The 115,343-nt window shown below is 63.5% G+C and carries 97 protein-coding genes and 1 riboswitch (1 of these 98 running past the window's edge); of the genes, 56 read left to right on the forward strand and 41 right to left on the reverse strand.

The window, feature by feature from the left end; genetic code table 11:
- The first annotated feature begins 111 nt into the window (after nucleotides 1-111).
- Nucleotides 112-1,674, forward strand: coding sequence for a hypothetical protein (locus NKI52_RS10345; protein ID WP_352697855.1), 1,563 nt, complete (start codon nucleotides 112-114; stop codon nucleotides 1,672-1,674).
- A gap of 124 nt (nucleotides 1,675-1,798) precedes the next feature.
- On the opposite strand, the gene NKI52_RS10350 is transcribed toward NKI52_RS10345, so the two are convergent.
- The 5 genes from NKI52_RS10350 to NKI52_RS10370 all read right to left on the reverse strand — a co-directional run bounded on the left by NKI52_RS10350 (nucleotide 1,799) and on the right by NKI52_RS10370 (nucleotide 6,592).
- Nucleotides 1,799-2,980 (reverse strand): M20 aminoacylase family protein, encoded by a 1,182-nt coding sequence (locus tag NKI52_RS10350; RefSeq protein WP_352455185.1) that lies wholly within the window; start codon nucleotides 2,978-2,980, stop codon nucleotides 1,799-1,801.
- A gap of 45 nt (nucleotides 2,981-3,025) precedes the next feature.
- Entirely contained in the window at nucleotides 3,026-3,799 is a 774-nt protein-coding gene (locus NKI52_RS10355) for an amino acid ABC transporter ATP-binding protein (protein WP_023674014.1), read from the reverse strand.
- Entirely contained in the window at nucleotides 3,786-4,706 is a 921-nt protein-coding gene (locus tag NKI52_RS10360; protein WP_352697857.1) for an amino acid ABC transporter permease, read from the reverse strand. Before NKI52_RS10360 ends, NKI52_RS10355 begins: the two co-directional genes overlap by 14 nt.
- Before the next feature lie 8 nt (nucleotides 4,707-4,714).
- Nucleotides 4,715-5,545 carry an ABC transporter substrate-binding protein gene (locus tag NKI52_RS10365; protein ID WP_502897751.1) on the reverse strand — a complete coding sequence of 277 codons (831 nt, stop codon included), beginning with the start codon at nucleotides 5,543-5,545 and terminating at the stop codon, nucleotides 4,715-4,717.
- A 72-nt stretch (nucleotides 5,546-5,617) separates the two neighbouring features.
- The gene (locus NKI52_RS10370; protein WP_352569383.1) at nucleotides 5,618-6,592 is read right to left on the reverse strand and encodes a substrate-binding domain-containing protein; all 975 of its coding nucleotides are present in this window, start codon (nucleotides 6,590-6,592) and stop codon (nucleotides 5,618-5,620) included.
- A 109-nt stretch (nucleotides 6,593-6,701) separates the two neighbouring features.
- On the opposite strand from NKI52_RS10370, the gene NKI52_RS10375 reads away from it, so the two are divergent.
- From NKI52_RS10375 to NKI52_RS10390, 4 genes are all read left to right on the forward strand, one after another.
- Nucleotides 6,702-8,039, forward strand: coding sequence for an aminotransferase-like domain-containing protein (locus NKI52_RS10375; protein WP_352569381.1), 1,338 nt, complete (start codon nucleotides 6,702-6,704; stop codon nucleotides 8,037-8,039).
- A gap of 294 nt (nucleotides 8,040-8,333) precedes the next feature.
- Entirely contained in the window at nucleotides 8,334-9,608 is a 1,275-nt protein-coding gene (locus tag NKI52_RS10380; RefSeq protein ID WP_352697860.1) for an MFS transporter, read from the forward strand.
- A gap of 121 nt (nucleotides 9,609-9,729) precedes the next feature.
- Entirely contained in the window at nucleotides 9,730-11,223 is a 1,494-nt protein-coding gene (gene cysK / locus NKI52_RS10385; RefSeq protein ID WP_352697862.1) for a cysteine synthase A, read from the forward strand.
- Nucleotides 11,224-11,459: 236 nt separating this feature from the next.
- Nucleotides 11,460-16,178 carry an alpha/beta fold hydrolase gene (locus tag NKI52_RS10390; RefSeq protein ID WP_352697864.1) on the forward strand — a complete coding sequence of 1,573 codons (4,719 nt, stop codon included), beginning with the start codon at nucleotides 11,460-11,462 and terminating at the stop codon, nucleotides 16,176-16,178.
- Nucleotides 16,179-16,241: 63 nt separating this feature from the next.
- Here NKI52_RS10390 and NKI52_RS10395 read toward each other — a convergent pair whose 3' ends face one another.
- From NKI52_RS10395 to NKI52_RS10410, 4 genes are all read right to left on the reverse strand, one after another.
- Nucleotides 16,242-17,072: an alpha/beta fold hydrolase gene (locus NKI52_RS10395; RefSeq protein ID WP_352697866.1), complete on the reverse strand. Its 831-nt coding sequence runs from the start codon at nucleotides 17,070-17,072 to the stop codon at nucleotides 16,242-16,244.
- Complete coding sequence (locus tag NKI52_RS10400) at nucleotides 17,069-17,326, reverse strand: YjiS-like domain-containing protein (RefSeq protein WP_352682708.1); 258 nt, start codon at nucleotides 17,324-17,326, stop codon at nucleotides 17,069-17,071. The genes NKI52_RS10395 and NKI52_RS10400 overlap by 4 nt, the downstream gene beginning before the upstream one ends.
- A gap of 124 nt (nucleotides 17,327-17,450) precedes the next feature.
- Nucleotides 17,451-18,737, reverse strand: coding sequence for an NAD(P)-binding domain-containing protein (locus tag NKI52_RS10405; protein ID WP_352590185.1), 1,287 nt, complete (start codon nucleotides 18,735-18,737; stop codon nucleotides 17,451-17,453).
- Nucleotides 18,738-18,781: 44 nt separating this feature from the next.
- Nucleotides 18,782-19,366: an OsmC family protein gene (locus NKI52_RS10410; RefSeq protein WP_352590188.1), complete on the reverse strand. Its 585-nt coding sequence runs from the start codon at nucleotides 19,364-19,366 to the stop codon at nucleotides 18,782-18,784.
- 421 nt (nucleotides 19,367-19,787) lie between these two features.
- On the opposite strand from NKI52_RS10410, the gene NKI52_RS10415 reads away from it, so the two are divergent.
- A complete protein-coding gene (locus tag NKI52_RS10415; protein WP_352697868.1) occupies nucleotides 19,788-20,027 on the forward strand; it encodes a hypothetical protein in 240 nt (79 codons plus the stop codon).
- Nucleotides 20,028-20,053: 26 nt separating this feature from the next.
- On the opposite strand, the gene NKI52_RS10420 is transcribed toward NKI52_RS10415, so the two are convergent.
- A complete protein-coding gene (locus tag NKI52_RS10420; protein WP_352452529.1) occupies nucleotides 20,054-21,412 on the reverse strand; it encodes a trimethylamine monooxygenase in 1,359 nt (452 codons plus the stop codon).
- A 259-nt stretch (nucleotides 21,413-21,671) separates the two neighbouring features.
- On the opposite strand from NKI52_RS10420, the gene NKI52_RS10425 reads away from it, so the two are divergent.
- Entirely contained in the window at nucleotides 21,672-22,391 is a 720-nt protein-coding gene (locus NKI52_RS10425) for a helix-turn-helix domain-containing protein (RefSeq protein WP_352452528.1), read from the forward strand.
- Between the two features lie 365 nt (nucleotides 22,392-22,756).
- Here the strand turns inward: NKI52_RS10425 and NKI52_RS10430 are convergent, their stop codons facing one another.
- Genes NKI52_RS10430 through NKI52_RS10445 form a run of 4 tightly spaced genes read right to left on the reverse strand, consistent with a single transcriptional unit; the run spans nucleotide 22,757 to nucleotide 26,513 of the window.
- Nucleotides 22,757-23,797: a heme-dependent oxidative N-demethylase family protein gene (locus tag NKI52_RS10430; protein ID WP_352697870.1), complete on the reverse strand. Its 1,041-nt coding sequence runs from the start codon at nucleotides 23,795-23,797 to the stop codon at nucleotides 22,757-22,759.
- Nucleotides 23,798-23,806: 9 nt separating this feature from the next.
- Nucleotides 23,807-24,772: a PDR/VanB family oxidoreductase gene (locus NKI52_RS10435; protein WP_352697872.1), complete on the reverse strand. Its 966-nt coding sequence runs from the start codon at nucleotides 24,770-24,772 to the stop codon at nucleotides 23,807-23,809.
- Nucleotides 24,769-25,365 carry a dimethylamine monooxygenase subunit DmmA family protein gene (locus tag NKI52_RS10440; RefSeq protein ID WP_023673995.1) on the reverse strand — a complete coding sequence of 199 codons (597 nt, stop codon included), beginning with the start codon at nucleotides 25,363-25,365 and terminating at the stop codon, nucleotides 24,769-24,771. The genes NKI52_RS10435 and NKI52_RS10440 overlap by 4 nt, the downstream gene beginning before the upstream one ends.
- Nucleotides 25,366-25,379: 14 nt before the next feature.
- Nucleotides 25,380-26,513: an aminomethyl transferase family protein gene (locus NKI52_RS10445; protein WP_352697874.1), complete on the reverse strand. Its 1,134-nt coding sequence runs from the start codon at nucleotides 26,511-26,513 to the stop codon at nucleotides 25,380-25,382.
- Between the two features lie 285 nt (nucleotides 26,514-26,798).
- Here NKI52_RS10445 and NKI52_RS10450 point away from each other — a divergent pair, with 285 nt between their 5' ends.
- The 16 genes from NKI52_RS10450 to NKI52_RS10525 all read left to right on the forward strand — a co-directional run bounded on the left by NKI52_RS10450 (nucleotide 26,799) and on the right by NKI52_RS10525 (nucleotide 44,277).
- On the forward strand, nucleotides 26,799-27,086 hold the full coding sequence (locus tag NKI52_RS10450) for a hypothetical protein (RefSeq protein WP_023673993.1): 288 nt from the start codon (nucleotides 26,799-26,801) through the stop codon (nucleotides 27,084-27,086).
- Between the two features lie 11 nt (nucleotides 27,087-27,097).
- Nucleotides 27,098-27,475, forward strand: coding sequence for a hypothetical protein (locus tag NKI52_RS10455; protein ID WP_352452523.1), 378 nt, complete (start codon nucleotides 27,098-27,100; stop codon nucleotides 27,473-27,475).
- 16 nt (nucleotides 27,476-27,491) lie between these two features.
- The gene (locus NKI52_RS10460; protein ID WP_023673991.1) at nucleotides 27,492-27,653 is read left to right on the forward strand and encodes a hypothetical protein; all 162 of its coding nucleotides are present in this window, start codon (nucleotides 27,492-27,494) and stop codon (nucleotides 27,651-27,653) included.
- A 15-nt stretch (nucleotides 27,654-27,668) separates the two neighbouring features.
- Nucleotides 27,669-29,069 carry an APC family permease gene (locus NKI52_RS10465; RefSeq protein WP_292653875.1) on the forward strand — a complete coding sequence of 467 codons (1,401 nt, stop codon included), beginning with the start codon at nucleotides 27,669-27,671 and terminating at the stop codon, nucleotides 29,067-29,069.
- A gap of 46 nt (nucleotides 29,070-29,115) precedes the next feature.
- Nucleotides 29,116-29,796, forward strand: a complete 681-nt coding sequence (locus tag NKI52_RS10470; RefSeq protein WP_352455203.1) for a hypothetical protein — start codon at nucleotides 29,116-29,118, stop codon at nucleotides 29,794-29,796.
- Nucleotides 29,793-30,125, forward strand: a complete 333-nt coding sequence (locus tag NKI52_RS10475; RefSeq protein WP_352455204.1) for a hypothetical protein — start codon at nucleotides 29,793-29,795, stop codon at nucleotides 30,123-30,125. Before NKI52_RS10470 ends, NKI52_RS10475 begins: the two co-directional genes overlap by 4 nt.
- 84 nt (nucleotides 30,126-30,209) lie before the next feature.
- Nucleotides 30,210-31,103 carry a class II glutamine amidotransferase gene (locus tag NKI52_RS10480; RefSeq protein WP_352697876.1) on the forward strand — a complete coding sequence of 298 codons (894 nt, stop codon included), beginning with the start codon at nucleotides 30,210-30,212 and terminating at the stop codon, nucleotides 31,101-31,103.
- Between the two features lie 4 nt (nucleotides 31,104-31,107).
- Nucleotides 31,108-31,842: a GltB/FmdC/FwdC-like GXGXG domain-containing protein gene (locus tag NKI52_RS10485; protein WP_352453795.1), complete on the forward strand. Its 735-nt coding sequence runs from the start codon at nucleotides 31,108-31,110 to the stop codon at nucleotides 31,840-31,842.
- Between the two features lie 6 nt (nucleotides 31,843-31,848).
- Nucleotides 31,849-33,177: an FMN-binding glutamate synthase family protein gene (locus NKI52_RS10490; RefSeq protein WP_352455205.1), complete on the forward strand. Its 1,329-nt coding sequence runs from the start codon at nucleotides 31,849-31,851 to the stop codon at nucleotides 33,175-33,177.
- A gap of 34 nt (nucleotides 33,178-33,211) precedes the next feature.
- Nucleotides 33,212-34,519 (forward strand): type III glutamate--ammonia ligase, encoded by a 1,308-nt coding sequence (gene glnT, locus NKI52_RS10495; RefSeq protein WP_352697879.1) that lies wholly within the window; start codon nucleotides 33,212-33,214, stop codon nucleotides 34,517-34,519.
- 36 nt (nucleotides 34,520-34,555) lie between these two features.
- On the forward strand, nucleotides 34,556-35,809 hold the full coding sequence (locus NKI52_RS10500; protein ID WP_352455207.1) for a sarcosine oxidase subunit beta family protein: 1,254 nt from the start codon (nucleotides 34,556-34,558) through the stop codon (nucleotides 35,807-35,809).
- 17 nt (nucleotides 35,810-35,826) lie between these two features.
- Nucleotides 35,827-36,102: a sarcosine oxidase subunit delta gene (locus NKI52_RS10505; RefSeq protein WP_352692622.1), complete on the forward strand. Its 276-nt coding sequence runs from the start codon at nucleotides 35,827-35,829 to the stop codon at nucleotides 36,100-36,102.
- On the forward strand, nucleotides 36,102-39,086 hold the full coding sequence (locus NKI52_RS10510; protein ID WP_352697882.1) for a sarcosine oxidase subunit alpha: 2,985 nt from the start codon (nucleotides 36,102-36,104) through the stop codon (nucleotides 39,084-39,086). The genes NKI52_RS10505 and NKI52_RS10510 overlap by 1 nt, the downstream gene beginning before the upstream one ends.
- A complete protein-coding gene (locus tag NKI52_RS10515; RefSeq protein WP_352569359.1) occupies nucleotides 39,079-39,708 on the forward strand; it encodes a sarcosine oxidase subunit gamma in 630 nt (209 codons plus the stop codon). The genes NKI52_RS10510 and NKI52_RS10515 overlap by 8 nt, the downstream gene beginning before the upstream one ends.
- 273 nt (nucleotides 39,709-39,981) lie before the next feature.
- Nucleotides 39,982-42,351 (forward strand): trimethylamine N-oxide demethylase, encoded by a 2,370-nt coding sequence (locus tag NKI52_RS10520; RefSeq protein WP_352569358.1) that lies wholly within the window; start codon nucleotides 39,982-39,984, stop codon nucleotides 42,349-42,351.
- 216 nt (nucleotides 42,352-42,567) lie between these two features.
- Nucleotides 42,568-44,277, forward strand: a complete 1,710-nt coding sequence (locus NKI52_RS10525) for a trimethylamine N-oxide permease (protein ID WP_352569356.1) — start codon at nucleotides 42,568-42,570, stop codon at nucleotides 44,275-44,277.
- A gap of 147 nt (nucleotides 44,278-44,424) precedes the next feature.
- Here the strand turns inward: NKI52_RS10525 and msuE are convergent, their stop codons facing one another.
- The 7 genes from msuE to NKI52_RS10560 all read right to left on the reverse strand — a co-directional run bounded on the left by msuE (nucleotide 44,425) and on the right by NKI52_RS10560 (nucleotide 55,199).
- Nucleotides 44,425-44,985, reverse strand: a complete 561-nt coding sequence (gene msuE / locus NKI52_RS10530) for an FMN reductase (RefSeq protein WP_023675993.1) — start codon at nucleotides 44,983-44,985, stop codon at nucleotides 44,425-44,427.
- Nucleotides 44,986-45,100: 115 nt separating this feature from the next.
- Complete coding sequence (locus tag NKI52_RS10535) at nucleotides 45,101-46,456, reverse strand: LLM class flavin-dependent oxidoreductase (protein WP_023675994.1); 1,356 nt, start codon at nucleotides 46,454-46,456, stop codon at nucleotides 45,101-45,103.
- A 133-nt stretch (nucleotides 46,457-46,589) separates the two neighbouring features.
- Nucleotides 46,590-48,083 (reverse strand): aldehyde dehydrogenase family protein, encoded by a 1,494-nt coding sequence (locus tag NKI52_RS10540; RefSeq protein WP_352697885.1) that lies wholly within the window; start codon nucleotides 48,081-48,083, stop codon nucleotides 46,590-46,592.
- Between the two features lie 70 nt (nucleotides 48,084-48,153).
- Nucleotides 48,154-51,294: an efflux RND transporter permease subunit gene (locus tag NKI52_RS10545; RefSeq protein ID WP_352697887.1), complete on the reverse strand. Its 3,141-nt coding sequence runs from the start codon at nucleotides 51,292-51,294 to the stop codon at nucleotides 48,154-48,156.
- Between the two features lie 208 nt (nucleotides 51,295-51,502).
- The gene (locus tag NKI52_RS10550; protein ID WP_352590235.1) at nucleotides 51,503-52,651 is read right to left on the reverse strand and encodes an efflux RND transporter periplasmic adaptor subunit; all 1,149 of its coding nucleotides are present in this window, start codon (nucleotides 52,649-52,651) and stop codon (nucleotides 51,503-51,505) included.
- Nucleotides 52,652-52,713: 62 nt separating this feature from the next.
- Complete coding sequence (locus tag NKI52_RS10555) at nucleotides 52,714-53,322, reverse strand: TetR/AcrR family transcriptional regulator (protein WP_352590238.1); 609 nt, start codon at nucleotides 53,320-53,322, stop codon at nucleotides 52,714-52,716.
- Nucleotides 53,323-53,558: 236 nt separating this feature from the next.
- The gene (locus NKI52_RS10560; RefSeq protein ID WP_352697889.1) at nucleotides 53,559-55,199 is read right to left on the reverse strand and encodes an acyl-CoA synthetase; all 1,641 of its coding nucleotides are present in this window, start codon (nucleotides 55,197-55,199) and stop codon (nucleotides 53,559-53,561) included.
- Nucleotides 55,200-55,387: 188 nt separating this feature from the next.
- Here NKI52_RS10560 and NKI52_RS10565 point away from each other — a divergent pair, with 188 nt between their 5' ends.
- The 4 genes from NKI52_RS10565 to NKI52_RS10580 all read left to right on the forward strand — a co-directional run bounded on the left by NKI52_RS10565 (nucleotide 55,388) and on the right by NKI52_RS10580 (nucleotide 59,099).
- Nucleotides 55,388-56,353 (forward strand): sugar-binding transcriptional regulator, encoded by a 966-nt coding sequence (locus tag NKI52_RS10565; protein ID WP_352590243.1) that lies wholly within the window; start codon nucleotides 55,388-55,390, stop codon nucleotides 56,351-56,353.
- Between the two features lie 85 nt (nucleotides 56,354-56,438).
- Nucleotides 56,439-58,493: a bifunctional aldolase/short-chain dehydrogenase gene (locus tag NKI52_RS10570; RefSeq protein WP_352697891.1), complete on the forward strand. Its 2,055-nt coding sequence runs from the start codon at nucleotides 56,439-56,441 to the stop codon at nucleotides 58,491-58,493.
- A 74-nt stretch (nucleotides 58,494-58,567) separates the two neighbouring features.
- Nucleotides 58,568-58,825 carry a type II toxin-antitoxin system RelB/DinJ family antitoxin gene (locus NKI52_RS10575; RefSeq protein ID WP_352697893.1) on the forward strand — a complete coding sequence of 86 codons (258 nt, stop codon included), beginning with the start codon at nucleotides 58,568-58,570 and terminating at the stop codon, nucleotides 58,823-58,825.
- A gap of 1 nt (nucleotide 58,826) precedes the next feature.
- Complete coding sequence (locus NKI52_RS10580) at nucleotides 58,827-59,099, forward strand: type II toxin-antitoxin system YafQ family toxin (protein WP_352575597.1); 273 nt, start codon at nucleotides 58,827-58,829, stop codon at nucleotides 59,097-59,099.
- A 29-nt stretch (nucleotides 59,100-59,128) separates the two neighbouring features.
- Here the strand turns inward: NKI52_RS10580 and NKI52_RS10585 are convergent, their stop codons facing one another.
- The 4 genes from NKI52_RS10585 to NKI52_RS10600 form a co-directional block, all read right to left on the reverse strand.
- Entirely contained in the window at nucleotides 59,129-59,974 is an 846-nt protein-coding gene (locus tag NKI52_RS10585) for an acyl-CoA thioester hydrolase/BAAT C-terminal domain-containing protein (protein ID WP_352697895.1), read from the reverse strand.
- Between the two features lie 158 nt (nucleotides 59,975-60,132).
- Nucleotides 60,133-61,188 carry a substrate-binding domain-containing protein gene (locus NKI52_RS10590; RefSeq protein WP_352697897.1) on the reverse strand — a complete coding sequence of 352 codons (1,056 nt, stop codon included), beginning with the start codon at nucleotides 61,186-61,188 and terminating at the stop codon, nucleotides 60,133-60,135.
- A gap of 46 nt (nucleotides 61,189-61,234) precedes the next feature.
- Nucleotides 61,235-62,230, reverse strand: coding sequence for an ABC transporter permease (locus NKI52_RS10595; RefSeq protein WP_352691258.1), 996 nt, complete (start codon nucleotides 62,228-62,230; stop codon nucleotides 61,235-61,237).
- 83 nt (nucleotides 62,231-62,313) lie between these two features.
- Nucleotides 62,314-63,825 carry a sugar ABC transporter ATP-binding protein gene (locus NKI52_RS10600; RefSeq protein WP_352697899.1) on the reverse strand — a complete coding sequence of 504 codons (1,512 nt, stop codon included), beginning with the start codon at nucleotides 63,823-63,825 and terminating at the stop codon, nucleotides 62,314-62,316.
- A 135-nt stretch (nucleotides 63,826-63,960) separates the two neighbouring features.
- Here NKI52_RS10600 and mtnK point away from each other — a divergent pair, with 135 nt between their 5' ends.
- The 10 genes from mtnK (at nucleotide 63,961) to dhaL (ending at nucleotide 74,649) form a co-directional block, all read left to right on the forward strand.
- Nucleotides 63,961-65,232, forward strand: a complete 1,272-nt coding sequence (gene mtnK, locus NKI52_RS10605; protein WP_352697901.1) for an S-methyl-5-thioribose kinase — start codon at nucleotides 63,961-63,963, stop codon at nucleotides 65,230-65,232.
- Nucleotides 65,229-66,323 (forward strand): S-methyl-5-thioribose-1-phosphate isomerase, encoded by a 1,095-nt coding sequence (gene mtnA / locus NKI52_RS10610; protein WP_352697903.1) that lies wholly within the window; start codon nucleotides 65,229-65,231, stop codon nucleotides 66,321-66,323. Before mtnK ends, mtnA begins: the two co-directional genes overlap by 4 nt.
- A 181-nt stretch (nucleotides 66,324-66,504) precedes the next feature.
- Nucleotides 66,505-67,389 (forward strand): helix-turn-helix domain-containing protein, encoded by an 885-nt coding sequence (locus NKI52_RS10615; protein WP_352697905.1) that lies wholly within the window; start codon nucleotides 66,505-66,507, stop codon nucleotides 67,387-67,389.
- Between the two features lie 130 nt (nucleotides 67,390-67,519).
- A complete protein-coding gene (locus NKI52_RS10620) occupies nucleotides 67,520-68,179 on the forward strand; it encodes a 2Fe-2S iron-sulfur cluster-binding protein (RefSeq protein WP_352697907.1) in 660 nt (219 codons plus the stop codon).
- Nucleotides 68,180-68,182: 3 nt separating this feature from the next.
- Nucleotides 68,183-69,169, forward strand: a complete 987-nt coding sequence (locus tag NKI52_RS10625; RefSeq protein ID WP_352697909.1) for an FAD binding domain-containing protein — start codon at nucleotides 68,183-68,185, stop codon at nucleotides 69,167-69,169.
- 71 nt (nucleotides 69,170-69,240) lie between these two features.
- Nucleotides 69,241-69,711, forward strand: a complete 471-nt coding sequence (locus tag NKI52_RS10630; RefSeq protein ID WP_023676010.1) for a nuclear transport factor 2 family protein — start codon at nucleotides 69,241-69,243, stop codon at nucleotides 69,709-69,711.
- A gap of 146 nt (nucleotides 69,712-69,857) precedes the next feature.
- Nucleotides 69,858-72,119, forward strand: a complete 2,262-nt coding sequence (locus NKI52_RS10635) for a xanthine dehydrogenase family protein molybdopterin-binding subunit (protein WP_352698072.1) — start codon at nucleotides 69,858-69,860, stop codon at nucleotides 72,117-72,119.
- Nucleotides 72,120-72,235: 116 nt separating this feature from the next.
- Nucleotides 72,236-72,376, forward strand: a riboswitch (FMN riboswitch).
- A gap of 77 nt (nucleotides 72,377-72,453) precedes the next feature.
- Nucleotides 72,454-72,927, forward strand: coding sequence for a 6,7-dimethyl-8-ribityllumazine synthase (locus NKI52_RS10640; RefSeq protein WP_023676012.1), 474 nt, complete (start codon nucleotides 72,454-72,456; stop codon nucleotides 72,925-72,927).
- A 66-nt stretch (nucleotides 72,928-72,993) separates the two neighbouring features.
- A complete protein-coding gene (locus tag NKI52_RS10645; protein ID WP_023676013.1) occupies nucleotides 72,994-74,001 on the forward strand; it encodes a dihydroxyacetone kinase subunit DhaK in 1,008 nt (335 codons plus the stop codon).
- 9 nt (nucleotides 74,002-74,010) lie between these two features.
- Nucleotides 74,011-74,649, forward strand: coding sequence for a dihydroxyacetone kinase subunit DhaL (gene dhaL / locus NKI52_RS10650; protein ID WP_023676014.1), 639 nt, complete (start codon nucleotides 74,011-74,013; stop codon nucleotides 74,647-74,649).
- Here dhaL and derI read toward each other — a convergent pair.
- From derI to NKI52_RS10665, 3 genes are read right to left on the reverse strand one after another with little or no spacing between them, the layout of a single operon-like run.
- Nucleotides 74,646-75,089: a D-erythrulose-4-phosphate isomerase gene (derI, locus tag NKI52_RS10655; RefSeq protein WP_023676015.1), complete on the reverse strand. Its 444-nt coding sequence runs from the start codon at nucleotides 75,087-75,089 to the stop codon at nucleotides 74,646-74,648. The genes dhaL and derI overlap by 4 nt on opposite strands.
- A gap of 26 nt (nucleotides 75,090-75,115) precedes the next feature.
- On the reverse strand, nucleotides 75,116-75,874 hold the full coding sequence (locus NKI52_RS10660) for a triose-phosphate isomerase (protein WP_023676016.1): 759 nt from the start codon (nucleotides 75,872-75,874) through the stop codon (nucleotides 75,116-75,118).
- Between the two features lie 10 nt (nucleotides 75,875-75,884).
- Nucleotides 75,885-76,649 (reverse strand): DeoR/GlpR family DNA-binding transcription regulator, encoded by a 765-nt coding sequence (locus NKI52_RS10665; RefSeq protein WP_023676017.1) that lies wholly within the window; start codon nucleotides 76,647-76,649, stop codon nucleotides 75,885-75,887.
- Between the two features lie 256 nt (nucleotides 76,650-76,905).
- Here NKI52_RS10665 and fba point away from each other — a divergent pair, with 256 nt between their 5' ends.
- Nucleotides 76,906-77,970: a class II fructose-bisphosphate aldolase gene (gene fba / locus NKI52_RS10670; protein ID WP_023676018.1), complete on the forward strand. Its 1,065-nt coding sequence runs from the start codon at nucleotides 76,906-76,908 to the stop codon at nucleotides 77,968-77,970.
- A gap of 47 nt (nucleotides 77,971-78,017) precedes the next feature.
- Here fba and NKI52_RS10675 read toward each other — a convergent pair whose 3' ends face one another.
- The 10 genes from NKI52_RS10675 to NKI52_RS10720 form a co-directional block, all read right to left on the reverse strand.
- Nucleotides 78,018-78,956: a sugar phosphate isomerase/epimerase family protein gene (locus NKI52_RS10675; RefSeq protein ID WP_023676019.1), complete on the reverse strand. Its 939-nt coding sequence runs from the start codon at nucleotides 78,954-78,956 to the stop codon at nucleotides 78,018-78,020.
- The gene (locus NKI52_RS10680; RefSeq protein WP_352697911.1) at nucleotides 78,956-80,473 is read right to left on the reverse strand and encodes a glycerol-3-phosphate dehydrogenase; all 1,518 of its coding nucleotides are present in this window, start codon (nucleotides 80,471-80,473) and stop codon (nucleotides 78,956-78,958) included. Before NKI52_RS10680 ends, NKI52_RS10675 begins: the two co-directional genes overlap by 1 nt.
- Nucleotides 80,474-80,492: 19 nt before the next feature.
- The gene (locus tag NKI52_RS10685) at nucleotides 80,493-81,533 is read right to left on the reverse strand and encodes a 2-hydroxyacid dehydrogenase (protein WP_023676021.1); all 1,041 of its coding nucleotides are present in this window, start codon (nucleotides 81,531-81,533) and stop codon (nucleotides 80,493-80,495) included.
- Nucleotides 81,534-81,540: 7 nt separating this feature from the next.
- Entirely contained in the window at nucleotides 81,541-83,103 is a 1,563-nt protein-coding gene (locus tag NKI52_RS10690; RefSeq protein WP_023676022.1) for an FGGY-family carbohydrate kinase, read from the reverse strand.
- Nucleotides 83,103-84,227, reverse strand: coding sequence for an ABC transporter ATP-binding protein (locus NKI52_RS10695; RefSeq protein ID WP_023676023.1), 1,125 nt, complete (start codon nucleotides 84,225-84,227; stop codon nucleotides 83,103-83,105). Before NKI52_RS10695 ends, NKI52_RS10690 begins: the two co-directional genes overlap by 1 nt.
- A complete protein-coding gene (locus NKI52_RS10700; protein WP_023676024.1) occupies nucleotides 84,224-85,342 on the reverse strand; it encodes an ABC transporter ATP-binding protein in 1,119 nt (372 codons plus the stop codon). Before NKI52_RS10700 ends, NKI52_RS10695 begins: the two co-directional genes overlap by 4 nt.
- A gap of 4 nt (nucleotides 85,343-85,346) precedes the next feature.
- Nucleotides 85,347-86,204 (reverse strand): carbohydrate ABC transporter permease, encoded by an 858-nt coding sequence (locus tag NKI52_RS10705; protein ID WP_023676025.1) that lies wholly within the window; start codon nucleotides 86,202-86,204, stop codon nucleotides 85,347-85,349.
- Nucleotides 86,205-86,213: 9 nt separating this feature from the next.
- Entirely contained in the window at nucleotides 86,214-87,137 is a 924-nt protein-coding gene (locus tag NKI52_RS10710) for a carbohydrate ABC transporter permease (RefSeq protein WP_352697913.1), read from the reverse strand.
- Between the two features lie 152 nt (nucleotides 87,138-87,289).
- Nucleotides 87,290-88,735 carry an ABC transporter substrate-binding protein gene (locus tag NKI52_RS10715; RefSeq protein ID WP_023676027.1) on the reverse strand — a complete coding sequence of 482 codons (1,446 nt, stop codon included), beginning with the start codon at nucleotides 88,733-88,735 and terminating at the stop codon, nucleotides 87,290-87,292.
- A 44-nt stretch (nucleotides 88,736-88,779) separates the two neighbouring features.
- Nucleotides 88,780-89,754 (reverse strand): sugar-binding transcriptional regulator, encoded by a 975-nt coding sequence (locus tag NKI52_RS10720; protein WP_023676028.1) that lies wholly within the window; start codon nucleotides 89,752-89,754, stop codon nucleotides 88,780-88,782.
- 227 nt (nucleotides 89,755-89,981) lie between these two features.
- Between NKI52_RS10720 and NKI52_RS10725 the strand changes: the two genes are divergently transcribed.
- The 12 genes from NKI52_RS10725 (at nucleotide 89,982) to NKI52_RS10780 (ending at nucleotide 105,686) form a co-directional block, all read left to right on the forward strand.
- Entirely contained in the window at nucleotides 89,982-91,025 is a 1,044-nt protein-coding gene (locus tag NKI52_RS10725) for a LacI family DNA-binding transcriptional regulator (RefSeq protein WP_352697915.1), read from the forward strand.
- A gap of 36 nt (nucleotides 91,026-91,061) precedes the next feature.
- Nucleotides 91,062-92,330, forward strand: coding sequence for an ABC transporter substrate-binding protein (locus NKI52_RS10730; RefSeq protein ID WP_352697917.1), 1,269 nt, complete (start codon nucleotides 91,062-91,064; stop codon nucleotides 92,328-92,330).
- Nucleotides 92,331-92,405: 75 nt separating this feature from the next.
- Nucleotides 92,406-93,251, forward strand: a complete 846-nt coding sequence (locus NKI52_RS10735) for a carbohydrate ABC transporter permease (protein ID WP_352452410.1) — start codon at nucleotides 92,406-92,408, stop codon at nucleotides 93,249-93,251.
- Nucleotides 93,248-94,090: a carbohydrate ABC transporter permease gene (locus tag NKI52_RS10740; protein ID WP_023676032.1), complete on the forward strand. Its 843-nt coding sequence runs from the start codon at nucleotides 93,248-93,250 to the stop codon at nucleotides 94,088-94,090. Before NKI52_RS10735 ends, NKI52_RS10740 begins: the two co-directional genes overlap by 4 nt.
- A gap of 21 nt (nucleotides 94,091-94,111) precedes the next feature.
- Nucleotides 94,112-95,152, forward strand: a complete 1,041-nt coding sequence (locus NKI52_RS10745; RefSeq protein ID WP_352455248.1) for an ABC transporter ATP-binding protein — start codon at nucleotides 94,112-94,114, stop codon at nucleotides 95,150-95,152.
- Nucleotides 95,153-95,184: 32 nt separating this feature from the next.
- On the forward strand, nucleotides 95,185-96,465 hold the full coding sequence (locus NKI52_RS10750) for an amylo-alpha-1,6-glucosidase (RefSeq protein WP_352634425.1): 1,281 nt from the start codon (nucleotides 95,185-95,187) through the stop codon (nucleotides 96,463-96,465).
- 192 nt (nucleotides 96,466-96,657) lie between these two features.
- Nucleotides 96,658-98,058, forward strand: coding sequence for an SWIM zinc finger family protein (locus tag NKI52_RS10755; protein ID WP_023676035.1), 1,401 nt, complete (start codon nucleotides 96,658-96,660; stop codon nucleotides 98,056-98,058).
- Between the two features lie 305 nt (nucleotides 98,059-98,363).
- Nucleotides 98,364-99,512 (forward strand): DUF5691 domain-containing protein, encoded by a 1,149-nt coding sequence (locus NKI52_RS10760; RefSeq protein WP_352697919.1) that lies wholly within the window; start codon nucleotides 98,364-98,366, stop codon nucleotides 99,510-99,512.
- Nucleotides 99,509-100,588, forward strand: a complete 1,080-nt coding sequence (locus tag NKI52_RS10765; RefSeq protein ID WP_352691221.1) for an ATP-binding protein — start codon at nucleotides 99,509-99,511, stop codon at nucleotides 100,586-100,588. Before NKI52_RS10760 ends, NKI52_RS10765 begins: the two co-directional genes overlap by 4 nt.
- Nucleotides 100,589-100,592: 4 nt before the next feature.
- Nucleotides 100,593-102,851, forward strand: coding sequence for a DUF5682 family protein (locus NKI52_RS10770; RefSeq protein ID WP_352697920.1), 2,259 nt, complete (start codon nucleotides 100,593-100,595; stop codon nucleotides 102,849-102,851).
- Nucleotides 102,844-104,100 (forward strand): VWA domain-containing protein, encoded by a 1,257-nt coding sequence (locus NKI52_RS10775; RefSeq protein WP_352691217.1) that lies wholly within the window; start codon nucleotides 102,844-102,846, stop codon nucleotides 104,098-104,100. The genes NKI52_RS10770 and NKI52_RS10775 overlap by 8 nt, the downstream gene beginning before the upstream one ends.
- A gap of 185 nt (nucleotides 104,101-104,285) precedes the next feature.
- A complete protein-coding gene (locus NKI52_RS10780) occupies nucleotides 104,286-105,686 on the forward strand; it encodes an FAD-binding oxidoreductase (RefSeq protein ID WP_502897750.1) in 1,401 nt (466 codons plus the stop codon).
- A gap of 35 nt (nucleotides 105,687-105,721) precedes the next feature.
- On the opposite strand, the gene NKI52_RS10785 is transcribed toward NKI52_RS10780, so the two are convergent.
- The 3 genes from NKI52_RS10785 to NKI52_RS10795 all read right to left on the reverse strand — a co-directional run bounded on the left by NKI52_RS10785 (nucleotide 105,722) and on the right by NKI52_RS10795 (nucleotide 108,864).
- Nucleotides 105,722-106,651, reverse strand: coding sequence for a pseudouridine-5'-phosphate glycosidase (locus NKI52_RS10785; RefSeq protein WP_023676041.1), 930 nt, complete (start codon nucleotides 106,649-106,651; stop codon nucleotides 105,722-105,724).
- Nucleotides 106,652-106,663: 12 nt separating this feature from the next.
- Nucleotides 106,664-107,773, reverse strand: a complete 1,110-nt coding sequence (locus tag NKI52_RS10790; protein ID WP_023676042.1) for a carbohydrate kinase — start codon at nucleotides 107,771-107,773, stop codon at nucleotides 106,664-106,666.
- 242 nt (nucleotides 107,774-108,015) lie between these two features.
- Nucleotides 108,016-108,864, reverse strand: a complete 849-nt coding sequence (locus NKI52_RS10795; RefSeq protein ID WP_352590290.1) for a MurR/RpiR family transcriptional regulator — start codon at nucleotides 108,862-108,864, stop codon at nucleotides 108,016-108,018.
- A 186-nt stretch (nucleotides 108,865-109,050) separates the two neighbouring features.
- On the opposite strand from NKI52_RS10795, the gene murA reads away from it, so the two are divergent.
- From murA to NKI52_RS10825, 6 genes are all read left to right on the forward strand, one after another.
- Complete coding sequence (murA, locus tag NKI52_RS10800; RefSeq protein WP_352590293.1) at nucleotides 109,051-110,307, forward strand: UDP-N-acetylglucosamine 1-carboxyvinyltransferase; 1,257 nt, start codon at nucleotides 109,051-109,053, stop codon at nucleotides 110,305-110,307.
- Nucleotides 110,304-111,194 (forward strand): glucosamine kinase nucleotide-binding domain-containing protein, encoded by an 891-nt coding sequence (locus NKI52_RS10805; protein WP_352697922.1) that lies wholly within the window; start codon nucleotides 110,304-110,306, stop codon nucleotides 111,192-111,194. Before murA ends, NKI52_RS10805 begins: the two co-directional genes overlap by 4 nt.
- A gap of 185 nt (nucleotides 111,195-111,379) precedes the next feature.
- Nucleotides 111,380-112,303: an N-acetylmuramic acid 6-phosphate etherase gene (gene murQ / locus NKI52_RS10810; protein WP_023676046.1), complete on the forward strand. Its 924-nt coding sequence runs from the start codon at nucleotides 111,380-111,382 to the stop codon at nucleotides 112,301-112,303.
- Nucleotides 112,304-112,402: 99 nt separating this feature from the next.
- Nucleotides 112,403-113,923: an ABC transporter substrate-binding protein gene (locus tag NKI52_RS10815; protein ID WP_352697924.1), complete on the forward strand. Its 1,521-nt coding sequence runs from the start codon at nucleotides 112,403-112,405 to the stop codon at nucleotides 113,921-113,923.
- A gap of 34 nt (nucleotides 113,924-113,957) precedes the next feature.
- Nucleotides 113,958-114,917 carry an ABC transporter permease gene (locus NKI52_RS10820; RefSeq protein ID WP_352452397.1) on the forward strand — a complete coding sequence of 320 codons (960 nt, stop codon included), beginning with the start codon at nucleotides 113,958-113,960 and terminating at the stop codon, nucleotides 114,915-114,917.
- On the forward strand, nucleotides 114,917-115,343 hold the 5' portion of the coding sequence (locus NKI52_RS10825) for an ABC transporter permease (RefSeq protein ID WP_352697926.1). 413 nt of this gene lie beyond the right edge of the window; the window shows 427 of its 840 coding nt (coding positions 1-427); the start codon lies at nucleotides 114,917-114,919; its stop codon lies beyond the right edge, outside the window. Before NKI52_RS10820 ends, NKI52_RS10825 begins: the two co-directional genes overlap by 1 nt.

Raw genomic sequence — 115,343 nt, forward strand, 5'->3', positions numbered from 1 at the left:
TCACCACCGTGCCATGGCCGCTCGCCCCTCAGAGCAAGCGCCGTTCTCTCTCCAAAACTTTTTGCAGAACCTTCAGCACACTATCGGGCAGGCTCAACAGGAGAGCGGATAATGTCTACACGCGTTCCCTTTACTACCGGTGATCTAGCAGATCATCAGCGGGGTATCGATGACGCCCTCACAGGCGATCCGAATACGAATATCTTGACCGGCGACGCTGGCGGCAGCCTGCTCGATTTCTCAAGAGGCGGCAACGACACCTTTACGGAAACCGCACCGTCGACCTACACCTTCTACGGCGACGCGGCTCGGAGCTTGTTCAATTTTGCTCGGGGCGGTGACGATACCTTCACCACGGGGCTGTCATCCTCCACCACTACTGCCTTTGGTGACGCGGGCGACGATATGTCGGACCATAGCAGGGGCGGCAACGATACCTTCAACAGTGGCGTGGCAAGGCAGGTAGTCGATACCTTCTACGGTGACGCCGGCGGCAAGATGTTCGGCTATGCCCGGGGCGGGGATGACACTTTCCTGACCAGCACTGTACAAGGAGCTACCCACACCTTCTACGGTGATGCGGGCGGCGAAATGTCGGATCACAGCAAGGGCGGCAACGACACCTTCCAGGGCTCCAGGCAGGCCACGAACACCTTCTTCGGTGACTCCGGCAGCAACATGTCCGGCAATGCCCAGGGCGGCGACGACAGCTATACGAGCCGGACCGACTCGCTCAACACTTTCTACGGCGATGCCGGCGGCGATATGTCGGGCAACAGCAAGGGCGGCAACGACACGTTCACGGGCGCGTTCTTTTCCACCAGCACTTTCTTCGGCGATGCCGGCGGTGACATGTCGGACCATGCTCAGGGCGGCGACGACCGTTACACAGACCTAGGTGGGGCGATCCCGAGCAAAACTCTTTATGGCGATGCGGGCGGCGATCTTTCCGGTTTTGCCGCGGGCGGCAACGACAACTTCACGAGCGCGGGTGGCTCGGAGATAACTTTCTACGGCGACGCGGGCGGCAGTATGTTCGACCATGCGCTTGGGGGCGATGATGTGGCCGTGCTGCACGGCACCCATAATTTGGGGTATGGCGACGCTGTCACGATGCTCGGCAGCGCTGTGGGCGGCAATGACACCCTGACCGGCGGGGACAAAAGCGCCTTTCCTGATGTTCTAAACGAGTTGTACGGCGACGCATTCGCTATGTCGGAGTCCGCCACGGGCGGCAACGACATTCTTACCGGGGGCCACAACAGCGAAAGCGGCCAGGTCCGTAACTTCTTGTGCGGCGACGCTCTGCAGATGTCCGGTTCGGCCACGGGCGGCAACGATACCCTGTACGCCGGGAGCGCGGCACCCGGCTGTACGGTCATCAATGACATGTGGGGGGATGGGCAACTGAGCGAGTTGGCTCAGGGCGGCCGAGACCAATTCATATTCAAGGACGATGGTTCAATGACGGTCGGAACCCAAAACACCATCTACGACTTCAACCAGACCCAAGGCGACACCATCGTGTTTAGTGGCGTGGGGGGCGTGCAATCGTTCGATGATCTCACAATTGCGCAAAGTGGAACCAGCACCATCATTACAGCGGGAGACGATCAAGTTACTCTCGCAAATTTTACGAGCCCGCTGGCAGCGAGTGACTTTCTGTTCGTCTGAGAGAGCGAAACCCTACCCTGTTCGAATGAACTGGAATGCGGTGAGAGTTCGTTGAAGATCGTCGCGGCCGGTCGCCCCAATAATGCTCGACCGGCCGATCGACAATTCCAGCCGCAGTCATGGATCAGGCGGCCAGGAATCTCTCGGTCAAACGAGCCCAGAGCGCTGCGCCGACGGTCAGATTGCCGTCGTTGAAATCATATTTCGAGCTGTGCAGGATGGCTGAATCCTCGCCGTTTCCGAGGCGCAGGAAGCAACCGGGTTTGTGTTCGAGGAAATAAGAAAAATCTTCGCTGCCGGGGATCAACGGGCAGACGGACACCTTGTCCTGACCGACGAGTTCGACAGCGATGTCTGTCGCAAAGGACGTCTCGCGCTCGGAATTGACCACCACCGGGTAGCCGCGCTCGTAATCGATCTCGACCGTTGCGCCATGCGCCTGCGCCACAAGTGCTGCGATATTGCGAATACGCTGCTCGAGCGTGTCGCGGATCTCGGCCGAGAAGGAGCGGACGCTCAGCGTGATTTCGGCGTGTTCCGGGATGACGTTGGAGGCCGTGCCTCCGTGAATCGTGCCGACGGTGACGACAGCCGTCTCGATCGGGTTGACGTTGCGCGACACAACCGTCTGCAGGGTCATGACGATGTTGGCGGCAGCGACGATCGGGTCGACCGTCAGGTGCGGACGCGAGGCGTGGCCGCCACGCCCGGCGATCCTGATGGTGACGGTATCGCTCGCCGCCATCAGCGGCCCGGCGCGCATCAGGAACGAACCCGTCGGCGCGCCCGGGTGGTTGTGCAGCCCGAATATCGCATCGCAGGGAAAGCGCTCGAACAGGCCGTCGGCGATCATCGCCTGCGCCCCGCTTCCCTTGCCGGCTTCCTCGGCCGGCTGGAAGATAAGGTTCACCGTGCCGTTGAAATGCCGTGTGCGCGCCAGGTATTCGGCGGCGCCGAGCAGCATCGTGGTGTGGCCGTCATGACCGCAGGCGTGCATCTTGCCGCTGGCCTGGCTGGCATAAGGGAGATTGGTCGCTTCGGTGATCGGCAGGGCGTCCATGTCGGCACGGATGGCGATGCTGCGGCCGCTGCCCTGGCGCAGGCGGCCGACGACCCCGAGCCCGCCGACATTGCGCGTCACCTCATAGCCCCAGCTTTCGAGCCGTTCGGCAACGTATGCAGCCGTTTCGTGCTCCTGGAATGAAAGCTCGGGATGCGCGTGCAGGTGCTGGCGGGCCGCTGCAAGCTCGGCGGCCTTGTCGGCGAAGTCGGAAATGTCGGCGAACTGGTTGGAGGTCTTTGGCATGGGAGGTCCTTTGCCGGCCGAGCAGGTGCCGCGCCGGCTTTGCTTTTAGATGAAACGACTCAGGAAAGCCCGCGTGCGCGGGTGCCTGGGTTTAGCGAGAACCTCGTCCGGAGGTCCGGCCTCGATCACATTACCGTCGTCCATGAACACCACCCGATCCGCCGCTTCGCGGGCGAACCCGATCTCATGCGTGACCACGATCATGGTCAAGCCCTGCCTGGCGAGATCGCGCATGGTGGCGAGCACCTCGCCGACCAGCTCCGGATCGAGCGCCGACGTCGGCTCGTCGAAGAGCATCAATTTCGGGCGGATGGCGAGCGCACGGGCGATGGCGACGCGCTGCTGCTGGCCGCCTGAAAGCTGGCGCGGATAGGCGTCGATCTTGTCGGCAAGACCGACACGGGTCAGCAGTTCGCGGGCGTAGCCGATCGCCTCCTTGCGGTTCTCCCGGTGAACGCCGACCGGAGCCTCGATGACGTTCTGCAGGGTCGTCATGTGCGGATAGAGATTGAACTGCTGGAACACCATGCCGATCTTGCGCCGCTGCGCGGCGATCGCGCGGTCGGAAAGCTTGTCGAGGCGGCCGTCGTGCAACCGGTAACCGATCTGCTCGCCGTCCACCTCGATCGACCCCTGGTCGATCGCCTCGAGATGATTGATGCATCGCAGGAAGGTCGACTTTCCGGAGCCGGACGGTCCGAGAATGACCACCACCTCGCCAGGCGCGACGTCCAGATCGATGCCCTTCAGCACCTCGAGCGGGCCGAAGGCCTTGTGAACGTTGCGCGCCCGGACCAGGGGCGTGTCATGCGCGCTCATTGGCGGCCTCCAGGGTGGCGGTCGCCGTCTTCTCGCGCGCGCCGCGGTCGCCGCGGCTGTAGTGGCGTTCGATCGCGCCTTGCGCGACATTGAGGACCGAGGTGATCAGCAGGTACCACAGCACTGCAACCATCAGCAGCGGAATGATTTCGAAGGTGCGGTTGTAGATCGACTGCACCGAGTAGAGCAGGTCGGCCATGGCGATGACGCTGACAAGCGACGTCGCCTTGATCATGCTGATCAGCTGATTGCCGGTCGGCGGCACGATCGACCGCATCGCCTGCGGGATGATGATGCGCCGCAAGGCCCGCGCGCGGGTCATGCCGAAGGCTTCAGCCGTTTCGGCCTGTCGCTTGTCCACCGACAGCAGCCCGCCACGGATGATCTCGGCCATGTAGGCGGCCTCGTTCAGCGCCAGACCAAGAACGGCGGCCGTCAAAGGCGTGATCAGGTCGTTGGTGTTCCAACTGGCGAAGCCAATGGAAATGCGCGGAAACAGCGTCGAAAGGTTGTACCACAGGATCAATTGCACCAGCAGCGGCGTTCCCCGGAAGAACCAGATGAACAGGCCGGAGAGAAGGGATGCCAGCCTGTCGTTCGACATGCGCGCGATGGCGAGCAGCAGGCCGAGCACGATACCCAGGATCATCGCCACGACCGTCAGGCCGAGCGTTACGGAAAGCCCCTGCATGACCGTCGGATCGAAGAAATACTGGGCGACGACCGGCCAGCCGAAATTCGGGTTGACCGCAACGATATAGGCGAAGCCGGCTGCCACGGCGACGGTGAACGCCCAGAGCGCCAGCCGGACGAGCGGAAACGGCCGGTGGGCTCGTTTGACGTCGCGCAGCGCGTCGTCGGGATGTCGCGGCAGCCCGGCCGCGTAGGCAGCGGTGGCGTCGGTCATGGCAGCCTCTACTGGCCCTGGTTGATGCCTGGCGCATCGATCATGTTCTTCTCGAGACCCCACTTCTTCATGACCGCGGCGTAGGTGCCGTTCTTCATCAGGATCTTGAACGCGTCGAGCAGCACGCCGCCCAGCGGCGAGCCCTTCTTGACGACGGCGCCTTGATAGATGTCCTTGAAGCCGTTGGCCTGGCCGACCCCGGCGAGTTCCAGCTGGCCCTTCGCCTGCTCGACGAAATAGGTCAGCGGCGCCTGCGAGGAGAAGAATGCGTCGGAGCGTTTCGACCGGACGGCCAGTATCGAGCTCGGCTGGTCGGTGAAGGATTGCACCTCGACGGCCGGCTTGCCCCCCTCGGTGCATTTCTGCGCCTGCTGCTTGATGACCTTTTCGGCCGAGCCACCCGACATGACGGCGATGCGCTTGCCGCACGCGGTGTCGAGCGAGGTGATGCCTTCCGGGTTGCCCTTCTCGACGGCGAAGACGACGTATTCGCGCACCCAATCGATGAAGTCGTTGGATTTCTGCCGGTCGGGATAGTCGCCGACAGGCCCCATCGCGAACTGATAACGGCCGGCATTGATGCCGCTCAGCAAAGCCGGCAGGCCGGCGACCGAGGCATGATCGATCTCGACACCGAGCAGCAGGCCGATGGCGTCGGAAATGTCCTTGGTCGCCCCCGACAGTTCGGTGCCGGTGACGATCTCATAGGGCGGGAACGAGCCGTTGTTGACGGCTGTGATCTTTCCCGCCGCGCGGATCTCTTCCGGCAGCCGGGCCCGCAAATCCTCGTTCACCGATTGCTTCTGGATATCCTGGGCAAAGCTGGCCTGCGCCAGCATGGTGACGAGCGAGGCGAATATGAAGCTGATTGTCCTCATGGCATTCTCCTTCGTGTTCTTCGTTGTGCGTTCTCAGGCTGCGGTGGCCCGCGATCTGGCCTCGAAAGGAAACAAGGCTTCGGCGGAAATCGGTTCCGCCAGAATGCCCTGGGCATGGAGCTCGGTGACGAAATCCTCGATCATGCGCCGGTTGGCCGGCAGGCCGCTGGCGTTCCAGGAGGCAGGCAGGTCGCGCCCCGCATGAAGCAGCTCCTCGAGGATCCAGGGCGAGGTATCGGCATATTTTCGGCGCTTTGCCGTCCAGACGCGCTGGCTTTCGTTGATCAGCCTGGCGAGTTCCTGCGGCAGCCAGGGGTGCTCCCTGACTAGGGCGGCCTTGACAGCGACCAGATGCATGCCCGGGACATAACCGACGTCGGCGAAATAGGCGCGTTCGGCCGCGCGAAAATCGCGCAGCACTTGCCGGAAGCCGGAAGCCGGGCCGAAAAAGCCGTCCGGCATGAAGGGCGTGAAAACGGCGTCGAGCTCGCCTTGCGCCAGCAGCTCCATCATCGGGCGCTCGCCTGGTGCTGCTTCGATGCGCCCCGGCCTGCCGAATCCGTCGAGGCGGTCGGCGATCGGGTGCCCCGATGTCAGCCTGCCGGCGAACCAATAGGCATCCTCGACGCCGACGCCTCCCCGGCGAAGTGCTGCGCGCGTCCATGTGTTGCCGGAATCGCGCCAGCCGGTCACGCCGATGCGTTTGCCGGCAAGGTCGGAAAGCCGTTCCAACGGGCTGGTCTCGACCGTTATGATGCAGCGATGGCGAAAGCCGCGCATGATGAAGCACGGTAGTCCAACCACCGTATCGACGCCCGAAGCCATGGCCGACACATAACGGCTGAATGAGACCTCCGCCGCATCGTAGTGCGGATCGGTACCGAGGTCCGGAATGAGCGTGGCGACGCGATCAACCTTCACCGACAAGCGGCTCGAAGTAACGTCACCCAGCACCAAAGGGGTGAGATAGTCCCAATCGCGGGTGGCTACAGTGATGGAAACGGGCATCGGCATGAACTTCAACGCTATGTTTGACCGGCGATTGGTAAATGTTTATTTTTGGCCGATCAAATGTTATTATGTTATTGAACATTAGCTTTAATGGTCGCGGGTGCCGATGGATTTCGATGCAGGATGGTTCGCTGATCGCCTTGGCGACCGCACGATGCGCGGCATCGCGCGCGAGACCAGTGCGCTGATCAGAAGCGGCGCGCTGCCTGTCGGCGCAAAGCTTCCGCCGGTGCGCGATCTGGCCTATGTGCTTGGCGTCAGCCCGGCGACGGTCTCGCAGGCGTGGAGCGAGTTGCGGCGCTACAAGATCATCGGCGGCCGCGGACGCAACGGCACCTGGATCATGGGCAACCGCTTTGCCGCCCGGCCCGAGCGCCACATGAGCGGCGGCAATTACGGACAGGATGTTCTGAACCTGGCGATCGCGGAGCCCGATGTGAGGCTCTTGCCGCCGCTCGACATCGCGCTGGCGCATGGTGCGCGCGCCGAAAAGCTCAACAGCTACGAGCGGGTGCGCATCCTGCCCGAGCTGGAGGCCGCAGTGCGCCCGTCATGGCCGTACGATCCCGGCGCGTTCCTGGCCACCAATGGCGGTTACAACGCCATCTACACCTTGCTGCATGCGCTGGTCCCGCCGGGGGCGCCGGTGGCCATCGAGAACCCGACGGCGCTTCGCCTGCTCGACATCCTCGAGGATCTCGATGTGCCGATCATCCCGGTAGACGGCGACGGTGACGGTCCCTTGCCGGATGCACTTGCCAACGCTCTGCGGCAGCGGCCCGTCGCGTTCCTGTTCCAGCCGCGCGTCCATTCGGTTACCGGCGCCTGCATGTCGTCGGCGCGGCTGGAAGTCATCGGCGACCTGCTCGCCGGCACCGACGTGCTGATTGTCGAAGATGACGGCGTCGGCGATATTGCCTCGGCGCCGCGCATTTCGCTTGGCCGGCGTTTTCCCGATCGCGTCGTCCATATCCTGTCCTATTCCAAGACCCACGGCCCGGATCTGCGGCTCGCTGTGCTGTCCGGATCGGCGACGATCGTCGAGCAGATCCAGTCCTACCGCAGCTTCAGCTCGGGATGGACCAGCCGCATCCTGCAGGCAGCCACCGCCTGGCTGCTGCAAGACCCGGCCACGGCCGCCCTGGTGGAGCAGGCGAAGGAGGTATACCGCGGCCGTCGCGAACGGCTCGCTGGCGAACTGGCCAAACGCAATGTCGATATCGACGCCGGACACGGTCTCAGCGTCCTCATTCCGGTTGCTTCGGAACCTTACGCGATGGTCACGCTGGCCGCCCACGGCATCGCGGTCCATGCCGGAGCGAAGTTTTCGACGGGAAAAACGAACGCTGTCCGCGTCGCGACCAGCATTCTGGACGAGGAGCACCTCGAGCACGTCGCAAATTCCCTGGCGCTGGCAGCCGATCCGGCGCGGGAGGTTAGCTAAAGGGTCAGCTGCTCCGACGGATAGTTGGCGACCGGCCATATACAGACCCTGTCTTCTTTCGCGTTCAACTGCCGCTGGCCGGTCCCGAGATCATGCTCGGCGTCAACCAGTCCGTCATGGTGGCGCTGGCGATGATCATAAGATCTCCCTGATCCGCCGTTCACCGAGAGGAGGCTGCAAGTTTAGGCGGGGCGTTTCCACGGCCCGCGTTGGAGCTTTCCACGCTGACGCACACGCCTGCTTCCATACCGCTGGCCGATGACAGCTTCGAAGAGGTCCTTCGAGGTCAGAAACATGTCGAATCGTCAGGTATCACCAACTGGAGGCAGGGAGGTTCGGGACGGCGCAATACGGCTGCGCGGCCTGTTGGCTGCGGCCGGTGCCACAACCGCCATGGCGTTCGGATTTGGCAGCCTGGCGCTGACATCCGTCTTCATCAGACCGCTTGAGGCGGAGTTTGGCTGGTCGCGAGCCGACATCAGCCTTGCCTACACGCTATCAAGCGTCGGCATGGCGTTGGGCGGGCTGTTCTGGGGCCGGCTGTCGGACCGCCTGAATGTCAAAAGCCTGCTATTCATCGGCTCGGCTGGCATGGTGATCGCGCTCGCCGCGCTTTCCTCCGCCACTTCGCTCTGGCAGATCTATGCGGCCAACTTCGCTTTGGGCGGGCTAGGCTTTGCCTGTCTGTACGCGCCGGTACTTGCAGTGACCGGACTCTGGTTCGACCGCCGCCGCGGCCTGGCGATAGGGATCGTCACAGCAGGCGGAGCCCTAGGCCAAGGCATAATGCCCTACGCCGCAAATGCCTTGATTGACGGCGTCGGCTGGCGCCTCGCATACGCGATCATGGCGGCGGGGACGATGGCTGCGCTGGCGATCTCCATGCCGGCGGTTCAGGCGCCGCCCGTCAGTGAGGTCCTTCCCGCGCCGGTGCGTTTTTTAGCAAAGCCAGGGTTCCAAAGTGGCCGGCTTTCTCCGGTGGCGCTGCTATCAGCTGCAGCCTTCCTTTGCTGCGCCTGCATGGGCGTCCCGCTGATGCACCTCACGAGCTTCGTCACGGCTGTGTGCGGGTCTTCGGATGTCGGATCGCTCAGCCTGCTGACCGCCATGCTGTTCGGCGCCGTCGGGCGGATCGCGTTCGGGCTCCTCGCCGACCGGGCAAGCAATCTTGCCGCCTATGCCCTGGCGTCGTTTATTCAGACGGCATGCGTTGCGATTTTTCCCGCGCTGGACCAGCAGCTGAGCCTGCTGGCGCTGTCGGCGGTTTTCGGCTTCGGCTTCGCCGGAAACATGACGTGCCTGATCCTTTGCGTGCGCCAGTTTGCGCCAGCCGAACGCTTTGGCCAGTCACTCGGCATCGTCATGCTGATCGCCTGGCTGGGCATGGGGGTGGCCGGTTATTTCGGCGGTTTCGTCTATGACAGCTTCGGCAGCTATGGGCGTGCTTTCCTGGTGGCATTTGTCGCTGGCGCGGCCAATCTCGTGGTTCTGGGCGTATTGGCGGCGTCATCCGGCGCGAGAGCGCAGGTCCCATGCGGCCGCCTTCCGGACCCTGCGATGAGCCGCTGATTCAAACGTCGAAATCCATTTGATTCCACGTTGGTTCGAACGCTGCAAACCACGGCCTTCCTGCCAACCTCAGAGATCGAAGAGGGCGGAGCACCGTCATCACCAGGCAAGGACAGCTGAGATGAGCAGTATCTACGACAGCATTCTCGACACGATCGGCGATACGCCGGTCGTCCGTCTTTCCCGCATCAACAACGGCGCCGCTTCGCTCTATGCCAAGCTCGAGGCGTTCAATCCTGGCGGCTCGGTCAAGGACCGGCTTGCCGCCGCGCTCATCGAAGAAGCGGAGAGTTCCGGGGCACTTCGGCCTGGCCAGACGGTGATCGAGGCGACGAGCGGCAACACTGGCATAGGACTCGCCATGGTTTGCGCGAGGAAAGGCTATCCTCTCGTCATCGTAATGCCGGAGAACGCCAGCCTCGAACGCCGCAAGCTGATGCGTTTCTTCGGTGCCAAGGTCGTGTTGACCCCTGCCGTCGAGCGCGGCAGCGGCATGCTCGCCAAGGCGGTCGAGCTGGCCGGAGCGCACGGCTGGTTCCTCTGCCGGCAATTCGAGACGCCCGTCAACGCCGATGTCCATGCCCGCACGACAGCGCTCGAAATCCTCGCGGCGTTCCAGGACCGTCCACTCGATTACTGGGTCACCGGCACCGGGACCGGCGGAACGCTGGCCGGTGTGGCGCGAGTACTCAAGCGCGAGCGCCCGGAAACGCGGATCATCGTCTGCGAGCCCGACAATTCGGCGCTGCTGTCGAGTGGCATTCCCCAAACTTTCGACGAACACGGACTGCCCACTCGGGCGCACACTCGCTTCCGGCCACACCCGATGCAGGGCTGGAGCCCTGATTTCATTCCGCAGATCGTCGGCAACGCGATGGCTGACGATCTTGTGGACGAAATCTTGCCGGTTTCAGGCGCCAGCGCTTTGGAAGCTGCGCGCCGGCTTGCGACGGAAGAAGGAATACTGGCGGGGATCTCCGGCGGGGCTACCTTGAGCGGGGCACTGGAAATCGCTGGACGCGTCGGACCGGAGCGGAACGTGCTCTGTATGTTGCCTGACACGGGCGAGCGGTATCTCAGCACGATCCTGTTCGATCACATCAGCGAGGAAATGTCGCCAGCCGAAGAGGCGATCTCTCGCTCCACACCCGGCTACCGCTTCGACCGGCCGCCGTCCTTCGCCCTTTCATCGGCGCCCGTGAACGAAATCCAAATCGATCAGTCGGCGCATGCGTTTGTCGATGAGGCGATCTATGATCCGGAGCATCCGGTGGTCATATTCGCCCTGACATGGTGCGAATTCTGCTGGACGGTAAGAAAGCTTTTCGACCGTGCCGGAATCGCCTACAGGTCCATCGACATCGATGCTCCGGAATTCCAGAAGAACGGCCGGGACGGGGAAATCCGCAAGGCTCTGAGGGCCCGGATCGGTTCGCCTACAATTCCGCAGGTCTTTGTCGGCGGCGGGCATATCGGTGGCTGCATGGATACGCTTGCGGCCTGGCGGGACGGCACGCTCGCCGCCCGGCTGGAGTTCGTTGGCGCAAACTACACGCCCGGCGCATGCGCAAATCCCGAGAGCCTGCTGCCCCGATGGGTGCGCGCGGCAGCGTGAGACCCCGCCTCCGGGCCTTTCAGAGTGCCGTCGGCACCATCAAAGCGAGCCGGAACGGGCGTGATCCCGTTCCGGCTCGGCATTCATGTGGACTTGTCCGTGTCGGCCTTCCCACGAAGGGAAGGCAAATCAGAGCGCAGGCGGAAAACCTCACGCTTCCGGAAACGAAAGCTTTCGGCAACGGCACGGACTTGATACAATCCATGGCTAATTTAGCAGCGACTGGGATTGGCAAAGTGTCGCTCGAAATTCGCGTTCTCGGAGATCTGACCGTCCTTCGCCTTGGCGAGGTCGTTTCCTTGCCGCCTTCGAAAAAGACGCGGGCGCTACTGGCCTATCTTGCGCTCGTAGAGCGCCCGCAGCGGCGCGAGCGCCTTTGCGAGATGTTCTGGGAGGTACCGGACGATCCTCGCGGCGCCCTGCGCTGGAGTCTCTCGAAGATCCGACAGGTCGTCGACATCGGGAACGGCGAGATCCTGCAAGCCGACCGCAACGCAGTTCGCCTGAACACCAGCGAAGTCGTGCTGGACATCGCGCCGCTCCGGGGCCTCGGCGGTCGTGACATAGAGGCTCTCGAACCGGAGAAACTGGAGGCCCTCGCCGGAGCGTTCCGCGGCCGTTTCCTGGATGATCTTTCACTGCCGCGCTGTCCGGAATTCGAAGCCTGGCGCATTGCGACCGCCGACGAACTGCACGTGACGCATCTGCGCATCCTTCGGGTGCTCGTCGACCGGCTTGAGCCGGCGCGGGCACTTCCGTACGCGCATGTCCTGGACGGGTTGGAGCCTGGGGACGAGGCTCTTCGAGCGGACATCCGCCGGCTGAGCGAGGCAGCACGGCAATCCGCCATGGTCCAGAGCCGCGCTTCGAGTAGCGACATCGGGGTCGCTCCCGCCGATGAGAACGTCCCTCCGACGCGTGTTTTGCCTGCGTCGGAGATACAGCTTGCCTCTCCGCCGGAGCGAATCCTTGCGCAGGAGATTCGCCGGTGCACGACGCCCGACGGCGCGCGCTTGGCCTATTCCTTGAGTGGTCAAGGCCCCCCTTTGGTAAGGGCCGCCCACTGGATGTCCCACCTCGAGCTCGAATGGGACAGTCCGGTGTGGAAGCATTGGATCGAGGGCCTCTCCGCGCACTACCAGCTGATACGTTACGACCAGCGCGGCAACGGCCTGTCGGACCGGTATCCCGCCGACCTGTCCTTCGAGGCCATGGTTGCCGACCTGGAGAGCATCATCGATGCGGCTGGTCTGCGCCGCGTTTCCCTGCTTGGCATTTCCCAGGGGTGCGCCGTTTCGATAGCCTATGCCGTCCGGCATCCAGAGCGTGTGGCGGGGATGGTGCTGTATGGCGGATTCACCAAAGGTTGGCGCAAACGGGGCAATCAGCGCGAAATAGCGCGCCGCGAAGCGATGGGAGCGCTGATTCAGGAAGGCTGGGGCCAAGACGACCCGGTGTTCCGGCAAATGTTCACCTCCCTCTTCATTCCGGAAGCAACGCCGGAACAGAGGAATTGGTATAACGAGTTGCAACGCAATACCGTCTCGCCGGAGATTGCCCATCGCATCTTCGAGGAAGGCGCCGTCATTGACGTTGACGAGCTGTTACCGCGGGTCCGCGTCCCGACCCTGGTGATGCATGCTACGGGGGACGCGGTCATTCCGTTCGATCATGGCCAGGCGATGGCTGGGAAAATCCCCGGCGCGCGTTTCGTTGCGCTAGACAGCGTCAACCACGTGCTGCTTGGCCACGAACCGGCATTCGCGACCTTCGTCGACGAAACGCGTCGTTTCCTTGCCGACCCCGAACAGACGCAGCAACTGGCAGGCCCTCCGGCGTCCTTGGGAATCAACCGCTCTCGGCAATACATAACAGTGCTGGCCGCGGAAGTGGTCAGTCCCATGCATCTCCTCGAAACGGAGGATCCGGAAGTGGCGATCCGCGAATTCCAGCCCGTCGAGGATCGGGTGATAGAAGTCGTGGAGAGCCATGGCGGCGTCGTCACGTCGGCTGCTGACGGGACAATCACCGCAGCATTCGGCCTCGCTCGCGCCACCGAGGATCACGCCTATCTTGCATGCCGCGCCGCGCTTGCGGCCAAGCTGGCAGTGGAGGAGCTTTCCCAGGGCGGGATCCAGTTGAGGGCCGGAATAGACACCGGCGAGGTGATCGTACGGCAGCAATGGACGACCAAAGCCAGCAAGGTTGAACTGGCCGGAGCCGCGCCGCGTGCGGCCAACCGGCTGATGCGTGCCTTGCACCGTGCGACGATCGCCGCGACAGGCCGGGCGCGCGCAGCCGCCGGCGGCTATGTGCAGATGCACCGCTTAGCGCATTCGGAGCATCCGCAACTTGGCCACGAGGAACGCATTTACGAGCTGTTGGGCGAAAATCACGCTTTGTCGCGCTGGCACCTGAGGGCCAATCGCGGCCTCACCGGACTGGTGGCGCGCGAGCTCGAGCTGAAAATCCTGCTTGCAACCTGGCGCCGGGTCAGGGAGGGCCACGGCCAGGTCGCCGGGATCGTCGCCGACGCCGGCATGGGCAAGTCGAGGCTTGCCCATGAATTTCTCTCCCTCGACGAAGTGGCCGGTTTTACTGTGCTTGAATGTGGCGGCCTGGAGTTTGATTCATCAGTTACTCTGGGCGCTGTAAAGAAGCTGCTGCTCTCGGCTTGTGGCATTCGCGGCGAAGACGGCTTGGCGGAAGCCCAGCGCCTGTTTGCCTTCAAACGGGCGGAACTGGACCTGGATCCAAGTCATACGGCGCCGCTTTCCTTCCTCGCGGACCTGCCGGTCGACGATTCTTGCTGGTGGCATCTCGATGCGCGGGAGCGGACCTCACGCGTATCCGAGGCGATGAGCGCATTTTTCGTTGCCTTGAGCCGGGCCGCGCCCGTAGCCGTGCTTATCGAGGATCTGCACTGGATCGATGCCGAGAGCGAGGCCGTAATGAACAGGCTGGTCGAGGTCATGGGCGCCAACCGTATCATGCTGCTCGCCACCTACAGGCCGCAGTACCGGCACGAATGGAACCGCCGCGGCTATTTCCAGCAGATAAGGCTGGAGCGGTTCGCGCGGGACGAAATGGAGCAGTTCCTCACCGAATTGCTGGGATCCGATCCCAGCTTGGGGGAACTGCGGCAATCGCTTGCCGAGCGGGCCGAGGGCACGCCGCTATTCCTGGAAGAAATGGTGCGCGGACTGGTTGCGGACGGTGCACTTGCCGGCCAGTCCGGCCGCTACGAACTCAAGAGGCCAGTGGATTCCATCACCATCCCGTCGACGGTTCAATCGCTCATCGCCGCACGTATCCAGCAGCTGGGTGACTCGGAAAGGCAGGCACTCCAACTCGCTTCGGTTATCGGCAAGAATGTTCCGTATCCCCTGCTGAGGGCACTCTCGCCGCTCTCGGAGGCGGAGCTGGGGGTATGCCTGGCCAAACTGCAGAGTTTGGAATTCCTGTTCGAGGTCCAGAGCTATCCTCACGTGGAGTATACGTTCAAGCACGCGTTGACGCTCAAGGTGACCTATGAATCCCTCCTGGCGGAGGACCGAAAAAGGCTGCATCGGGCTGCATTGGTTGCGATGGACAGACTCTATGCCGGATCGCTGAACCACCATATCGAGGAACTGGCCGAACACGCGCTTCGTGCCGAGGCATGGGAACCGGCCGCGGATTATCTGCTGCAAGCGGCGGGCCGGGCTGAGGAACGCTCGGCCTATTCCGCCGCGGTCCAGTTCCTCGAAAACGCCCGCAAAGCAGTCGCCGCGCTGCCCCGAAATCCGAAAACCCTCGCCCAGGCGATCAACCTGCGGGTGCGGATGCGGCCCGCCTACGGCGCCCTGGGTGCCTATCGGAAGGCGCTGCCGCAGCTATTGGAAGCGCGCGAACTGGCCATGGAACTGGGCGATCCGCAACTCATCTCCGACGTGTTGCTCCACTTGAGCTATCTCAACAGCTCCCACGGCCGCTACGAGGAGGCGCTGGAACCGGCCGACACACTCAAACGCGGCGCGACGGCAAATGGCGTGCAGCGCTGCATAAGCGAGTCGGACCTGGCCGCCTCACAGGCGCTTCTGATCCGCAGCGAGGCGCGGCAGGTGCTGGAGCGGCTTGTTCCGCATGAGGAGAGGTTCACCAAAGCTTGGCGTCTGGAGCGTTTCGGACAGCTCGGTGCGCGTGCGGTTTGGTACCTGGGGCACCGCGCGCAGGCGGAAGCGCGGCTTGGCCGGTTCGACGATGCGGAACGTTCGCTTGCCGAACTGCAGAAGGTCGCCGCCGAAGTGGCGCGCCCGATCGACAGCTGCGCGGCCGCCTATTTCACCGGTGTGGTGGGCGTCCTGCGCGGCCCCGAGCCGGCGCTTGTCGAGGCGCTGCAATTGTGGTCCTCCGAAGCCGCTACCAGCGCATCTATCCTACTCCGGCCATGGCTGTTGACCGTGCTCGGGCATGCGGAATTCCTGCTCGGCCGCAACCACGACGCGGGCGCCACCTTGGAAATGGCGGTGACCGAGGCTGAGCGGCTCGATCTTGCCCAGTTCGAATGTCACGCGCGCGCGGTGCTCGCATGCGTGCGTGCGCGCCTGTATGAGCCGGAAGCTGCGGCCAATCTCGGCCATGCGCTCGAGCTTGCGCGGGGACGCGGCGATCCGTGGAGCGAGATCATCGTACTGCGCGGCCTTGCCGAGCTGAAGCCTTCCAGATCGGCCATTGGCTGGCTCGAACAGGCCTGCAATCTTGCCAGGCGGGTTGAATTGCGGCCGGAGCTTGCCCGCTCCTTGCTAGCTCTCGGGCTCGCGAAGCGGCGCGGCAAGATTGCTGGCGCGGATGCCACTCTCGCGGAAGCGGCCAAGCTCTACAGAGAAATGCAGATGCGGGAGGATTTCTCCGGCACGGAAGAGCCGGCCGGAAGTGTCCTGCCCGATCGCGTTCCCATGGCGGTTACGGCTTGATCCCTCCGCATCCAGGGATCTGCTTCGAAGGTTTGCGCTGCCTGTAGGGCAAGCAAGCCGCGGTCACGCAGCTCGCGACCCCGCGGTGTCATGGAACGATATCTGCCGGACCAAACGATCCGCCACCACGTCTGCGTGGGTCAGCGGTCCCATATGTCCGGCGCCAGGAACAATCGCCCCGATTGCGGCCGGAACGCGGGAAACGAGTTCGCGGGCGATGAGCCGCGTCGGAACTGGTGCAAATTCGCCGCGCAATACCAAGACCGGAAAGCCAAATCGGGCATATTCGCTTGCCGGCGTCGATTCATGGATCAATGCGTGGAAGTCCAGGCTGGCCTTCGGCAGAAACCGCACGAGTGCAGCCTGAAGTTCCGGCTTCATCGCCGCGAAGATGCCGGCCCCACCCCAGTAGTCGATGAAATGAGCTGTCGCGGTCAGGTAACTGCCGTTGATCAGGCCGTCGTGGACGGTGCCTGCGATCGCCAAGACTTCGCCGAGCGCCTCGTGGCCCTCACAGTCCAGCTCGCGCAGCAGGTGAAAGGCAGACGGCTCATAAAGGGAGAGGCTGGCCAGCCGGTCTGGACGCATCGCTGCTATATGCAGGGCCAATCCACCACCATAGGAATGGCCAACAAGATGAACAGGCCTGTCATGGTGGTCGATCATCTCCAGGATCCCGGCGGCTTCGTCGGCCAGACGGAAAGCGCCGGTACCAGTCCAGGTGCCGCCGCCCGGCGCCCCGATCAGATCGGGTGCGATGAGCCGGTAGCTGTCATCGAGCCGCTCCGCCAGGCTGCGCCATTGCCGTCCGCTGCCGCCTGAGCAGTGCAGGGCGATCACAAGCGGTGCCTGGCACGCCCTATGCGAGACGTGGGACGTCGATGCGGCAATCATCGAGCCCCGCCCTCCTCCCCCCTCAAAAAACGCGTGCGGCGGCTGGGATCACGCCCGGCAAACGAAGTGATCCAGTTGATCTCGAAGCGGGTGATGCCGATGTCGCGCAAGATGTAGTCCGGCAACTCATAAAGCTGTCTACGGTCCCGTTGGATACGAATGAAACGCCAGACTGCGGCCAACATTGTTCCGCCAGCCCAGCGCAAACCTCGCGTTCTGGTGAGGCACAGGGATGGGTTCACCATTGCACTCATTTTGATTTTCTCCATGGTTGCGGGCGCTGACTACGGCGCCAGTGGAGCCCTTGTCGTTGTCCGCCGTGAGCTTCATCGTTGAAGGCAACGTCGATTTTTGCCGCGCTAGCGTTGTATTCGGCGGTCAGGCCGCTGCTCGGCGGGAGACGTCGAGAAACATTGCCAGGTGAGCCGCCAGCGCCTCCGCATCGCGGCCGACGCCGTCGAGGAAGCTGGAGCTTCGATGGCGCATGAAATTGAGGCCGAGCACGTAGAGTCCCGGATACGCGCAGACGCCGCCATCGTTCAGTATTTCGCCCCGGGCGTCGAACACATCCAGCTTCAGCCATGGGTATTCCCGGCGATAGCCGGTAGCCCATATGATCGTCTGGATACCCTGGTCGATGAGGTCGATTTCGGTCGCCTCGGCGCTCAGAATCAGGCTCGGAATGGAACCGGGATCGATCGAGTAGAGGCCATCGCCGGCGGCCGCGCGGTCGATATTGGCCAGCACGCGCCTCAGCCTGCGTTCCGCCGCCATGGTCGTTTCGGCGAGATCGCCGTTGAACCGAATGCGTGTATCGCAGGCGGCAGCCGCTCGACCGACAAGACGAATGCCTTGCTCCCGAAGACCGGCAAGGTCGAGCGTCCTGCGCTCGGGTGTGCCTATCAGCTGCAGGGAGGGCTGCCGCCGTGCCGCGGTGAGATCCGGAACTTCAGCGACAGGCTTGGCAAGCATTCCCAGCCGGTCGAGCCACCACAGGATGTCGTGCCCGCGGTAAAGCCTCGGCAGGCGTGTATGACTGCCGACCGACAGGGTCACCGGGCGCCCGGAGCGATTGATCTCCTCCGCAAGTTGTATGCCGGTCGCCGAGGCCCCGGCCACGAGAACGCCACCCTGGGGCAGTTGCTGAGGATTGCGATAGTCCCGCGGCACGACCTGCCTGATCCGGGAGGAGATCTGCTTTGCTAGTGGCGGAATGCGTGGCCTGTCGCTGTATCCGGTCGCGACCACGACCGCACGTACGCTCCATTGGCCGCGATCGGTCAGCAGCCGGAAACCTCCATCGACCCTTTCGGCCGAAAGCACCTCAACGCCGTTTGCTACGGGTGCGGTGATCGAGCACGCATAATCCTCTAGGAACCCCACGGTCTCGGCCATTGTCATGAAGCCGTCGGGCTTGGCCCCGCGATAACCGCCGCCGGGCAGGCGCGTCATCCAGTTGGGCGTCAGCAGGCGCAGCGAATCCCACCGTTCGCTGCGCCAGCGCTCGGCGATGCGGCCGCGCTCCAGCACGACGTGGTAGACCCCGCGCTCGGACAGGCACCGGCTCATGGCGAGACCCGCCTGTCCGGCGCCGATAATGGCCACGTCTGTATGCTGCATGGAATCCGCGCCTTGTAAGCAGGGGCAACAGATCGCCGGCGCCATCCTTTTCAGGACGAGGCCGGCGATATTGCTCTTGCGGACCGAAGTCAGCCTTTCACGGCAACCGAGACCGGCACGCCGTTGGTCAGTACGTCGAACACCGCGGAACGGGCGCGCGACTGCATCACGATTTCCTCGAGCTTCTCAGCCGGAGCATCGCCCTTGATCTTGAAGGAGATACGGATGCCCTGGTAGCCGTTGCGGACTTCGTTAGAGATGCCGAGGATGCCGCGAAGGTCGATGTCGCCTTCGACGGTCGATTCCACCTCATGCAGCGTCACGCCGCGCGCGGCCGCGATATTCGCGATGCCCGCGGTGAGGCAGGAAGCAAGCGCGTGGAGGAGGTATTCGACCGGCGTCGGGCCGTTATCTGTGCCGCACAGGACCGCCGGATGATCGCTGTCGGCCTGGTATGCCGTCACATGCGGCTGCTCGGCGCCGGCGCCGAAGAAGTTGGCCATCGTGCTGCGGCTGTGCGTGCCGGTGATCCAGCGGCTCTTGGCCCGGAACTGGAACTTGGCAAGCTCCGGCTGGCCCGCGACGGCATTGATGGTGGCCAGAAGGGTGGGCGTATTGACGCCGTTCCTCGGCTCTCGCGACGCCTTCTTAACGGAAGCCTTTTCCATGACCATTGTATCGTCCTGCATGTCATTCACTCCTGGGTTCGGATATTGCGCGACCGGGATCGCCCCGGACGGCTAAACCTCGGCCGGCAGCGTTTGACGTGCAGTGGGAACAACAGTGGGAAAACGAGAGGTTTTTTTGCGTCAACCAGTCGTGAACAGCGCCAGATCCGCAATCAGCGAAACGGCGGGCCTTCAAACGCTTTGCTTCCTCGCGCGGTGCGATCTCCCGTAAGCGCCGAGAACGCTTCGCAACCGAAACCACAGGAGATCAGACCATGTCTCGTTCATTTGGAAAGGATACCCGCCCGTCCTCAACCGACTGGGCTGTCATAGCTCGCGGGCCAAGCAAGGCCGAGGTGCTCGCCCATATCGCGAAGATTCACACATAGGCGAGCACCCTAAATCGGCCTGGCCGCGAGAAAACCACATGAGGCTTGTTGCGGCGGGAGTGCCGATCGGCCCCCCGTCGACAACACTTGTCGGGATAATGTTTTCGGTCGACGTCCAGCTGGCCGCACACGGCATCGCGGTCCATGCCGGGGCGAAGTTTTCGACCGGAAAGACCAGCGCCGTGCGCGTCGCGACGAGCATCCTGAGCGAGGAGCACCTCGAGCACGTCGCAAATTCCCTGGCGCTGGCAGCCGACCCGGCGCGGGAAATTGTCTGACGCAAGTCAATCGCCGTTCGGACTGCCTACTCCGCCGCGACGCCCTTCACTTCGAGATAGCTCTCCATTGAATCGTCCATCGCCTGCAGCCAGGGCGTGTGGTGCAACGGCGCCATCGTGCCGGTCATCAGCGAGCGATAGGCATGGTCGCGGAAGCCCATAATGTCTTGCGCCTTATGGTGCTCCCATTCCATGAAGGTCTGATTGACGGCCTCGACATCGAAGCCGGGATAGTCGCTCTGCTCCATCAGCTCCCTGGTGTAGTCGCCCTGGAACCAGATCATCTGCTCGGCGTCTTCAAGTGTTTCTTCACGTGCCCGCCATTTCCGGCCGTGCTCGGCCATCGCTTCGGCCGAGGGCAGCTTGATGCGGCCCATGATGACGTCGCGGGCGAACCAGGCCTGCGCGTCGAACATGTTGAAGGTATAGAACTGGTCCTGCATGCCGATATAGGACAGCTTCGGGTTTTTCTCCCAGACGACGCCCTCGTAGAGCCCGTCCGGCCACATACGGTTGGCGGTCTTCAGCTTCAAATCCTCGGTGAGGAACGGGAAGGAGTGGAGATAGCCGGTGCACAGGATGATAGCGTCGACGTCTTTGGTGCTGCCGTCCTTGAAATGCGCGGTCTTGCCGACGACCTTCTGCAGCAGCGGCACTTCCTTCCAGTTCTCCGGCCATTTGAAGCCCATCGGCTTCGAGCGATAGCTGGAGGTGATGGATCTGGCGCCGTATTTGTAGCATTGCGAGCCGATGTCCTCGGCTGAATAGGAGCGGCCGATTATCAAAATGTCCTTGCCCTTGAATTCCATGGCGTCGCGGAAATCGTGGCTGTGCAGGATACGGCCGTTGAAGGTCGAAAAGCCCTCGAAATAGGGAACGTTGGGCACGGAGAAATGGCCCGAGGCGACGACGACATTGTCGAACTCTTCCGAGTAGGTGACGTCGCTGGTGCGGTCATGCGCGGTGACCGTGAATTTTTTTGTCGTTTCGGAAAAGGTGACCATGCGCACCGGGCTGTTGAAGCGCACCCATTGGCGCACGCCGGATTTTTCGACGCGGCCCTTGATGTAGTCCCACAGCACGGCGCGCGGCGGATAGGAGCCGATCGGCCGGCCGAAATGCTCCTCGAAGGTGTAGTCGGCGAATTCGAGACATTCCTTCGGGCCGTTCGACCAGAGATAGCGGTACATCGAGCCGTGCACCGGGTCGCCGTGCTCGTCGAGGCCGGTGCGCCAGGTGTAGTTCCACAGGCCGCCCCAGTCGGACTGCTTTTCGAAGCAGACGATTTCGGGAATATCGGCGCCCTTGTCGGCGGCCGACTTGAAGGCCCTGAGCTGGGCCATGCCGGACGGCCCGGCTCCGATGACGGCAACACGATCTTTCATTGCGGGCCTCCCGATCTCATTTCCCTAACGAAACAAATTTCACTGACAGGACAGTAATTGCCCCTTCGATGCTGTCAACAGGGCTTGTCGCGAAACCGCGTTTCGCCCAGCTGGATTTCCAAGCGACGCAGTAGCTCGGGCGAAATCCGGACATTGCGCAATTCGACACGGGTGGCTTGCCGTGGCAGTTGCGCTTCTGTATCGGCACCGAATATGTTCACCGTGAGTGAAATGAATCGGCAAGGTCCGGGGTGGCAACATGGCGAAAAAAGCATCCAGTCTAAAGCCCGCTGCGGCCGTCGTCGCCGCCAAAGCCAAGCCGTCGGTCGCTGCAATCGATCCGCGCAAGATACGCGCGCCGCTCACCCAGAACCCGCACGCCATTCGCGACACCCGCGAAAAGGTCCTGGAGGTCGCCATCGGCCGCGAGGTGCGGGCCTTCCGCAAGAAGCTCGGCATTACGGTGGCCGATCTGGCTGCCGCCACCGACATTTCGCTTGGCATGCTGTCGAAGATCGAGAACGGCATCACCTCGCCATCGCTGACCACGTTGCAGGCGCTGTCACGGGCGCTCGGCGTTCCCGTCACCGCCTTCTTCCGCCGCTTCGAGGAAGAGCGCAGTGCCGTCTTCGTCAAGGCCGGCGAAGGCCTCGACGTCGAACGCCGCGGCACGCGCGCCGGCCACCAGTACAATCTGCTCGGCCATATCGGCTCCAACACCAGCGGCGTCGTCGTGGAACCCTATCTGATCACGCTGACCGAGGATTCCGACGTGTTCCCGACCTTCCAGCACGAAGGCATGGAATTCCTCTATATGCTCGAGGGCGAGGTGGTTTACCGGCACGGCAGCAATCTCTACCCGATGAAGCCCGGTGACAGCCTGTTCTTCGACGCCGATGCGCCGCACGGACCGGAAGTGCTGAGCGTCCTGCCGATGCGCTATCTGTCGATCATCTGCTACCCGCAGAGCGCGGGGTGAGAGTTCGATCTCGCCCCTTGTGGACCTCGTGGGGGAGATCGGCAGCTTCGCCGACGGCGCCTCTTTTGCAGCGTTGGTGATTAGCGAAAGCTGAGGTGACATCCAATCTCCCCCCTTGAGGGGGAGATGTCCGGCAGGACAGAGGGGGGCGAACCGCGATGACATTCGCGATATCGATAATGTCTGCCAGCGATCGTGATTGTGGCTGGGCTGGCTGGCGCGTCGTGATCTTCGCCGAAGCGGTGGAGTGGGCATTGTGGGAAGGCCGGCGCTCTACGGCGCCCCCCTCTGCCCTGCCGGGCATCTCCCCCTCTTGGGGGGAGATTGGCAGCTTGACGGGCAGCGCGAACCTCGCAAACAGAACCTCAATCCGGCCCAAAACCCACCGACGTCGCACTGCCGTCATCCAACTTCGACAGCCACTCGACCAATGTCGCACGGTAACGCGTCAGGCCCTTGTAGGCGGCGAGTTCGTCGGGAAGGTCGCGGATGACGCGGTGCAGGCGCCGTGCCCATTTCGGCTGCGTCACCAGCTCGTCCATCTTGATCAGGTAGCAGCGGATCGGGAAGACGATCGCATTCGAGCGCGGCAGCCGCCAGAAGCTCTGCAGCTCGACGCGCAGATGAACCTTGTCGCCGACATTTTCCGGCGTCACCGTGGCGCGGTCCGGACCCCATTTGTGGTAATTTTCCGGGCTGGTATCGAGGCGCGGATTGATGGTCATCGTCCAGTTCAGCCGGCGCGCCGGCTTGCCCTGCTGGATGTTGGTGAGGAATTTCAGCGCCCGGACGAAGATGCCCTTCTCATGCGCCAGCGGCACCGGCGCGTGCCATTCGAAGAAGTTCATGCCGATGTCGAAATCGAGCGACCAGTCGGCCTGGGTGGTGACCATGCCGGCATCCATCCACAGATTGCCGTCGCGCTGGTCGAGGATGCAGAAATCGCCCTGGCTCTGGCGGGTGATGTATTCCATCGGCCCATAGGGCAGCGTCGAGACGTCGCCGAAGGTGAAGCTGTCGTCGATGCCGAGCGGCCGGTTGATCCAGCGCCAGCGGTCGCCGTCGCGCGTCAGCGTGAAATGCTCGGGATAGCCTGAAGCCTGCTGCTCCATCAAAAGCTCGAGCAGATCCCAGCCGGCCAGCGTCATGTGCGGCAGCGACTGGCAGCGCAGCGGGTCCTCGGCCAGCACCAAAGCGCGGTCCTGCATCTCGGCGACATAGTGCTCGTCGACGTCGATCAAATTCTCCAGCACGCTGCCCTTCGGCCCGACGACATGCGGCTCGATGTTGACGGCATACATGTAGCTGTCTTCATGGAACGGGAACGGGAACCGCCTGATGTGCTCGGGGCTGTTCCTGAAGGTGAAGTCGTCGCGGAACGTTTCCTTGCGAAAGGTGATGCCCAAGCTCGCCTCCTATCTTTCCAGCACCAGCGACCTGCCCTCGAAGCGCGAGACGCAGGGCATGATCTTGCAGCCCGAACGGTGGTCTTCCTCGCTCAGCCAGTGGTCGTTGTGGATGAATTTGCCGTCATGCGAAATGACGTTGGTCTCGCACTGGCCGCAGACGCCGCCGCGGCAGAGATAGGGCGGATCGACCCCGGCCGCCTCGATCGCCTCGAGCAGGCTCTGCTGCTCGTCGACACGGATGGTCTTGCCGCTGAGCGCCAGCGTCACGTCGAAGGGCGCGCCGGGCTGCGGCGCCGCGAAATGCTCGAAATGCACGGTCTCGTGAGGCCAGCCGAGCGCCGCGGCACGCTCGCGCACCCAGCCGATCATGCCGGACGGGCCGCAGACATAGAGATGCGTGCCGAGCGGCTGCGACGACAGCAGCCGGTCGAGATCGACGCGCTCGTCGCGGTCGTCGTGATAGAGCCTGACCCGGCGATCGTAGCGCTCTCTCAGCAGGTCGGCATAGGTGCCGAGCGAGGCGGTGCGGCAGGTGTAATGCAATTCGAAATTGCCGCCTTCCGCCGCCAGCTGCGCGGTCTGCGCCATGAACGGGGTGATGCCGATGCCGCCGGCCAGCATCAGATGCTTCCTGGCGCGCAGATCGAGCGAGAACAGGTTGACGGGATAGCTGACCACCATCTCCGTGCCCGGCCTGACCTGCCTGTGCATGAAAAGCGAGCCGCCGCGGCCGGCGTCGTCGCGGCGCACCGAGATGGTGTATTCGCGGGTGTCGAGCGGCGAGCCCATCAGCGAATAGGGATTGAGCCTGGTGCGTTCGCCATCACGCATCTCGACGACGACATGGGCGCCGCCGGAAAAGGTCGGCAAAAGCTCGCCGTCGCGCCGACGGAAATGAAAGCGCGTCACCAGCTCGTTGATCGGAACGACATCGCTGACGACGACATCGAGCTTGGTGGTGCCGGTGCTCATCGAAAGACCTCCTCGATCGGAGGAATTTCGCTGCGGTCCTCGGCGTTGATGCAGACGCCCTGGAAGGCGGCGAGCCGCCGCGAATAATGATCGCGCACCAGAAGCAGCAGGCCGCAATGCGAACAGGTCGCCGGCTGCGTCGTCACGTTCTCGGTGATGCCCTTGCAGTGGACGCATTGCATGCGGCGCGCCAGCGAGCCGCGATGCTCGGTCTGGATCGAGGTGTGGTCGATGCCGGCTTCGAGCGCCGCCTGCATGGCCTGTCCGATCAGCCCTTCGGTGCCGGCAAGGTAGAGCCTGAGGCCCATATGCGCGTTGGCCAGCGTCTGCTTCAGCCGCGGCAGGGCGCTGGCGAAGGAATGGCCGAGGTAGAACTGCGCCGGCTTCAGGGCTTCGAGCGCATCGGCGTATTTGCCGTCGCGGCCGGGAATGAAGATGATGTGGGCGCCGCCGAAGAAATCCGCCGGTGCCTTGGCGGCCAGATCGGCAATCGCCAGCGCTCCTTCTGCATCCGCTATGAAAAGATGATGCTTGCCAGGCTGCGGAGACAGGGTCCCATAGACCGGGCGGCTGATGATGCTTTTCGCTGCCATACCCGCAGTATGCCTCAGCCTTTCGCCGTGCGCTTGGTCTTCTTCGGATCATCGAAAGGAAGCGGCTCGGCGATTGCGCTGATGGCGCCGCTCTTGTTGCGGATCTCGAGCCTGGTGCCCTGCACCGCGCAGTCGACCTCGAGCCGGGCGATGCCCATCGATTTTTTGACCAGCGGCGAATACATTGCGCAGGTCACCACGCCGACCTTTTTGCCGTCGCGATAGACCGGTGCGCCCTCGTCGGCCGGCTCTCTGCCTTCGAGCAGCACGCCGAAGATCTTGAAGCGCTCCTTGCCCTTGAGGCGGTAGTGTTCCTCGGCGCCGCGAAAGCCCGTCTTGCCGGGGCTGACGGTGAAGTCGAGACCAAGCTCCCACAGTGTGTCGCCCGGGCCTTCGTTCTCAAACGGGTATTTCTGCGAATTGTCGTAGGGGTAAAACAGCAGATAGCTCTCGACGCGCAGCATGTCGAGCGTGGTGAAGCGGCACGGGATGATGCCGGCGCTCTTGCCCTCGTCGAGGATCCTGTCCCAGATCGTTCCGGCGTCCTGGCCACGGCAGAAGATCTCGTAGCCGCGCTCGCCGGTGTAGCCGGTGCGCGAGATCATCACCGGAAAGCCGAACAACTGCGTCTGCATGTGGTGGAAATAGTTGAGGTCGCGAATGCCGGGCACATGCTTTGCCAGATAATCCACGGCTAGCGGCCCCTGCAGCGAAAGGTCGTGCAGATTGTCATCGAAGCGCAGCGACACGTCACGACCGACCGAAGCGCGTTGCAGCTCTTCATGGCCGGTGCCCGAGCCATGCACGACCATCCAGGAATTCGGGCCGGTGCGGTAGAGGATGCAGTCGTCGGTGAACTTGCCGGCCTCGTTGAGCATGCAGGCATAGGCCGACTTGCCGGGATAGATCTTTTCGACGTCGCGCGTCGTCGCCAGATCGATCAGGTGCGAGGCGTGCGGCCCGGTGATGTGGACCTTCTTCAAGCCGGACACGTCCATCAGGCCGGCCTTGGTGCGGATGGCGGTATACTCTTCGTCGGCGTCCTTGTCGTAGGTCCAGGCGGTACCCATGCCGCTCCAGTCCTCGAGCTTCGAGCCGAGCGCGCGATGGCGGTCCGCAAGCGTCGAAAATCTCCAGGATGCCGTCATCCGCTGTCCTCCGTTCGAAAGAAACTTTTTTGCTTTCCCCTGCTCCCTGCACACAGGCGGGAGCGTTGCCTTGAATATTGACCGCAAACGCCGGGAGCCTGCAATACCCGTAAGCAAATAATTTCATTGTCAGGCAAATCCGGCGAGCCCAAACAAACGGTTAACGTCGCGTAAAATCGTCTTGACAATTCCAGAATTCGGCCGGATTTTATGAAAAAAATTTCACTCTCTTGAAAGAGGGCAATGACCGGCCAATCCGGACCGGCGTTGAAAAGGGGAAAGCCGATGTCCGACCTGCAACAGCGCGTGGAAGCGTTGTACCGTTCCGACGTGCGTGGATCCATGCTCCTGATCGTCTGCCTGTGGGCGACGATCCTCTTTGTCCTGTTCATGACATGGCCATACGTCCCCGACGCCGGCATCAAGCTCGTCGTCGCGGTCGCCGCCGCCGCCGTGCTGATCTTCAACACGGCGGCGATCCTGGCGATGGTCAACCACTACAAGGAAGACAAGGACTTCATCTACGGCCTCGACATCAAGAATGCCGACGCCTACCGCAACCGCAAGTCCTGAGGGGGAGACGCATGGCCCGCTATACACCGCCCGAACAGAGCAAGGCCGGACAGGTTTTCGATATCGCCGTCGTCGTGGTCGCGATTTTCGTCGCGCTGTGGCTGCCGCTGAAACTAGGGCTGGCAGGGGCGGCAAAATCCATCGACGCGCTCGACGCCAAGACGTGGGAAGCGCTCGGACAAAACCCGACCATGGCCTCGATCTGGGAAAAGCTCGGCTACACGCCGGAAACCGCGCACGACGTCATCCAGAACCGGTTCCACTACATCATCGACTGGCCGACGCTGATCATCATGGCGGCGGTGCTGATCGGCTATTTCATCTTTCTGTTCCGCGCATCGGACCGCGAATACCGCGACGTCATCGACGAAAAGTTCGGCGACAAATAGATAGGGAAGCATCGTCATGTGGGTGGCACTCTCTTACGCATGCTGGGGCATCTCGATCGTGCTCGCGCTGTGGATGCTCTACGACTGGTTCAAGATCGACACGACCTATTCCGAAGAGATGCTGACCTCGTCCAGGGAAGGCGAACTTGAAGCCGTGTCCGAAAAACACCGGATCTGAGTGGGGGATTGAACGATGACGATCACGGCTGAACCAGCGGTGCAAGTGCAAGGCGACAGGGTTTCACTGCTCAGGGTGCTCGGCCCCGCCCATGTCTGGGCGCTCGGTGTCGGCATCGTTCTGGTCGGCGAATTCACCGGCTGGAATTTCGCGGCGGACAAGGGCGGCGCGCTGGCGGCGCTGATCGTCTGCTGGATCGTCGGGCTGCTCTACACGTCGGTCGCGATGATCGATTCCGAAGTTACCTCGACGGTTGCCGCCGCCGGCGGCCAATATGCCCAGGCCAAGCACATTGTCGGGCCGCTGATGGCCTTCAACGTCGCGCTGTTCCTGGTCTTTGCCTATACCATGCTCGAAGTGTCGGACGCGATCCTGCTCGGCGACACCATCGTCGCCAAGGCCGGCGTCGAGGGCCTCAACCACAATTCCTTCATCGCCGCGACAATCGTCGTGCTGGCATGGCTGAACTATCGCGGCGTGCTGATGACGCTCAACGTCAATTTCGTCATCACCGCGATAGCCTATGTCTCGATCGTCATCCTGTTCTTCTCGGTCAGCCCGTGGACGCAAGGCGCCGTGCTCAAGCTGAACGAGTTGGTGACCCCGGGCAACGCCCTGCCCTATGGCTGGATCGGCGTCATCGCCGCCTTCCAGTTCGGCATCTGGTACTATCTCGGCATCGAGGGCACCACGCAGGCCGCCGAGGAAGTGCGCTCGCCGGCGCGCTCGCTGCCCTACGGCACGATGGCCGGCATGATCACGCTTCTGATCGCCGCCGCCATGACCTGGTATGTCTGCGCCTCGCTGATGCCCTGGGAATATCTCGGCATCACCTATTATCCGCTGTGGGACGCGGGCAAACTGACCGGCAGTGCGCTGCTGGAAAACCTGTTGTTCATCGCGACGCTGCTTGCCGCGCTCGCCTCCGCCAATGGCTGCATCAACGACGCCGCGCGCGCCTGGTTTTCGCTCGGCCGCGACCGCTATCTGCCGACCTGGTTCTCGGCGGTGCATCCGAAATACCGCACGCCCTATCGCTCGATCCTGTTTCTGCTGCCGATCGCGCTCGCCTTCGCCTTCATCGCCGACCTCAACCAGGCGATCACCTTCTCGATCCTGTCGGGCGTGCTGCAATACACCTTCATGAGCATCAACATCATCATGTTCAGGAAAAAGTGGCCGCTCGGCTCGATCCGCCGCGGCTACACCCATCCGTTCCATCCGCTGCCGGCGATCGTCTTGTTCTGCCTTTGCGTCGTCACCTTCTTTGCGATCTTCCTCGGCTTCGGCTCGCAGCTGATCGCCATGGTCGCCTTCTACTTCCTGATCTCGCTGTGGTTCCACTTCTACCGCTACAAATTCGTGCGCCGTGGTGCCCAGTTCACCATGCCGTGGCCGAAGCCGCAGGGCTACTGACGGCGCGCCCGGTCTGGGCGGGCATTTGCGTGACGAGGTGCGTTAGGTGATCTCAGCATTGCTCGCCGGGGCGGTTGCCCTGGCTCTCGTCCTCCATATAGCCTGGCTTGCGCGGGCCAGCCGCGCCAAGGCTTCGACCGGGCTTGCCGCCGACGAAGCCGGCGTCCGCGCCGTCATCCCCGACGTGGCCAACATCTCGGACGGCACCGCCGGCGTCGTTACCTTCGCCGGCTCGTGGAACGGCCGGCGGGTGCAGGTGCGGACCATCGTCGACACGCTGGCGATCAGGAAGCTGCCGGCGCGCTGGCTGAGCGTTTCGATCACCGAAAAGGTCGCGATACCAGGCACTTTCGATATGATGATGCGGCCGGGATCGCCGACGACTTTTTCCAATTTCGATCATCTCGTCCATCCGCTGCCGAAGGCGGCGGGGTTTCCGGCCGAGGCGGTGCTGCGGAGCGACCGCAAGGGCGTGCGCTTCCCCGAAGCCGTCATCGCCGGCCACCTCGATATCTTTGCCGAGGAGCGCACCAAGGAATTGCTGATCACGCCGAACGGCGTGCGCATCGTCTGGCTTCTGGCCGAGGCCGAGCGCGCGCGTTACGGCGTATTCCGGCAAGCCGAATTCGGCACGGTCAGGCTCGATCCGGTGCTGATCGAGAGGCTGCTGTCGTCGGCTTCGGCGCTGCGCGATGCCATCAATCAAAGCGAACGGCAAGCGGCATGACCAGCCAGATCACCACCTCCCCCGCACCACCGAGCCCCTATCTGGTTCTGGGCGCTGCGATCGTCTTGCCGGCGAGCGGGCATGTCGTGCTCGGGGTGCCGGTGCGCGGCCTGCAATTCCTGTTCTTCATGGTGATCCTTGCCTGGGTCACCGCCAAGATCGCGCCGCCAGACGCCAGCTTCGTCGGCCGCCATGCCGGCGGGATCCTGATCTATGCCCTGTCGATCCTGGATGCCTACAAGATCGCCCGCATCCGCTATGCCAAATGGGTTCACAATGGCGGCCAGCGCAGCGATAGTGCGGCCGGCGGCGCCTCAGCCGATATATAACGACAGGAAAATTTTTTTCATACCAATTGAATTCCCGGGACTCATTCGATACATCTCGGAGGGAACAAACTCGCGGAGGCTGACATGTGCGGAATCGTCGGACTGTTTTTGAAGGACAAGTCGCTCGAGCCCCAGCTTGGCGCGATGCTGTCGGAGATGCTGATCTCGCTCAGCGATCGCGGTCCCGACAGCGCCGGCATCGCCATCTATGGCGCGCCCTCCAGTGAAGCCAAGATCACCATCCAGTCGGCCAAGCCGGAGCGCGATTTCCGCGGCCTCGACGCCGAACTCGCCAAGGCGATCGGCGCGCCGGTGAGCATTGCTGCGAAGTCGACGCATGCCGTGGTCCGGACGACGCCTGCCAAGATCGACGAAGCGCGCGAGGCGATCCAGACGCTGCGCCCCGACATCCGCATCATGGGCGCCGGCGACGTCGTCGAAATCTACAAGGAAGTCGGCTTGCCCGAAGCGGTCGTCGACCGTTTCGGCGTCCGCGAGATGACCGGCACGCACGGCATCGGCCATACCCGCATGGCGACCGAATCGGCGGTGACGACGATGGGCGCGCATCCGTTCTCGACCGGCGCCGACCAGTGCCTGGTGCATAATGGCTCGCTGTCCAACCACAACAATGTCCGCCGCGAGCTGATCCGCGAAGGCATGACATTCGAGACCGAGAACGACACCGAGGTCGCTGCCGCCTATCTCTCCTCGCAGATAGCGCATGGCAAGAATCTGGGCGAGGCGCTGGAAGGCACGCTGAGCGATCTCGACGGCTTTTTCACCTTCGTCGTCGGCACCAAGAACGGCTTCGGCGTGGTGCGCGATCCGATCGCCTGCAAGCCCGCAGTAATGGTCGAAACCGATCAGTATGTCGCCTTCGGCTCGGAATATCGTGCGCTCACCAAACTGCCCGGCATAGACAATGCGAAGGTCTGGGAACCCGAGCCCGCAACCGTCTATTTCTGGGAGCATTGAACCAATGCCGGCAATTAACCTCTCCAAGGCGGCTCGCGAGCCGGGCCATGCGTCACGGGTCTTCGATCTGGCCGAAATGTCGCTGCGCGAGCTCAACCAGGCGCTGCACGATCTGGCGCCCGGTTCGAACGAGACCGCCTGGGAGGTGCTCCACCCGCGAGGCAGCCATTCGGTCGCCGTCGGCGTCGACCAGCCGGTCGCCATCGATGTGCGCGGCAGCGTCGGCTATTATTGCGGCGGCATGAACGACGGCGGCACCATCACCGTGCATGGCTCGGCCGGGCCCGGCGTCGGCGAGAACATGATGTCCGGCCAGATCGTCGTCAAAGGCGATGCCAGCCAGTATGCCGGCGCCACCGGCCGGGGCGGGTTGCTCGTCATCGAAGGCAACGCATCGTCGCGCTGCGGCATCTCGATGAAAGGCATCGACATCGTCGTCCATGGCAATATCGGCCACATGTCGGCCTTCATGGCGCAGTCCGGCAACCTCGTGGTGCTGGGCGACGCCGGCGATGCGCTCGGCGATTCCATCTACGAGGCGCGGCTTTTCGTGCGCGGCAAGGTCGAAAGCCTCGGCGCCGACTGCATCGCCAAGGAGATGCGGCCCGAGCATCTCGAATTGCTGCAAGGCTTGCTCGACCGCGCCGGTGTGACCGGCGTCAAGGCGGCGGAGTTCAAGCGTTATGGCTCGGCTCGTACCCTCTACAATTTCAATATCGACAACGCCGACGCGTATTGAGGCTCAATGACCTATCGCAACCCGCCGACGACGCCGCGCAAATCCGCGACCTTCGACGACTACACGCTTTCCGAGATCCGCCGCGCCGCGGCGACCGGCATCTATGACATCCGCGGCGCCGGCGCCAAGCGCAAGCTGCCGCATTTCGACGACCTTCTGTTCCTCGGTGCTTCGATCTCGCGCTATCCGCTCGAAGGCTATCGCGAGCGCTGCGACACCAGCGTCGTGCTCGGCTCGCGCTATGCGAAAAAACCGATCGAATTGAAAATCCCGATCACCGTTGCCGGCATGAGCTTCGGCTCGCTGTCCGGGCCGGCCAAGGAAGCGCTTGGCCGCGGCGCGACGCTGTCGGGTACCTCGACGACGACCGGCGACGGCGGCATGACCGAGGAAGAGCGCGGCCATTCGAAGACGCTGGTCTACCAGTATCTGCCGTCGCGCTACGGCATGAACCCGCGCGATCTGCGCCGTGCCGACGCGATCGAGGTGGTCGTCGGCCAGGGCGCCAAGCCAGGCGGCGGCGGCATGCTGCTCGGCCAGAAGATCTCCGACCGCGTCGCCGAAATGCGCACGCTGCCGAAGGGCATCGACCAGCGCTCGGCTTCGCGCCACCCCGACTGGACCGGGCCGGACGACCTCGAGATCAAGATCCTGGAACTGCGCGAAATCACCGACTGGGAAAAGCCGATCTACGTCAAGGTCGGCGGCGCACGGCCCTATTACGATACCGCGCTTGCGGTGAAATCGGGCGCCGATGTCGTCGTCGTCGACGGCATGCAGGGCGGCACGGCAGCGACCCAGGAAGTGTTCATTGAAAATGTCGGCCAGCCGACGCTTGCCTGCATCAGGCCGGCGGTGCAGGCGCTGCAGGATCTCGGCATGCACCGCAAGGTGCAGCTGATCGTCTCGGGCGGCATACGCAACGGGGCCGACGTCGCCAAGGCGCTGGCGCTCGGCGTCGATGCGGTGTCGATTGGCACGGCAGCGCTTGTCGCGCTCGGCGACAACGACCCGCGCTGGGAAGCGGAATACAACGAGCTCGGCACCACCGCCGGCGCCTATGACGACTGGCATGAGGGTCGCGACCCGGCCGGCATCACCACGCAGGATCCCGAGCTAATGAAACGGGTCGATCCGATTGCGGCCGGCCGACGGCTGGCGAATTATCTTAAGGTGATGACACTTGAGGCTCAGACAATCGCCCGCGCCTGCGGCAAGAACAGCCTGCACAATCTCGAGCCCGAGGATCTTGTGGCCTTGACGATCGAAGCCGCCGCCATGGCCGGCGTGCCGCTGGCCGGCACCAACTGGATACCGGGCAAGAACGGCTTCTAAAAACAAACCAAATGCCAGTAAGCGAGGAACTATAATGGGGAACGATCTCGCCGCCTTCGCCAAGGAGAAGGGCGTCAAATATTTCATGATATCCTACACCGACCTGTTCGGTGGGCAACGCGCCAAGCTGGTGCCGGCGCAGGCGATCGCCGACATGCAGCGGGACGGCGCGGGCTTTGCCGGCTTTGCCACCTGGCTCGACCTGACGCCGGCGCATCCCGACATGCTGGCGGTGCCGGATCCGGCCTCGGTGATCCAGTTGCCTTGGAAGCCGGAGGTCGCCTGGGTCGCCGCCAACTGCATCATGGACGACAAATCGGTCGAGCAGGCGCCGCGCAACACGCTGAAGCGGTTGATCGCGGAGGCCGCTGGCGACGGCATGCACATCAAGACCGGCGTCGAGGCCGAATTCTTCCTGATCTCGCCGGATGGCAAGACGATTTCCGACGAATATGACACGGCGTCGAAGCCCTGCTACGACCAGCAGGCGGTGATGCGCCGCTACGATGTGATCGCCGAGATCTGCGACCACATGCTGGCGCTCGGCTGGGGCGCCTACCAGAACGACCACGAGGATGCCAACGGCCAGTTCGAGATGAACTGGGCCTTCGACGATGCGCTGGCGACCGCCGACAAGCATTCCTTCTTCAAATTCATGGTGAAATCGGTCGCCGAAAAGCACGGCCTGCGCGCAACCTTCATGCCTAAACCCTTCCAGGGCCTGACCGGCAATGGCTGCCATGCGCATATCTCGGTGTGGGACAAAGACGGCAAGACCAATGTCTTTGCCGATAATGCGATAGAGCTTGGCCTGTCGGCCAAGGGCAGGAATTTCCTCGGCGGCATCATGAAACATGCGTCCGCGCTTGCCGCCATCACCAACCCGACGGTCAATTCCTACAAGCGCATCAACGCACCGCGCACCATCTCCGGCGCCACCTGGGCGCCGAACACGGTGACCTGGACGGGCAACAACCGCACCCACATGGTGCGCGTACCCGGCCCCGGCCGCTTCGAGCTGCGCCTGCCGGACGGCGCGGCAAACCCCTATCTGCTGCAGGCCGTCATCATCGCCGCCGGCCTTGACGGCGTCCGCTCGAAGGCCGACCCCGGCAGGCGCTACGATATCGACATGTACCAGTTCGGCCATACGGTCGAGGGCGCGCCGAAGCTGCCGCTCAACCTGCTCGACGCATTGCGCGAGTTCGACAACGACAAATCGCTCAAGGCGGCGCTGGGTGAGGAATTCTCGTCGGCCTATCTAAAGCTCAAGCAGCAGGAATGGAATTCCTATGCTTCCCACTTCACCCAGTGGGAGCGCGACCACACGCTCGACATCTGATCCGGAATTGTTGCACGCCCGGCGCGAAACAGGTTCATGAAATACTCGATCTTCTCCCTCGCCCGGGCGGCATTTTCCGGCCATAAGAACTGGCAGCGCACCTGGCGCGACGCCAGCCCAAAGAGCCACTACGACGTGGTGATCATCGGCGGCGGCGGCCATGGCCTGGCGACGGCATGGTTCCTCGCCAGCGAATACGGCATCAGGAATGTCGCCGTGCTGGAAAAGGGCTGGATCGGCTCCGGCAATGCCGGCCGCAACACCACCATCATCCGCTCCAATTACGGGCTGCCCGGCAATACCGGCTTCTACGAGCTGTCGATGAAGCTGTGGGAGCGGATGGAGCAGGACCTCAACTACAACACCATGGTCAGCCAGCGCGGTGTCATCAACCTCTACCATTCCGACGCGCAGCGCGACGCCTATGCGCGGCGCGGCAACACCATGCGCATCAACGGCATCGATGCCGAACTGCTCGATCTGACGGCGGTCAGGAAGATGATGCCGTTCCTGAACTTCGACAATGCGCGCTTTCCAGTGCAGGGCGGGCTTTTGCAGCGGCGCGGCGGCACGGCGCGCCACGACGCCGTGGTCTGGGGCTATGCGCATGCGGCGAGCGCGCTCGGCGTCGACATCATCCAGAACTGCGAGGTGACCGGTTTTGTCCGCGATGGCAGCGGCAAGGTGACCGGTGTCGAGACGAGCCGCGGCAGGATCGGTGCAGGCAAGGTCGGCATGGCCGTCGCCGGCTCCTCGTCGCGCGTCGCGGCGATGGCCGGCATGCGGCTGCCGATCGAAAGCCATGTGCTGCAGGCCTTCGTCTCCGAGGCGATCAAGCCGCTGATCCCCAATGTCATGACGTTCGGCGCCGGCCACTTCTATGTCAGCCAGTCCGACAAGGGCGGCCTGGTCTTCGGCGGCGACATAGACGGCTACAATTCCTACGCCCAGCGCGGCAATCTGCCTGTCATGGAAGACGTCTGCGAGGGCGGAATGGCGCTGATGCCGATGATCGGCCGGATACGGCTGCTGCGTCAGTGGGGCGGCATCATGGACATGTCGATGGACGGCTCGCCGATCATCGACAAAACACCGGTCGACGGGCTCTATCTCAACGCCGGCTGGTGCTATGGCGGCTTCAAGGCGACGCCCGGCTCCGGCCTGGTCTTTGCCCATCTTCTGGCGCGCGACGAGCCGCACAAGGAGGCTGCCCGCTTTCGTCTCGACCGCTTCCGGCGAGGTGCGATGATCGACGAAAAGGGCCAAGGCGCCCAACCGAACCTGCATTGAAGGCTGGCTGAAGAAGCATGCGCATTGTCTGTCCCTTCTGCGGCGAACGCGAACTCGGCGAGTTCACCTATCTGGGCGACGCCAAGCCCGTGCGTCCGGCGGCCGGCGCCACCGAAGACGAGGTCTTCGACTACGTCTATCTGCGCGACAACATCGCCGGGCCGATGAGCGAATACTGGTACCATGGCGGCGGCTGCCGGGCCTGGCTGAAGGTCGCCCGCAACACGCTGACCCATGAGATTTCGGCGGTCGAACCGGCTGCAGGCGTTGGTGCCGCCGAGGTTGGGGTCTGATGGTTGGCCCCGCGCAGACACACCGGCTGGAGAGCGGCGGTCTCATCGATCGCGCCGTGCCGCTGAGCTTCCGCTTCGACGGCAAGAGCTTTGCCGGCTTCCAAGGCGACACGCTGGCCTCGGCGCTGATCGCCAATGGCGTCAAGCTGGTCGGCCGCTCGTTCAAATACCATCGGCCGCGCGGCATCCTGACCGCTGGTTCGGAGGAGCCCAACGCGCTGGTCGAACTGCGCAGCGGAGCGCGGCGCGAGCCGAACACCAAGGCGACCACGGCCGAACTCTATGACGGGCTCGAAGCCGCCAGCCAGAACCGCTGGCCGTCGCTGCGCCACGATCTGATGGCGGTCAACCAGCTGTTCGCGCCGATCTTCGTCGCCGGCTTCTACTACAAGACCTTCATGTGGCCGGCGAAATTCTGGGAAACGATCTACGAGCCAACGATTCGCCGCGCCGCCGGCCTCGGCCGCGCTGCAGGCGTCGCCGACCCCGACCATTACGACAAGGCGTGGGCGCATTGCGACGTGCTGATTGCCGGGTCCGGCCCGGCCGGGCTGGCTGCGGCACTGGCGGCCGGGCGCGGCGGCGCCCGCGTCATCCTGTGCGAGGAAGATTTTGCGCTTGGCGGCCGCCTGCTCGCCGACGGCGGCATGATCGACGGCGCGCCGGCGGCCGAATGGATTACGCGCACGCTGGCCGAACTCGCCGCACTGCCCGATGTCCGCATCATGACCCGCACGACATTGTTCGGCGTCTATGATGGCGGCACCTATGGCGCGATCGAGCGGGTCAACGACCACCTGCCCTCGCCGCCCGAGCACCAGGTGCGCCAGCGGCTGTGGCGGATCGTGGCGAAGCGCTCAATTGTTGCCGCTGGCGCCATCGAGCGGCCGATCGTCTTTGCCGGTAACGACACGCCGGGCGTGATGATGGCTTCGGCTATGCGGACTTATGTCGCGCGCTACGCGGTTACCCCTGCCAAGAGGATCGCGCTGTTCACCAACAATGAGGATGGCTGGCGCACGGTCGAGACCGCGCTTGGCGCCGGTTTGCAGATCGCGGCGGTCGTCGATGCGCGCCCGGACGTCTCCGCCGCGCATCGCGCGCTTGCCGCCAAAGGCGGCTTTGCCGTGCTCAACGGCTCGGTCAGCGGGGTCGAAGGCGGCAAGGACGGGCTCCGGAAAATCGTGGTGGCGCTGACCGGCGGCGCACGGGCGGAAGTCGAAGTCGACGGGCTTGCCGTGTCCGGCGGCTGGAATCCGGCGGTCGGGCTGACCTCCTATCATCGCGGCCGGCCGAAATGGCAGGACGATATCGCAGCCTTCGTACCGGATGGTGCGCCGCCCGGCATGGTGGCCGTCGGCGCCGCCAACGGCGCCTTCGGGCTGGGCGACTGCCTGCGCCAGGGCTTTGCCGCGGGTGCTGCGGCAGCGCAGGGTGCTGGACGCAGCGGCAATGCCGGCACATCGCCGGTCGCCGACAGCGAGGCGTTTTCGCTGACGCCGCTTTGGTATGTGGCCGGCAAAGGGAAAGCCTTCGTCGATTACCAGCATGACGTGACCGCGTCCGATATCGAACTGGCGCAGCGCGAAGGTTTCGAATCGGTCGAGCATCTCAAGCGCTATACGACGCTCGGCATGGCCACCGACCAGGGCAAGACCTCGAACGTCGCCGGTCTCGCCATCATGGCGGCAATCAGCGGCAAATCGATCCCCGAAACCGGCACGACGATCTACCGCCCGCCCTATGTGCCGGTCGCCATCGGCGCCTTCGCCGGCCATCATCGCGACGAAGACTTCCATGCGACGAGGCTGACGCCGTCGCATCACTGGGCAGCCGAACAGGGCGCGGTGTTCGTCGACACCGGCCTGTGGAAGCGGGCGCAATGGTATCCGCGCGCCGGCGAAAAGGACTGGCTGGAATCGGTCACCCGCGAGGTCAAGGCGGTGCGCTCCGGCGTCGGCTTCTGCGATGTCTCGACGCTCGGCAAGATCGACGTGCACGGCCCGGATGCCGGCGCCTTTCTCGACCGCGTCTACATCAACACCTTCTCCAGTCTCGCCGTCGGCAAAGCCCGCTACGGGCTGATGCTGCGCGAGGACGGCATCGTCTATGACGACGGCACGACGTCGCGGCTGGCCGAGGATCATTATTTCCTGACCACCACCACCGCCAAGGCCGGGCTGGTGATGCAGCATCTCGAATTCTGCCGGCAGGTGCTGTTCCCGGAATTCGACGTGCAGTTGACCTCGGTCTCCGACCAGTGGGCGCAATTCTCGATCGCCGGGCCGAAGACCCGGGACCTGCTTCGGGAAATGGTCGATCCGGCGGAGGATTTGTCGAACGAAGGCTTTCCCTTCATGGGGGCGCGGGAAGTTGCGCTTCGCGGTGGCATCAAGGCGCGGCTGTTCCGCATCTCGTTTTCGGGCGAAATGGCGTTCGAGATTTCGGTTCCCGCCCGCTATGGCGAGGCGCTGGTGCGCAATTTGATGCTGGCCGGCAAGCCGTTCGGCGTTACGCCCTACGGTACCGAGGCGCTCGGCGTCATGCGCATCGAAAAGGGCCATGTCGCCGGACCGGAGCTGAACGGCACGACGACGGCCGCCGACCTCGGCCTTGGCAAGATGATGTCGACCAAAAAAGATTTCATCGGCCGCGTCATGGCCGGCCGCGAGGCGCTGATTGCCCCGGACCGGCAGGTCGTCGTCGGCATCAAGCCCGTCGACAAGACGCGCCGCCTGCGCTCCGGCGCGCATATCATTCCGAAGGGCGAGACGCCCGGCCCCGATAACGACCAGGGCTACGTCACCTCGGTCTGCTTCTCGCCCATGCTCGACCAGTGGATCGGGCTGGCGCTTGTTGAGCGTGGCCGCGAGCGCATCGGCGAGATCGTCCATGCGCACGATCCGCTACGCGGCGAAGACTACGACGTCGAGCTGTGCAGCCCGGTCTTATACGATCCGGATGGAGGGCGCCAGCGTGGCTGAGTTTTCCTGGATTGCCCGCAGTCCGCTGGAGAAAGCGCTTGTTGTCGGCGCCTATGGCGCGCGCGGCACGGCGGCCGGCGTATCGCTCACCGAGATCCGCAATTTCGACCTGATCCAGGTGATGGCGCGGCGCGGCAAAGCGGCAGAACTGGCGAAGGCCGCCGAAACCCGCTTCGGCGTTGCCGCCCCGGAAACGCCCAAGGCGACCCGAACTCCCGACGCTAGGCTGATCTGGTCGGGACCGGATCAGTTCCTGGTCCTGTCCAATGGCGGCAAGCACGCGAGCGAACCGCTGAGCCAGGCGTTTGCGCAATCCGCCTCGTTGTCCGACCAGTCGCATGCGCGCGCGCTGATCAGCGTTTCCGGAGAAAAGGCGCGCGCGATGCTGGCCAAACTGTCGTCGCTAGACCTGCACCCCGCGGCGTTCCCGGCCGGCACCGCTGCGGCGACCTCGGTCGATCACACCAGCATCAATCTCTGGCGCGCCAATGACCGGCCGAACGGACAGGCGGTGTTCAATCTTCTGGTGTTCGCCACCTTCGCGGAAAGCCTGTGGCATACGATGCTGGACGCTGCCGCCGAGTATGGCGTCGAGATCGGGCATTCCGAGGAATTGGGGTAGGATTGTGCGCCACCTTCCCTTCTCCCCCTGTGGGAGAAGGTGGCCGAGCGAAGCTCGGTCGGATGAGGGGTGCTCCAGCTTGGCTATGACGGCACTCCGTCCAACACCCCTCAACCGTCTCGGCGCTGCGCGCCGATCCACCTTCTCCCACAAGGAGAGAAGGAAGAGGCGCGCGCGCCGCCTTCACTTGCCAACTCCGGCTCTTCTATCCTATTCTTCCCGCTAAAATAATTTCACACACAGGCAAACTTGTTTCTCGAAACCAAGGTTGAGATGAGCCAGTCGCCCTACCCCGCCGTCGTCGCCGGACCGCCCCGGCCGAGCCTGATCCTGCGGCCAGGCCAGATTACGCTGCCGGCCGGGATGGAGCGCTACTCGGTTCAGGGCAATGGTGCGGTGCTGATCGAGGTCGAGGCCGGCGACATTGTCACCGTGCGCGATGTCGAGGGCGGGCAGGCCTGCGAGCTGCTGGCATGGGACAGCAGCGACGCGACCGATCCCGGCATTCTCGGCGAGAAATCGAACAGCAATGCCGCCGGCATCAAGGCGCTGCTGGCCGAAGGCGACGACAGCCTCGCATCCTTGCGCCGGGGGCTCGAGCGGCGCCAGGTGCAGATCGACCAGGCGAAGGCGGTTCGCGTTTTCGGCGGCGCCACCCCTGCCGGTACCGAACAGGCTTTTACCGTCGCCCGCGATGGGTCGATGCTGATTGCCGCGCCCGGCGGGCCGATGCTGGTCGACGGCCACGATACGGCGACGCCGGTTAGCGTCATCGTCCGCCGCGCCACCATCCGCCCGGCGGCAAAATCCGGGCTTGCCGACCCGCTGGCCGATCCCGTGCTCGACCTGCGCGTCCATTCGGCGACGGCGGAGGCCTACTTCGTCAAGGCGGGCGACTATCTGCAGATCATCGATGTCGACGGGCGTCAATGCACCGACTTCCAGTGCTTTTCGGCGCGCAAGCTGGACAAGGGCCGCGATCATCCGCTCGACGTGACGACGACGCGCACGCTGATGGGTTCGAGCTATCCGATGCCCGGTCTGCACTCGAAATACTACGACCAGGACATGGAGCCGCTGGTCGAGGTTGTGCAGGACACTTGCGGCCGCCACGATGCATTCGCGCTCGCCTGCGCGGCCAAATATTACGACGACATCGGTTATCCCGGCCATCCCAACTGCTCGGAGAATTTCAACCGCGCGCTGGCCGACAAGGGTGTCACGCCTCGCGCCGGCTGGATGGCGATCAACTTCTTCTTCAACACGGCCATCGACGCGCATGGCGTCGTGGTATCGGACGAGCCGTGGTCGCGGCCGGGCGACTATGTGCTACTCAGGGCGCTCACGGACATCGTCTGCGTCTCGTCCGCCTGCCCCGACGATACGACGCCGGCCAATGGCTGGAACCTGACCGACATCCATGTGCGAACCTATTCCGGCCAGCACAAATTCTCGCGAGCGATCGCCAGACGCATGACGCCCGATTCGGAACCGAAAATGACCCGCGAGACCGCCTTTCATTCGAGCTTTGCCAAGCACACCCGCAACTTCGTCGAGTACAAGGGCTATTGGCTGGCCAATTCCTTCGCCAGGCAAGGCCCGATCGATGAATACTGGGCCTGCCGGCAGGACGCCGTGATCATGGACCTGTCGCCGCTGCGCAAGTTCGAGGTCACCGGGCCGGACTCCGAGGCGCTGCTGCAATACACGCTGACCCGCGACATCAAGAAGCTCGGCGTCGGCCAGATCGTCTATTCCGCCATGTGCTACGAGCATGGCGGCATGATCGACGACGGCACACTGCTCAGGCTCGGCAAGGATAATTTCCGCTGGGTCGGCGGCGACGATCTATCCGGCGAATGGCTGCGGGAAACGGCGCAAAAACTCGGCCTCACCGTGCTGGTGCGCTCCTCGACCGACCAGATGCACAATGTTGCCGTGCAGGGACCGAAAAGCCGCGACATCCTGCGGCAGATCATCTGGACCTCGCCGCTACAGCCGTCGATCGACGAGCTCGAATGGTTCCGTTTCGCCGTCGCCCGCATCGGCGGCGGCAACGGCATTCCCGTCGTGGTGTCGCGCACCGGCTACACCGGCGAGCTCGGCTATGAGATCTGGTGCCATCCGCGCGACGCCGAAAAGGTGTTCGACGCGATCTGGCAGGCCGGCCAGCCGCACGGCCTGAAGCCGATGGGGCTGCAGGCGCTCGATATGGTACGCATCGAGGCCGGGCTGATCTTTGCCGGCTACGAGTTTTCCGACCAGACGGATCCGTTCGAGGCCGGCATCGGCTTCACCGTACCGCTGAAGACCAAGAGCGACGATTTCATCGGCCGCGAGGCGCTGATCCGGCGCAAGGAAAACCCGCAGAAGAAGCTGGTCGGCCTCGACATCGACGCCAATGTCGCCGTCGGCCACGGCGATTGCGTGCATGTCGGCCGGGCCCAGATCGGCGTCGTCACCTCGGGCATGCGCTCGCCGGTGCTGAACAAGACTATCGCGCTGGCCAGGCTCGACGTCGCGCATTCGGCGATCGGCACCGAGGTCGAAATCGGCAAGCTCGACGGCCACAGCAAGCGGCTACCGGCGCGCGTCGTCGCCTTCGCCCATTACGACCCGCAAAAGACCAGGCCGCGCTCGTGATCGACGCTGCCTGGTTCTTCCCTTCTCACACAAGCGCAATGTGCACAGCGTCACAAAGCGCTTGACGTGAAAGCGCGTTGGGTCAATCTTCACTGCTAAGAAAAAAATACTACTGAGCGGAAAACGCCTGGGGCCGTTCAACGTGAGCGTCGATGACGCCTCGCGAGATTGCGGCTGTTGCCGATGGGGAACATCAAAAATGGGGAATCCACGTAAATGAGCACGATAGTCACCACCTTGGTGCCGCCTGCCGAAGGGCAGCTGCACCGGAACATCGATTGGCGCGGCGCCTTCTGGGTGGCAAGCGGCGTTCCGGCCCTTGTCCTGTTTTCGATCGGCGGCATCGCCGGCACCACCGGAACACTGGCCTTCCTGATCTGGGCCGTATCCATGGTCATGGGCTTCCTGCAGTCCTTCACCTATGCGGAGATCGCCGGGCTGTTCCCGAACAAATCCGGCGGCGCCTCGGTCTACGGCGCCACCGCGTGGCTGCGCTATTCGAAATTCATCGCGCCGCTTTCGGTGTGGTGCAACTGGTTCGCCTGGTCGCCGGTGCTGTCGCTCGGCTGCTCGATCGCCGCCGCCTATATCCTCAACGCACTGGCGCCGGTGCCGCTGTTCACCGACACTTCGCCGGAAGTCGCCGCCTATATTGCGGCCCATGCCGGAACCAGCGCCGCTGACGCCATCACCGCGGTCACCGCGGCGGCGACGCCGGCGATCCGTAACTGGACGCTCTACGGTCACACGCTTGGCCCGGTTTCCTTCACCTTCAACGCAACCTTCTTCATCGGCGCGGTGCTGATGCTGATCATCTTCTCGATCCAGCATCGCGGCATCCTGGGCACGGCCAACGTGCAGAAATATATCGGCCTGCTGGTGATCATCCCGATGCTCATCGTCGGCGTGGTGCCGATCGTCACCGGCCAGATCAACTGGGCAAACTTCTCGCCGCTGGTGCCGCTCGCGGCAGCCTATGCGCCGGAGCCCGGCGCATGGAACATCGCCGGCTGGACGCTGGTGCTCGGCGGCATGTTCATCGCGGCATGGTCGACCTACGGCTTCGAGACCGCGGTCTGCTACACCTCCGAGTTCAAAAACCCGGGCACCGATACCTTCAAGGCGATCTTCTACTCCGGCCTGCTATGCATGCTGCTGTTCATCCTGGTGCCGTTCACCTTCCAGGGCGTGCTCGGCTTGAACGGCATGCTGGCGACGCCGATCGTCGACGGCTCCGGCGTTGCCGATGCGCTGGCCGGCATGGTCGGCGGCGGACAGCTGATCCACAGCCTGCTGGTGATGCTGATGATCCTGGCCCTGGTGCTCTGCATCATGACGGCGATGGCCGGCTCCTCGCGCACGCTCTATCAAGGTTCGGTCGACGGCTGGCTGCCGCGCTATCTCAGCCATGTCAACGAGCACGGCGCCCCGACGCGGGCGATGTGGACCGACCTGATCTTCAACCTGATCGTGCTGGCCATCGCCTCGGCCGACGCAACGAGCTTCTTCTTCATCCTCGCCGTGTCGAATTGCGGCTACATCATCTTCAACTTCCTTAACCTCAATGCCGGCTGGATTCACCGCATCGACAATGGCCACATCGCGCGGCCATGGAAGGCGCCGAGCTGGCTGCTCGGCCTCGGCGCGATCTTTGCCTACGTCAACGCGGTCTTCATGGGCGCCGGCGCCAAGGTGTGGAACCCGATGGCATTGTGGGCCGGGCTGATCACGGCAGCCTTGATCATCCCGGTGTTCTGCTTCCGGCACTACATCCAGGACAAGGGCAGATTCCCCGACCACATGCTGGCCGATCTCGGCATGAGCTCGTCCGACCTTGCGGTGAAAAAGGCGGGGATGCTGCCCTATCTGACGCTGGTCGCCGGCGTCGTGGTGATGCTGCTCGCCAACTGGCTGTTCGTCATCTGACGGCTTGCCTTGAGGGATCGGGCGCGCAAGGCGCGCTCGATCCCTGCATTTTGTTCTTGCTTTGTGCCGGCAGCTATGCTACTAATCTCGATATGGTGCTGATTCGCCCCGAGACCCGCCGCCGAGGCGGGTTTTTCTTTTTAGGGGCTATTCGGCAGCGGTGCCTGCGCGGGAGCGACCGCCAAGCGCTGCACCGATATCCTCGAGCACCTGTCCGACGCGCGCCTGGATCGTCTCGGACGCAAGCACGCCGTCGATGAAATCCCTGTCCGAAGCGTAGATCGCGGTCGGCAGCGTAAAGGCCTCGAAGAAGCCGAACAGCGGCCTCAGCTGGTGCTCGATGATCAGCGCATGCCGGTCGCCGCCGCCGGTCGCCAGCAGCACCACCGGCTTGCCCCTGAGCGCCGTTGGGTCGACAAGATCGAAGAAGTGCTTGAACAGGCCGGTGTAGCTGCCCTTGTAGGTGGGCGAGCCAACGACGAGCACGTCCGCCGCGACGACGCACTTGAGGATATCGCCCGCTTGCGCATCCAGTTCACGCGCCCATCTGGCGCCACCGAGGCTGGGGCCGAGGTCGACGACGTCATGCGTGCTGGCGGCCAGGCCATATCTGCCGGCTACCTCGTTCACGATACGATCGACGAAGCCGCGCGTCTTGGACGGCCGGGTGAAATTGCCTGAGAAACCGACAACGGCCGGATTGGTCATGATGCAAAGCCCTCGCGACGATTTCGGGCTGCCAGCCCGCTGCTCATGACCCTATGGACATTCGGACCGAACGAAAAGAACGGATGCTTGCCACGGTCTAAAATCATTACCGGTTCTAACCAGCTTTGCGGATCGCTGCCGTCTCAGGTTGGAAGAACCGGTTTGGCGGCCGCTTCAGGCCAAGATTTTCGCGCAGGGTCGATCCTTCGTATTCGCTCCTGAAAATGCCGCGCCGCTGCAATTCGGGCACGATTTTCTCGACGAAATCATCCAATCCGGCGGGAAGATAGGGGAACATGACGTTGAACCCGTCCGAGCCTTCGGTGACTAGCCATTCCTCCATCTCGTCGGCGATGGTTTTCGAAGTGCCGACGAAGGCAAGACCGGAATAGCCGCCCAGCCGCTGCGCAAGCTGCCTGACGGTCAGGTTTTCCTTGCGCGCCAGTTCGATGACGCGCTCGCGGCCGCTCTTGCTGGCGTTGCTTTCCGGGATTTCGGGCAAGACTGAATCCGGATCGAACCGCGACGCGTCGTGGCCGAGCGCGATCGACAGCGAGGCGACGCCGCTCTCGTAGTAGACGAGGCTGTCGAGCTTGGCCCGCTTCGTCTGCGCCTCCTCGACAGTCTCGCCGACAATGACGAAGGCGCCGGGCAGGATCTTGATGTCGTCGCGCGACCGGCCAAGTTTTTGCGCACGTTCCTTGACGTCGGCAAAGAAGCGCTGCCCCGAGGCGAGATCGGCATGGGCGGCGAAGATCACCTCGGCCGTTTCCGCGGCGAGCTGCCGTCCGGCCTCCGACGCGCCGGCCTGCACGATGACCGGCCAGCCCTGCACCGGCCGCGCGATATTGAGCGGTCCCCGCACCGAAAGATATTCGCCCTTGTGGTCGAGCACATGCAGCTTCGCCGGATCGAAATAGAGCCCGCTTTCGGCGTCGCGGATGAAGGCATCGTCGGCAAAACTGTCCCACAGGCCGGTGACGACATCATAAAACTCCCGCGCCCGGCGATAGCGCTCGTTGTGCTCGACATGCTCGTCGAGGCCGAAATTCAGCGCGGCGTCGGGATTGGATGTGGTGACGATATTCCAGCCGGCGCGCCCGCCGCTGATATGGTCGAGAGAGGCGAAACGACGGGCGATGTGGTACGGCGCGTCGAACGTCGTCGAGGCGGTTGCGATCAGCCCGATACGATCGGTGACGGCGGCAAGCGCCGACAACAGCGTGAACGGCTCGAAGGACGTGACCGTGTGGCTGCGCCGCAGCGCCTCGATCGGCATGTTGAGCACGGCCAGGTGGTCGGCCATGAAGAAGGCGTCGAACTTCGCCGCTTCCAGCCTTTGCGCGAAGTGCTTGAGATGCGCGAAATTGAAGTTGGCGTCGGGATAGGCGCCCGGGTAGCGCCAGGCGCCGGTATGAAGGCTGACGGGCCGCATGAAAGCGCCAAGCCGCAATTGTCGATTTTCTGCCATGGAAAAACGCACCGATGACGACGAGCGTAACGCTCCAATTGCTCGAGCATGGGATGGCTTTGCGGCCATGGGAAGGAATTCTGTTTTGCAAAACCGGCGTCGGGGAGCATTTTTTGTGCGGGCGGCGGACCGATCAATCGATCTTGATGAACACGCCCTTGGTGTTGAGATACTCAGCGAGGTGCTCGGCGCCGCCCTCGCGGCCGTAGCCGCTCATCTTGTAGCCGCCGAAGGGCACGGCCGGATCGATGGCGTGATAGGTATTGACCCAGACCGAGCCGGCGCGGATCTTGCGCGACAGCTGGTGGGCGGTGGCGAGATTTTGGGTGAAGACCCCTGCAGCCAGGCCGTAAGGCGTGTTGTTGGCCCGCTCGACCGCCTCGTCCAGCGTATCGAACGGCAAGGCTGAAATCACCGGCCCGAATATCTCCTCACGGGCGATCTTCATGTTGTCCGAGACGCCGGCAAAGACGGTCGGCGCGACGAAATTGCCGGCGGCAAGCGCGCCTTCCACAAGCCGGGTGCCTCCGGTGACGAGTTTCGCCCCTTCCGCGGTGCCGGCCTCGAGGTAACCGGTGACCCGTTGCAGCTGCTTTTCGGAGACGAGCGGACCGATCTCGGTCGCCGGGTCGATGCCGTCGCCGACCCTGAGACCCTTGGCGTATGCCGCGAGCCGCTCGACGAACTCGTCATGGACGGCGCGTTCGACGAAAAGGCGCGAACCGGCGATGCAGATCTGGCCGGAATTGGCGAACACCGACATCGCCGCCACCGGCACCGCCTTGTCGAGATCGGCATCGGCGCAGACGATGACCGGCGACTTGCCGCCGAGCTCCAGGGAGACGCGCTTGAGGTTGCCGGCCGAGGCCCGCACGATCGACTGGCCGGTTGCCGTCGAGCCGGTGAAGACGATCTTGTCGATGCCCATATGCTCGGCGAGTGCGGCACCTGCCTCGGTGCCGGTGCCGGTGACGATGTTGACGACGCCGGCCGGCACGCCGGCCTCGTTCATGATGTCGGCGATCAAAAGTGGCGTCAGCGGCGCCTCTTCCGACGGCTTCAGCACGATGGTGCAGCCGGTCGCCAGCGCCGGCCCGATCTTCCAGATCGACGCCGCCGTTGGCGCGTTCCAGGGAATGATGGCGCCGACGACGCCGACCGGCTCCTTGCGGGTGAAAGAGACGATTTCGCCGGGCAGCGAGTTGTCGATCGTCTCGCCGTGCAGCGCCGTCGCCATGCCGGCATAGTAGCGCAGCATGCCGATGACGCGGTTGCGATTGGCGCGGGTGCGTATGATCGGCATGCCCATGTCGGTGGTGTCGGAGCGGCTGATCTCTTCCCAGTGCTTTTCGAAGAGGTCGGCGATCCTCAGCAGCAGCACCTGCCGCTCATAAGGCTTGAACCGGCTCCACGGGCCCTCGAACGCCTTGCGCGCAGCAGTCACCGCCAAGTCGATGTCCTGGCGGTCGGCGCGCGGCACCGTGGCGATGACCGCGCCGGTGGCGGGATTGCGGCTCTCCATGGTCCGGCCGGAGCGGGCATCGACCCAGCCGCCGCCGATGAACATCTGGCGATGGCGCCCGTCGATCGGCAGCCGCAGCGGTGCCTTTGTCTGAGCCATGGTCATGACCGTCCTCCTCCGGCGCCTACGCCTGGTGGGCGGATTAAACCGCCGGAGGTCACATTTGCCAACAGCTCTATTCGGCCGCCAGGGCCAGTTGCGGCCTTTCGCTTTCTTCTGCCACCTTGGCCGCCTCTTCCGTTGCCACCACCTTCTTGCGCTCCCTGCCGAAGAACAGCGCATAGGCTGCCGGCAGGACAAGGATGGTCAGCACCGTGGCGACGAGAATGCCGCCCATCATGGCGTAGGCGAGCGGCCCCCAGAAGACGCCGCGCGAGATCGGGATCAGCGCCAGCACCGCCGTCAGCGCCGTCAGCACGATCGGCCGGAACCGGCGCACCGCCGAGCCGATGATGGCCTCGGAACGCTCTACGCCGGCGGCGATGTCCTGATCGATCTGATCGACCAGGATGATCGAGTTGCGCATGATGATGCCGAGCAGGGCGATGACACCGAGGATGGCGACGAAGCCGAACGGCGCGCCGCTGATCAAAAGTGCCGCCGCCGCGCCGATGATGCCGAGCGGACCGGTCGCCAGCACCAGCATGGCCTTGCCGAAATGCTGCAGCTGGATCATCAGCAGCACGACGATGACGGCCAGCATGATCGGCGCTTTCGCCGCAATCGAGGCCTGGCTTTCGGCCGCATCCTCGGCGCCGCCCTGGATCTCGATCTTGTAGCCGGGGGCGAGGCTGGCGCGCAGGCCCTGCATGTCGCTGTACATCTTCATGGCGACATCGTTCGGCTGCACGCCGTCCGGCAGCGTGGCGCGTACGCTGATGGTCGGCAAGCGGTCGCGCCGCCATTCGACGCCTTGCTCCAGCACCGGGACCACCTTGGCGACCTGCGACAGCGGCACGGAGCCACCGAAATCGGTCGGGATGTAGACGGAGTCGACCGCCGACAGCAGGTGACGGCTTGCCTCCGGCTCACGGGCGACGATCGAAACCGTCTCCTCGCCGTCGCGGAAGTCATCGAGCGGCGCTCCCGACATGGCCGCCTGCAGCATCTGGCGGATGCGCTGCGAGGTGACGCCGAGAGCACGGGCGCGATCCTGGTCGATCACCAGCTTCATCGTCGGCACCGGCTCCAGCCAGTCGTCGTGGATGGCGCCGAGCAGCGGATTTGCCTGGAACTTCGCCTTCACCTCGTCGGCGATGCGGCGCACCTCCTGGCGATCCGGACCCATGACGCGCATCTGCACCGGCCAGCCGGTCGGCGGACCGAGGAACAGGCGGTCGACCTTGGCGCGGATCGATGGGAAATCCTCGGCCAGGATGGTGCGCAGCTTGACGATCAGCCGCTCGCGGGCCGGTTCGTCATTGGCCATCACCAGAAGCTGGGCGAAGTTCGGGTTGCGAAGCTGCTGGTCGAGCGGCAGGAAGAAGCGCGGCGCGCCTTCGCCGACATAGGTGGCGATGAAGCGCTTGTCCTTGTCGTCCATCATCCTGGCTTCGAGCGCCTTGGCCTGGGTCTCGACTTCCTTGATGCTGGTGCCTTCCGGCAGCCAGAGGTCGACAAGGATTTCCGGGCGCGACGATTGCGGGAAGAAATTCTGCGGGATGAACTGGAACGCCCACAGGCTGGTGGCAAACGTCATCAGCGTCATTACCAGCACGATGATGCGGTGGCGCACCGCCCATGCAACGGTCGAGCGAAGACGGCGGTAGAAGCGCGTGTCGAAGACATCGTGATGGTTGCCGGCGTGCTTGCGCTGCTTCAGGATCATGTGGCCGAGCCATGGCGTGAAATAGACCGCCGCGAACCAGGACACGATCAGCGCGATGCCGACGACGTAAAACAGGGTGCGCACATATTCGCCGGCGGTCGAGGCAGCGAACCCGACGGGGATGAAGCCTGCCGTCGTGATCAGCGTGCCGGTCAGCATCGGGAAAGCGGTCGAGGAGTAGGCGAAGCTCGCCGCCTCGACCTTGACCAAGCCTTCCTCTAGTTTTCGCTCCATCATTTCGACGACGATCATCGCGTCGTCGACCAAGAGCCCAAGAGCGATGATCAGCGCGCCGAGCGAAATGCGCTGCAGGTCGATGCCGAGCTCGTACATTATGGCGAACGTGGCCGCCAGGACCAGCGGAATGACGATCGCGATCACCAGGCCCGAGCGCCAGCCGATCGACAGGAACGATACGAAAAGCACGATCAGCAGCGCTTCGCCGAGCGCTTCCATGAACTCGCTCACCGCCTCCTTCACGACATGCGGCTGGTCGGAAATCTGATCGACCGAAACGCCATAGGGCAGCGCCTCTTCGAAGCGCTTGTAGGTCGCTTCGACGTCCTTGCCGACGTCGGTGACGTTGAAGCCCTTGGCCATGACGACGCCGAGCTGGACGCTGTCGTGTCCGTTGAAACGGTACTTGCGCTGGTACGGATCCTCGAGGCCCGAGGTCACGGTGGCGATGTCGCCGAGGCGCGTCACCTGGTTGCCGGCGCGCAGGCGAAGCTCGCGGATGTCGGCCGCCCTGGTGACATCGCCCTCGACCGAAATGCGCACCGAACGCTGGCCGGTGTCGACCGAACCTGCCGGATCGACATTGTTCTGGCCTCGGATCGCATTCTGCAGGTCGGTCAACGTCAGGCCACGTTCGGCAAGCGCCTTGGATGAAACGTCGATGTAGAGTTTTTCCGGCTGGTCGCCGATGATCACGGCCTTCTCGACACCGGGCGTCGTCAGCAGCATGTCACGCGCCTGGATGGCGAATTTCTTCAGCTCGGGATAGCTGTAGCCGTCGCCGCTGATCGAATGCAGGGTGATGAACGTGTCGCCGAATTCGTCATTGAAGTAGGGCCCGAGCAGCCCCTGCGGCAGCTCATTGGCGATATCGCCGACCTTCTTGCGCACCTGATAGAAAGCATCGGCGACCTGCGCCGGATTGGTGTCGCCCTTGACCTGCAAGGTGATGATGGCGCTGCCGGCGCGGGTGTAGGAGCGGACGAAATCGAGGTGCGGCGTTTCCTGCAGCTTGCGCTCGATCTTGTTGACGACCTGGTCCTCCATCTCCTTGATCGAGGAGCCTGGCCAGATCGCCTGGACGACCATGACGCGGAAGGTGAAATCGGGGTCTTCCTTTTGGCCCATGCGCATCAGGCCGAGCGCACCGGCGACGATGATCAGCCCGAACAGGAAGCGGGCAATGCTCGGATGGCCGATTGCCCAGCGCGAAAGATTGAAAGACCGCTTTTCATTGGTGTCGATAGTCATCGGCGTCAGTCCGTTTCAATTTTATCAACAGAGCACGCGCTTTCGCATGCCCAAGGAACTTCCGATGTGGGCTTCCGGGCGGCGTGGCTTTCCGAGTTGAGAGATCTACATCGCGGTGGGACGCGAGGATCGACGTGGGGGTTACATCGACCTGAGATCTCGAAAATCGGGGGCGCCTGCCGCCCGGAAACCGTGAATTGCCTGGCCGTCAGCGCAAGCGCCTTGCAGCGTCATCGGCCGACGCCGACTGTTGCGCCGCATCACCGGTCAGCTTGACTTTCAGATTCTCGGTCATGAACTGCGTGCCGGCGGCGACGACGACGTCACCCGGCTTCAGCCCATCGGCGACGCTGACGCCGTCGGGGGTGAAGGCGGCGACCTTGACCGGATGCGCATGGACGGTCCCGCCGTTGCGGTCGACTGTCCAGACGATCGATTGGCTGTCCTTTTGCGCCAACGCGGCCAGCGGGATCGACACCAGCTGCTGCCGGTTGTCCGCCGCGGCTTCGATGGAGGCGGTCATGCCTAGCAGCACGCGAGGATCGTTGGGCAGGCTGACGCGAACGGCAAAAGTGCGCGACTGCGGATCGGCGCTGCCGGCGACTTCGCGGACCTTGCCGTCGAGCGTCAGCGCCTCATCGGACCAGAAGCCAGCCTTGACGGTCTTGCCCGGCTTGAATTCGGCGATATCGGTTTCCGGAACAGCGATCAGGACTTCCTTCTCGCCGTCGATGGCAACGGTCACCACCGGCGTGCCGGAGCCGACCACCTGGCCGACATCGGCGGCAACGGCAGTGACGATGCCGTTCTTGTCCGCCTTGAGATCGGTATAGCGGACCTGGTTCTGTGCCTGGGCAAGCTGCGAGCGGGCGGAGTCTCGCGTGGCGACCGCCTGATTATAGGCGAGCGTCGCCTGCTCGAGCTGCGACTTCGGCGCGAAATTCTTGGCGTAGAGCTGTTCGGCCCGCTTGCGCGTAAGCTCGACTGTCTCGACCTGACGGTCGGCAGCATCGAGGCTGGCCTGAGCGCTTCTCACCGAAAGCTCGTAGTCGGTGGGATCGATGCGGGCGAGAACGTCGCCCGGCTTGACGCGGTCACCGATGTCGACAAGGCGCTCGGTGATCTTGCCGTTGATGCGAAAACCGAGATTCATCTCGGTGCGGGCACGCACCGATCCGGAATAGGAAAGCTGACGGGTATCGCTCGCCTTAGCGATCTCGACCACCTTGACCGGGCGGATGATCTCGGTGACCTCGGCTTTCTCCTGCGAGCAGCCGGCGAGGCCGAGAGCGACAACGATAATCAGTGCCAGGCCGGCGGCCGGTCGCCTGTAGGTGATGGACTTGGACAAAGACACTTTTCGTACTCCCGAACTGTGGAGATGAATTGCCGGTATCGCCGCCCGACGGGCGGCAACGGTCATTTCTTCAAGGCTCTGATGGCAAACTCGGTAAGCTCGTCCGGCGTCGCCCGGTTCTTCTTGGCGAGGCACTGAGCCATCATCTGTGGATGAGAGAGGCTGATAATGGCAGCACCGAAACACCGGGAAGCGACCACCGGATCCTGATCGACGAACTCGCCGGTGGCGATGCCCTCGCGGATCACTTCAGCGACCAGGTCGTGGATGCGGTCGATGTGCTTTTCGATGACATGCCAATCGCGCTCGATGGCGACGATGACCATCTCGTGCACCTTCTCCTGGTCGATCATGGTTTCCAGCGTCCACTGATAGTGCGTATGCACGTAGCGGCGGAGCTTCTCGCTGGCGGTGCCGGGGCTATGGCAGGCTTCGTAGCTCAACCGGTAGCAGGTCTCCAGCATACGGCCGCAAACCGCCTGGTGGATTTCCACCTTGGAGGCGAAGAAGCGATAGATGTTGGCAGTCGACATGCCGAGTTCGCGCGCAATGTCGGCGACGTTGGTCTTGCCGTAGCCGTAGTGGCGAAACAATCGCTCCGCGCAATCCAGGATGCGCGTGACATTTTCCTGGCGGGCGGAATCGGCGGTGGTATCTAGGGTTTCAAGCATCTCGTTGGCCAATTTACGACTGACGAATTTAGAATTTCGTCACTCGTAAATTGAAAACCATCACCTGTCAAGGCACGATTTTGGCTGCTGATGACAGATGGTGACATCCCTGGACGGAGTCGGCCCATGAAACGCATGTGGTTTCCGCCGGGCGCGCCTGCAACGCCGCCCCGTGTTTTTTGCGAAGGATCTTGAAAAGATGCTTTCCGAAATCGGTTCCGTTTTCGGATCAGGCCCTAAGGCTGCTTTGCCATCTCCCGCAGCCGGAACTTCTGGATCTTGCCCGTCGAAGTCTTCGGGATTTCCGCGAAGATCACCGCTTTCGGCACCTTGAAGCGGGCGAGCAGCGCGCGGCAGTGCTCGATTACCTCCGCCTCGGTCGCCGCCTTGCCCGGCTTCAGCTCGACATAGGCGACCGGCACCTCGCCCCATTTGTCGTCGGATCTGGCGACAACGCCGCAGGAGCCGACGGCGGGATGCTTGTACAGCGCCTCCTCGACCTCGATCGAGGAGATGTTTTCGCCGCCGGAGATGATGATGTCCTTGGAACGGTCCTTGAGCTGGATGTAGCCGTCCGGATGCATGACGCCGAGGTCGCCCGAATGGAACCAGCCGCCGGCAAAGGCCTCGTCGCTCGCCTTGCGGTTCTTGAGATAGCCTTTCATGACGATGTTGCCGCGGAACATCACCTCGCCGATGGTCTCGCCGTCGGCCGGCGTCTCTTGCATCGTCTGCGGGTCCATCACAGTCAGGCCTTCGAGCGCGGCGTAGCGCACGCCTTGCCTGGCCTTCTTCGCCGCCCTCGCCCCTTTCTCCAGCCGGTCCCACTCGCCGTGCCATTCGTTGACGACGGCCGGGCCGTAGGTCTCGGTCAGGCCGTAGAGATGGGTGACGGCAAAGCCCGCATCGGCCATGCCCGACAGCACCGCCTCAGGCGGCGGCGCCGCGGCCGTGTTGAAGGTGACGGTCTGAGGAAACTGCCGCTTGTCCTCGTCCCTGGCGTTGATCAGCACCGACATCACCACCGGCGCGCCACACAGATGGGTGACGCCGTGATCGGCGATGGCGTCGTAGATCGGCTTCGGCCGCACCCAGCGCAGGCAGACATGCGTGCCAGCCTGCACGGCAAGCGTCCAGGGAAAGCACCAGCCATTGCAGTGGAACATCGGCAGCGTCCACAGATAGACCGGGTGCTTGCCCATGCCGGCATGGATGGTGTTGGCATAGGCCATCAGTGCCGCGCCGCGATGGTGACAGACGACGCCCTTCGGATTGCCTGTCGTGCCGGAGGTGTAGTTGAGCGAAATGGCATCCCATTCATCGTCCGGCATCGACCAGGCGAAATCCTCGTCGCCGTCGGCGACAAACGCCTCATAGTCCAGCGTGCCGATCCGCTCCCCCTTGGGATAGGGCGCATCGGCGGCATAGTCGGGATCGTCGTAATCGATCAGCAGCGGCCTGACCTTGGCCAGCGTCAGCGCTTGCCGGACCACGCCGGCGAATTCGCGGTCGACGATCAGCACCTTGCTTTCGGCGTGATCGAGCTGGAAGGCAATGACGGCGGCGTCGAGGCGGGTGTTGAGCGAATGCAGCACCGCCCTGGTCATCGGCACGCCGAAATGCGCTTCCAGCATCGGCGGTGTGTTGGACAGCATGACGGTGACGGTGTCGCCCTTGCCGATACCGCGCTTCGCCAGCGCCGAGGCAAGCCTCAGCGAGCGCTTCCAGAAATCGCGATAGGTCGTGCGCTGGCGGCCATGGATGATGGCGGTCTGATCGGGAAAGGTCTTTGCCGCCCGCTCGAAATAGGTCAGCGGCGTCAGCGGCTGATGGTTGGCCGGGTTCCTGTCTAGGTCCTGTTCGTAGGGATTGCCCATCCCGTCCTCCGCGCAATGTGTTCGTCGAGAACTTTAGCTACCGGCTTCCGGCCCGTCACCACCAACGATGCCATCATAGACCGCGTGTGGCACAAGAATGGTCTAGATTCGGCGGCGAAAGCGCATCTATTCCTTCCTCCAATTTGACTTTTGTCGAGAGCCGTGAATAATGTCAGCAAGGAGATGGCATGGCGATCCGACCGGCAGAACAGCTTATCCACAAGGCCGCCTGGCTTTACTATGCACACGGCCTGCGCCAGGACCAGGTGGCCAGCCAGCTCAAGATTTCCCGTGCCTCGGTGGCGATGTATCTGCGCAAGGCGCGCGAGACCGGCATCGTCAACATCTCGACCTCGACCCAGCTTTTCACCGACGACGTGCTGGCACGCAAGCTGGAAGACGCGCTGAAGCTCGACGCGGTCTGGATCGCGCCGGAAAACGGCTATGTCGCCGACCCCTCGACCGACATCGCGGTGCTGGCGGCAAGCGTCTTTCTCGAGCTGATCAGGAAGGGCGACCGCATCGGCGTCGCCTGGGGACGGACCATCTACACGATCGCCGACATCATGTCCTATGCCGATCTGCAGGACGTCACCGTGGTGCAGCTCTGCGGCAATCTGGGCGCCCCCTATTCGTACCGGCCGGACCAATGCACGATGGAAATCGCGCGCCGGCTCAACGCCAAGGGGCTGAATTTCTACGCGCCGCTGGTGCTGACGACGGAAGAACTGGCACGCGGCCTGCGCGCCGAGCCGGTGATCCGCGAGCAATTGTCGGGCATCGGCGAATGCGGCCTGGCGCTGTATTCGGTAGGCTCGGTGGACACCGACAGCCATCTGGTCAAATGCGGCGCGCTGACGCCAAGCGAAATGGCTGTATTGCGCAAGGCGGGTGCGGCCGGCGTCATTGCCGGGCAGATCATCGACGCCCGAGGCCAGGCGCTCGACTGCAGCTACAACCGCCGGCTGATTTCGGCAGAGCTGTCATCGCTGCGCCAGATCGGAAAGCGCCTTGTGGTGGTGCAGGAAGAGAGCAAGTTCGAACCGCTCGTCGCGGCGATCGCCGGCGGGCTCTGCACCCATCTCGTCGTAGGCGCGCGCATGGCGCGACGGCTGCTCGACCATGCCGGAGCAGCAGCAGAAGAGGTCGCCTGATACCTAGTTTCAGCCGCCGACGCATTGTCATCAAGGCGTCGCGGTATTCCTGTTCACAACAAAAGAGAAATCGGACGAAGCTGACATGAAGAACCTGTGGAATGACGGCGAGGCGGAGAAGCTGGTCGCCGACTATGCAAAGAAGGGTGTGGCCCGCGACCTGGCGCTGCGCGTCTACACGACCAGGCTGCTGGGCGGCGAGCCGCGGCTCGTCCTGCATGGCGGCGGCAACACCTCGTGCAAGACCAGGGCCACCGATCTCGTCGGCGACGAATGGGACGTGCTCTGCGTCAAGGGCAGCGGCTGGGACATGGGCGTCATCGAGCCGCAGGGCCTGCCGGCGGTCAAGCTCGGCGCGCTGTTGAAGGCGCGGTCGCTCAAGAAGCTCTCCGACGAGGACATGGTCGCGCTGCAGCGGGCGAACCTCATCGATCCGTCCTCGCCCAATCCGTCGGTCGAGACGCTGCTGCACGCCTTCCTGCCGCACAAATTCGTCGACCACACGCATTCGACGGCGATCCTCGCCATCGTCGACCAGGAGGACAGCGAGGCGCTGAGCCGGAAGGTGTTCGGCGAAAAGATGGGCTTCGTGCCTTACATCATGCCGGGCTTCGATCTGGCCAAGGCGGCCGCCGACGTATTCGACGCCGATCCGACGGTCGAAGGCCTGATCCTAGACAAGCACGGCATCTTCACCTTCGGCGACGATGCCAGGCAGGCCTATGACCGGATGATCCATTATGTGAACGTCGCCGAGGATTTCATCGCCGGGAACGGCAAGCCGCGCACCGAAAAAGTGGCACTGCCGGCCAGGCTGGCGAAGCCTGCGGAGATTGCGCCGATGCTGCGCGGCGCGGTGGCGGTGGCACGCGGCGAAGGCCGCTTCGATCGGATGATCAGCGATTTCCGCACCTCGGATGCGATCGTCGATTTCATCAATTCGGCAAAAATTGCCGACTATGCCGGGCGCGGCGTGTCGACACCCGACCTGTCGATCCGCATCAAAACCGGACCGATGGCACTGCCGGCGCCCGACGCGGACAAGGTCGGCGACTACAAATCCGTCATCCGCCAGCATGTCGAGAAATTCGCCAAGGACTATCGCGCCTATTTCGAAACCAATGATGCGCTCGACGACGTGAAGCGCACCATGCTCGACCCGATGCCGCGGCTGACGCTGGTGCCCGGCCTCGGCATGTTCGGCCACGGCCGCACGCTGAAGGATGCGAAGATTGCCTCGGACGTCGGCGAAATGTGGATCGAGGCGGTACGCGGCGCCGAAGCCGTCGGCGATTTCCGCCCGCTCTCCAAAGCCGACCTGTTCCCGCTCGAATACTGGTCGCTCGAACAGGCCAAGCTCGCCGCCAACAAGCCGAAGCCGCTGACCGGCCAGGTGATGCTGGTCACCGGGGGCGCCGGCGCGATCGGTGCTGCCACGGCAAAGCTGTTCGCCGACAACGGTGCCCATGCGGTCGTCGTCGATCTCGATGCGGCAAGGGCTGCCGAGGCGGCAAAAAAGGCCGGTAACAATTCGATCGGCATTGGCGCCGACATCACCGATCCGGCGCAGATGCGCGCCGCCTTCGACAAAGCGGTCGACGTCTACGGCGGCCTCGACATTCTCGTGTCCAATGCCGGTGCTGCCTGGGAGGGCCGGATCGGCGAGCTCGACGACGCCACCTTGCGCAAAAGCTTCGAACTCAATTTCTTCGCCCATCAGTCGGCGGCGCAGAATGCCGTGCGCATCATGCTGGAACAGGGCACCGGCGGCGTGCTGTTGTTCAACACCTCCAAGCAGGCGGTCAATCCGGGGCCGAAGTTCGGCGCCTATGGCATTCCCAAGGCGGCAACGCTGTTCCTGTCCAGGCAATATGCGCTCGACTACGGCGCGCATGGCATCCGCTCCAATGCCGTCAACGCCGACCGCATCCGTTCGGGGCTGTTGACCGATGCCATGATCACCAGCCGCTCGGGCGCGCGCGGCGTGTCGGCGAAGGAGTACATGTCCGGCAACCTGCTCGGGCAGGAAGTGACGGCCGAAGACGTCGCCCAAGCCTTCCTGCATCAGGCGCTGGCCGAGCGGACCACCGCCGATGTGACGACAGTCGATGGCGGCAACATCGCGGCGGCGCTGCGGTAGGCGTGATCGGGGATCACACTTGCGAAATTGGTATTTTGTAGCTACATTGTGGCCAAATCTCAAGGAGTCACGATATGGCAACGGGTACCGTCGTCCGTGCTCGGATAGATACGGCGACAAAGGATCAGGCAACGGAAGCGTTGGCGGCGATGGGATTGTCCGTTTCCGACGCCATCCGTCTGCTGCTGGTCCGCGTCGCCGCCGACAAGGAGTTTCCCTTTCCGGTGAAAGTGCCGAACGCAACCACTCGGAAGGCGATGACGGAATTGGAGCGTGGCAAGGGCAAGCGCTTCGCCTCGGCCGATGAGTTGTTCAAGGATCTGGGCATCTGACGTGCTGACGCCCGTTCGCTCCGGGCAATTCCGCCGGGACGTGAAACGTGCGGAGAAGCGCGGCAAAGACCTTGGTAAATTGCGCGAACTGCTAGGCCTTCTGCTCGCCGAGAATGATCTACCGGCGACTTACAAGGACCACCCCCTCAAGGGCGATTGGAAAGGCTATCGTGACGCTCACATGGAACCGGACTGGCTCTTGATCTATCGTGTTGCCGGTGACGAGCTACAGCTTGCTCGCACCGGCTCACATTCCGATCTGTTCAACGAGTAGCCGAGACAGGTGCGCATTTGAGAATTTTGCTAAAGTAGTTCTCGGATGCCTTCCCAAGCCTTTCGGCCCAGCTTTGAATCGGCCTCGTCATTGCCTCCGTGTGCGTGCAATGTCGAGCGTGGGGTATTTTCGCCTGGCAAGAGAATGCGGTGACCCGCATCCGGCGACGAAATGAGATGAGTGACCTTACCTGCTTCGCCGCACCGCTGAACGATATGTTTCGCGAACGGTAGAGAGGGCCATAGTGCATCGTCGCCACCCGCGACGAGCAGAATCTCGGCCGATGCGGTCTCAACAGGGATCGTCGCCGCCTTTGATTTCTGCTTGAAGGTTTTCAAACAATTTTCGAAAAGCCCCCTGTAAGATACTAAGCCATCCACATACTCTCGTGTCCAATCTGGATTTGTCGGCACAAACGGCAGCGCGATGCCGTCGAGCGACCATGAGGATCGTTCAGGCCAGCTGACACCATCCCGGCCCGCACCGATATTTCCCCAAACTACGGATGACGGGCTAATCGCGACCACTGCATCAATTCGCTGGTCATGGACCGCGGCAAGCAATGACGCCTCGGCACCCTTGGACGTGCCCACATAGACGATGCGACGGCACCCTGTTTCAATGAGATAATCGGTTGCCGCAAAGAACGTTTCCAGGGGAACCTCACATATTCCGGGAACCTGGCCCTCGCCGCCAATCCACTGCAGCGCCAAGGCCGACGTACCCGCATCTGCAAAGAGCCGCGCGCGCCCGACATCAACACGGCCACTCGATCCGCCCAACACCACAACGCCCGTGGTGGCCTGCGAGCATCGAAAAAATGTTCCGGCGACGATGCCGGTCGGACTTTCCTCTCTTACCGCCTGCGCCTCCATCTACCCGCCGAATCCTGGGTTCAACCGTCCAATCGTCCTGCAAAACCGCTGGCTGCGACAATTGCAATTCGGCGGTCCGGCACGCCAGACATCTTCGACAAAAAGGCCGCCTGCAACAAGCTGCTGCAGACGGCCATTCCTTTGCTCGCAGCCGATAGCTATTTGGCGTTCGGGTTCGGCATCCAGGTCGGCATCGCAACATCGGCATGGGCGAATTGCGGCAGCTTGGCCGAGAGGTCTTCCATGTTCTTGATGTCCTTGTCGACGAGGTCCTTCTGGGTGATCAGCGTCGGCGGTACAATGACGTTGTGGCCGGGATCTTCACCGGCCAACAGCTGCGCCAGCGCACGCACCGAGACCTGGCCGACGACGGCCGGGTTGGTGGCGGCGGTTGCCGCCCAGGCGCTGTCCGGCTCGCGCATCGCCGCGATGTCCGAGGTAGAGATGTCGGCCGAATAGATCTTGATGTCCTTGTTCAACCCGGCCTCGTCGACGGCGATCTTCACGCCTTTGGCGAATTCGTCATAGGGCGCGAACATCACCTTGATGTCGGGATGGGCCGATAGCACCGAACGGGCCTGGTTGGCGACCGAATTGGCGATCGGGTTGTCGAGCGTGCCGAACATGGCAACTTCATCGATGCCCGAATATTTCTTCTTGAATTCGACCCAGGTCTCGTTGCGGCGGTCGAGTGGGGCGATGCCGGCGACATAGACATAGCCGGCCTTCCAGCTCTCGCCATTGTCCTTGACCGCCTGTTCGAGCGCCAGGCGCGCGAGGTCGCGGTCGGATTGCTCGATCTGCGGGATCTTGGGGTTTTCGACATTGACGTCGAAGGCGACGACCTTGATGCCGGCCTCGACCGCGCGCTGGGCGGCGTCCTTCATCGATTCCGTCAGTCCGTGCTGGATGATGATGCCTTGGACGCCGAGCGCGATGGCCTGGTCGACCATGTCCGCCTGAAGCGCCGCGTCCTGGCGGCTGTCGAGCACGCGCAGGTCGACGCCGAGTGCCTTGGCCTGCGCCTCGACGCCGGACAAATACGCCTGGAAGAAGTCGCCGGTCGAGAGATAGCGGACCAGCGCTATCTTGACAGCGCCCGGCTTGTCGAACGGCGCCGGCCTGTCCTGCGCCATCGCCGGCAACTGCATCAGCAATGTTGCGCCGGCGAGCCCGAGCGCTGCCTTCCCCAAAAGTCTTCTTGTGATGTTCACGTCGCTTCCTCCACTTGTTGAACCCAAAATGTGACCCGGTCGAACCCTATCTCCTGCCCCTGCCGGACAGGGCGAAGGTAAAGACAAGGGCGACCACGAGAACCACGCCCTTGACGAAATCCTGCGTGTAGTAAGGCGCGTTCATCATCGTCAGGCCCTGCAGCAGCACGCCGACAAACACCGCGCCGACAGCCGTGCCGAAGGCGTTCGGCTTGGCGGCGCCGAGAACCGCGTAACCGATGAGTGCCGCAGCCACCGCGTCGAGCAATAGATTATTACCCGAGGCGATGTCGCCGCGTCCAAGCCGGGCAGCGAGCAAAATGCCGCCGATCGAGGCAAAAACTCCCGAAATCACATAGGCCCAGATTTTGTATGCCTTGACAGGCGCGCCGGCGAGTTCTGCGGCGCGTTCGTTGCTGCCGACCGCATACATCATGCGCCCGAAACGGGTGTATTCGAGAAAGAACCAGATCAGCACCGCCAGCACGAGCAGGACGACGACCGACACCGGAATGAGGTTCGGGATGAAGAAATCGAAGCGATGGCGGCCAAGCGCCAGAAAGGCGGCGCCGAAGCTGCCGTTGGCGACCGAGCCGTCGGGCATGGTCATGCCAGTGGCGATCGAACGGCCCTCGGTCGGTATGCGCTGCAGGCCGACAAGCAGGAACATCATGCCGAGCGTCGCCAAAAGGTCCGGCACCCGCATATAGACGATCAGCCAGCCATTGATCAGGCCGACCACGGCGCCGATCACAAGACAGATGACGACCGCCATGACGGCGTTCTGCTCCAGCACCACCATGACATAGGCAGCCGCCATCATGGCGCTGGTGGCGACCGAGCCGATCGACAGGTCGAAGCCGCCGACGACCAGCGTGGCGGTGACGCCGAGCGCCAGAACGCCGGTGATGGCGACCGACTGGAAGATGAAGACGGCGCTTTGCGGCGAGACGAAACCATCGGCGGCAACAGCGAAATAGGCGATCAGCCCGAACAACAGAACGATGAAGCCGTAGCGAATAGCATTGTCGCGCAGGATCATTCAGCGCTCCCGCACGCTGGCACCATCTTTATCCAACCCGAATTCATGCCCTCTCCATTCCAATTCTCATCGTCTTCCCGCCGTCAGGCTGCGCTGTGCGACGGCCCGCCCGCCACTTCGGCCAGCAGACGCTCGAGATCGACATCGGTATTGCGGTGCTCGCCGACGATCGTCTGCTCCGACATCACCAGGATGCGATCGGCCGTCTCCAGGGCTTCGTCGAGTTCGGTGACGAACAGCAGCGTCGCGCGGCCGTGGGCGCTGGCCCGCAGCTTGGCGGCGATGTCGCGCCTGGCCGAAATGTCGACGCCCTGAAAGGGCTCGTCGAGGATGAAAAGCCTTGCCGCCTGCGACATCCAGCGGGCGACCATCACCTTCTGCTGATTGCCGCCGGAAAGCGACGCCATCTCGTCCCTCTCCGAGCGGCAGACGATGCCCAACTCCTGGATCTGCTGGCGGGCAATGGCGCGTTCGATACGGCGTTTGAGAACACCGAGACGCGACATGCGGCTGTGGAACGGCAGGCTGATATTCTCCTGGATGTTGAAGTCGCCGACGATGCCGTTTTCGCCCCGGTCCTTGGCGACGAGAAACACACCGGCGGCAATCGCTTCGCCGGTCGATGCCGGAGCATAAGGTTTCCCGTTCAGCACCATGGTCCCGGCCAGCGGCTGGCGCAGGCCGAACAGCGTCTCGGCGAGCGCGGTCTTGCCGACACCGACAAGGCCGGTGATGGCAACGACCTCGCCATCGCCGAGCGTCAGCGAGATCGGCCTGGCGCCTTCAGCAATCCGCAGCGCGTCGGCAGTGAAAATTGCTTTGGCCGAATTCCTGGCGACGATCCGCTCGAGCTGGATCTTACGGCCGAGCATGGCGTTGACCGCACCTTCGTAATCCAGCGGCTTCTTGTCGAAGATGCCTGAGATGACCCCATCGCGCATCGAAATGATGCGATCGGCAAGCCGCCTGATGTCAGACATACGGTGCGAAATGTAGAGGATGGCCACGCCTTGCTGGCGAAGCCGGTCGAGCAATGCGAACAGCCGGTCGGCCTCGGCGCTGGACAGCGAGGAAGTCGGCTCGTCGAGGATCAGCACTTTCGGCCGGTGCGCCATGGCGCGGGCGATCGCCACCATCTGGCGGTCGGCCAGAGAAAGATCGCTGATCCGGGCCTTGAGGTCGATGGCCAGTCCCATGCGGTCGGCCACCGCCTTTGCCTCGCGACGCACCCGGCCTGGATTAAACAGGGTCGGCACGCCGCTGCCGCTCAACCTGTCGAGGGTAAGATTGGTGGCGACGTCAAGGTCGGCGACGACACCGTCATTGATGTTCTGGTGGACGGTGACGACGCCGGCGCGGATCGCCTCCGCCGGCGTTTTCGGGTCGAACTCGTGACCGGCAAGCGACATCGAGCCGCCGCCATGGTCGTAGACGCCACTGATGATCTTGACGAGGGTGGATTTGCCGGCGCCGTTGGCGCCCATCAGCACGGTCACTTCGCCGGCATGCAATTCGAGCGAGACGCCGCCAAGCACCTCGATATGGCCAAAGGATTTCCTCAGGCCGTCGACGCGGAACACGGCATCATTGCCCATTCGTTCCTCCCTGACCATGACGCTATGGGCTATATCGGCAATTGTCAACACGATTGACAATTGCCAGCAGGCTTCCTAGCTTGGCCTGACCGCGTTGGCTCCGCTATCATCGGAGCACATGAGCGGGAGGTGAGGATGACTGGGAAATCGCCGTTCGAAGCACTGTCGGTCGAGACACTGGCGGGCCGTCTCGGTGCCAACGAGCCCCTGTGTTCGCAGATCGGCAAGGATACAAGCCAGTGGAAGGTTCGTGAAGTCGGCGACGGCAATCTGAACCTGGTGTTCATCGTCGAGGGTGCTGAGGGTGCGGCCGTCGTCAAGCAGGCCCTGCCCTACGTCCGGCTGGTCGGCGACAGCTGGCCGCTGCCGCTAAAACGCTCCTTCTTCGAATACCATGCGCTGACGCGGCAACAGGCGCGGGCGCCGGGTTCGGTGCCCGATATCTATCACTTCGACGAAGGCCAGGCGCTGATCATCATGGAGTATCTGTCGCCGCACATTATCCTGCGGCGGGCGCTGATCGAAGGCCGGCAATTGCCCAACATCGCGACAGACATCGGCTTGTTCATGGCCCGCACGTTGTTTCGCGGCTCCGACCTGCATATGGCGACCAAGGACCGCAAGGCCGATCTGGCACTGTTCGCCGACAATGTCGAACTCTGCGACATCACCGAGAACCTGGTTTTCTCGGATCCGTATTTCGATGCCAAGATGAACCGGCACACCAGCCCGCAGCTCGATGGCATTGTCGCCGAGCTGCGCGCCGACCGCGACCTCAAGGTCGAGGCGCAGCGCATGAAGCACATCTTCGCTGCCAATGCCGAGACGCTGCTGCATGGCGACCTGCATTCCGGCTCGATCATGGTCACCGACACCGAAACGAGGATGATCGACCCGGAATTCGCCTTCTACGGGCCGATCGCCTTCGACGTCGGCATGCTGCTCGCCAATTTCTGGATGGCGTTCTTCTCGCAGCGCGGCCATGAACAGGACGGAAGCCGCGACGCCGTGCGTGACTATCTGCTCGGCGTTACGGTCGAGACATGGTCGGTGTTTCGCGCCGAGTTCTCGCATCTGTGGCGAACCGAGCGTACCGGCATGCTCTACCAGAAGAGCCTGTTCGAAGATCAGGGCGACAGGCTTGGCGCCGAGCAGGCGCTAGACCACATGCTGCATTCGATCTGGACCGATCTGCTCGGCTTTGCCGGCGTCGAGGTTCACCGGCGAATTCTCGGCCTTGCCCACAATGCCGATTTCGAGACCATTGCCGAGCCGGATCTGCGCGCCAGATGTGAGGCTAAGGCGCTGAAATTCGGCCGTCACCTCGCCGTCAACCGGCGCCAGATCCACAGCATCGACGAGGTCAACCGGTTGGCCGCGCTGATCGAACGGGAGAGCAGGATTTGAACGTCGGCGACCGCCACTACCGCACCATCTGGCCGAGTGACGACGGGCGTTCGGTGGAGATCATCGACCAGCGCTGGCTGCCGCATGATTTCCGCGTCGAAAAGATCGATACCGTCGCCGGCATCGCCACGGCAATCCGCGACATGTGGGTGCGCGGGGCGCCGCTGATCGGCGTCACCGCGGCCTATGGCGTCGCCATGCAGATGGCCGACGATCCGTCGGATGCAGCACTCGACGCCGTCTGGGCAACCTTGCACGAAACGCGCCCGACGGCGATCAATTTGCGCTGGGCGCTGAACGAAATGCAGCGCTTCCTGCTGACGCTTCCCCTGGCAGAACGTGCCGCGGCTGCCTATCGGCGTGCCGGCGAGATCGCCGACGAGGATGTCGGCCTCAACCGCGCCATCGGCGCCCATGGGCTCGAAATCATCAAGGCGATCGCGGCGCGCAAGCAGCCGGGCGAACCGGTCAATATCCTGACCCACTGCAACGCCGGGTGGCTGGCCACGGTCGACTACGGCACCGCCACCGCGCCGATCTATCTGGCGACGGAAGCCGGCATTCCAGTCCATGTCTATGTCGACGAAACACGACCCCGCAACCAGGGTGCCCAATTGACCGCCTGGGAGATGGCCGGCCACGGCGTGCCGCATACGCTGATCGTCGACAATGCCGGCGGCCATCTGATGCAGCGCGGCCAGATCGACATGGTCGTCGTCGGCACCGACAGGACCACCGCCGACGGCGATGTCTGCAATAAGATCGGTACCTATCTCAAGGCGCTCGCCGCCGACGACAACGACGTGCCGTTCTATGTCGCGCTGCCGTCGCCGACGATCGACTGGACCGTGGGCGACGGGCTGGCCGACATCCCGATCGAACAGCGCTCGCCCGACGAGGTCTCACTGGTCTGGGGCAAGACCGCTTCCGGCGAGATCGCCCAGGTCCGCGTATCGCCGGAAGCCACGCCGGCGGCCAATCCGGCCTTCGACGTGACGCCGGCGCGGCTGGTCACCGGCTTGATCACCGAACGCGGTGTCGCTACGGCCTCGCGCGAAGGCCTGAGGGCGATGTTTCCCGAGCGCGGATGATCCGCTTTGCCGAGAGGGCGCTCCGGATTTGCCTGATCTCACGATTTCTTGAACACGGCACGGTTAAAAACGCCCGTTGCCTGTCCCACATGGACGGCCGTATGCGTAGCGGCGGGGCGGCGCCCAACGCTCGAAGCCGGGGTTGCCCACGGCTCGGCGAGTGAACCAGCGGGATACCGCGATGTCATTCAGACCGTTGCTTGGTGACGGACGGGTTCGGAGCCAGGACGAGAAGTCGGAGCCCCTGCAAACCGCGTCATGGGTCAGCTCCTCGATCGTCTTCGACAACCGGCGGTGGGCGTGCCGGGAGGCGGAGCTCCGCTGGACAGCCCCTCATCATCTGATCGTGCTGACCGAAGAAGGCGGCACGTCCCATACATCCATCCGGCACGAGGCACGATCCCTTTACGACGGAATGGACCGTCCCGGAGCCCTCACCTTCGTCCCGGCAGGCGCGGAACGACAGGGCTTCTATCGCGATGTAAACCTCTCCTATTCAGCCCTGTGGATCGATCCCGATATCGGGCTTCCCGGATGCGAACGCCTGAGGAAGCTGCCTATACTGGTAAACAAGAAAGACGCGGTCGTCGCCACGCTGCTGAGTTCGCTTCGTGACGAGATGGCACTCGGCCACAAGCCAGACACCGCCTATGTCGAGCATCTGGTCGCCCTCGTCAGTCTCCGCGTGGCCAACCTGAGCCGGGAGCAACCGCGGTTTGTACGTCACGGCTGTCTCAGCCGCCGGGCACTTGGTCGCGTTCGGGATTACATCGATGCGCATATGAATTCCGACATTTCGCTAAGCGAGCTGGCAGCCGCCGCGGGCATGGCCGTCGACAGTTTTGCGCGTCGCTTCAAGGCGACGACCGGCCTTGCACCCTACGCCTATGTGATCGAGGAACGGGTGCGGCGAGCGGAGGCGCTGCTGCGCGAAACGGGTTTGTCGATCGGTGTCATTGCCTTTCGGCTCGGCTTCTCAAGCCAGAGCCACTTCACCACGACCTTCCGACGTCTGAGGGGCATTACGCCTCGTGCCTATCGGGTGAATTCTTCTCCAGAATCCTGATAGTGCCGCCGGTTTCTTGAAAGAAAGCCGCCGCCCGCACTCCCACCTCCAGTGTCGTTGGGTGACAGAACCCGAGGGTTCGCTCGGGTCAAGTTGCCGTCTGCGCTTCATTGCGGCTGGGAGATCATGCATGGCCAAAACGGACAACAGGAGCGGGCCGACGCGTCGGATGGTATTGGAAGGCGGTGTTGCGACCGGGGTGCTCCTGGCTACCGGACTACCGGTTGACGCCGAGCCGGTCGAGGCCGTCACGGCGGCTGCATCGTCCTCGCCGCTACCGACGATGACGATGTCGTTACGGATCAACGCGAAGGATCTTGCCGTCGAGCTCGACCCGCGGACGACGCTGCTCGACGCCCTGCGCAACCATCTCGGCCTCACCGGCTCGAAGAAGGGCTGCGACCACGGCCAGTGCGGCGCATGCACGGTGCTCGTCGATGGGCGCCGGATCAATTCCTGCCTGACGCTTGCCGCAATGCATGAAGGCGACGAGATCACCACGGTCGAGGGCCTTGCCGAGGGTGACCGGCTGCATCCGGTCCAGGCCGCCTTCGTCGCCCGCGACGGTTTCCAGTGCGGCTACTGTACGCCAGGCCAGATCTGCTCGGCGGTTGGCATGCTGGGCGAGGCGCGGGCCGGCTGGCCAAGCCATGCGAGCGCCGACGTGGCAGCGGCTTCCGTCGCTCTCACCGATGCCGAGATCCGCGAGCGGATGAGCGGCAACATCTGCCGTTGCGCCGCCTATCCGAACATTGTCGCTGCAATCCGCGACGCGGCAGAGGAGACATGAGCAATGCAGTCCTTCACTTATGAACGTGCGACGAGTGCTGAGCAGGCGGCGGCCGCGGTTGCGGCCCGGCCGGACGCCAAGTTCATCTGCGGCGGCACCAACCTGCTCGACCTGATGAAGCTCGAGATCGAGCGCCCAGCGCATCTCGTCGACATCAGCCGGCTGCCCCTTGATCGGATCGAGGAGACGGCGGAAGGCGGGCTTCGGGTCGGCGCCCAGGTCCGCAATAGCAATCTCGCCGCCGACCCGCGGGTAAGGTCGCGCTACCCGATGCTCACGCAAGCGCTGCTGGCGGGAGCGTCCGGCCAGATACGCAACAAGGCCTCGACCAGCGGCAATCTCCTGCAGCGCACGCGCTGCCCCTATTTCTACGACCGCAACATGCCCTGCAACAAGCGCCAGCCGGGTTCGGGCTGCGCGGCACTTCAGGGCTTCAACCGCATGCACGCCGTACTCGGCGCGAGCGAAGCCTGCATCGCGGTCCATCCTTCTGACATGGCGGTCGCCATGTCCGGGCTCGACGCCAGGATCGAGACCGTCTCGCCCGGCGGCGAGACCCGTACGACCCCGATCGGCGATTTCCATCGATTGCCCGAGACGATGCCCCAGGTGGAGACCGTGCTCGGCCACGGCGAAATGGTCGTCGCGGTTACCCTGCCGCCGCCGCCACCCGGCCGACAGGTTTACCGCAAGGTGCGCGACCGTGCTTCCTACGCCTTCGCGCTGGTGTCGGTGGCAGCAATCGTCGAGAAAAGCGGCGACCGTATCCGAAGCGCTCGGATCGCCATGGGCGGCGTGGCAGCCAAGCCATGGCGCGCGACGGAGGCGGAGCGGACGCTGGCAGGAGCGGCGGCATCCGACGGCGCCTTTAGCGACGCCGCCGAAGCCGCGCTCGCCGGAGCCGTCGGGCATGGCGCCAATGATTTCAAGATCCCGCTGGCGAAACGGACGATGCGGCACACGCTCGCTGCTGCCGTCGAGAGTGCGTGAGGTGACACGATGACAGAGACGACGACCCCGAACAGCGGTTCCCAGATGCAGGCGACGAGCAGGAGATCGATATGAAACTCACGCGACGCGCCGTTGCCGCCGCGGGTGGCGGCCTTTTTGTTTCTGCCGCAGCAGCTTGGGGCGCCACATCCGACCCGGGAGCTCGTCACGGGCTCGAGGCCGCCGTCGACGCCTTCTTTGCCGGCTGGGCCTCTGGCGACTGGACGGCATTCCTTGATTGTTGCGATGAGACGATGACCTTCCAATTCCCTGTCGGCGAGCAACGAGGCCGACACGGACCACCGGAAGGCAAGCGGGCACTCGCAGCCTGGACCGCCGCGCATCAGGCGCAGGGAAACAGGATCACGAAATCGACCGTCGATCTCAAGCTCTTCGCCGCCGACTGGGTCATCGTCTGCGACCGCGGGAGCGGGACAATCGGTGGCGCGCCCTACACTGGCCTGCATGCGATCCTCATCCGGGCCGGCCCGACAGGGAGGCTGGTCGAATTTCGCGAGTATTTCGGCGAGATCGCCGCGTGAGCTCCGGCCGCCGCGCGACGAACATAAAGGTGCGAGGAAGCGGCGTCGTCGCGGCCTCGATGCTTCCGAACTCCAGATGAAAAATCTTTAGGTGACTTGTGAACGAGACCATACCCGGACTGCCCGGCTCCGCCACCCATTCAAGGATGAAACCTCGTGCCGATGCTGGCATCATCGGGAGGCCGATCGACCGCATCGACGGTCCGCTCAAAGTGACGGGCGGCGCCACATACGCTTACGAGAATGAGCTGGATGGTACAGCCTATGGCTACATTCTCGGCGCCTCCGTCGCCAAGGGCCGCATCGCCGAGATCGACACGACCGAAGCCGAACGGGCGCCGGCAGTGCTGCTCGTCATCACGCACCGCAATGCGCCGGCCCAGCCGGATTTCGGCCCAACGGTCACGCCAACGGTGCCGGAGGTCTTCACGCGCCCCCGGCCCGCGCTCAACAGCGATCGAGTACGGTATTACGACGAGCCGGTCGCGCTGGTCGTTGCGGAGACGTTCGAGGCGGCACGCGCTGCTGCGGGCCTCATCAGAGTACGCTATGACGAGGAGCCGGGCCTCTACGATCTACCGGGACATATCGCCGACGCCTACGCGCCAAAGCGGACCAATGCCGGCTTCGAGACCGACAGCGTGGTCGGCGACTTCGAGCGCGCCTTTGCGACGGCGCCGATCAAGATCGATTCCACCTACGGGACCCCCTTCGAACATCACAATCCGATGGAGCCGCATGCGACGCTTGCTGCCTGGTCAGGCAACGAGCTGACGATCCGTACATCGGCGCAGACCCTCGCGAACTTCCGGGCCGGGGTCGCCAGCACGCTTCGCATCCCGCTCGAGCGAGTGCGCATCGTCAGCCCCTTCATCGGCGGAGGCTTCGGTTCCAAGCTGATTGCCCATGCCGACACGATCCTGGCCGCACTTGCAGCGCAGGTGCTGCAGCGCCCCGTGAAGATCGCGCTGACGCGACAACAGATGTTCGCCAATGCCGGTCATCGCGCAGAGATGGTCCAACAGGTACGTCTCGGCGCGGACACTGACGGGCGGCTCACCGGGATCGCGCACGATGTCTGGTCCGCAACGTCCAGCTTCGAGGAGTACTGCGAACAAACGGCAGTTTTTGCGCGCTCGCTCTACGCCGCGCCGAACCGTCTCACCCGCCATCGCCTGGTTCCGCTGGACATCAACCGCGGCGAATGGATGCGCTCGCCCGGCGAAGCGCCCGGCATGCTGGCTTTCGAATGCGCCATGGATGAGCTCGCCGAGCGCGCCGGTCTGGACCCGATCGAACTCAGGATCCGCAACGAACCGGCACAGGATCCCGAGCGCGGCGTGCCGTTCTCCACCCGCAATCTCGTCGCCTGCATGGAGGAAGGCGCCCGCCGTTTCGGCTGGGAGCGGAGAAACCCGACACCGGGCCGAACTCGGGAGGGCCGCAAGCTTATCGGCCACGGCATGGCGGCGGCGATCCGTCCGAACTATATCGGCGCGGCGACGGCGCGGGTTGCGATCGACCGGGACTGTCGGGTGACGGCGCGGCTCGACATGACCGATATTGGGACCGGCACCTATACGATCCTGACCCAGATTGCCGCCGAGAGCCTCGGCCTGCCGATCTCGTCCGTCAAGGTGGAGCTCGGCGACAGCCGCTTCCCGCGTACCGCCGGCTCCGGCGGGTCCTGGGGCGCAGCAAGTGCGGGTTCGGCCTTGTATAATGCGTGCAACGTCCTCAAGGAACGGATCCTGGAGGCGGCGCAGTCGAACGAAGCCTCGCCGTTGCGCGGCGCGAACGCCACCGAGGCAAGCTTTGCCGACGGCGAGGTCAGGGTCGGCCAGCGATCGGCGAGCCTGGCCGATCTTATCCGAGGGATCTCTCCCGACGGGCTCGAAGCCGAAGGCTCCGTAGCCGCGGGCGCCACCACCCAGTCATACAAGACCTATTCGCAGCATTCCTATGGCGCGCATTTCGCAGAGGTCGCTGTCGATTGCGATACCGGTGAAATCCGGATGCGCCGGATGCTGGCTGTGATCGGCGCGGGCCGTATCCTCAACGCCAAGACCGCGCGCTCGCAAATCATCGGCGGCATGACCTGGGGGATCGGTGCAGCGCTGATGGAGCAGACGGTGCTCGACCCGCGCTACGGCCACTTCGTCAATCACGATCTTGCCGAGTATCATGTGCCGGTCAATGGCGATGTCCCCGATATGGAGGTCGCCTTCCTCGAGGAAGACGACGACAAGGCCAACCCGCTTGGCGCAAAGGGTCTCGGCGAGCTCGGCGTGTGCGGTGCGGGGGCTGCTGTCGCCAACGCCGTTTACAACGCGGCCGGCGTGCGAGTGCGTGAATTTCCCATCACCTTGGACAAGGTGCTGCCTGCCTTACCGGTGATCGCCATTTGACGCTCTCCTCCCTCGCCCTCAACGGTGACCAGGTCGAAACGAATCGCTATTTCTGCGCCATCGACGACGACGCCGGTGGTTGACAGCGCTTTCCGGCCCTTCCATACAAACGCCGTCAATGTTCTCAGGGCGGGGTGAAAGTCCCCACCGGCGGTAAGGGCCCAAGCCCGCGAGCGCTTTCCGGTTAGCCGGAGGGGTCAGCAGATCCGGTGTGATTCCGGAGCCGACGGTCACAGTCCGGATGGAAGAGAACGAAATGGAAGACGGTCCGCTTTCGCGGTTCGGACTCCGTATCGTGCGTCCTGATTCTGGTTCGAAACGGAAGGATGGACCCATGAATCAGCATTCCCACAACGACTATGAAACGATCCGCGTTGCCGTCATTCGCGCGCGTTGGCATGCCGATATCGTCGACCAATGCGTTGAAGCATTCGAGGCGGAACTGGCGGTTCTCGGAGAGAAACGCTTTGCCGTCGATGTCTTCGATGTGCCTGGCGCTTATGAGATTCCCCTGCATGCAAAGACGCTTGCCGTGACCGGCCGCTATGCCGCTATCCTCGGCGCCGCGTTCGTCGTCAATGGCGGCATCTACCGGCACGAGTTTGTTGCAAGCGCGGTCATCGACGGGATGATGAATGTGCAATTGTCGACTGGCGTGCCGGTGCTTTCGGCGGTGCTGACGCCGCACAACTACCATGACAGCGCGGACCATCACCGCTTCTTCTTCGAGCATTTCAAGGTCAAGGGCAAAGAGGCGGCCAGTGCCTGCGTGCAACTGCTGGCAGCACGCGAACACATCGCGGCGTGAAACCTCCACCGCCGGGTGGAAATCCCGGTAAGGCGCTGTAGTATCTCACGAAGCAGGAGGATGCCGGTGCAGACCAAGAAGATCATCAATGACGGCAATCGCTCCGTCGACGAGATGCTGGAGGGCATCCTGGCTGCGCATCCGCGCCACCTCAGAAGCGCGGACGGCAGTCCGCGCGCCATTATCGCCCGCGACGGACCGCGCCCAGACAAGGTCGGCCTTGTCATCGGCGGCGGCTCGGGCCATGAGCCGACCTTCCTCGGCTTCGTCGGCAAGGGGCTGGCTGACGCGGCCGCGATCGGCAATGTCTTCGCCTCGCCGCCGCCGGACCCGATCCTCGAATGCGCCAAGGCGGCCAGCGGTGGCGCCGGCGTGCTGTTCATGTACGGCAACTATGCCGGCGACGTGATGAACTTCGACATGGCCGCCGAAATGGCGGCAATGGACGACATCGAGGTGCGTACCGTGCTGACCACCGACGATGTCGCCTCGGCGCCACGCGACCAGAGGCAGAAGCGACGCGGCGTCGCCGGCAATTTCTTCATCTTCAAGGCCGCCGGTGCCGCCTGCGACCGAATGCTCTCTTTCGACGAGTGCGAGCGCATCGCCAGGAAGGCCAACGATCACACCTTCACCATGGGCGTGGCGCTGTCGCCCTGCTCGTTGCCGCAGACCCGCCGGCCCAATTTCGAGATCGGACCGGACGAGATGGAGATCGGCATGGGCATCCATGGCGAGCCAGGCATCGCGCGCGGAAAATTGAAAACCGCCGACGAGATCACAGACGAGATGCTGGACAATATCCTCGACGAGATGGCGCCGGCGCGCGGCGACAAGGTCGCGGTGCTGGTCGATTCGCTCGGCTCGACGCCGCTGATGGAACTCTACATCATGAATCGGCGGGTCAAGCAGAGGCTCGACGAGATCGGCGTTTCCGTCCACGCGACCTGGGTCGGCAATTACTGCACCTCTCTCGAAATGGCCGGCGCCTCGGTGACGCTGATGCATCTCGACGGCGAGTTGCAGGCGATGCTCGACCATCCTTGCGACTGCGCCATGTTCCGCGCCGGCTGAGAAAGCATCATGACCTCGATCGATTCAGTCGGCTTGAAAAGAATGTTCGATGAGATCGCGGCGGCGATCGACGCCGACAAGGACAGGCTCTGCCAACTCGACGGCGTCATCGGCGACGCCGACCATGGCATCGCCATGGCACTAGGCTTCAGTGCTGCGCGCGATGCACTAGCGCAACTCGACCTCGCGGCGACCGAGCCGACGGCGCTGCTCAACACTGCGGCGAAATCCTTCCTCAACGCGGTCGGCGCCTCGTCAGGCCCGCTCTATGCGACCGCCTTCATGCGCGGTGCCGCCGCCGTCAAAGGCAAGGCAATTCTGGAGGACGCTGACATCATCGCCATGCTCCGGGCGATGGCGCAAGGCATCCAGGATCGCGGCAAGGCCGAGCTCGGCGAAAAGACCATGGTCGACGCCTGGCTGCCGGCGGCGCAAGCAGCGGGTGCCGCGCAGGAAGCCGGCAAGAGCCTGTCCGAGAGCCTGGAGGCTGCACTTGCAGCGGCCGAACGAGGTGCCGAGGCGACCAAGGACATGATCGCCGCCAAGGGCCGCTCATCGCGGCTCGGCGAGCGCTCGCTCGGGCATATGGACCCCGGCGCCGCGTCGGCCGTGACGATCATCAGGGCGATGCGGAACAGTCTGGCTTAGCCCCGCTTCGCCGCGTCGAGCCTGTCGATGGCCTGGACATTGCCGGCCGATGGTCCCTTCTCATCGAATTCCGATGCGAGCCAGGCGTCGACGATCGACTTGGCCAGTTCCGGGCCGATGACGCGCGCGCCCATGGTGATGATCTGGGCGTTGTTGGATTTCGCGGCGCGCTCTGCCGAATAGGTGTCGTGGGTGAGTGCGGCGCGAATGCCGGGCACCTTGTTGGCGGATATGGATACGCCGATGCCGGTGCCGCAAAACAGGATGCCGCGATCGTTTTCGCCGTCCAGGATGGTCTGCGCGAGCTTCTGTGACAGGTCGGCATAGTAGCCCGACTGGCTGAGGTCGCTAACCGTGAGGCCGGGCTTGGTAGCGAGGTGAGCGGCAATGACGTCGAGCAGCGGCTTGCCGGCGCTATCAGCTCCAATGGCAATTTTCATGTTCCGTTTCCTTCCTGTTTGATGATTCAGATCGCCGCCGAGGCGCGCTTGAGGATGTCGACATAGCCGTCCGCCTGCCAGGCCGAGCGGCCGATGAACAAGCCGTCGATGTTGGGCTGGCCGACCAGTTCGGCGGCATTTTGCGGATTGACGCTGCCGCCATAAAGCACCGGCGGCACCATCGGCAGCAGGTCGCGTGCGATTTTCTTGATTAGCGCCTGCTGCCTGTCGGCATAGTCCGAACTGGCCGGCACGCCCTTGTCGCCGATCGCCCAGACGGGCTCATAGGCAAACAGGATCGTCGCCGCCTTCGCCGCGCCTTCGAGAAACTGCAGCGCGCCGTGCACCTGCAAGGCCAGCACCGCAGCGGCCTGCCCGCTGTCGCGTTGAGCCAAGGTCTCGCCGACGCAGATGAGTGGCACGAGACCGTGCTTCACCGCCGCCGCAGTCTTCAGCCCGACAGCCTTGTCGGTCTCGCCGAAATGCTCGCGCCGTTCGCTGTGGCCGAGCTCGACCATGTCGAGCCCGCAGTCTTTCAGCATGACCGGCGAGATCTCGCCGGTCCAGGCGCCGGCGTCGGTCCAATGCATGTTCTGCGCGCCGACCTTGATGCGCGTCGGCGACAGCGCTTTCTTGACCTCGCGGATCGCCGTGAAGGGCGGGATGACGAAAGGCTGGATGCGCTCGTCGAAACCGGGGACGAACTCCGCCAGCGCCTCGGCGAAAGCCATCGCCTCGGCGAGCGTCTTGTTCATTTTCCAGCTGGTGCCGACCCAATAAACCATGCGTGCCCTCCTATTCTGCGATCACTGTCAGCGAAACGCCGGCACCATCCAGCGCGGCGCGCATCTGCGGCTGCGGCTCGCGGCCGGTGAAGACCGTGTCAAAGGCCTTGAGATCTGTCAGGAAGTGCAAGGCAGTGCGGCCGAATTTCCCATGATCGACCAGCAGATATTTGCGCGCTGCTGCGGCCATCATCAGCCGTTTGGTCTGGACCACTTCCTGATCCTGGTGAAAGGCAGAGGCACCATGGATGGCCGATGACGACAGGAACGCGACATCGGCGCGCAATGATTTCAGCGTGTCCTCGGCGAGCAGGCCGAAGAAGCCGTGAAACTTCTTGTTGTATTGGCCGCCGAGCGCAATCAGGTTGATGCCGGCAACGCCCGCCAAATCCTGGATGACAGCCAGATTGTTCGAGATCACCGTCAGCGGACGCAGATCGGCAAGATGCCGAGCAACGCCGCCCGCGGTTGAGCCGTCGTCGATGATCACCGTCTGACCCGGTTCGATCATCGTCACGGCAGCGGCGGCGATGCGCTTCTTTTCGTCGCCGGCCAGCCGCTGGCGGTAGCGGAAATCGCTCTCGAAAAGGCTGCTCGGCTGGATCGAGGCGCCGCCGCGCACCTTGCGCAGGAAGCCGCTTTCCTCGAGCTCGTCGAGGTCGCGGTGGACAGTCATCTTTGACACGCCGAAGCGTGAGGCAAGATCGTCGACACTGGCGGTGCCGATGTCCATCAGAAAATCCATGATGCCTTGCCGACGGCCGTCGCTCTTCATTTCCGCGGCTTCCTCGTGCAATCCGGTTCCGAGATATAACAGCAAACGTCGCACAAGCCACCAAATTTTTTGTGATAATGTTATATCTCCATGGGATATCATGACGCTTCTGCTCGCGTCCTGTAACAAGAATTGCTGCCGGCCGAGCGCCCAGCGGTTGCGGTGCCGCGGAAATCCGGCCAGAAGCATCAGGGGCTCGACGACAACCGAACGGCCCGCAAACACTGGCTCGAAACCGGATACGGGAGACTACTGAGTGGCTCGCATCACACTGAGACAATTGCTCGATCATGCCGCCGAATACGGCTACGGCGTGCCTGCCTTCAACATGAACAATATGGAACAGGGCCTCGCCATCATGGAGGCAGCCGAGGAGACCAAATCGCCGGTTATCCTGCAGGCGAGCCGCGGCGCGCGAGCCTACGCCAACGATGTGGTGCTGGCCAAGCTGATCGACGCGCTGGTCGAAATCCATCCCGATATCCCGGTCTGCATGCATCTCGACCATGGCAACAACGAAGCGACCTGCGTCACCGCGATCCAGCACGGCTTCACCTCCGTGATGATGGACGGATCGCTGAGGGAAGACGGCAAGACGCCGGCCGACTACGCCTATAATTCCGGCATCACCCGCCGCGTCGTCGACATGGCGCATTGGGGCGGCGTCTCGGTGGAAGGCGAGATCGGCGTCCTTGGATCGCTTGAGATGGGCGGCGGCGAGCAGGAAGACGGCCATGGCGTCGAGGGCGTCATCAGCCACGACCAGCTGCTGACCGACCCGGTGCAGGCCGAACAATTCGTGCGCGACACCCGTGTCGATGCGCTGGCCGTCGCCATGGGCACCAGCCACGGCGCCTACAAGTTCAGCCGCAAGCCGGACGGCGCTGTGCTGGCCATGAACGTCATCGAGGAAATCCACCGCCGTCTGCCGAGCATGCATCTCGTCATGCACGGCTCGTCCTCGGTGCCAGAGGAGTTGCAGGAGATCATCAACAAATATGGCGGCCAGATGAAGCCGACATGGGGCGTGCCGGTCGAAGAGATCCAGCGCGGCATCAAGCACGGGGTGCGCAAGATCAATATCGATACCGACAACCGCATGGCGCTGACCGGCGCAATCCGCAAGGTGCTGACCGAGAACCCGAGCGAATTCGATCCGCGCAAATATCTGACGCCGGCAATGGCCGCGATGCGGAAGCTGTGCAAGGAGCGCTTCGAGCAGTTCGGCACCGCCGGCAACGCACCGAAGATCAAGCCGCTGCCGCTGTCGGAAATGGCCAAGCGCTACAAGTCCGGAAGCCTCGATCCGAAATTTGGCTGACGTATTCCGGTTCTGAGCAGGAGCTGCCTCAGCTCCTGCTCATCCGATCATGCTCGCGGCAAGAGATCGGCCCTGCCGGTCTCGATAAATGGTGCCCAGTAGTCGACCGACTCGCGGATCATGGCGATGACCTCGTGGTCGACGGGCTCGCGCTCGCGGAACGACAATTCCAGGCAGATCTCGTTGTCGACGCCGCCGCCGCGACGCACTGTCTGAAGGAGCTTTTCCGGCGTGATACGGCCGTCGTTGTTGTAGGTCGCAGTGAACGGCCAATGGCCGCCCTTGTTCATCGACGACTGCTTGACGTGGATGATCGGCGATTGCCTGGGAAAGGCTTCGGCCCAGGCATAAGGGTCGGTGTCCGCCGGATTGCTCGAGGTCACGTCGCCATGGTCGATGTCGACCATCATCTTGAGCGGGACGGCCATGCCGGCCGCTTCGATCTCGCGCTGCAGTGCCCGGCAGCTTTCGATCGTATGGCCGAATTCGCGGCCGACCGACATCGGCTCCCAGAACAGGTAGGTCAAGCCGGCTGCTTTGGCATGCTCGGCGACCTCGCGCCAGCATTCCAGCGCGATGTCGAAAAGCCGCGCGCGACGTTCAGGATTGTCGTAATCCCGGTGGGTGAAGATCGCGAATTGCGTGCCCATGCCCGCGGCGCCGAGCTCGGCCGAAACTTCTGAAAAGGTCTTGAACCAGTCGACGTAGTAGCGCCGCACGTCGGCATCGGGATGGCCGAAATGATTGAGCCGGCCGTAAGGGCCGGTCATCGCGGAGGTCACGCGCACACCGGTGCGGTTGAGCGCGGAGCGGAACAGGCGGACGAATTTGGCGATCGTCGCCGCCGGCCAGCCGGGATTGACGAATTCATGGGTGAGTTGGACGTCCCTGATACCGATCTGATAGGCGATCGCGTCGATCAGGTCGTCCGGCTCCGCAAAGCGGTTGACCAGCGGATTGGTGTTGAGCGAAAGCGTAAAGGCCATCAGCCGGCCTTTGCCAGCCGGCTCGAGCACCAGTCCTCGAAGGCGGTTCTTTCCGCGGCGGACAGATGCAGGCCGTGCTTGGTGCGCCTTTCGAGAATATCGGCGGCGGTCTCGGCCCATTCATGCTCGAACAGGTAATTGGCTTCGCGCTCGAAAAAATCCTTGCCGAAGCGCCGGCCCAGTTCGGCGAGCGAGGTGGCCGCGCCGACCAGATCGCGCGTCCTTGTGCCGTAGAGCCTGCCGTAATGCTTGACCAGCGATGCCGGCATCCAGGGAAATTCATGGCCGAGGTCGCCCAGAAACTGCTCGAAATCGGCATTGGCGATATCGCCGCCCGGCAGGTGCCCTTTCGAGGTCCACGGCTTGCCCATTTTCGGAAAGAACGGGGCGATACGGTCGAGCGCGTGCTCGGCCAATTTGCGGAAGGTGGTGATCTTGCCGCCGAAGACCGAAAGCAGCGGCGCCTGCCCAGCCGGTGCGTCGAGTTCGAATATGTAATCGCGGGTCACCGCGCTCGGATTGTCGGCATTGTCGTCATAGAGCGGCCTGACGCCGGAAAACGAGTAGACGACGTCGCTTCGTGCGAGCTGGCGCTTGAAGTAGCGATTGACTGCCTTGATCAGGTAATCGATCTCGCTCGCATCGGCGGTCACGTCCTCCGGCCGCCCGTCATAGGGAATGTCAGTGGTGCCGATCAGCGCCAGATCGTTCTGATAGGGATTGATGAAGATCACCCGCTTGTCGCTGTTCTGAACGAGATAGGCCTGCCGCCCTTCCCAGAATTTTGGCACGACGATGTGGCTGCCCTTGACCAGGCGCACGTTGCGCCTGGAATTCTGGCCGGCGACGCGGTTGATGACGTCGTCGACCCAGGGTCCGGCGGCGTTGATCAGCGCCCGTGCCCGGACTGTGGTCCTGACGCCGGTTCGACCGTCGCGCATCTCGATCGACCACAGGCCGTTTTCGCGACGGGCGGCTATGCAGGCGGTGCGGGTGAATATCCTGGCTCCGCGCTCAGCGGCGTCGAGCGCGTCGATGACGACCAGGCGAGCGTCATCGACCCAGCAGTCAGAATATTCGAAGCCGCGCTTGAAGGCGTCCTTGATCGGCGCGCCTTCGTGCGCGGTGCGCAGGTCGAGCGTACGCGTGGCCGGCAGCCGCTTGCGGCCGCCAAGATGGTCGTAGAGGAACAGGCCGAGCCGGACCAGCCAGGCCGGCCGGTCATCGGGGCTGTGCGGCAGCACGAAGCGCATCGGCCAGATGATGTGCGGCGCGGATTCGAGCAGCACCTCGCGTTCGATCAGCGCCTCCCGCACCAAGCGGAACTCGTAATATTCGAGATAGCGCAAACCGCCATGAACGAGCTTTCCCGATCGCGAACTGGTGCCCTCGGCGAGATCGTCTTTTTCGCAAAGAATGACCGACAGCCCCCGGCCTGCCGCATCGCGCGCGATACCGGCGCCATTGACGCCGCCGCCGATGACGAAGAGGTCGACGATTTCGGTTTCACCGCTCATCTCGCTCTATGCCCTGTCGTCAGCATGGATTGACCGGAGGCAGACCGGCGATGAAGCGGCGCACTTCCTCGGCCGCCTGCTCGGCCGCGTAGGTCACGGTGCGTACCGACGCGCCGGCGATATGCGGCGTCAGCGTCACGTTCGGCAGTTGCAACAGCGGCCAGTCGGCAGGCACTGGCTCGACGGCGAACGTCTCCAGCATAGCACTGCCGATGTGTCCCGAGACGAGCGCCTCGTAGAGCGCATCGTAGTCGACCAGCGGTCCGCGCGCGGTATTGACGAAGATCACGCCGGGCTTCATCCGGGCGATGGCGTCCTTGCCGATCAGGCCGCGCGTCTCCTCGGTGACCCGGGAATGCAGCGTGACCACATCGGAGCGCGATAGGAGATCGTCCAGCGCAACCAGTTCGACCCCGGCATTGCGGTCCTCGGCGTTCAATTGCACATAGGGATCGCAGACCAGGATGCGGCAGCCGAAGGCGCGCAGCAGCCGTACCAGCCTGGTGCCGATATTGCCGTAGCCGATGACGCCGACGGTCATTTCGTTGAGCTCGCGGCCGGTACGGTCGGCGCGGTAGAGATCGCCGCGCCACTCGCCCTTGCGCAAGGCTTCGTGGCCGACGCGGATCAGCCGCGTTTCGGCGAGAATGGCGCCGATGGTGAACTCGGCTACGGCGCTGGCATTGCGGCCGGGCACATTGACAACGGTAATGCCGTGGGCCTTGGCGGCGGCCATGTCGATGTTGATCGGTCCGCCGCGCGAGACCGCAACCAGCTTGAGCGTGGGCAGGCGCTGCATCATGCTTTCGGAGAGCGGCGCAAGCTGGGTGACGAAGATTTCGGCGTCGCCGATGAAATCCACCACCTCGTCGGGATCGCCGAAATACTCCTTGACCTTGTCCAGACCAAGCGCGGCATTGCCGAATTGCATCGGCTCGTCGGGCCAAGCGGTCTCAATGCTGCGGATGTCGAGATTGTCGCCGCAGGCCGCCTCGATTTTCTCGCGAAACACTTCCGGAAGCATGAAGCGGTCGCCGATGATCGCAATTTTCTTGGGCATGCTCTTCTCAATTCACGTCGGTTTGCCTGGACGCGGCCATCGAGCGCCAGACCGGCCGCAGCGCCTCATGCGCCAATGTGTAGGACGGAGCCATCGCCTCATAGGCAGCGGCAAGTTTCCGATCGCTGGGTTCGGCCGTACGGAGCAAAGGCGTGACCCATTCGCTGACGCAATCGTCCATCGATGCGTATTGGCCGACGCAGACCGCAGCAATCATTGCGGCGCCCGCAGCACCGGCCTCCTCGCGTTCGCTGGTGCGAATGTCGGCTCCGACCGCAGCACCCAGGATCTTGCGCAGAGCCGGGCTCCTGGCCGCTCCGCCGGTCAGGCGGATTTCCTTGGGCAGTGGCCCCATGGCGGCGTAGCAATCGCGTGCCGCGAAAGCCAGCCCCTCGAACACCGCGCGGACCATGTCGGCATAGCCGTGCCTGGACGAAATGCCGATGAAGCCGGCCCTGGCATTGGCATCGACGAACGGCCCGCGCTCGCCGGCCTCCGAGACATAGGGCTGGTAGAGCAGCGAGCCTGGCTCGGACGACGATATCCACTGGTCGACCAGCGCGATCATCTCGCCATTGGTCCGCGTAATACCTTGCGAGGCGAGAATGCCGGAGGCGAGGCCAAGGACCCAGTCGATATTGAGCGTTGCCGCCATGTTCGACTGCATCTGCGCAAAGACGCCGGGTGCCGGCATCGTCATCGTGTAGCCGGTTGCAGCCTCGTTGAGCAGAACCTCGTCCGGCGTTTCGGCAAGCCGCATATGCATTCCGGTGGAGCCGATGATCGAGCATCCCGGCTTGCGTTCGCGATCGAACAGGCCGGCGCCGAGCGCCGTGCAGGCGACATCGACATAGGCCAGAACGACCGGTGTGCCGGCGAGCAGGCCAGTCGCATCGGCTGCTGCCACCGACAGCGAGGTGCTTTGCCTGGTGCCATCGACGATGGGCGGCAACAGATGCCGGAGATCGGTGACGCCGAGTACCTCGAGCACATCATCGCAATAGCCGCGCGTGCGGAAGTCGCCGAAGGTGAAGGTGCCCTCGGACGGGTCGGTGGCGCGGTGGCCGGTCAACTTGAAATAGAGCCAGTCCTTGCAGTGGAACGCCGTCGCTGCATTGGCAAGCATCGCGGGCATGTGGCGCTTCATGAACACGAACTGCGATCCCTGCTGGCAGGCAGCGAGCCCGCTGCCGGTCTTTTCGAAGCGCAGCCGGTCCTCCGGCCGCGCGCGGATCTCCTCGACGACCGCGGCAGCGCGCGCGTCGAGCCACAGCCAGCCCTTGGCAACCGGCTCGCCATCCTTGTCGATCAGCCAGGTACCGTCGCCCTGCCCGGTCACGGCGATGGCAATGGTCCGGCTGGCGAGATCCGGCACCTTATCGGCAAGCTCGCGCAAGGTCGTCGCGGTATCGGCCCAGGTGCGTGTCAGGTCCTGCTCGGCGCCGCCGCCCGGCAGTGTCTCGTATTTATTGGGCAGCGCGGCGGACGCGATCTGCCTGCCCGCCGTGTCGAAGGCGACGGATTTTATGACAGACGTGCCGGCGTCGATGCCGATCAGCACATCCTGCATCAAGCAAGCTCCGTGCCGTGCGAAATGGCATTGCCGCTCGCCTGATCGAAGACGTGAAGGTTTTTCGGATCGATGCTGATCTTGATCGGCGCGCCAAGCTCCAAGCGGGTTCGGTCATGTTCGACCAGGACCAGCGAACCGCCGGCGAAATCGGCGGCGATATGGGTCTGGTCGCCGAGCCATTGATTGGCCGAAACCGTCGCCGGCACACCATCCTTCGAGCGGCGGACCGCATAGGGCCTGACGCCGATGACGACGCGCTGCCGGTTGAGCAATTCGTCGCGAACCGGGCCGCTGAACGCATCCTTGTCGTAGTCGAGCGAAAGCCCGTCGGGCAGCTTGAGACTGATCTTGCCGGCAGCCGTGCCGACATAGGCCTCGAAGACATTCATCGGCGGCTCGCCAACGAAGGTGCCGGTGAACAGGTTTGCCGGCCGCTCCTTGAGCCTGTCAGGCGTATCGAACTGCTGCAGCACGCCGCCCTCCATGACGGCGATGCGGTCGGCCAGCGCATTGGCCTCGGTCTGGTCGTGGGTGACCAGGATCGCGGTCAGGCCGCGCTCCTTGATGAAATGCTTGATGCGGCCGCGCAGCACGGCGCGAAGCTGCGGCTCGAGCTGGCCCATCGGCTCGTCCAGCAGATGCAGGTCGGCCTCGCGGATCAGCGCCCGGCCGAGGCTGGCGCGCTGCTGCTGGCCACCGGAGATCGAGCTCGGATAGCGCTCGAGAATGTCCTCGATCTCAAGCAACTTGGCGATATTGGCAACCTTTGCATCGACCGCACTCTTCGCCAGCCTGGCAGCCTTGAGGGCGAAGGCCATGTTCTCGCGCACGGTCAGCGGCGGATAGAGCGAATAGCCCTCGAAGGCCATCGCGACGTTGCGCTTGACCGGAGGCAGCATGTGCACTTTGCGGCCGGCAACCGAGATGCTACCGCGCGAGACCTCTTCGAAGCCTGCGATCATGCGCAACGTCGACGTCTTGCCGCAGCCGGACGAGCCGAGCAGCGCCACGATCTCGCCCTTGGCGATTTCCATCGTCAGGTTCTTGACGGCGTGCACGCCGCGATCAATCGGGCCGTAGAACTTGTCGACGCCCGAAACGGTGATTGCGCTCGGGCTCATGCCGCTTCTCCACTGCGCAAATTGACGACGTTTTTCGAGCCGATGCGCTCGCCGCTTGTGCGATCGAACAGCAGGGCGCTTTTGCTGTCGACGGCGATGTAGACCTTGCCCTCGGATTGGCCCGGTGTCCCGGACGGACGCGAAACCAGGATTTCACGGCCGCGCACGGTGCGCACCAGCGTGACGATCTTCTCGTTGAGCGGCGTCTCGGCCTCGACCGTCACCGGGATGGCGCCGGGCGTGCGTTCATCGACAAACGCCAGCGCCTCCGGCCGCAGCCCGATCACGCAGTCGCGGCCGACCGCCGCCTCATGCGCGCCGGCAAGATGGACCTGGACGTTGGACAGGCCGACATAGATGCCCTTGGCGTCCCGCGCCGGCTTGACGTCCAGAAGGTTGATGGTCGGGTCGCCGAACAGCCGGGCAATCTCGACGTTGGCCGGCTCGCGATAGATCTGCTCGGGCGTGCCGAGCTGTTTGACGACGCCCTGCGACATCACCGCGATGCGGTCGCCGAGCGCCATCGCTTCCTTGTAGTCCTGGGTGACATAGATGACGGTCGCGCCACGATCCGCCAGCAGTCTTGGCAATTCCAGCCGCATTTCGAAGCGCAATTTGGCATCGACGTTGCGCAAGGGATCATCGAGCAGCAGCAGCGGCGGCGAGCCGACCAGGGCGCGGGCAAGTGCGGTGCGTTGCTTCTGGCCGTTGGACAGCGCCCGTGGCTTGTGGCTGAGCACATGGCCGATTTTCAACAGCTTGGCGACGCTCTCGACGCCGGTCTTTATCGTGCCTTGCGATGAGTGCTTCGCCTGCAGCGGCGTCGCAATGTTATCGAACGCCGTCATATGCGGGAACAGCGCGAAGTTCTGAAATGCCATGCCGACGCCGCGGAACTCGGCGTCGAGATCGGTCATGTCCTCGCCGCCGATGAGTATCTTTCCCTCGTCGGGGTCGATGACGCCGGCCACCAGCCGCAGCAGCACGGTCTTGCCGGCGCCGGACGGCCCGAACAGGACCAGCGTTTCGCCGTCGGCGACGGTCAGCGACAGATTGTCGAGAACAGTCTGGCTTTTATAGCGCTTGACGATGTTTCGCAGTTCGAGGCTTGCCATCGGACTATCCTTTCACCGCGCCAAGCGACAGGCCTTCGACGAGATAGCGTTGCGCATAGAGCGCGAGCGCCAGCGTTGGCGTGATCGACAGCACGATCGCCGCCGAGATCTGGCCGTACTGGATGCCCGAGGAGGTGATGAAGGCGAGCGCGCCGACCGTCACCGGCTGCTTGTCGGCCGAGGCGAGCACCAGCGCAAAAACGAAATTGTTCCAGGCAAAGATGAAGGCGAGCAGACCGGCAGCGGCAATGCCTGGGCCGGCGAGCGGCAGCGCGATCTTGCGGAAGGTGGCAAACCAGGAATGTCCGGCAATGCGGTAGGCGTATTCGATGTCGGCGGGAATGTCCTCGAAATAGCCGCGCACGATCCACAGGATCAACGGCAGGCAGATCAGCTGATAGACCCAGATCAGCCCGATATAGGTGTTGGCCAGCCCGAGCTTCTGGAAATAGAGGGTGAGCGGCAGGAGCACCAGCAGCGCCGGCGCAAACCGGAACGACAGCAGCGTAAAGGCAATGTCCTCCGAGCCGCGGAATTTGTGCCGCGCAAAGGCGTAGGCCGCCGGAACGCCGAGCAGCAACGCGACGGCAACCGAGGTGACCGACAGGAAGACGGAATTCCAGAGGTTGCGCATGAAGGCGATATCGAGCGTGCCGGCCGCCGTCATCAGCTTGCCGGTGATCAAGGCAGTGTAGTTGGCGAGCGTCGGCTCGAAGACAAGCTGCGGCGGAATCCGCAGGATTGTCTCGTTGGTCTGGAACGACATCATCAGGATCCAGACGATCGGGAACATGAAGAAGATCACGACCAGCGCCAGGGCAATGCCGCGCAGGATGCGTTCGAGAAGCGAGGTGTGTTCCACGCCAGCCTCCTATGCCTGGCCGCGGGCGCGTTCGCGCAGCCGCAGCCAGTTCTTGATGAAAATGTTCGAGAGGAAATAGGTGATCGCCCACAGGATGATCATCAGTGCCGCCGAGCGGCCGACATTGGTCGACTGGAAGAAATTGAGATAGGCCTCGACCTGGAACACGGTCAGCGTGTCGCCCGGACCGCCCTGCGTCATGGCGTAGATGATGTCGAACTGCTGGATGGAATCAAGCAGGCGGAACAGGGTCGCCGTCAGGATGTAGGGGGTCAGCATCGGCAGTGTGATGCGGAAGAAGACGAAGCTGCGTGGCACGCCGTCGAGTGCTGCCGCCTCGAAGGGCTGCGTCGGCAGGCTGCGCAGGCCTGCAAGCAGCAGGATCATGATGAAGGGCGTGTAGACCCAAATGTCGACGAGCACGACGGTGAGCAGCGCCGTCGACGGAGACGAGGCCCAGCGGAAATCCTGCAACCCGATCAGGCTGGCGAGATAGCTGAGCACGCCGAAACCGGGATTGGTCATCAGCTTCCACATCAGCGCGGCGAGCGCCGGCGCCGTCATCAGCGGCATCAGCAGCATGATCGAGATGAAGTTGTTCAGCGTCGAGCGCTTCTGCAGCAGCATGGCGATGCCGAGACCGAGAAGCAGCTCGAGCACGACGGTGATGCCGGCGTAGAGCAGCGACACCTGCAACGTGTTCCAGAACTTCGGATCGGTGAAGAAAGAGATATAGTTGTCGCCCCAGTTGAACTGCCGCGCCCAGGGTTGGCTCAACCGGTAGCGCTGGAACGAATAGATCACCGACGTCAGGAACGGGATCAGGATGCCGATGCAGACCAGCAGGGCCGGCAGGCTGAGGAGATAGGGCAGCACCCGCTTGCTGATCCTGAAGCCCGACGGCCTGTTTCTTTGTATTGTCGCCGCAGTCATCGGCTGCTCCGTCATCCTGTTGCTTCGCCGTCCCGGCCGCCCAAGGGAGCAAGGCGGCCGGTCGGGCGAGCAGGCGGCACCTTTCGGGACCGCGTCGCAAACGTATCACATCTCAAAGGCTGGCCCGCGGACGGGTCAGCCTTGGCCGCGGCTTAGCCGAGCCCGGCTTCCTTGAGCTGGCTGTTGATGCTCTCGGCCAGCTTGTCGAGGCCCTCGTCGACCGGCACTTCCTTGGCCACCATCTTCTGCAGCGTCGCCGCCCATTCGGTGGTGAGATCGAAGAACAGCGGCTGCGGGGTGAACTTGATGCTGGCGCCCGGCGCCGAGACGTCGAACATCTCGACATAACCCGGATAGCTCTTGTTCAGCTTCTCGCGGAACATCTCGTCGTTCCAGACCGACTGACGAACCGGATTGACGAAGTCCATCTTGGTCGCACCGAACAATGCATGCTCGGGTCCGGATGCCCATTGCATGAAGTACCAGGTTGCGTCCTTGTCCTTGGAGAAGTTGGACATCGACAGCGACCAGATCCAGATATTGGGCGTCGGCGCCTTGGCGGCAGGATTGGCCTTGAATGCCGAAAAGGCGAGCTTGCCGGCCATCTTGTTGTCGCCGCCATTCATGAAGTAGCCAAGGATGTCGGCGTCGTAAATCATCGCCGAAGCACCTGCACCGAGATCGGTGCCGACCTGGTACCAGGTGTAGGTCGACCAGTCCTTCGGGCCGCTCTCCTGGATCATCTGGACCCACTGCTTGTGGAAAGCCTTGGATTCGGCGGTGTTCATCGCGGCCGACAGCTTGCCGTCAGCCGAGACGTTCAGGTCCTTCTGGTCGAAATTGGCGTAGGCCGACAGGAAGCCCGGGTGGATCGTTGCCCAGGAGCGCGAGCCGCGCACGCCGATGCCGTAGACGCCACCGCCGACGTCCTTGGTGAGCTTCGCCGCCGTAGCGACCATCTCATCCATATTGCCGGGAACGCTGACGCCGACCTTGTCGAACATGCCCTTGTTGTAGGTGATATTGTTCTGCTCGAAGCCCCACGGAATGCACCATTGCTTGGCGTCCGCCGAACCGAGCGCGCCGCCCGGCTGGCCGTTCCAGGCGCAGGAGTTCTTGACGCCTGGCAGGAAGTCGTCCCAGGCATATTTCGGGTTGGTCTTGGCCGGATCCTTGATCCATTCGTTGAGGTCGGTGATCCAGCCGGCCGGGCCGTAGGTCCAGGTCATGTAGGCGCCGGTCATGAAGGCATCGTATTCGGGCGAGCTGGCCGACAGCGCGGCGGTAACCTTGTCGAAATAGACGTCTTCCGGGAATACGTCATAGACGACTTCCATGCCGGTCAGCTTCTTGAAATTGTCGAGGTTGGCGATCATCGCATCGGCGTAAGGATGCTTGTTGAGCAACAGCTTGATGGTTTTGCCCTTATGCGCCTGCCAGTCGAAATCAGCCGCCAGGGCGCGGGTCTGCCCGAAATTGAGCAGTGTGCCGGCGGTGCTGGCGGCAAGGCCCATTGCACCGAGGCCCTTGATCAGCCCACGGCGGTCGACTTGTCCACGCAGGAATGCGTCGATGAGGTCTTTCTCTTTCTCATGCATTTCTCTTCTCCTCCACAGGGTAGTTTCAACGAAATGGTTCCCGGCTACCCGACCGGCGTCTGTTCCACGAGCGATCGCGCCGTCCGCTCGTCGGTTATCAAGCCTTTGAGATAACGGCCCTCCAGCACTGACTTGATGGCGCGAACCTTCACCTTGCCGCCGGCGACGGCGACAATCCTGCGGTTGCTGATGTCTTCGCGCGCCAGTGCCAGCGCCCGGTCGGAAAGCGTCGTCGCAACGGCCTTTCCGGCATCGTCGAAGAAATGGCCGAGCAGTTCGCCGACACCGCCGTTGCGGCGGATCTCCTCCATCTCGCCCTTCTCGATCATACCGGTGGCGACAAGCGAGGCCTCACGTTCGGCGGTGCCGATGCCGGCGATGAGCAAGTCGGCGGACTTGGCGAGGTCGAAGACATCGCTGACGCCTTTCTGCCCGAGCAACACTGTTCGATCCTCGACCGTGTTGGCGAACATCGGTACGGGCATCACATAGGCCTCCGCACCAGTCCGCTCGGCGACGCGGTGGATGACGTCATGCGGGTTGGCCGAGAACTTGCGCGTCAGGCCGCCAAGCAGCGAGACGAAACGGATCCTGCCGGCCGATATGCGCGGCAGATATTCCACGCAGGCGGCAAGCGTGCGGCCGTGGCCGACGCCGATCAGCGCCTCTTCGCCGCGTTCGATCTCGCGCTTAAGAAACTGCGCGCCAGCAATGCCGAGCGCCTTGAGCGGCAGGTCTTCGGCATCGAAGTCCGGAACCACCTCGCAGTAGTCGAGGCCGTACCGGCCGGACAACTCATCCTCAAGCTCCACGCATTCTGAGACTTCGCCGTCGATGTAGACTTTGACCAGGCCTTCCTGATTGGCCTTGGTGATCAGGCGATGCGCCTTGAGACTGGTCAGGCCAAGCCGTTTGGCGACCTCCGACTGGGTCAGGCCGCCGGCATAGTGAAGCCAGGCGGCACGGGCTGCCATTCCGGTCTCATCGTCGCGCAGCAGGCCGTTGCCAAAACCAACCATTTCCGCCCTTTGATATTTTTATCAGTTGCTGCAAAATTTTTCACAAGGCGTCGCCCGAGTCAAGCAACCGCTGCGTTTAAATCTCCGGCCAGGAGCTTGCCGGCCGGGGCCGAATAGGGCCGTGCTAACCAACGGGCAAGAAACAACACCGACCGCGCGCTATTTAAAACGTTTGCAATTTCGCTTGAAGTGATTACAAACGTTTCAAACTTCGTTCGGGAGGAACGATGCCGGCCCGCGTTACCACCCTCAAGGAACTTGCTGCGCAGCTCGGCCTGTCGATTACCACCGTTTCGCGCGCCCTTGCCGGTCACGAGCAGATCGCCTTGAAAACGCGCCAACGTGTCACCGAGGCTGCGCATCAGGCCGGCTATGTGCCGAACACCGCAGCCCGCACGCTGGTCTCCGGCCGCAGCGGCTTTGTCGGCATGGTGCTTCCGATCCGCGGCCCCAATCTGGTCGATTCCTTCCTCGGCGAATTCGTCACCGGGCTCGGCGAAGGGTTGGTTTCGCACGGCTCCGACCTGATCCTGGCCGCAGCGGCGCAGGGCCAGTCGGAACTTTCCGTGCTTCGCCATGTCGTCGAATCCGGACGCGCCGATGGGGTCGTCGTCACCCGCATCGCCGAGGTCGACGAGCGGCTTGCCTATCTGCGTCACCGCAATTTCCCGTTCGTCGCGCATGGCCGGGTGCTCGACGGCGACTTTGCCTACCATTGGCTCGATACCGATGGCGCGCACGCATTCGGCGAGGCCTTCGACATGCTCTACGATCTCGGACACCGCCATTTCGGCCTGGTGACGATTTCCGAGCCGATGACATTTCGCCATCTCAGACAGGACGGGCTCGCCGCGGCGATCGCCCGCCGGGGCGATCCGTCCGTCAGGCTCGATGTGGCGACGGCGCCGCGTTTCGATCGCGGTGCCCGCATCCAGGCAATCATCCGGCTTCTGCACGCCACCGAGCGGCCGACGGCGATTGTCGCGCTGTTCGACGAGCTGGCGCTGACTGTGATGGAAGAGGCGGGGCGCGCCGGACTTGCCATTCCTCGCGACCTTTCGGTGATCGGCTTCGACAACATAGCCGCCTCCGCCTATGCGCCGCCGGGGCTGACCACTTTCGACGCCTCGATCCGCCGGTGCGCGCGCGAGATCGGCGAGATGCTGCTGACCGTCATCGGCGACAGGCCGGACGCGCCACTGACGCGGCTGGTCCGGCCGACACTTGTCTCGCGGGCAAGCCATGGCCCGGCACCCACAGGACGGAACTGACGCCTTAGCGGCGCACAACCAGGGAGGAAGACGACGATGAATGCGTTGAGGACATTGGCAGGTGCGGTGCTGGCGTTGTCGCTTGCTGCCGGCGCAGCACAAGCCCAGCAGGTGTTGTTCTGGTCGACACAGGCGCGACCAGTGGAAGAGACACAGAAGATGCGCAGCGAAGTGCTGAACGGGTTTGACGGCCAGGTCGACTATCAGGTCGCCGAGGACGGGCCCTGGCTTACCCGCCTTCAGGCCGAACTGCAGGCCGGTTCCGGCACCATAGGCGTGCTCGGCGGCCTGCACGGAGACTTCTCCACCGTCGGCGCGAACCTTGTCGATCTCTCTGGCATCGATCTCGGTCGCGTCAAGGTCAACGAGACCTACAAGAAGCTCGGTATGCTCGGCACCGGCGAGCAGAAGTACCTGCCATGGATGCAGGCCACCTTTCTGATGGCGGCCAACAAACAGGCGCTGCAATATCTGCCGGCCGGTACCGATCTCAACACCATCACTTATGACCAACTGATCGAGTGGGCGAAAAACATCGCTGAAAAGACCGGTTCGCCCAAATTCGGTTTTCCGGCCGGCCCGAAAGGGCTGAAGCACCGTTTCTTCGAGGGTTTTCTCCTTCCATCGTATACCGGCTCGATGGTGACGAAGTTCCGCTCGGCGGAGGCCGAGACGGCGTGGAACAAGTTCAAGGAATTGTGGCAATACACCAACCCGAATTCGACCAACTATGCCTTCATGCAGGAGCCGCTGCTGACCGGCGAAGTCTGGGTGGCATTCGATCACGTGGCGCGCCTCGCCGACGCCTTCAACCAGAAACCCGACGAGTTTGTCGCCTTCCCGGCGCCGGCTGGCCCGGCAGGCCGCGGCTACATGCCGGTGGTGGCCGGTGTCGCTATCCCGAAGACCTCGCCTGACATGGACAAGGCCAAGGCGCTGGTCGCCTATATGCTGAAACCGGAAACCCAGATCGCGACGCTGAAGGCGACAAACTTCTTTCCCATCGTCGACGTCAAGCTGCCCGACGAGATGCCGGCCTCGGTGAAGGCCTTCAGCCCAGTGATCGCCACCATGACCGGAGCTCCCGATGCGTTGCCGGCGCTGCTGCCGATGGGACTTGGCGGCCTCGGCGGCAAGTTCAATCAGATCTACACCGACAGCTTCGAGCGCATCGTGCTCGGCGGCGAGGATGTGCACGGCGTGCTCGACGAACAGGCGACGGCGCTGAAGGCGATCATCGACCAGGCAAAGGCGCCATGCTGGGCGCCCGACAAGCCCTCGCAAGGCGCCTGCCCGGTCGATTAAGAATCCTCCCGGGCGTCCGGATTTCCAGCGCGCCGGGCGCCCACCCCTTTTGAAGCTTCGAATAGAGAGCGCTCCATGCACAGCAAGGCCCTGCCCTATCTGCTGCTGACGCCGGCGACGCTGTTCCTCTGTGTCTTTTTCCTCTACCCGTTCGTGTTGGTCGCCTTCGAGGCGTTCACCCGCGACGGCGGCTTTACGCTCGACAATTTCCGCACCATGGCGGGCAGCTGGAAGTTTCCGGTCACTGTCCGCAATACGCTGCTGCTGAGCGCCATCGTCGTGCCGATCCAACTGGTGATGGCGCTGCTGATGGCAACGGTGGTGTCGCGGCTTGAAACCGGGCGCAGCGCTGCGCTTTACATCTTCGCTATTCCGCTCGGCATATCCGATCTCGCCGCCGGGCTGATCTGGCTCGCCATCTTCGACCAGTCCGGCTTCCTGAACACCTTGCTCTCCAATCTCGGCGTCATCGACAGGCCGGTTATGTTCCTCGGCTACCAGAGCAAGCTGACGATCTTCATCGCCGTGGCGCTGGCCGAGATCTGGCGCGCGACCGCCATCATGATGGTCATTCTGGTCGCAGGCATGGGGCTGATCCCCCGGGAATACTACGAGGCGGCGGAGGTTTTTGGCGCTAGCCCGTGGAAGCGCTTCATCAAGATCACGCTGCCTCTGCTGCGCCCAAGCCTGCAGACGGCGATCATCCTGCGCGTCATCCTTGCCTTTGAGGTCTTTGCCGTGGTTGCAGCACTCGGCGGCACCAATCTGCCGGTGCTGATGGGCGAGACCTACAATTGGCAGTTCACGCTGCAGGACCACAATGTCGCCGCCGCCATGGCGCTGTTCATCCTCGCCATCTCGATCGGCTTCACGCTGTTCTTCCTGCGGGTGCTGCGTGTGCCGAAGGAGACTCGCATATGAGCACTGTCGCGGAGCTCTCGATTGCCGCGCCTGAGGCCCGCAAAGCCGGCAACTGGTTGCTGGTCGCAACGGTCATCCTGCTTTGCGTCTGGGTGCTGCTGCCGATCTATCTGTTGATCGTCAACGCGCTGTCGTCGCCGGAAGAGGTGACCGCCTTTCCCAAGCGCTTCTTCCCGTCATTCGATTTCGGCAGCCTTTCTTTCTTCATCAATTTCGCCGGCGTCGCCAAGGCGCTGTGGAACTCCGTTCTCGTCGCCACGCTGACGATGCTCCTCTCGATCGGCTTCGGCGCACCCGCGGGCTACGCGCTGTCGCGCTTCGAATTCCCGGGCAAGGAAACGTTCCGTTTCCTTGTGCTGATGACCCGCGCCTTCCCGCTGCCGCTGCTGGCGCTGCCGCTGGCGGTGATGTTCATCCGCACCGGCCTCGACGACACCGCGATCGGGCTGGCGCTGGTCCACACCACGCTGGCGCTGCCGTTTGCGGTGCTGATCACCTTCTCGCTGTTCTCCGGCATTCCCGTCGAGCTGGAGGAGGCGGCCTGGACGCTCGGCTGCACGAGATTGCAGGCATTCCGAAAAGTCATTCTGCCGCTGGCGCTGCCGGGCATCGCGGCGTCGGCGGTGTTTGCCTTCACCATCTCCTGGAACGAGGTGTTTGCTGCCGCAGTGCTCACCATAGAGAACCGGACGCTGACCGCCTTCCTGTTGCAGAGCCTCGGCGAATCGCCGCTCTACCTCAAATTTGCCGGTGGCGCGGCACTGGTCATTCCGGCGCTGATCTTCATCTTCGCCGTTCGCAAATATCTGTTCGCCATGTGGGGGATCGCCAACCGATGACGCGCACAAAAGAGAACGCCGATGGCTGAGATCGTCATCAAGCAGGTGGCAAAACGTTTCGGCGGCTTCACCGCGCTGCATTCGATCGACCTGACCATCGCCGACCAGGAATTCATGGTGCTGCTTGGCGCCTCGGGTTGCGGCAAGACCACGCTGCTGAGGATCGTCGCCGGGCTGGAAACGCCAAGCCAGGGCGAGGTCTGGATCGGCGGCCGTCGCGTCGACCATCTGCCGCCGCGCGAACGCGGCATCGCTATGGTGTTCCAGAATTACGCCGTGTTTCCGCACCTGACGGTATTCGAGAATATCGCCTTCGGCCTGCGCATGAAGAAGCTGCCGCAGCAGGAGGTCGACGGGCGCGTCAACCGCACCGCCGAGCTCATGCATATCGAACAGCTTTTGAAGCGCTATTCGGGCCAGCTTTCCGGCGGTCAGCGCCAACGCGTGGCTGTGGCCCGGGCCCTGGCGATGGAGCCTGACGTGATCTTGATGGACGAGCCGCTGTCCAACCTAGACGCGCTGCTGCGGCTCGAAATGCGCGCCGAGCTCAAAGGTGTGCTCGCGGCGTCCAAGACCACCACCATCTACGTTACCCACGACCAGGTCGAGGCGATGAGCCTCGCCGACCGCATCGCCGTCATGCATCAGGGCCGTATCGTCCAGGCCGCCTCGCCGGTAGAGGTCTACCGCAATCCGGCGGCCCGCTTCGTCGGCTCCTTCATCGGCAACCCGCCGATGAATTTCATCCCGGCGACGAAGACGGCCGACGGCAGTTGGACCGTCGCCGGGCTGACGCTGCCCGGCCCCAAATCGGACAAGCAGACGATAGAATTCGCCATTCGCCCCGAGGATGTGGACGCCGGCAACGAAGGTATTAACGCCACCGTGCGCGTTGTCGAGCCGCTCGGACCGCACACGCTGGTCACCTGCGACGTCGAGGGCGGCCTGTTCCGCGCCATCCTCGAATCGAATGCCACGGTCGCCGTCGGCGATCACTTGCGGCTTTCGCCCAAACCCGATCGCATCCGCTGGTTCGATCCCGAAACCACCAACGCCCTTTGATCCCCTTCGATTCTGAAAGTACGAACGCCCCGATGATATCTCTTGCTGTCGACGAAACCATCGCCCGCGCCGTCGAGGTGCTCAGGGAAAATGACCAAGGCACCTATACCATACCGACCAAGGGGCTCTACCCGTTTCAGTGGAACTGGGATTCCTGCCTGACCGCGCTCGGCCTTGCCCACTATGACGAGGCGCGCGCCTGGACCGAGATCGACACGCTGTTCGCCCACCAATGGCCAGACGGCATGGTGCCGCACATCGTCTTCCATGTCTGGAGCGACGGCTATTTCCCCGGGCCGGAGGTCTGGCGAACCAACCGCCCGACTGCCACCTCCGGCATCACCCAGCCGGCGGTCGCCGGCTTTGCCGTGCGCCGCTTGTTCGACCAGGCCAAGGACAAGGCCCTGGCGGCCGAGCGCGCCCGCGCGCTGTTGCCGAAAATCGATGCCTGGCACCGCTGGTTCTACGAAAATCGCGACCCGGACGGCGAAGGGCTGGTCGCCATAATCCACCCATGGGAGTCCGGCCGCGACAACTCGATCGACTGGGACGAGGCGTTCGAGCGCGTGCCGACCGAAGGCGTCGAGCCCTACACCCGCCGCGACATCCTGCACGCCGATCCGGCGCATCGTCCAACCAAGGCACAGTATGACCGCTATGTCTGGCTGTTGCAGCATTTCCGCGGGCTTGGCTGGGATAATGCCCGGCTGCACGATGCCTCGCCATTCCAGGTCGTCGATCCCGGCTTCAACGCCATCCTGATCCGTTCCGCCGCCGACCTTGCCGATCTCGCCGAGGCACTTGGCGAAACCGAAATCGCAGAAGCCAATCGCGCCCGTGCCGAAAAGGGGCTTTCGGCAATGGAACGGCTGTGGAGCGACGCGCATGGCCAGTACATTTGTTTCGACCGAGTGGCCGGAAAGCATGTTGACAGCGCGTCGGTCGGCGGCATTCTGTCGGTATTTTCGGCCATCCCGGAAAGCCGGGCAGCGACCATCGCTGCAACGATCGAGCGCATCGCCGGCAAAGCGCGTTACATCGTCCCGTCGCACGATCCTGAGGATGGGCGCTTCGACCCAAAGCGCTACTGGCGCGGCCCGGTCTGGCTGGTGGTCAACTACATGATCGCCGACGGCCTTGCCGCCGCCGGCCACAGCCAAATCGCACAACGGATCACGCAATCCAGTCTCGAGCTGATCGCCGAGAGCGGTTTTGCCGAATATTACGATCCCCTCAGCGGCGAGCCGCTCGGCGGCAATCGCTTCACCTGGACCGCGGCAATGGTGATCGAGTTCCTGAAGGGCAGAGCCTGAACGCTTCCGCCTAGGCCGCCGGCTACCAAAGCCCGTTCTGTCTGCCGAATAACAGTCGACCCCATTTGCGTCTGAGGCATGTCCCGGCCCATCAAAACAGGGCCAAGGCATGCCAATCTTCACCGTGCCAGAGCTATAATAATTCTTCACAAACCGCTATCTATACTGCGTCGGGGCGGGGAGAAGCGCGGCTTGGAATTCGATCTGAAAACCATTGAGGCGCTTGCTCCCGATCAGGCGTCGCTGAGCGCCGCCTCCAAGCTCACCAAACGAACGAACTGGCCGCGGCTCGAAAAGCATGAGCAGCAGGCGCTCATCTGGGGCGAATGCCAGGGCTCCGGCTCCAATCCTTATCGAGTGGTGGTCGACACGGGTGATCACGGCTACAAATGCACCTGCCCTTCGCGCAAATTCCCATGCAAGCACACTCTGGCCCTGATGTGGATTGCCGCCACCGCGCCAGCCAGTTTTGCCGCTGCCAATACCACGCCGGAATGGGTGAATGACTGGCTTGGCCGACGCAGGAAGACAACGCCACAGCCGGCGCAACCGGTACCCGGTGCGGAAGCCAAGCGCATCGGCGAAGCCTCACAAGCCGACGAGAGCACCGCCATTGAAGACATCGCGGCGCTGGAGCGTCGCGAGGCGGCGCAGCGCAAGCGGGCGGAAAGCACACGAGAAGCAGTGTCGGCTGGGCTCGATGAGCTTGACCAGTGGATTGCCGACCAGTTACGGCTCGGTCTGTCCGGGTTTGTCGACGCCAGCAGCGACCGTTGCCGGCGGATTGCTGCGCGGCTGGTCGATATGAAGGCAGCCGCGCTCGCCGGCCGTATCGACGAGATTCCGTCGCGGCTGATGGCGCTGCGCAGCGAGGAACGGTCTGATGCGGCAATCCGCGAGCTCGGCAAGCTCGTGCTGCTGGCCAAGGCGTGGCGGTCGGAGCCCGACGACCCCGAGCTGAAGCGCCTCGTATCAACGTCGGAACCCCGCGAACAGGTTCTCAGCAGTCCGGATGCAAGACAGGTTGAAAGCCTCTGGGAAGTTCTCGGCGAGAAGATCGAGAGCCGCCGCGATGGTCTGGTCAGCCATTCGACCTGGCTGCTCGATTTGAAAAGCGCCACCCCGCAATTTGCCGTGCTGCTCGACTTTTTCCCGGCTTCGGCCGGGCGCCGGTCCAACGCTTTTGCACCAGGCGACCGTTTCAATGCCCGACTGGTGTTTTATCCATCACGCCTGCCGCTCCGCGCCCTCGTGGTGGAGCGCATGGGGGAGGTTGTGCCCGGCGCGTGGCCCGATTTTGCTTTTGGCACCGCAAAGGATCCGCTCGCCACGCATGCTTCCCATCAGGACGCCGCGCCCTGGATCGCCGATTGTCCCCTCATGCTGCCGCCCGGTGCTATCCTGCTCGACGATCGGGGCACGGCATGGTGGCAGGCGGAGGATGAACCGCAGGGGATCGCCTTGCCGATCGCCGGCGCGGTAGATCAAACCTTGCTCGGCCTCGACCTTGCAGCCACGGCAGCGCTCTGGAACGGCGCCCGGCTTGAGCTTCTGGCGGCGCAAAGCGAGTTCGGGAGGCTTGATCTGGCGTGAACGAAAGCGAGCAAACAGGCCTGGCGGCAATGCGCGATTGCTGGATCACCGGCGGTGCTACGTTCGATCTGGCTCCGGCCGGATGGAAGGCAATCGCCGGCGGTGCAAGTCCCGACGAACAGGAGCGCCGGCTCCTGGCAATCGCAGCACAAGCGCTCGACGTCGCGCTGCGGCCGGCCGCGCCGACGACACTCAAGCGTCGTCCGCCGCTGCCCAGACTTGCCCTGCCCATTCTGCCGGCACGATTTCGGCCGTTGTTGAGAGCCGCTCTGAAGCACGCCGCCGACGCGAGGCGAAAGGCACGCGTGGCGGCGCTCGTCGCCAGCCGCGGCTTTGTGCTCCATCCCATGGACTGGATGCCCTCGGATCAGAACAGCCCTGACGTCTACGCACCATGGGTAGACTGGCAAGCAAGCATGAACGGGGAAAGGCTTGCCCCACAAGAGAAACTGACTGCGGAAAACTGGGATGAGTTCTATCCCGCCGCGCGACGCTTGGCCCTTGCCGATATGCGCCGTACTGACCCGACATCGGCTCGAATGTTGATCGAAGCCAAGGCGTCGGGCGAACCGGCGGAAGTCAGACTTGCGCTGGTCGAGCTTATGCGCTTCGGCCTGAGTGCCGAGGACGTGCCTTTCCTGAAAAGCCTTTCCGCCGACAGGTCCGGCAAGGTGCGCGAACTGGCTGGCCGGCTGCTGGCAAGATTAGGAGAGCACGTTCGCCCGAGCGACGGTGGACCGGACGATCCCGTAGCCGAACTCGCCGCCTTTATCACTGAAGGCAGATCGGGCTTCATCCGCCGCCGGACGATCTACACTCCAGCAAAACTAAAATCCCAAGCGCAGGAGCAACGCCGCGCCGAACTGTTCGAGATATGCAACCTCGTCGAGGTTGCCGAACGGTTCAACACTACGGAAGCCGAATTCATAGGAGGCTGGCAATTCGGTGCCGACAATAAAGCCGACATCCTGATCGCACGAATGGTCGCCGCCTCAGGGAGCGAAGCCGCCCTTACGCAGATGGCGGATACACTTATCGCCGAAGGCGGCAAACCGGCGCTGTTCGTGCTTCACCTCATGCCGCGCCTGGACAGCCGCAGAAAGCGTGTCCTCATCAGGCTGATCCTCAAGGAGACAACTTATCTTGGCATGATCAACCTGGCGGAAGGCATCGATGTCGACTGGCTGGAATGGGACGACCTGACGAATGGACAGGCGCTCGCCGCACTGCGTTCCGCCGCCGGCGGAAAAGACGACGCCGCGCGGCGGGGTCTCGACGATGTACTGGAGACGATCGGCTTCCTTGCCACCGCGACCACGGCAGCGAAATTGATCGACGACATGGTCGCGGCGGGCGTGCCGCCCGCGGCTCCTTCACTCGGGCTTCTACGTCTCAACGCATCACTGGCGGGGCCTGGAACCAACACATCACCAATCCGGAGAACAGCAAAATGAACGCAGCCATCCGCCTCCCGGTCGAGCAGGCCTACGCTTCGGAATTGCAGGCGCTGGCGCGCGATGACGACCGGCAGAGGCCTGCCGGCTGGAGCCTGTCGCCACAGGCTGTGCTGACCTATTTGCTAGGCGGGAAGGCCGGTGACGGCACCTTGGTAACGCCAAAATATGTCGGTCGCCGCCGGTTGATGGAAACCGCGGTAGCGACGCTCGCCACCGACCGTGCACTCTTGCTGCTCGGCGTTCCCGGAACCGCCAAGTCCTGGGTGTCTGAACATCTTGCCGCCGCCATCATGGGCGACTCGACGCTGATCGTGCAGTGCACGGCCGGCACCGACGAGAACCAGATCCGCTATGGCTGGAACTATGCGCAGCTACTGGCAAAGGGCCCGAGCCAGGAAGCGTTGGTGCCGACGCCGCTCTACCGAGCCATGCAGAACGGCAAGCTCTGCCGGCTGGAGGAACTGACCCGCATGGGCTCAGACGTGCAGGACACGCTGATCACCGTGCTTTCCGAAAAGATGATGCCTATCCCGGAATTGAACACCTCGATCTACGCCCAGCGCGGCTTCAACATTATCGCCACGGCAAACAACCGCGACAAAGGTGTCAACGACCTCTCCTCGGCGCTCAAGCGTCGCTTCAATGTCGTGGTGCTGCCATTGCCGGAAGACATGGCCGAAGAGGTGGCGATCGTCTCCAAACGGGTCGACGAGATGGCTGGCGGACTAGACCTGCCGGTGCCGAAAAATGTCGGCGAGGAGATCGCCCGTGTGCTGACCATCTTCCGCGAATTGCGCTCCGGTGCGACTGCCGACGGCAAGGTGACGCTGAAGACGCCTTCCGGCTCGCTGTCGACCGCAGAAGCGATCGCCACGATGGTTGGCGGGCTCAGCCAGGCGGCGTGGTTCGACAGTGGCAAGCTCGGCGCCGAAGGTCTCGCCGCCAGCCTTGTCGGCGCGATCGTGAAGGATCCGGTGCAGGACAAGGTGGTGCTGGAGGAATATCTGGAAACAGTGCTCAAGAAGCGGGCCGACTATGCCGGCTATTACGCGGCGCTGAACGCAGCGATCTGACGCCATGGGCCACGGCGACATTGCCTATTTCGGGATACACCATCACGGGCCGGGTTCCGCCGACAGCCTGGTGCAGGCACTGCAGGATTTGAACCCGGTCGCCGTGCTGATCGAGGGGCCGATCGACGCCTCTGAGCTTCTGCCCATGCTGGCCCGCCCCGAAATGCAGCCGCCTGTGGCGCTCCTTTGCTATCCGGAGGACGATCCGGCTTCGACAAGCTTCTGGCCTTTTGCCGAGTTCTCGCCCGAATACCAGGCGGCGCTTTGGGCTGTGGGCAATAAGGCGACGTTGCAGTTTATCGACCTGCCGTCATCGGCACGGTTCACCACTGCTGCGATCGGTGGCGCGGAGGACACCGATGCGACCGAAGCTACCCAAGCCCCCGAGGATGGTGACGCGGCTCCGCTTCCGCGTGATCCGATAGCCATGCTGGCACACGCCGCCGGTTATGAGGACGGCGAAAGCTGGTGGTCGGACATCATTGAACAGAACCCGGAACCCGGCCCCATATTTGCGGCCATCGCAGATGCGATGACGACACTGCGGAATGGTGAGGGTCCGATCGCGCAGTTCGAAGCCAAGCGCGAGGCGCATATGCGGCTCGAAATCGCCAAGGCGCGTAATCAGTTCGGCGGGCCGATCGCCGTCGTCTGCGGGGCATGGCATGTGCCGGCGCTGCAGGCCACCCACACTCAGAAAAACGATCAGGTCCTGATCAAGGGAATTGCCCGGCGCAAGAGCACAATGACATGGGCACCGTGGACGGGACCGCGCCTTGCGCTGGGATACGGCTATGGCGCGGGCGTCGTCGCACCGGGCTGGTGCAAGCATCTCTGGCGCACGCGCGGCCGGCGCGATGCGGCGACCCTGTGGCTTGCGACGATCGCCGCCGTGCTGCGGGCGAAGGGTCACCTGATCTCGACCGCTTCGTTGATCGAAGCGGAGCGGCTCGCCCGGACGCTTGCCGCGATTCGCGAACGACCGAAACCCGGATTTGAGGAATTGCGCGACGCCGCGATCGCCGCCCTCTTCAACGGCGAAGCGTTGCTGTGGAGGTTGGTTGAGGCCGAGCTGCTTCTGGGTTCGGACGTAGGGGAAATTCCGCCCGACACACCGCTGGCGCCGCTGATCGAGGATCTGCAGCGTAGCCAAAAGGCGGCGCGCCTAAAACCCGAGGCGCTGGAGCGGGAACTGTCGGTCGACCTGCGAAGCGAGAGCGGGCTGTTTCGCTCGACATTGCTGCATCGGCTGCACGTGCTTGGTGTGCATTGGGGCAGACTGACCGATGCCGGTCGCAGCCGTGGCACCTTCCGCGAGCGGTGGACCCTAGCGTGGGAACCGGAATATGCCGTTCGTCTGGTCGAGAACCTGATCTACGGGCCGACCATCGAAAAGGCTGCCAATGGCCGCCTGATCCAGATGATCGAAACGGCGGCGACGCTCGATACGCTTGCGGCACTGGTCCAGAGCGCCATCACTGCAAACTTGTCGGAAGCATCTACTGCCGGCCTCACGGCGTTGGAGGCACGCGCGGCGCGCAGCAGTGAATGCCTGGAGATCCTGGCGTCGGTGCCGCCGCTCGCCGACATTGTCCGCTACGGCGAGGCCCGCAAAACGCAAACGGACCGGCTGTCCGGCCTCATGGAGCGGCTGATCGTCGAAGGTGCGATCGCGCTTCCCTACGCTGTGCGCGATCTGGATGAGCAGGCCGCCGCGACACTGGTTGGTGCGATGCGCAAGGCCCATGAGGCGATCAGGCTGGTCGAACCCGGCCAAGACGTGCTGGACGGATGGCGCAACGGGCTGGCGGCCGTGCTGGAGGCGTCACGGTCGACGGCGCTGCTGGCCGGGTGCGCCGCGCACCTGCTGTATGAAGCCGGTCGCCTGTCCGCCGAAGCCGCTGCCGGGCTGCTCGGGCGACGCCTGTCACCGGGGACGCCTGTCACTGACGCGGCCGGGTTCTTCGAGGGCTTCTTCAGCACAGCCGGTCAACGGCTGATTTATGACGAGGGTCTGCGCGGTGCGGTCGATGGGTGGCTCAGATCCCTGGACGAAGATGCTTTCATTGCGCATCTACCGCTGCTGCGCCGTGTCTTTTCCAATCTGGACAGCATGGAACGCCGCCGGCTGATCGAAGCGGTCCTCGGCCGCGCGGCGCGCTTGCCGGCTGGCGTGACGCCGACGCCGGATGGCGGCGAGGCATGGCGCCGGCACCTGGGGCTGCTTGGACCGTTGCTCAACGGAGAAACCGGCAATGGATGACGAGGCCGAAATGAACGAACCCGGCCCGCTCACTTCCGATGGCGGAAGGGAGCGCCGCTGGCGACTGGCGATCGGCGCCGATGACGAAACGTCTGGGGCACTTTCCAGCGACGACAAACGGCTTTCGGCGGCACTCGACGCTCTCTACGGCGACGGCGTTAGCGCCGCTTCTGCCGACCCGCGCAAGCGGCGTGGCGGCCTTGGCCGGTCGGCGCCGCGCGTCGCGCAATGGATGAGCGACATTCGCTCCTTCTTTCCGGCGCAGGTCGTCCAGATCGTCCAGAAGGACGCGTTCGAACGGCTGGACCTGAAGCAGATGCTGATGGAACCGGAATTCCTCAAAGCGATCGAGGCTGACGTCAATCTCGTCGCCGACCTGATTTCGCTGCGCTCGGTCATGCCGGCCAAGACCAAGGACATTGCCCGGACGATCATTGCGGATATCGTCGGCAAGCTGATGCAGAAGCTGGAGCAGAAGACCGCCGAGGCGATACGCGGCGCTCTCGATCGATCGAGACGCACCAACCGCCCGCGTGCACGCGATATCGACTGGCAGCGCACTATTTCGGCGAACCTTCGCCACTATCAACCCGAGCATAGGACCATCGTGCCGGAGAAACTGGTCGGCTTCATGCGCAAGCAGCGCCGGCTTGTCGATCTGGATGAGGTCGTTCTCTGCGTCGACCAGTCCGGCTCGATGGCAAGCTCGGTGGTCTACGCCTCGATCTTCGCGGCGGTGATGGCCTCGCTGCCGGTTGTGCGCACGAAGCTTGTCTGCTTCGATACGGCGATCGTCGACCTGACCGAAGAGCTCAGCGATCCCGTCGAGGTGCTGTTCGGCGTGCAGCTTGGCGGCGGCACGGACATCAATCAGGCGGTCGCCTATTGCGCCGACCGTGTCGAACGGCCCACCAAGTCGCATCTGGTGCTGATCACCGATCTCTATGAAGGCGGCAATGGCCAGGACCTGCTGCGGCGACTGGCAGCGCTGGTTCGATCCGGCGTAAATGTCGTCGTGCTTCTGGCGCTGACCGATCAAGGCCGGCCCGGCTACGATCCCACAATGGCAGGCTCGGTAGCAGCCCTTGGTATTCCCGTCTTTGCCTGCACGCCGGATCTGTTTCCGGACATGATGGCTGCGGCCTTACGTCGCGACGATATCGGAGCATGGGCGGCAGGCGCCGACATCAAGGTGGTCCGCGCCGAAACGCAGGCGTCGAGCCACCCATCACCAACTGCCACAGTTTGACAAAACGCGGTCCGCGCCTATGGTCGACCTGTTCCACAGGAGCGGTGCATGGCGACAGCAACCGACTGCATTTTTGGCGGGTTTTCCGCATGTTTTCTTTCCAGCGAAATTCGCGTCAAGCCGCTCCTGCAATCCTCGCCGGTCTTCGCGTGCGTTGCATCGATATCTGCGCGCCAATAGCATCCGTGAGCGCCCTCTCCTCGCGAACCGCCGAGCTTCTGTCGCGACTTGAGGGTCGGCTGGATCGGTCGGCGATCGTCTCGGCAGATGAGGCCGGGCCGCGTTACAGGGAAGACCCCGACGGCAAGACCGGTGCGCGGCCGGAGGTCGTGCTGCGACCGCGGACTGCCGGCGAGGTGTCGGACATACTGCGCCTGTGCAATGAGGCGGGGCAGAGGCTTGTGGTCCAGGGGGGCCGGACCGGGCTTGCCGGCGGCGCTCGCATCCAACCCGGCGAAGCTGTGCTGTCGCTGGAGCGCATGACTTCCGTTGAAGCTCTCGACCGCGAGGCGGCAACCATCATCGCCGAGGCCGGCGCGCCGCTGCAAGCGGTGCAGGAAGCCGCCGATGCGGCCGGCTTGCTGTTCGGCGTCGACATCGGAGCGCGCGGCACGGCCACCGTCGGTGGCAATGTCGCCACCAATGCCGGCGGCATCCGTGTGCTGCGCTACGGCATGTTCCGGGCGCAGGTGCTTGGGCTGGAAGCGGTGCTTGCCGACGGCAGTATTCTGACCTCGCTCAAGGGTTTGGCGAAGGACAACTCCGGCTACGACCTCAGCCAATTGTTCATCGGCAGCGAAGGCACGCTCGGCGTGGTCACACGCGCATGCCTGCGGCTGCATCCGAAGCCGGCCACCGAGATCAACGCCTTCTGCGCGCTTGCTTCGCTGGACGCGGCGATCACGTTGCTTGCGCTGCTCAGGCGGAAGCTCGGGCCCTTGCTGTCGGCCTATGAGGTGAATTTCGCACCGCTCTATGGCGCCATGATCGCCGGCATGGAGGCGCCGGCGCCGCTGCCCGCCGGCTCGCCCGTCTATGTGCTTGCCGAGATACAGGGCAGCGAGCCCGACCGCGACGGCGAACGTTTTGCCGCGGTGCTGATGCAGGCGGTTGAAGATGGCGTGATCGACGACGTGGTCGTCTCGCAATCGCCGCGCGAATTCCGGGCGCTCTGGGCGGTGCGAGAAGAGGCCAACCGTTTCCTGTTTTCGATGGCAGGCCTGATCGGCGTCGATATCAGCATCCCACTGGCGAGAATGGCGACTTTCCTGGGCGAAACAGAAGCCGCCATCAGGGCCGTCGACCCTGGCGCCGACATCTACGTCTTCGGCCATCTCGGCGATGGCAATCTGCATTATCAGGTCCGCACCGCGGATCCGGCGGCCGCATACGGCATCGTGTACCGCGGTGTTGCCACCGCCGGCGGTGGCGTTTCGGCCGAACATGGCATCGGCCTCGACAAGAAGGAATGGCTGCACCTTGTGCGCAGCGACGCCGAGATCGCGGCCATGCGCCGCCTGAAAGCAGCCTTCGACCCGAACAACATCCTCAATGCCGGGCGCATCTTCGACCTGGCGCCGGGCTGAAATCGAAGGCCGGTAGCGCTGGCCGGATACTGTCTCTATCTGGTCGCGCTCTTCAATTCCGCATGCGCAACCGCAATGCGGGCAGCAAGCGCGGCGTTGTTGCGGACCAGCGCGATGTTGGCCTTCAGGCTGCGGCCTTGCGAAAGCTCATTGATGCGTGCGAGCAGAAATGGCGTTAGTTCCTTGCGCCCGATGCCGCGCTTCTCGGCCTCAGCCACGGCCGCTGCGATCGTGCCGTCGATGAACGCCGGATCGAGCGCGTCCGCTTCGGGGATAGGGTTGGCGACGAGAATGCCGGTGCCGGATTCCATCTCGTCATGCAGCAGCATGGCTCGCGCGATCTCGTCGGGCGTGTCGAGGCGATGATCGGCCTTGAGCCCGCTGGAGCGGGTGTAGAAAGCCGGAAAATCATCGCTCCCATAGGCGATCACCGGCACGCGCTGAGTTTCCAGATATTCCAGCGTCTTCGCAATATCGAGGATCGACTTAACTCCGGCGCAGACGACGGTCGTGCCGGTTTGGCCGAGTTCGGTCAGGTCGGCGGAGATATCGAAAGTGGCTTCGGCGCCGCGATGCACGCCGCCGACACCGCCGGTCGCAAAAATGCCGATCCCGGCTAAAGCGGCGATCCGCATCGTCGCCGAGACGGTGGTTCCGGCCGAGCCGCCGCGCACCATGATGGCGGCGAGATCGCGCCCGGAAGCCTTGACCACGCCCTTTGCCGCTGCCAGCTCTTCCAGTTCACGGTCGTCGAGGCCAACCTTGATCTTGCCGGCGACCACTGCGATCGTGGCGGGCACGGCGCCGTTTTCACGCACTACGGTCTCGACACCACGGGCAGTTTCCAGATTGGCCGGATATGGCATGCCGTGGGTGATAATCGTCGATTCCAATGCCACCACCGCGCGGCCTTCATCAAGCGCAGCAGCGACTTCATCGTTCAGGTGGACAAGGAAAGGTTTCATATCATCTCGCTTTCAGGCAGGAATGCGGTACATGCCGGCGGCAAGGAAGCGCGGCGACAGATCGGGATGGACGCTGGATTCGCTCTCGGTGGTCAGTGTGGCAAGCAGTGCGCCGGTGCGCACGGCATGAGCGACCGGCTCACCCGAAAGCACCTTGTACAGAGTGCCGGCGATCATCGCGTCACCGGCGCCGGTGATGTCGACGGGCTGGGCCGGGACGGAGTGCATGTTCGTCACACCGCTCTCGGTCGCAACGGCAAATCCATGCGCGCCTACGGTCACGATCACCTCTCCGGCGCCGGCCGCGCGCAGCGCTGCCGCTGCTTCCTCCGGCGTCAGCCGCTTGTCGGCATCCGTCATGCCGAGCATCATATTGGCCTCGTCATGATTGGTGAATAGAAGATCGATGCCGGTCAGGTCCTTCGGCAGGCGCGCTGATTTCGGCGACGAGACCGCGTCGACGGCGAGCTTGAAGCGCGCGGCCTGCTTGCGCGAGATCAGTGCTGCGAGGGTCGCAGCCGGCAGATTGCAGTCGATGAACACCCATGTCGCCGAAGCCAGATGCGGCCAGAAGCGGTCGAGATAGGACGACGAAAACAGATCGAAGATCTCCATGTCGGCAATGCCGAGCACGAGGTCGTTGTTGCGGTCGAGGATGGCCGCGTATTCCGCCGTCGGCCGTTCCGCGGTGGTGATGACCTGGCTGACATCGGCGCCGAGGTCGCGCAGATGCCGCACCATTGAGCGGCCGGTTTCATCGTCGCCGACGATCGAGACGAAGCTTATGTCGACGCCGAGGCGGGCAAGGTTTTCGGCGACGTTGCGGGCAACCCCGCCGAAGCTGCGATAGCCGTCGACCGGGTTCGACGTCTCGAAAATCAGATCCTTCTTGGCGTGGTATTTGCGGTCGAGCACCGCGCCGCCGACGCAGACCATGCGCTTGGACGTCGGCAAGACGTAACCACGGCCGAGAATGTATCCCTTGTTGACGAGTTGCACGATGTGAGCCGCGACCGTCGAGCGGGCGATGCCGAGCACCGTTGCTATGTCCTGCTGGCCGGCGAATGGGTTCGCCGCAATGAGGTCGAGAACCGCTTGTTCCTGTGCTCCAAGGTCGTCCATTGTCTCACCCGGCCGTCAAATTCGAGGCTGAACGCTTTCGCAACAACAGATGACATTGTCAACATTTGTTTCGACCGGCGGCATTTGACCAATCGGCGCTCCCGCGACTCTCTGCCAGCCGGACGAAGAAAGCGGGTGAGCACATTGAAGAAAGCTATTTCACCAAGGAGGACGAAAGTTGCTCTTGTCGGCGTGCAGCGCCAGGGAGGAACTGAGGCCTTAACGCGAGACGGCGAAGAGCGCTAAGCCTTCAGCACCGAGACGGCCAATTCGCTGTTGTGGACGTATTCGTTGGCGTCAGGCTGCTTCTGCACGAGCAGGATGAACAGCAGGTCGGTCAGCGTCAGTTGTGCATCACGCGCAGTTATCGATGACGAGCGCGCGCGCTCTTCATCGGCGATCGTGTGGAGGCGAATGTCGGCAACCCGGCTCAGCGGATTGTCGCGAAGTCCGGTGACGGCGATAACGGTGGTGCCACGTTTGCGGGCAAGTTCAGCCATCCGCAGGGTTTCGATGCTCGCCCCGGAATAGGAGAGCGCGAACAGCACGTCACCTCGTCCAAGCGTCGAGACATTGGCCATTTGCACATGGCTGTCGCTGTCGTGCAGCACGTTGCGGCCGAGCTTCATCAGCTTGTAGGAAAAATCGCGCGCCACCAGCGAGGATGCGCCGACGCCGGCCAAATGAATACGGCGCGCACCGTTCAACGCTTCGAGAGCCTTGCCGATTTCCTGCTCGGTGTTGGCTGCGACGGTCTGTTGCATCGACAAAAGCTTGCTGCCGATCAGCTTGCGCAAGATGACCAGATAGCTGTCGTCGACCTCGATCGAACCGTGGATCATGCCGGCCGGCACGTGCCATTCCTGCGACTTGGCCTCACTGACGGCGAGCTTAAGCTCCTGATAGCTGGAATAGCCGAGCTTCTGGCTGAACTTGACGACGCTCGACTGGCTGCGGCCGATCTCGGCGGCAAGCGCCGCCGTCGACAGGCGGAGCATCTGGTCGGGATTATCGACGATATACCGACCGATCTCGCGGTCGCCGGGCGCCATGACTTCGAGCTTGGCCTCGATCTTCTTCAGGACGGACATGCGTTCCTCCATTGCCTGTCATCGACAATGCCAAGCCAAGGAATAAATTATTCCGTCTCTGATTGCCAGCCAAGAATGAACCATCAAATCTCGACTGGTGCGGTTGCGGCCCAGCCTTCGGGCATGTCGACGATTCGGACATGAAAGATCGTAGACTCGCCGACAGCTCGGGATTAGGTCAGAGCCATGGACAAATTGCGGATCGTCGGCGGGCACAGGCTTGAGGGCGCGGTGACGATCTCCGGCGCCAAGAACGCGGCCTTGCCGCAAATAGCGGCGGCGTTGCTCAGCCCCTATCCGCTGCAGCTGACCAACCTGCCTGAGGTGACGGATGTCGACAACATGCTTGGCGTCGTCGGCCTTCATGGGGCCGAAGTCACCAGATCGGCGAATGCCGCCACAATCGATACCAGTGCTGCCGCTTCCAGGGAGACAAGCTACGATACCGTCAGGCGCATGCGCGCGACGGTGCTGGTTCTCGGTCCACTGCTTGCCCGCTTCGGCCATGCCCGGGTCTCGCTGCCTGGAGGCTGCGCGATCGGCGCACGGCCGGTCGACATGCATGTCGCCGCACTTGCCGCACTTGGCGCCGATATCGCGATCGAAAACGGACTGATCGTCGCGTCTGCGCCGGGCGGACTGAAAGGCGCGCGCATCGTTTTGAGCTCGCCGTCGGTCGGCGCGACCGAAACGGCGATGATGGCGGCGACGACGGCAAACGGCGAGACCGAGATCCTCAACGCGGCCCGCGAGCCGGAGGTGGCCGATCTTGCCGCCTGCCTGAACGACATGGGCGCGCGGATCGAGGGCGCCGGCACGCACCGCATCCTGATCGGGGGCAGCACAGACTGGCGCGCCGCCACGCACGACATCATCCCGGACCGGATAGAGGCCGGCACCTATGCCGTCGCAGCGGCCATCACCGGCGGTCAGCTCGAGCTGACCCACGCGCGGCTCGAGCACATGGCATCCATCGTCCAGCTGCTCGAAGCAGCCGGTGTGAAAATATGGCCGGGCGACCGCGGGCTGATCATATCGAGAGACGGGCCGCTCAAGGCGGTCGACGTGACGACGGAGCCCTATCCGGGCTTTCCGACCGATCTCCAGGCGCAGTTCATGGCGTTGATGTGCTGTGCCGAGGGCGCTTCGCTGTTGCGCGAGACGATCTTCGAGAACCGCTTCATGCATGTGCCTGAACTGATGCGGCTCGGCGCCAATATCAAGCTGCAAGGCACCATGGCGCTGGTGCGCGGAGGCGAGAAGCTGAAGGGCGCGCAAGTGATGGCGACCGACCTGCGCGCCTCCGTCTCGCTGGTGCTAGCAGCGCTGGTGTCGGAGGGCGAGACGACGATCAATCGCGTCTATCATCTCGACCGCGGGTACGAGCAGTTGGACCGCAAGCTCCGGCTGTGCGGCGCCCAGATCGAACGAATAAGGCAATGAGTGCCGGTGGGGCGTCTCCGCATTATTTCCTGGGCGTCGATGGCGGCGGAACCGGCTGCCGCGCGCGTATCGAAGACGAGGCAGGAACCGTGCTCGGGCAAGGCCTGTCGGGCCCGGCGACAACGCGACTCGGTATAGAGGTGGCCTGGGCCTCGATTGCCAAAGCCTTTGGCGCGGCGATCGAAGAGGCAGGTTTCGCGGCGGCGGAAATCGCCAGGATCCGCGCGGGTATCGGTGTTGCCGGCATCGGCCGTAAGGGTGCGCTCGAGGCGTTTCATGACATCGAACAACCCTTTGCGAGCATCGACTTCGTCAGCGACGGCGTCGCGGCTTGCCTTGGCGCGCATTCGGGTCAAGACGGCGCCATCGTCATAGCCGGGACCGGTTCGATCGGGCTCGGCTTTGTCGAAGGGCGCGACCTGCGCGTCGGCGGTTACGGTTTTCCGATTTCCGACGAGGGCAGCGGCGCCGATCTCGGACTGAAGGCAGTGCAGCTTGCCTTGCGAGCCCATGACGGCCGGCATGAGCGGACGGCGCTGCTGGCCGAGGTGATGCAGCGCTTCAAGGACGATCCGTTCGAGGCGGTGGCCTGGATGGACCGCGCCAGCGCGACGGACTATGCCGCCATGGCGCCGATGGTGATCCGCCATGCCGACCAGGGCGATCCGGCCGGTCGGCGGATCGTGCAAGGCGCTGCCGAGCAGATCGACACCTTCGTGCGGGTGCTGTTCGAAAAAGGCGCGCCGCGGATTACGTTGCTCGGTGGGTTGTCCAGCCCGCTTGAGCCATGGCTCGCTCCCGACGTCCGCCGACGGCTGAAGCCGGCCGACGGCGATGCGGTTTCGGGAGCCATAATCCTGGCCAGACAATCCCTCTGCCGCCAGTGATGCCTTGCTCGGCAAGGAATATAATATTCCTACTTTCCGTTGACAGAGGGAATATCGAATTCTAAAAAGTTAACGAAACAGAACCGGCGCAGCCGGTACGGAGCCGACGGCCAGGTGCAGGCACTGGACGCCGCTTGCCGCGGGCATCACAGTCCTGCTCGCAGTCGCACTTGAAAGTAAGCGAAGTGGTCGAACAAGGGTTGATGTCGGAGCTGGAGCGGCTGATTTCCGAGGACCGGAACCCGAAAACCATGGACATCGATCTGTTGCCGACCCTCGAGGTGCTGCGCAAGATCAATGACGAGGACAAAGGCGTTGCGGCAGCCGTCGAGAAGGTCATCCCCGATATTGCTGCGGCCGTGGACCGGATCGTGAGCGCGTTCCAGAACGGTGCACGCCTTGTCTATATGGGGGCTGGCACCAGCGGCCGGCTCGGCGTCCTCGACGCCTCGGAATGTCCGCCGACCTTCGGCGTACCCGAGGACATGGTGGTGGGCCTGATCGCCGGCGGCGTCGACGCGCTGATGCACTCTGCGGAAGGCGCCGAGGACGATCCGAAACAGGGAATAAAGGCGCTGCAGGACATCAAGCTGACCGCTGGCGACGTGGTGGTCGGCATCGCTGTCAGCGGACGCACACCTTATGTGATCGGTGGCCTGACCTATGCCAAGGAAGTGGGAGCCACCACCGTGGCGTTGTCCTGCAATCCTCGATCGACCATTGCCGGCATTGCCGATATTGGCATCTCTCCGGTGGTTGGCCCGGAGGTCCTCACCGGCTCGACCCGGCTGAAATCGGGAACCGCGCAAAAGCTGGTGCTCAATATGCTGTCTACCGCCAGCATGATCCGCATCGGCAAGAGCTATCAGAACCTGATGGTTGACCTCAATCCAAGCAACAAGAAGCTTGTCGCAAGGGCGGTTAGGATCGTGATGCAGACGACCGGCTGCGCGGCACAGCAGGCACGACAGGCACTCGACCAGACCGGCAATGATGTAAAACTGGCAATCCTGGTGACGATCACCGGCATGGGTGTCGAAGAAGCACGTAAGGCGCTTGCCAACGCGGGAGGTTTCCTGCGCAAGGCGATAGGCGAAAAGACGGTGTAAGACCGCATGGATACTGGGCCGATGTTCCGGGGCGTGTGTCCCTTTGAAGCGGTCCGGGGAACTGCAAGGCATCTGGTTTAACAATAATGGGAGACGACAATGGTACGGCACATTGGCAAGAAACTGCTTACCGGCATGACGCTCGCGGCAATGGTTGCCATCGCCGCGCTACCGGTGCAGGCGAGTGCGGCGACGCTGCATATGGCGTGGTCGCAGGACGCCACCGGGCTTGATCCGCACAAGCAGACCGCATTCTCCTCACTGCGGCTGCTGGAGCTGATCTACGAACCGCTGGTGCGGCTCGACGCAAAGCTGCAAATCACGCCCGCGATTGCCGATTCATGGCAGTTCTCGCCGGACGGCAAGGAGCTGAGCTTCAGGCTCAATCCGAAAGCAAAATTCCAGAACGGCGCCGCCGTGACCTCGGCCGACGTCAAGGCATCGTTCGAGCGCATACTCGACGAGAAGACGGGTGCTGCGGCGCGCGCCAACTTTCTCTCGATCGCCAGCATCGACACGCCCGATCCCGCCACCGTCGTGTTCCACCTCTCGCAGCCGGACGTGCCGATCCTGACGGCGATGAGCGACGTCAACGCGGCGATCGTCCCGGCAAGCGAAATCGCGGCCGGCTCGATCGGCACGACAACGATCGGCTCGGGTCCGTTCAAGCTCGAAAAATGGGATCCGAATTCCAAGGAAGTGCTTGTCGCCAACAAGGACTGGGCAGGCGGCGCGACCGGCGTCGACGGCATCGATATCAGCGTGCTGCCGGACGAGACGGCGATTCTGGCGGCGATGCGCACCAAGCAGATCGATTTTGCCCTGCTCAACGATCCGCTTGTCGCCACGCTGGTGCCCAAGGAAGCCAGCCTGCAGTTGAACCGCGTGCCGGTGCTTGCCTATCACGTGCTGCAGCTCAATCCCTCCCGCAAGCCGATGACCGAACTCAAGGTGCGTCAGGCGATTTCCTGCGCCATCGACCGGCAGGAAGTGCTGGACACCGCCTCGCTCGGCGAAGGCAAGGTCACCGGCCCGCTGACCATCCCGGCACTGGCGACCGATCCGAAGCAGTTGTTCTGCTATAAGCGCGACATTGAGAGGGCCAAGCAGTTGATGGCCGAAGCCGGCTATGCCGACGGCTTTTCGGCGACCGTGATCGGCGCCACCGGCGAGCCGCCGACGGCAGCGGCGGAAGCCCAGGTCATCCAGTCGCAACTCGCAGAAATCGGCGTCAAGCTCGACATCAAGATGATGGAGCTCAACGTCTATGTCGACGCCTGGCTGAAGGGCGATTTCGACATGGCAGTCGCGCTGAACGGCGGCAGGGCCGATCCCTACACTATGTACAACCGCTACTGGACCAAGACGGGCAATCTGCAGAAGGTGGCGAACTATATCGACGACACGCTGGACAGTCTTATGCAGAAGGGCCGCACCGAGACCGACCCGGCAGCGCGCAAAGCGATCTTCGCCGACTTCGAGAAGCACATCACTGAGATGTCGCCCTGGATCTGGCTCTACACGTCCTACAGCTACACGGCACAGCAGAAGAATATCGCAGGATTCGAACCGGTGCCGACAGGTTCGCTGTTCAGCCTCGCCAAGGTGACGATCCAGTAGCTGCTTCGATGCCGGACGAGAGGATATTCTTCGCGTGAACTATCTGATGCGGCGACTGGCGACCTTCCCTCTCGTCCTGCTTGGCGTGTCCATCGTGGTGTTCCTGGCGATCCGGATGGTTCCGGGCGATTCGATCACGGCAATGCTGGGGACCGAAGCCGGCCTGCTGACGCCGCAGCAGCGCGATGCGCTTGCAGCTTATTTCGGCATCGACCAGCCCTGGTTCATCCAGTACTGGCGCTGGCTGCTTGGTCTTTTCCAAGGTAATCTCGGCATTTCGTCCACCTATGGCAGGCCGGTGCTCGACGTCATCCTCGAGCGTTTCCCGCTAACGCTGGAACTCGCCCTGCTGTCGATGGTCATCGCCCTGCTTGTCGGCATGCCGGCGGGGATCTTTGCCGCCACCCATAACGAAAAGCTGTCCGACCTCGGCGTGCGCGTTGTCGCAATGATCGGGCAGTCGACGCCGAACTTCGTCCTTGCCCTGCTGATCATCTACACGCTGTCGGCGGGGTTTGGCGTTTTGCCGGCGATGGGCGAGTTTTCGCCGCTGTGGCAGGATCCGCTGCGCAATCTCGGCCAGCTGTTGCTGCCTGCGGTCACGCTTGGATTTGCCTTCGCGGCTTCGGTGACCCGCATATCGCGTTCGGCGATGCTCGATGTGCTCAGCGACGACTATGTCAGGACGGCGCGCAGCAAGGGCGTTTCGGCGCGCGGCGTCATCTGGCGGCATGCTTTGCCCAACGCGCTCATCCCGGTCGTGACGCTGAGCGGCATAGAGTTCGGCTACCTCCTGGGCGGAGCTGTCATCGTCGAGCAGATCTATGCGCTGCCCGGTCTCGGCCGCATGGTGCTGGATGCCATCCTGCAGCGCGACTACGCGCTGGTGCAGGGAAGCGTGCTGTTCATCGCCTTCAACTTCATGATCGTCAATCTCCTCGTCGACCTCGCCTATGTCGCGCTCGACCCGCGTATCCGGCTAAGCGAGCACTGATGGCGACATTGCGGGCTATATTTGCGCATCCCAGCGGCCGCATCGGCGGTGCGATCGTTGCGCTTTATCTGCTGCTTGCCGTGCTTGGCATGCTGGGGCTGACGCCGCACAATCCGCTGACGCAGCACCGGGTCGAACGGCTGCATGCGCCTGATAGCACCTACTGGATGGGCACGGACCTATTCGGCCGCGATGTCGCAAGCCGGCTGATGACCGGGATCGGCCAGTCCTTCATCGTGGCCTTCTTTTCGGTCGCCGTCGCGACACTGGCCGGCACCGTGCTCGGGCTGGCGGCAGCCTGGTTCGGGCGCCGCTGGGACGGCCTAGTGATGCGCATCATGGACGTTGTGCTGGCGTTCCCGGCGATCCTGCTGGCGCTGCTGATCGTCGCGGTTGCGGGACCGGGAACCTCGACCAGCGTCATTG

The organism is Mesorhizobium sp. M0590, from assembly GCF_040320905.1.
Classification (GTDB): Bacteria; Pseudomonadota; Alphaproteobacteria; order Rhizobiales; family Rhizobiaceae; genus Mesorhizobium.

Bases quoted from the DNA above. Each gene is read 5' to 3' on its own strand.
- NKI52_RS10345 (WP_352697855.1), top strand. From the start codon at position 112: ATGTCTACACGCGTTCCCTTTACTACCGGTGATCTAGCAGATCATCAG.
- NKI52_RS10350 (WP_352455185.1), bottom strand. From the start codon at position 2,980: ATGCCAAAGACCTCCAACCAGTTCGCCGACATTTCCGACTTCGCCGAC.
- NKI52_RS10355 (WP_023674014.1), bottom strand. From the start codon at position 3,799: ATGAGCGCGCATGACACGCCCCTGGTCCGGGCGCGCAACGTTCACAAG.
- NKI52_RS10360 (WP_352697857.1), bottom strand. From the start codon at position 4,706: ATGACCGACGCCACCGCTGCCTACGCGGCCGGGCTGCCGCGACATCCC.
- NKI52_RS10365 (WP_502897751.1), bottom strand. From the start codon at position 5,545: ATGCTGGCGCAGGCCAGCTTTGCCCAGGATATCCAGAAGCAATCGGTG.
- NKI52_RS10370 (WP_352569383.1), bottom strand. From the start codon at position 6,592: ATGCCCGTTTCCATCACTGTAGCCACCCGCGATTGGGACTATCTCACC.
- NKI52_RS10375 (WP_352569381.1), top strand. From the start codon at position 6,702: ATGGATTTCGATGCAGGATGGTTCGCTGATCGCCTTGGCGACCGCACG.
- NKI52_RS10380 (WP_352697860.1), top strand. From the start codon at position 8,334: ATGTCGAATCGTCAGGTATCACCAACTGGAGGCAGGGAGGTTCGGGAC.
- cysK (WP_352697862.1), top strand. From the start codon at position 9,730: ATGAGCAGTATCTACGACAGCATTCTCGACACGATCGGCGATACGCCG.
- NKI52_RS10395 (WP_352697866.1), bottom strand. From the start codon at position 17,072: ATGATTGCCGCATCGACGTCCCACGTCTCGCATAGGGCGTGCCAGGCA.
- NKI52_RS10400 (WP_352682708.1), bottom strand. From the start codon at position 17,326: ATGAGTGCAATGGTGAACCCATCCCTGTGCCTCACCAGAACGCGAGGT.
- NKI52_RS10405 (WP_352590185.1), bottom strand. From the start codon at position 18,737: ATGGCGCCGGCGATCTGTTGCCCCTGCTTACAAGGCGCGGATTCCATG.
- NKI52_RS10410 (WP_352590188.1), bottom strand. From the start codon at position 19,366: ATGGTCATGGAAAAGGCTTCCGTTAAGAAGGCGTCGCGAGAGCCGAGG.
- NKI52_RS10415 (WP_352697868.1), top strand. From the start codon at position 19,788: ATGAGGCTTGTTGCGGCGGGAGTGCCGATCGGCCCCCCGTCGACAACA.
- NKI52_RS10420 (WP_352452529.1), bottom strand. From the start codon at position 21,412: ATGAAAGATCGTGTTGCCGTCATCGGAGCCGGGCCGTCCGGCATGGCC.
- NKI52_RS10425 (WP_352452528.1), top strand. From the start codon at position 21,672: ATGGCGAAAAAAGCATCCAGTCTAAAGCCCGCTGCGGCCGTCGTCGCC.
- NKI52_RS10435 (WP_352697872.1), bottom strand. From the start codon at position 24,772: ATGAGCACCGGCACCACCAAGCTCGATGTCGTCGTCAGCGATGTCGTT.
- NKI52_RS10440 (WP_023673995.1), bottom strand. From the start codon at position 25,365: ATGGCAGCGAAAAGCATCATCAGCCGCCCGGTCTATGGGACCCTGTCT.
- NKI52_RS10445 (WP_352697874.1), bottom strand. From the start codon at position 26,513: ATGACGGCATCCTGGAGATTTTCGACGCTTGCGGACCGCCATCGCGCG.
- NKI52_RS10450 (WP_023673993.1), top strand. From the start codon at position 26,799: ATGTCCGACCTGCAACAGCGCGTGGAAGCGTTGTACCGTTCCGACGTG.
- NKI52_RS10455 (WP_352452523.1), top strand. From the start codon at position 27,098: ATGGCCCGCTATACACCGCCCGAACAGAGCAAGGCCGGACAGGTTTTC.
- NKI52_RS10460 (WP_023673991.1), top strand. From the start codon at position 27,492: ATGTGGGTGGCACTCTCTTACGCATGCTGGGGCATCTCGATCGTGCTC.
- NKI52_RS10465 (WP_292653875.1), top strand. From the start codon at position 27,669: ATGACGATCACGGCTGAACCAGCGGTGCAAGTGCAAGGCGACAGGGTT.
- NKI52_RS10475 (WP_352455204.1), top strand. From the start codon at position 29,793: ATGACCAGCCAGATCACCACCTCCCCCGCACCACCGAGCCCCTATCTG.
- NKI52_RS10480 (WP_352697876.1), top strand. From the start codon at position 30,210: ATGTGCGGAATCGTCGGACTGTTTTTGAAGGACAAGTCGCTCGAGCCC.
- NKI52_RS10485 (WP_352453795.1), top strand. From the start codon at position 31,108: ATGCCGGCAATTAACCTCTCCAAGGCGGCTCGCGAGCCGGGCCATGCG.
- NKI52_RS10490 (WP_352455205.1), top strand. From the start codon at position 31,849: ATGACCTATCGCAACCCGCCGACGACGCCGCGCAAATCCGCGACCTTC.
- glnT (WP_352697879.1), top strand. From the start codon at position 33,212: ATGGGGAACGATCTCGCCGCCTTCGCCAAGGAGAAGGGCGTCAAATAT.
- NKI52_RS10500 (WP_352455207.1), top strand. From the start codon at position 34,556: ATGAAATACTCGATCTTCTCCCTCGCCCGGGCGGCATTTTCCGGCCAT.
- NKI52_RS10505 (WP_352692622.1), top strand. From the start codon at position 35,827: ATGCGCATTGTCTGTCCCTTCTGCGGCGAACGCGAACTCGGCGAGTTC.
- NKI52_RS10510 (WP_352697882.1), top strand. From the start codon at position 36,102: ATGGTTGGCCCCGCGCAGACACACCGGCTGGAGAGCGGCGGTCTCATC.
- NKI52_RS10520 (WP_352569358.1), top strand. From the start codon at position 39,982: ATGAGCCAGTCGCCCTACCCCGCCGTCGTCGCCGGACCGCCCCGGCCG.
- NKI52_RS10525 (WP_352569356.1), top strand. From the start codon at position 42,568: ATGAGCACGATAGTCACCACCTTGGTGCCGCCTGCCGAAGGGCAGCTG.
- msuE (WP_023675993.1), bottom strand. From the start codon at position 44,985: ATGACCAATCCGGCCGTTGTCGGTTTCTCAGGCAATTTCACCCGGCCG.
- NKI52_RS10535 (WP_023675994.1), bottom strand. From the start codon at position 46,456: ATGGCAGAAAATCGACAATTGCGGCTTGGCGCTTTCATGCGGCCCGTC.
- NKI52_RS10540 (WP_352697885.1), bottom strand. From the start codon at position 48,083: ATGACCATGGCTCAGACAAAGGCACCGCTGCGGCTGCCGATCGACGGG.
- NKI52_RS10545 (WP_352697887.1), bottom strand. From the start codon at position 51,294: ATGACTATCGACACCAATGAAAAGCGGTCTTTCAATCTTTCGCGCTGG.
- NKI52_RS10555 (WP_352590238.1), bottom strand. From the start codon at position 53,322: ATGCTTGAAACCCTAGATACCACCGCCGATTCCGCCCGCCAGGAAAAT.
- NKI52_RS10560 (WP_352697889.1), bottom strand. From the start codon at position 55,199: ATGGGCAATCCCTACGAACAGGACCTAGACAGGAACCCGGCCAACCAT.
- NKI52_RS10565 (WP_352590243.1), top strand. From the start codon at position 55,388: ATGGCGATCCGACCGGCAGAACAGCTTATCCACAAGGCCGCCTGGCTT.
- NKI52_RS10570 (WP_352697891.1), top strand. From the start codon at position 56,439: ATGAAGAACCTGTGGAATGACGGCGAGGCGGAGAAGCTGGTCGCCGAC.
- NKI52_RS10575 (WP_352697893.1), top strand. From the start codon at position 58,568: ATGGCAACGGGTACCGTCGTCCGTGCTCGGATAGATACGGCGACAAAG.
- NKI52_RS10585 (WP_352697895.1), bottom strand. From the start codon at position 59,974: ATGGAGGCGCAGGCGGTAAGAGAGGAAAGTCCGACCGGCATCGTCGCC.
- NKI52_RS10595 (WP_352691258.1), bottom strand. From the start codon at position 62,230: ATGATCCTGCGCGACAATGCTATTCGCTACGGCTTCATCGTTCTGTTG.
- NKI52_RS10600 (WP_352697899.1), bottom strand. From the start codon at position 63,825: ATGGGCAATGATGCCGTGTTCCGCGTCGACGGCCTGAGGAAATCCTTT.
- mtnK (WP_352697901.1), top strand. From the start codon at position 63,961: ATGACTGGGAAATCGCCGTTCGAAGCACTGTCGGTCGAGACACTGGCG.
- NKI52_RS10615 (WP_352697905.1), top strand. From the start codon at position 66,505: ATGTCATTCAGACCGTTGCTTGGTGACGGACGGGTTCGGAGCCAGGAC.
- NKI52_RS10620 (WP_352697907.1), top strand. From the start codon at position 67,520: ATGGCCAAAACGGACAACAGGAGCGGGCCGACGCGTCGGATGGTATTG.
- NKI52_RS10625 (WP_352697909.1), top strand. From the start codon at position 68,183: ATGCAGTCCTTCACTTATGAACGTGCGACGAGTGCTGAGCAGGCGGCG.
- NKI52_RS10630 (WP_023676010.1), top strand. From the start codon at position 69,241: ATGAAACTCACGCGACGCGCCGTTGCCGCCGCGGGTGGCGGCCTTTTT.
- NKI52_RS10635 (WP_352698072.1), top strand. From the start codon at position 69,858: ATGAAACCTCGTGCCGATGCTGGCATCATCGGGAGGCCGATCGACCGC.
- NKI52_RS10640 (WP_023676012.1), top strand. From the start codon at position 72,454: ATGAATCAGCATTCCCACAACGACTATGAAACGATCCGCGTTGCCGTC.
- dhaL (WP_023676014.1), top strand. From the start codon at position 74,011: ATGACCTCGATCGATTCAGTCGGCTTGAAAAGAATGTTCGATGAGATC.
- derI (WP_023676015.1), bottom strand. From the start codon at position 75,089: ATGAAAATTGCCATTGGAGCTGATAGCGCCGGCAAGCCGCTGCTCGAC.
- NKI52_RS10660 (WP_023676016.1), bottom strand. From the start codon at position 75,874: ATGGTTTATTGGGTCGGCACCAGCTGGAAAATGAACAAGACGCTCGCC.
- NKI52_RS10665 (WP_023676017.1), bottom strand. From the start codon at position 76,649: ATGAAGAGCGACGGCCGTCGGCAAGGCATCATGGATTTTCTGATGGAC.
- NKI52_RS10675 (WP_023676019.1), bottom strand. From the start codon at position 78,956: ATGGCCTTTACGCTTTCGCTCAACACCAATCCGCTGGTCAACCGCTTT.
- NKI52_RS10680 (WP_352697911.1), bottom strand. From the start codon at position 80,473: ATGAGCGGTGAAACCGAAATCGTCGACCTCTTCGTCATCGGCGGCGGC.
- NKI52_RS10685 (WP_023676021.1), bottom strand. From the start codon at position 81,533: ATGCCCAAGAAAATTGCGATCATCGGCGACCGCTTCATGCTTCCGGAA.
- NKI52_RS10690 (WP_023676022.1), bottom strand. From the start codon at position 83,103: ATGCAGGATGTGCTGATCGGCATCGACGCCGGCACGTCTGTCATAAAA.
- NKI52_RS10695 (WP_023676023.1), bottom strand. From the start codon at position 84,227: ATGAGCCCGAGCGCAATCACCGTTTCGGGCGTCGACAAGTTCTACGGC.
- NKI52_RS10700 (WP_023676024.1), bottom strand. From the start codon at position 85,342: ATGGCAAGCCTCGAACTGCGAAACATCGTCAAGCGCTATAAAAGCCAG.
- NKI52_RS10710 (WP_352697913.1), bottom strand. From the start codon at position 87,137: ATGACTGCGGCGACAATACAAAGAAACAGGCCGTCGGGCTTCAGGATC.
- NKI52_RS10715 (WP_023676027.1), bottom strand. From the start codon at position 88,735: ATGCATGAGAAAGAGAAAGACCTCATCGACGCATTCCTGCGTGGACAA.
- NKI52_RS10720 (WP_023676028.1), bottom strand. From the start codon at position 89,754: ATGGTTGGTTTTGGCAACGGCCTGCTGCGCGACGATGAGACCGGAATG.
- NKI52_RS10725 (WP_352697915.1), top strand. From the start codon at position 89,982: ATGCCGGCCCGCGTTACCACCCTCAAGGAACTTGCTGCGCAGCTCGGC.
- NKI52_RS10730 (WP_352697917.1), top strand. From the start codon at position 91,062: ATGAATGCGTTGAGGACATTGGCAGGTGCGGTGCTGGCGTTGTCGCTT.
- NKI52_RS10735 (WP_352452410.1), top strand. From the start codon at position 92,406: ATGCACAGCAAGGCCCTGCCCTATCTGCTGCTGACGCCGGCGACGCTG.
- NKI52_RS10740 (WP_023676032.1), top strand. From the start codon at position 93,248: ATGAGCACTGTCGCGGAGCTCTCGATTGCCGCGCCTGAGGCCCGCAAA.
- NKI52_RS10745 (WP_352455248.1), top strand. From the start codon at position 94,112: ATGGCTGAGATCGTCATCAAGCAGGTGGCAAAACGTTTCGGCGGCTTC.
- NKI52_RS10750 (WP_352634425.1), top strand. From the start codon at position 95,185: ATGATATCTCTTGCTGTCGACGAAACCATCGCCCGCGCCGTCGAGGTG.
- NKI52_RS10765 (WP_352691221.1), top strand. From the start codon at position 99,509: ATGAACGCAGCCATCCGCCTCCCGGTCGAGCAGGCCTACGCTTCGGAA.
- NKI52_RS10770 (WP_352697920.1), top strand. From the start codon at position 100,593: ATGGGCCACGGCGACATTGCCTATTTCGGGATACACCATCACGGGCCG.
- NKI52_RS10775 (WP_352691217.1), top strand. From the start codon at position 102,844: ATGGATGACGAGGCCGAAATGAACGAACCCGGCCCGCTCACTTCCGAT.
- NKI52_RS10785 (WP_023676041.1), bottom strand. From the start codon at position 106,651: ATGAAACCTTTCCTTGTCCACCTGAACGATGAAGTCGCTGCTGCGCTT.
- NKI52_RS10790 (WP_023676042.1), bottom strand. From the start codon at position 107,773: ATGGACGACCTTGGAGCACAGGAACAAGCGGTTCTCGACCTCATTGCG.
- NKI52_RS10795 (WP_352590290.1), bottom strand. From the start codon at position 108,864: ATGTCCGTCCTGAAGAAGATCGAGGCCAAGCTCGAAGTCATGGCGCCC.
- murA (WP_352590293.1), top strand. From the start codon at position 109,051: ATGGACAAATTGCGGATCGTCGGCGGGCACAGGCTTGAGGGCGCGGTG.
- NKI52_RS10805 (WP_352697922.1), top strand. From the start codon at position 110,304: ATGAGTGCCGGTGGGGCGTCTCCGCATTATTTCCTGGGCGTCGATGGC.
- NKI52_RS10815 (WP_352697924.1), top strand. From the start codon at position 112,403: ATGGTACGGCACATTGGCAAGAAACTGCTTACCGGCATGACGCTCGCG.